This is a genomic window from Shewanella oncorhynchi, assembly GCF_030848765.1.
Classification (GTDB): domain Bacteria; phylum Pseudomonadota; class Gammaproteobacteria; order Enterobacterales; family Shewanellaceae; genus Shewanella; species Shewanella oncorhynchi.
The window spans coordinates 3,229,599-3,344,941 of sequence record NZ_CP132914.1 but is presented as its reverse complement, the minus strand read 5'-3'; the positions used below and the strand labels follow the sequence as shown (position 1 = coordinate 3,344,941).

The 115,343-nt window shown below is 45.5% G+C and carries 93 protein-coding genes and 2 pseudogenes (2 of these 95 cut by a window edge); 64 read left to right on the top strand and 31 right to left on the bottom strand.

The genetic code is table 11. The annotated features are described in order from the left end of the window. Positions 1–3,387, top strand: partial view of a DNA polymerase III subunit alpha gene (dnaE, locus tag RA178_RS15075; RefSeq protein WP_263254753.1) — the 3' portion only. 87 nt of this gene lie to the left of the window's left edge; the window shows 3,387 of its 3,474 coding nt (coding positions 88–3,474); its start codon lies beyond the left edge, outside the window; its stop codon occupies positions 3,385–3,387. Positions 3,388–3,428: 41 nt separating this feature from the next. Continuing rightward, complete coding sequence (gene tilS / locus RA178_RS15070) at positions 3,429–4,868, top strand: tRNA lysidine(34) synthetase TilS (RefSeq protein ID WP_306682573.1); 1,440 nt, start codon at positions 3,429–3,431, stop codon at positions 4,866–4,868. A gap of 140 nt (positions 4,869–5,008) precedes the next feature. Here tilS and dgcS read toward each other — a convergent pair whose 3' ends face one another. Continuing rightward, complete coding sequence (dgcS, locus tag RA178_RS15065) at positions 5,009–5,899, bottom strand: diguanylate cyclase DgcS (RefSeq protein WP_105249714.1); 891 nt, start codon at positions 5,897–5,899, stop codon at positions 5,009–5,011. Positions 5,900–6,069: 170 nt separating this feature from the next. Between dgcS and RA178_RS15060 the strand changes: the two genes are divergently transcribed. Then, positions 6,070–8,016 carry a monovalent cation:proton antiporter family protein gene (locus RA178_RS15060; protein WP_212600036.1) on the top strand — a complete coding sequence of 649 codons (1,947 nt, stop codon included), beginning with the start codon at positions 6,070–6,072 and terminating at the stop codon, positions 8,014–8,016. Between the two features lie 110 nt (positions 8,017–8,126). Here the strand turns inward: RA178_RS15060 and cspE are convergent, their stop codons facing one another. Continuing rightward, the gene (gene cspE, locus RA178_RS15055) at positions 8,127–8,336 is read right to left on the bottom strand and encodes a transcription antiterminator/RNA stability regulator CspE (protein WP_006080998.1); all 210 of its coding nucleotides are present in this window, start codon (positions 8,334–8,336) and stop codon (positions 8,127–8,129) included. A 567-nt stretch (positions 8,337–8,903) separates the two neighbouring features. Between cspE and RA178_RS15050 the strand changes: the two genes are divergently transcribed. From RA178_RS15050 to RA178_RS15015, 8 genes are all read left to right on the top strand, one after another. Beyond that, positions 8,904–10,763 (top strand): DUF885 domain-containing protein, encoded by a 1,860-nt coding sequence (locus tag RA178_RS15050; protein WP_306682564.1) that lies wholly within the window; start codon positions 8,904–8,906, stop codon positions 10,761–10,763. A 263-nt stretch (positions 10,764–11,026) separates the two neighbouring features. Next, a complete protein-coding gene (locus RA178_RS15045; RefSeq protein WP_306682562.1) occupies positions 11,027–14,248 on the top strand; it encodes a DEAD/DEAH box helicase in 3,222 nt (1,073 codons plus the stop codon). 50 nt (positions 14,249–14,298) lie between these two features. Continuing rightward, on the top strand, positions 14,299–15,063 hold the full coding sequence (locus RA178_RS15040) for a phosphatase (protein WP_028760589.1): 765 nt from the start codon (positions 14,299–14,301) through the stop codon (positions 15,061–15,063). Positions 15,064–15,069: 6 nt separating this feature from the next. Further along, positions 15,070–16,203, top strand: a complete 1,134-nt coding sequence (gene rfbD, locus RA178_RS15035; protein ID WP_306682560.1) for a dTDP-4-dehydrorhamnose reductase — start codon at positions 15,070–15,072, stop codon at positions 16,201–16,203. 357 nt (positions 16,204–16,560) lie between these two features. After that, positions 16,561–17,367, top strand: a complete 807-nt coding sequence (gene cysQ, locus RA178_RS15030; protein WP_306682559.1) for a 3'(2'),5'-bisphosphate nucleotidase CysQ — start codon at positions 16,561–16,563, stop codon at positions 17,365–17,367. Positions 17,368–17,428: 61 nt separating this feature from the next. Next, a complete protein-coding gene (gene mak / locus RA178_RS15025; RefSeq protein WP_306682557.1) occupies positions 17,429–18,346 on the top strand; it encodes a fructokinase in 918 nt (305 codons plus the stop codon). A 218-nt stretch (positions 18,347–18,564) separates the two neighbouring features. Beyond that, positions 18,565–19,266, top strand: a complete 702-nt coding sequence (locus tag RA178_RS15020; RefSeq protein WP_306685416.1) for a YdcF family protein — start codon at positions 18,565–18,567, stop codon at positions 19,264–19,266. 57 nt (positions 19,267–19,323) lie between these two features. Continuing rightward, entirely contained in the window at positions 19,324–20,007 is a 684-nt protein-coding gene (locus RA178_RS15015) for a DUF2982 domain-containing protein (RefSeq protein WP_131523788.1), read from the top strand. 108 nt (positions 20,008–20,115) lie between these two features. On the opposite strand, the gene RA178_RS15010 is transcribed toward RA178_RS15015, so the two are convergent. The 6 genes from RA178_RS15010 to galU form a co-directional block, all read right to left on the bottom strand. Continuing rightward, the gene (locus RA178_RS15010; protein WP_306682555.1) at positions 20,116–22,413 is read right to left on the bottom strand and encodes an OmcA/MtrC family decaheme c-type cytochrome; all 2,298 of its coding nucleotides are present in this window, start codon (positions 22,411–22,413) and stop codon (positions 20,116–20,118) included. 476 nt (positions 22,414–22,889) lie between these two features. Further along, complete coding sequence (locus tag RA178_RS15005; protein ID WP_306682553.1) at positions 22,890–23,864, bottom strand: LysR family transcriptional regulator; 975 nt, start codon at positions 23,862–23,864, stop codon at positions 22,890–22,892. Between the two features lie 318 nt (positions 23,865–24,182). After that, positions 24,183–24,632: a bactofilin family protein gene (locus RA178_RS15000; protein WP_306682551.1), complete on the bottom strand. Its 450-nt coding sequence runs from the start codon at positions 24,630–24,632 to the stop codon at positions 24,183–24,185. A gap of 112 nt (positions 24,633–24,744) precedes the next feature. Then, positions 24,745–25,227, bottom strand: a complete 483-nt coding sequence (gene napF, locus RA178_RS14995; RefSeq protein ID WP_306682550.1) for a ferredoxin-type protein NapF — start codon at positions 25,225–25,227, stop codon at positions 24,745–24,747. 92 nt (positions 25,228–25,319) lie between these two features. Then, a complete protein-coding gene (gene galE / locus RA178_RS14990) occupies positions 25,320–26,333 on the bottom strand; it encodes a UDP-glucose 4-epimerase GalE (protein WP_306682548.1) in 1,014 nt (337 codons plus the stop codon). Next, positions 26,333–27,241, bottom strand: coding sequence for a UTP--glucose-1-phosphate uridylyltransferase GalU (gene galU, locus RA178_RS14985; protein ID WP_306682547.1), 909 nt, complete (start codon positions 27,239–27,241; stop codon positions 26,333–26,335). The genes galE and galU overlap by 1 nt, the downstream gene beginning before the upstream one ends. Before the next feature lie 322 nt (positions 27,242–27,563). On the opposite strand from galU, the gene phhA reads away from it, so the two are divergent. The 8 genes from phhA to ompW all read left to right on the top strand — a co-directional run bounded on the left by phhA (position 27,564) and on the right by ompW (position 35,242). Next, positions 27,564–28,364, top strand: coding sequence for a phenylalanine 4-monooxygenase (gene phhA / locus RA178_RS14980; protein ID WP_306682545.1), 801 nt, complete (start codon positions 27,564–27,566; stop codon positions 28,362–28,364). Positions 28,365–28,497: 133 nt separating this feature from the next. Further along, positions 28,498–28,836, top strand: a complete 339-nt coding sequence (locus RA178_RS14975) for a 4a-hydroxytetrahydrobiopterin dehydratase (RefSeq protein WP_263196492.1) — start codon at positions 28,498–28,500, stop codon at positions 28,834–28,836. Positions 28,837–29,104: 268 nt separating this feature from the next. Next, positions 29,105–30,643: a transcriptional regulator TyrR gene (tyrR, locus tag RA178_RS14970; RefSeq protein WP_113938940.1), complete on the top strand. Its 1,539-nt coding sequence runs from the start codon at positions 29,105–29,107 to the stop codon at positions 30,641–30,643. A 384-nt stretch (positions 30,644–31,027) separates the two neighbouring features. After that, on the top strand, positions 31,028–32,014 hold the full coding sequence (locus RA178_RS14965) for a fumarylacetoacetate hydrolase family protein (RefSeq protein ID WP_306682542.1): 987 nt from the start codon (positions 31,028–31,030) through the stop codon (positions 32,012–32,014). Between the two features lie 87 nt (positions 32,015–32,101). Continuing rightward, positions 32,102–32,752: a maleylacetoacetate isomerase gene (gene maiA / locus RA178_RS14960; RefSeq protein WP_306682540.1), complete on the top strand. Its 651-nt coding sequence runs from the start codon at positions 32,102–32,104 to the stop codon at positions 32,750–32,752. Between the two features lie 86 nt (positions 32,753–32,838). Next, positions 32,839–33,129, top strand: a complete 291-nt coding sequence (locus RA178_RS14955) for a hypothetical protein (RefSeq protein ID WP_212600045.1) — start codon at positions 32,839–32,841, stop codon at positions 33,127–33,129. A 52-nt stretch (positions 33,130–33,181) separates the two neighbouring features. Beyond that, entirely contained in the window at positions 33,182–33,838 is a 657-nt protein-coding gene (locus tag RA178_RS14950) for a nucleotidyltransferase family protein (RefSeq protein ID WP_306685415.1), read from the top strand. A gap of 756 nt (positions 33,839–34,594) precedes the next feature. Next, a complete protein-coding gene (ompW, locus tag RA178_RS14945; RefSeq protein ID WP_306682539.1) occupies positions 34,595–35,242 on the top strand; it encodes an outer membrane protein OmpW in 648 nt (215 codons plus the stop codon). Positions 35,243–35,341: 99 nt separating this feature from the next. Here ompW and RA178_RS14940 read toward each other — a convergent pair whose 3' ends face one another. Then, positions 35,342–36,085 carry an SDR family NAD(P)-dependent oxidoreductase gene (locus tag RA178_RS14940; RefSeq protein ID WP_131523783.1) on the bottom strand — a complete coding sequence of 248 codons (744 nt, stop codon included), beginning with the start codon at positions 36,083–36,085 and terminating at the stop codon, positions 35,342–35,344. Positions 36,086–36,202: 117 nt separating this feature from the next. On the opposite strand from RA178_RS14940, the gene RA178_RS14935 reads away from it, so the two are divergent. The 11 genes from RA178_RS14935 to RA178_RS14885 all read left to right on the top strand — a co-directional run bounded on the left by RA178_RS14935 (position 36,203) and on the right by RA178_RS14885 (position 48,424). After that, positions 36,203–36,622, top strand: a complete 420-nt coding sequence (locus RA178_RS14935; protein ID WP_263202053.1) for a YbaY family lipoprotein — start codon at positions 36,203–36,205, stop codon at positions 36,620–36,622. A 70-nt stretch (positions 36,623–36,692) separates the two neighbouring features. After that, the gene (gene metA, locus RA178_RS14930; protein WP_198573591.1) at positions 36,693–37,634 is read left to right on the top strand and encodes a homoserine O-acetyltransferase MetA; all 942 of its coding nucleotides are present in this window, start codon (positions 36,693–36,695) and stop codon (positions 37,632–37,634) included. A gap of 291 nt (positions 37,635–37,925) precedes the next feature. Beyond that, positions 37,926–39,116, top strand: coding sequence for a thiolase family protein (locus tag RA178_RS14925; RefSeq protein ID WP_131523781.1), 1,191 nt, complete (start codon positions 37,926–37,928; stop codon positions 39,114–39,116). Between the two features lie 162 nt (positions 39,117–39,278). Next, positions 39,279–40,778 (top strand): CoA-acylating methylmalonate-semialdehyde dehydrogenase, encoded by a 1,500-nt coding sequence (locus tag RA178_RS14920; RefSeq protein ID WP_306682537.1) that lies wholly within the window; start codon positions 39,279–39,281, stop codon positions 40,776–40,778. Between the two features lie 79 nt (positions 40,779–40,857). Next, on the top strand, positions 40,858–42,015 hold the full coding sequence (locus tag RA178_RS14915; RefSeq protein ID WP_306682535.1) for an acyl-CoA dehydrogenase family protein: 1,158 nt from the start codon (positions 40,858–40,860) through the stop codon (positions 42,013–42,015). 59 nt (positions 42,016–42,074) lie between these two features. Continuing rightward, positions 42,075–42,848, top strand: a complete 774-nt coding sequence (locus RA178_RS14910) for an enoyl-CoA hydratase (protein ID WP_011789976.1) — start codon at positions 42,075–42,077, stop codon at positions 42,846–42,848. Further along, positions 42,848–44,017, top strand: coding sequence for an enoyl-CoA hydratase/isomerase family protein (locus RA178_RS14905; RefSeq protein ID WP_028760562.1), 1,170 nt, complete (start codon positions 42,848–42,850; stop codon positions 44,015–44,017). The genes RA178_RS14910 and RA178_RS14905 overlap by 1 nt, the downstream gene beginning before the upstream one ends. Positions 44,018–44,153: 136 nt before the next feature. Then, on the top strand, positions 44,154–45,056 hold the full coding sequence (gene mmsB / locus RA178_RS14900; protein WP_306682532.1) for a 3-hydroxyisobutyrate dehydrogenase: 903 nt from the start codon (positions 44,154–44,156) through the stop codon (positions 45,054–45,056). A gap of 24 nt (positions 45,057–45,080) precedes the next feature. Then, positions 45,081–45,839: an SDR family oxidoreductase gene (locus RA178_RS14895; protein ID WP_011846385.1), complete on the top strand. Its 759-nt coding sequence runs from the start codon at positions 45,081–45,083 to the stop codon at positions 45,837–45,839. Between the two features lie 215 nt (positions 45,840–46,054). Next, the gene (locus RA178_RS14890; RefSeq protein WP_263202141.1) at positions 46,055–46,297 is read left to right on the top strand and encodes a hypothetical protein; all 243 of its coding nucleotides are present in this window, start codon (positions 46,055–46,057) and stop codon (positions 46,295–46,297) included. Between the two features lie 78 nt (positions 46,298–46,375). Next, the gene (locus tag RA178_RS14885; RefSeq protein ID WP_028760559.1) at positions 46,376–48,424 is read left to right on the top strand and encodes an alpha/beta hydrolase family protein; all 2,049 of its coding nucleotides are present in this window, start codon (positions 46,376–46,378) and stop codon (positions 48,422–48,424) included. A gap of 14 nt (positions 48,425–48,438) precedes the next feature. On the opposite strand, the gene RA178_RS14880 is transcribed toward RA178_RS14885, so the two are convergent. Further along, the gene (locus tag RA178_RS14880; protein ID WP_306682530.1) at positions 48,439–48,918 is read right to left on the bottom strand and encodes a MerR family DNA-binding protein; all 480 of its coding nucleotides are present in this window, start codon (positions 48,916–48,918) and stop codon (positions 48,439–48,441) included. A gap of 155 nt (positions 48,919–49,073) precedes the next feature. Here RA178_RS14880 and RA178_RS14875 point away from each other — a divergent pair, with 155 nt between their 5' ends. Beyond that, positions 49,074–51,308, top strand: a complete 2,235-nt coding sequence (locus RA178_RS14875; RefSeq protein WP_306682529.1) for a heavy metal translocating P-type ATPase — start codon at positions 49,074–49,076, stop codon at positions 51,306–51,308. Positions 51,309–51,720: 412 nt separating this feature from the next. Continuing rightward, positions 51,721–53,313 (top strand): ABC-F family ATPase, encoded by a 1,593-nt coding sequence (locus tag RA178_RS14870; protein WP_081729050.1) that lies wholly within the window; start codon positions 51,721–51,723, stop codon positions 53,311–53,313. Between the two features lie 174 nt (positions 53,314–53,487). Here RA178_RS14870 and RA178_RS14865 read toward each other — a convergent pair whose 3' ends face one another. The 10 genes and pseudogenes from RA178_RS14865 to RA178_RS14820 form a co-directional block, all read right to left on the bottom strand. Further along, a complete protein-coding gene (locus RA178_RS14865; RefSeq protein WP_263144885.1) occupies positions 53,488–54,012 on the bottom strand; it encodes a lipocalin family protein in 525 nt (174 codons plus the stop codon). 119 nt (positions 54,013–54,131) lie between these two features. Continuing rightward, a pseudogene (locus tag RA178_RS14860) lies at positions 54,132–54,800 on the bottom strand (DMT family transporter); the annotation flags it as partial. A 222-nt stretch (positions 54,801–55,022) separates the two neighbouring features. Next, on the bottom strand, positions 55,023–55,271 hold the full coding sequence (locus RA178_RS14855) for an EamA family transporter (protein WP_259505628.1): 249 nt from the start codon (positions 55,269–55,271) through the stop codon (positions 55,023–55,025). A 99-nt stretch (positions 55,272–55,370) separates the two neighbouring features. Continuing rightward, positions 55,371–57,965 carry an FAD-binding protein gene (locus RA178_RS14850; protein ID WP_306682528.1) on the bottom strand — a complete coding sequence of 865 codons (2,595 nt, stop codon included), beginning with the start codon at positions 57,963–57,965 and terminating at the stop codon, positions 55,371–55,373. 176 nt (positions 57,966–58,141) lie between these two features. Then, the gene (locus tag RA178_RS14845; RefSeq protein ID WP_306685414.1) at positions 58,142–59,170 is read right to left on the bottom strand and encodes a sensor domain-containing diguanylate cyclase; all 1,029 of its coding nucleotides are present in this window, start codon (positions 59,168–59,170) and stop codon (positions 58,142–58,144) included. Between the two features lie 255 nt (positions 59,171–59,425). Beyond that, on the bottom strand, positions 59,426–59,608 hold the full coding sequence (locus tag RA178_RS14840) for a hypothetical protein (RefSeq protein ID WP_371135022.1): 183 nt from the start codon (positions 59,606–59,608) through the stop codon (positions 59,426–59,428). Between the two features lie 292 nt (positions 59,609–59,900). Continuing rightward, positions 59,901–60,278 (bottom strand): DP-EP family protein, encoded by a 378-nt coding sequence (locus RA178_RS14835; protein ID WP_028760551.1) that lies wholly within the window; start codon positions 60,276–60,278, stop codon positions 59,901–59,903. Positions 60,279–60,297: 19 nt separating this feature from the next. Further along, complete coding sequence (locus RA178_RS14830) at positions 60,298–63,546, bottom strand: nSTAND1 domain-containing NTPase (RefSeq protein ID WP_306682527.1); 3,249 nt, start codon at positions 63,544–63,546, stop codon at positions 60,298–60,300. 434 nt (positions 63,547–63,980) lie between these two features. Continuing rightward, the gene (locus RA178_RS14825) at positions 63,981–65,309 is read right to left on the bottom strand and encodes a DUF4785 domain-containing protein (protein ID WP_263144875.1); all 1,329 of its coding nucleotides are present in this window, start codon (positions 65,307–65,309) and stop codon (positions 63,981–63,983) included. 11 nt (positions 65,310–65,320) lie between these two features. Continuing rightward, complete coding sequence (locus RA178_RS14820; RefSeq protein WP_306682526.1) at positions 65,321–66,178, bottom strand: lipase family protein; 858 nt, start codon at positions 66,176–66,178, stop codon at positions 65,321–65,323. Between RA178_RS14820 and RA178_RS14815 the strand changes: the two genes are divergently transcribed. The 11 genes from RA178_RS14815 to RA178_RS14765 all read left to right on the top strand — a co-directional run bounded on the left by RA178_RS14815 (position 66,177) and on the right by RA178_RS14765 (position 76,978). Then, positions 66,177–66,377: a hypothetical protein gene (locus RA178_RS14815; protein ID WP_173497123.1), complete on the top strand. Its 201-nt coding sequence runs from the start codon at positions 66,177–66,179 to the stop codon at positions 66,375–66,377. The two genes, RA178_RS14820 and RA178_RS14815, sit on opposite strands and share 2 nt — an antisense overlap. 594 nt (positions 66,378–66,971) lie before the next feature. Next, on the top strand, positions 66,972–67,319 hold the full coding sequence (locus tag RA178_RS14810) for a hypothetical protein (RefSeq protein WP_113938914.1): 348 nt from the start codon (positions 66,972–66,974) through the stop codon (positions 67,317–67,319). Between the two features lie 185 nt (positions 67,320–67,504). Next, positions 67,505–68,206 carry a TetR/AcrR family transcriptional regulator gene (locus tag RA178_RS14805; protein ID WP_131525685.1) on the top strand — a complete coding sequence of 234 codons (702 nt, stop codon included), beginning with the start codon at positions 67,505–67,507 and terminating at the stop codon, positions 68,204–68,206. Continuing rightward, positions 68,206–69,216, top strand: a complete 1,011-nt coding sequence (locus tag RA178_RS14800; protein WP_306682525.1) for an HlyD family secretion protein — start codon at positions 68,206–68,208, stop codon at positions 69,214–69,216. Before RA178_RS14805 ends, RA178_RS14800 begins: the two co-directional genes overlap by 1 nt. Beyond that, complete coding sequence (locus RA178_RS14795) at positions 69,213–70,169, top strand: ABC transporter ATP-binding protein (RefSeq protein ID WP_306682524.1); 957 nt, start codon at positions 69,213–69,215, stop codon at positions 70,167–70,169. Before RA178_RS14800 ends, RA178_RS14795 begins: the two co-directional genes overlap by 4 nt. Next, entirely contained in the window at positions 70,159–71,295 is a 1,137-nt protein-coding gene (locus RA178_RS14790; protein ID WP_263175318.1) for an ABC transporter permease, read from the top strand. The genes RA178_RS14795 and RA178_RS14790 overlap by 11 nt, the downstream gene beginning before the upstream one ends. A gap of 169 nt (positions 71,296–71,464) precedes the next feature. Beyond that, the gene (locus RA178_RS14785) at positions 71,465–72,754 is read left to right on the top strand and encodes an acetyl-CoA hydrolase/transferase family protein (protein WP_113938909.1); all 1,290 of its coding nucleotides are present in this window, start codon (positions 71,465–71,467) and stop codon (positions 72,752–72,754) included. A gap of 251 nt (positions 72,755–73,005) precedes the next feature. Continuing rightward, positions 73,006–74,238, top strand: a complete 1,233-nt coding sequence (locus RA178_RS14780) for a metallophosphoesterase family protein (RefSeq protein WP_306682522.1) — start codon at positions 73,006–73,008, stop codon at positions 74,236–74,238. A gap of 1 nt (position 74,239) precedes the next feature. Continuing rightward, entirely contained in the window at positions 74,240–74,944 is a 705-nt protein-coding gene (locus RA178_RS14775) for an ORC-CDC6 family AAA ATPase (RefSeq protein WP_306682521.1), read from the top strand. Continuing rightward, a complete protein-coding gene (locus RA178_RS14770) occupies positions 74,887–76,035 on the top strand; it encodes an ORC-CDC6 family AAA ATPase (RefSeq protein ID WP_442538052.1) in 1,149 nt (382 codons plus the stop codon). The genes RA178_RS14775 and RA178_RS14770 overlap by 58 nt, the downstream gene beginning before the upstream one ends. Continuing rightward, positions 76,028–76,978: a hypothetical protein gene (locus RA178_RS14765; RefSeq protein WP_306682518.1), complete on the top strand. Its 951-nt coding sequence runs from the start codon at positions 76,028–76,030 to the stop codon at positions 76,976–76,978. Before RA178_RS14770 ends, RA178_RS14765 begins: the two co-directional genes overlap by 8 nt. Positions 76,979–77,267: 289 nt before the next feature. On the opposite strand, the gene RA178_RS14760 is transcribed toward RA178_RS14765, so the two are convergent. Both RA178_RS14760 and RA178_RS14755 read right to left on the bottom strand, forming a co-directional pair. Then, positions 77,268–77,816 carry a DUF1415 domain-containing protein gene (locus RA178_RS14760; RefSeq protein ID WP_113938905.1) on the bottom strand — a complete coding sequence of 183 codons (549 nt, stop codon included), beginning with the start codon at positions 77,814–77,816 and terminating at the stop codon, positions 77,268–77,270. Between the two features lie 26 nt (positions 77,817–77,842). Continuing rightward, on the bottom strand, positions 77,843–78,436 hold the full coding sequence (locus tag RA178_RS14755) for a LysE family translocator (RefSeq protein ID WP_113938904.1): 594 nt from the start codon (positions 78,434–78,436) through the stop codon (positions 77,843–77,845). A gap of 413 nt (positions 78,437–78,849) precedes the next feature. Here RA178_RS14755 and RA178_RS14750 point away from each other — a divergent pair, with 413 nt between their 5' ends. Further along, the gene (locus RA178_RS14750) at positions 78,850–79,533 is read left to right on the top strand and encodes a DUF4136 domain-containing protein (RefSeq protein ID WP_263175313.1); all 684 of its coding nucleotides are present in this window, start codon (positions 78,850–78,852) and stop codon (positions 79,531–79,533) included. 248 nt (positions 79,534–79,781) lie between these two features. Here the strand turns inward: RA178_RS14750 and RA178_RS14745 are convergent, their stop codons facing one another. Beyond that, a complete protein-coding gene (locus RA178_RS14745; protein ID WP_105249677.1) occupies positions 79,782–80,603 on the bottom strand; it encodes a DUF2797 domain-containing protein in 822 nt (273 codons plus the stop codon). 257 nt (positions 80,604–80,860) lie between these two features. Between RA178_RS14745 and RA178_RS14740 the strand changes: the two genes are divergently transcribed. Further along, positions 80,861–82,015 carry an alpha/beta hydrolase gene (locus RA178_RS14740; protein WP_263209259.1) on the top strand — a complete coding sequence of 385 codons (1,155 nt, stop codon included), beginning with the start codon at positions 80,861–80,863 and terminating at the stop codon, positions 82,013–82,015. Between the two features lie 44 nt (positions 82,016–82,059). On the opposite strand, the pseudogene RA178_RS14735 reads toward RA178_RS14740, so the two are convergent. From RA178_RS14735 to RA178_RS14725, 3 genes and pseudogenes are all read right to left on the bottom strand, one after another. Continuing rightward, positions 82,060–82,227, bottom strand: a pseudogene (locus tag RA178_RS14735) (DUF2797 domain-containing protein); the annotation flags it as partial. 100 nt (positions 82,228–82,327) lie between these two features. Next, a complete protein-coding gene (locus tag RA178_RS14730) occupies positions 82,328–82,981 on the bottom strand; it encodes a DedA family protein (RefSeq protein WP_168823092.1) in 654 nt (217 codons plus the stop codon). Between the two features lie 460 nt (positions 82,982–83,441). After that, positions 83,442–83,942 carry a glycine cleavage system transcriptional repressor gene (locus RA178_RS14725; protein WP_028760534.1) on the bottom strand — a complete coding sequence of 167 codons (501 nt, stop codon included), beginning with the start codon at positions 83,940–83,942 and terminating at the stop codon, positions 83,442–83,444. Positions 83,943–84,142: 200 nt separating this feature from the next. On the opposite strand from RA178_RS14725, the gene RA178_RS14720 reads away from it, so the two are divergent. The 4 genes from RA178_RS14720 to phoU all read left to right on the top strand — a co-directional run bounded on the left by RA178_RS14720 (position 84,143) and on the right by phoU (position 89,752). Further along, positions 84,143–86,401 (top strand): ABC transporter permease subunit, encoded by a 2,259-nt coding sequence (locus tag RA178_RS14720; protein WP_263179714.1) that lies wholly within the window; start codon positions 84,143–84,145, stop codon positions 86,399–86,401. 59 nt (positions 86,402–86,460) lie between these two features. After that, positions 86,461–88,119, top strand: coding sequence for a phosphate ABC transporter permease PstA (pstA, locus tag RA178_RS14715; RefSeq protein ID WP_306682514.1), 1,659 nt, complete (start codon positions 86,461–86,463; stop codon positions 88,117–88,119). A 33-nt stretch (positions 88,120–88,152) separates the two neighbouring features. Continuing rightward, on the top strand, positions 88,153–88,971 hold the full coding sequence (pstB, locus tag RA178_RS14710) for a phosphate ABC transporter ATP-binding protein PstB (protein ID WP_028760531.1): 819 nt from the start codon (positions 88,153–88,155) through the stop codon (positions 88,969–88,971). A 70-nt stretch (positions 88,972–89,041) separates the two neighbouring features. Continuing rightward, positions 89,042–89,752, top strand: a complete 711-nt coding sequence (phoU, locus tag RA178_RS14705; protein WP_263181003.1) for a phosphate signaling complex protein PhoU — start codon at positions 89,042–89,044, stop codon at positions 89,750–89,752. Positions 89,753–90,446: 694 nt separating this feature from the next. Here the strand turns inward: phoU and RA178_RS14700 are convergent. Both RA178_RS14700 and RA178_RS14695 read right to left on the bottom strand, forming a co-directional pair. After that, positions 90,447–92,615, bottom strand: coding sequence for a CHAT domain-containing protein (locus tag RA178_RS14700; RefSeq protein ID WP_306682512.1), 2,169 nt, complete (start codon positions 92,613–92,615; stop codon positions 90,447–90,449). Positions 92,616–93,278: 663 nt separating this feature from the next. Then, a complete protein-coding gene (locus RA178_RS14695; RefSeq protein ID WP_306682510.1) occupies positions 93,279–93,674 on the bottom strand; it encodes a VOC family protein in 396 nt (131 codons plus the stop codon). Between the two features lie 185 nt (positions 93,675–93,859). Here RA178_RS14695 and RA178_RS14690 point away from each other — a divergent pair, with 185 nt between their 5' ends. The 3 genes from RA178_RS14690 (at position 93,860) to RA178_RS14680 (ending at position 97,344) form a co-directional block, all read left to right on the top strand. Beyond that, complete coding sequence (locus RA178_RS14690; RefSeq protein WP_028760527.1) at positions 93,860–94,441, top strand: DUF502 domain-containing protein; 582 nt, start codon at positions 93,860–93,862, stop codon at positions 94,439–94,441. 398 nt (positions 94,442–94,839) lie between these two features. After that, positions 94,840–96,816: a BCCT family transporter gene (locus tag RA178_RS14685; protein WP_168823597.1), complete on the top strand. Its 1,977-nt coding sequence runs from the start codon at positions 94,840–94,842 to the stop codon at positions 96,814–96,816. Positions 96,817–96,981: 165 nt separating this feature from the next. Next, positions 96,982–97,344, top strand: coding sequence for a YajD family HNH nuclease (locus RA178_RS14680; protein ID WP_028760525.1), 363 nt, complete (start codon positions 96,982–96,984; stop codon positions 97,342–97,344). Positions 97,345–97,401: 57 nt separating this feature from the next. Here the strand turns inward: RA178_RS14680 and RA178_RS14675 are convergent, their stop codons facing one another. After that, positions 97,402–97,635, bottom strand: coding sequence for a DUF1289 domain-containing protein (locus tag RA178_RS14675; RefSeq protein ID WP_006085323.1), 234 nt, complete (start codon positions 97,633–97,635; stop codon positions 97,402–97,404). 159 nt (positions 97,636–97,794) lie between these two features. On the opposite strand from RA178_RS14675, the gene RA178_RS14670 reads away from it, so the two are divergent. The 5 genes from RA178_RS14670 (at position 97,795) to oleD (ending at position 104,664) form a co-directional block, all read left to right on the top strand. Then, positions 97,795–99,141, top strand: coding sequence for a methyltransferase (locus RA178_RS14670; RefSeq protein ID WP_306682503.1), 1,347 nt, complete (start codon positions 97,795–97,797; stop codon positions 99,139–99,141). A gap of 253 nt (positions 99,142–99,394) precedes the next feature. Then, positions 99,395–100,444, top strand: coding sequence for a 3-oxoacyl-ACP synthase III (locus RA178_RS14665; protein WP_028760522.1), 1,050 nt, complete (start codon positions 99,395–99,397; stop codon positions 100,442–100,444). 168 nt (positions 100,445–100,612) lie between these two features. Beyond that, positions 100,613–101,524: an alpha/beta fold hydrolase gene (locus RA178_RS14660; protein WP_263165897.1), complete on the top strand. Its 912-nt coding sequence runs from the start codon at positions 100,613–100,615 to the stop codon at positions 101,522–101,524. Continuing rightward, positions 101,524–103,368 (top strand): olefin beta-lactone synthetase, encoded by a 1,845-nt coding sequence (gene oleC, locus RA178_RS14655; RefSeq protein WP_306682500.1) that lies wholly within the window; start codon positions 101,524–101,526, stop codon positions 103,366–103,368. The genes RA178_RS14660 and oleC overlap by 1 nt, the downstream gene beginning before the upstream one ends. 150 nt (positions 103,369–103,518) lie before the next feature. After that, a complete protein-coding gene (oleD, locus tag RA178_RS14650; RefSeq protein ID WP_306682498.1) occupies positions 103,519–104,664 on the top strand; it encodes a 2-alkyl-3-oxoalkanoate reductase in 1,146 nt (381 codons plus the stop codon). 39 nt (positions 104,665–104,703) lie between these two features. On the opposite strand, the gene RA178_RS14645 is transcribed toward oleD, so the two are convergent. Further along, positions 104,704–106,455, bottom strand: a complete 1,752-nt coding sequence (locus RA178_RS14645) for a GSCFA domain-containing protein (RefSeq protein WP_306682496.1) — start codon at positions 106,453–106,455, stop codon at positions 104,704–104,706. Between the two features lie 329 nt (positions 106,456–106,784). Between RA178_RS14645 and RA178_RS14640 the strand changes: the two genes are divergently transcribed. After that, positions 106,785–107,039: a DUF3624 domain-containing protein gene (locus tag RA178_RS14640; protein WP_263149020.1), complete on the top strand. Its 255-nt coding sequence runs from the start codon at positions 106,785–106,787 to the stop codon at positions 107,037–107,039. 25 nt (positions 107,040–107,064) lie between these two features. Here RA178_RS14640 and RA178_RS14635 read toward each other — a convergent pair whose 3' ends face one another. Then, positions 107,065–108,690, bottom strand: a complete 1,626-nt coding sequence (locus tag RA178_RS14635) for a peptide MFS transporter (RefSeq protein WP_306682494.1) — start codon at positions 108,688–108,690, stop codon at positions 107,065–107,067. Between the two features lie 690 nt (positions 108,691–109,380). Between RA178_RS14635 and RA178_RS14630 the strand changes: the two genes are divergently transcribed. The 6 genes from RA178_RS14630 to RA178_RS14605 form a co-directional block, all read left to right on the top strand. Continuing rightward, entirely contained in the window at positions 109,381–110,367 is a 987-nt protein-coding gene (locus RA178_RS14630; protein WP_028760515.1) for a TerC family protein, read from the top strand. A gap of 195 nt (positions 110,368–110,562) precedes the next feature. Then, complete coding sequence (locus RA178_RS14625; RefSeq protein WP_306682493.1) at positions 110,563–112,101, top strand: hypothetical protein; 1,539 nt, start codon at positions 110,563–110,565, stop codon at positions 112,099–112,101. A gap of 166 nt (positions 112,102–112,267) precedes the next feature. After that, the gene (locus RA178_RS14620; protein ID WP_306682492.1) at positions 112,268–113,989 is read left to right on the top strand and encodes a phospho-sugar mutase; all 1,722 of its coding nucleotides are present in this window, start codon (positions 112,268–112,270) and stop codon (positions 113,987–113,989) included. 174 nt (positions 113,990–114,163) lie between these two features. Then, complete coding sequence (locus RA178_RS14615) at positions 114,164–114,547, top strand: VOC family protein (protein ID WP_028760505.1); 384 nt, start codon at positions 114,164–114,166, stop codon at positions 114,545–114,547. An 87-nt stretch (positions 114,548–114,634) separates the two neighbouring features. Continuing rightward, positions 114,635–115,084, top strand: coding sequence for a GyrI-like domain-containing protein (locus RA178_RS14610; RefSeq protein WP_173248657.1), 450 nt, complete (start codon positions 114,635–114,637; stop codon positions 115,082–115,084). Positions 115,085–115,193: 109 nt separating this feature from the next. Beyond that, positions 115,194–115,343 carry the beginning of a helix-turn-helix transcriptional regulator gene (locus tag RA178_RS14605; RefSeq protein ID WP_028760503.1) on the top strand. The gene runs 564 nt beyond the window's last position, so only the first 150 of its 714 coding nucleotides appear in the window; the start codon lies at positions 115,194–115,196; its stop codon lies off the right edge, out of view.

Here is a 115,343-nt window from a genome sequence, read left to right as displayed (position 1 = left end):
CAGGTGGAAGCGCAGGGAATGGCCGCGGTCGCCTTGACTGACCAAAATAACTTTTGTGGTTTGGTGAAGTTTTACAGTGGTTGCCATGGTGCGGGGATCAAGCCGATTATTGGTGCCGATTTTTGGATGCAAGTGCCCGGATTTGAAGGCGAATTATGCGCCTTAACCATTATTGCGATGAACAATGTCGGTTATCAAAATCTGACCCAAATCATCAGTCAAGCCTATTTGCGTGGCCAAGTGGCCGGCCGTGTAGTGATAGACCAAGAGTGGTTACTCACTTATAACGAAGGCATTTTGCTGTTATCGGGCGCCAAAGAAGGCGATCTGGGTAAGGCACTGCTCAAGGGCAATGGCACACAAGTCGAATCTTTATGCGACTTTTATCAGACCCATTTCACTGACCGTTATTTCCTCGAGCTTATCCGCACAGGTCGCCCCGATGAAGAGCGTTATCTGCATATGGCGGTGGCCTTAGCGCAGGAGAAGGGCATCCCTGTTGTGGCGACCAATCAGGTGGTGTTTCTTAAACCCGAAGATTTTGATGCCCACGAAATTCGGGTGGCAATTCACGATGGCTTTACCCTTGCAGATCCTCGTCGACCTAAAAAATACAGTGAACAGCAGTATTTGCGTAGCGAAGAGGAAATGTGTGAACTATTCGCCGACATTCCTGCGGCGTTGGCGAACAGTGTCGAAATCGCTAAACGCTGTAATGTAACGATCCGTTTGTACGAATATTTCCTGCCCAACTTCCCGACGGGTGATATGTCCATCGAAGACTTTCTGGTCGATTGTTCGAAGAAGGGCCTTGAAGAGCGGCTCGAATTCTTGTTCCCCAATCCTGAGGTGCGCGCCGAGAAACGCGGCGAATACGATGAGCGCCTCGACATTGAACTTAAAGTGATCAACCAGATGGGGTTCCCCGGTTACTTCTTGATCGTAATGGAGTTCATCCAATGGGGTAAAGATAACGGTATTCCAGTAGGGCCTGGTCGTGGCTCGGGCGCGGGTTCACTCGTGGCCTATGCGCTTAAGATTACCGACTTAGACCCATTGGAATTTGATTTACTGTTCGAGCGATTCCTCAACCCTGAGCGGGTTTCTATGCCCGACTTTGACGTCGACTTTTGCATGGATAGACGTGATGAAGTGATCGACCATGTGGCCGAATTGTACGGTCGCGAAGCAGTATCGCAAATCATCACTTTCGGGACTATGGCGGCAAAAGCGGTTATTCGCGATGTTGGCCGTGTGCTCGGTCATCCCTATGGCTTCGTTGACCGAATTTCTAAACTCATTCCACCAGAACCTGGGATGACCCTGGCAAAAGCGTTTGAGGTCGAGCCAGCCCTGCAAGAATCCTATGATGCCGATGAAGACGTAAAAGATCTGATCGACATGTGTCGCAAGCTCGAAGGTGTGACGCGTAACGCGGGTAAACACGCGGGTGGTGTGGTGATTGCACCAACTAAAATTACCGATTTTGCGCCGCTCTATTGCGACGCTGAAGGTAAAAATCCAGTAACACAATTCGATAAAAACGACGTCGAAACCGCAGGTTTAGTTAAATTCGACTTTTTGGGTTTACGTACTTTGACAATCATCGACTGGGCACTGGAGATGGTGAACAAGGTCGAGGTCAAAAACGGTCGCCCACCTGTGCGTATCGAAGCGATTCCGTTAACGGATGCGGCATCTTTCCGCTTGTTGCAAAAATATGAAACCACAGCGGTATTCCAGTTGGAATCCCGCGGTATGAAGGATTTGATTAAACGTCTGCAACCCGACTGTTTCGAAGACATGATCGCACTGGTGGCATTGTTCCGCCCTGGGCCTTTGCAATCGGGCATGGTAGATAACTTCATCGAGCGTAAGCATGGGCGCGAGGAAGTATCGTATCCCGATTCTCAGTACCAGCATGAATCCTTAAAAGAACTGTTATCACCGACCTACGGCATTATTCTGTATCAAGAGCAAGTGATGCAGATTGCACAGGTGTTATCGGGTTACACCCTTGGCGGCGCCGACATGTTGCGCCGTGCTATGGGTAAGAAAAAGCCCGAAGAGATGGCCAAGCAGCGCAGTATCTTTAAAGAGGGCGCAATCAATAACGGTGTCGACGGCGACTTGTCGATGAAGATCTTCGACTTAGTGGAAAAGTTCGCCGGCTACGGTTTTAACAAATCTCACTCAGCCGCCTATGCGCTTGTGTCTTATCAGACATTATGGCTAAAAACCCATTATCCTTCGCAGTTTATGGCGGCGGTAATGTCGGCCGATATGGACAACACAGATAAAATTGTGACTTTGGTCGATGAATGTGAGCGTATGGGGCTACCGCTCATTCCTCCGGATGTGAACAAAGGCTTGTTCAAATTTACCGTCGATGATGATTTGCGCATCGTTTATGGCATTGGCGCCATTAAAGGCGTGGGTGAAGGTCCAGTTGAATCGATTTTAGAGGCGCGTAAAGATGGCCCCTTCGTGGATCTATTCGATTTCTGTGCCCGTATTGATTTGAAAAAGCTCAATAAGCGCGTGATTGAAAAGCTGATCTGCGCGGGCGCACTCGATACTCTTGGGCCGCATCGTGCGTCTATGATGGCAACCTTGCCCGAAGCGATTCGCGCTGCCGATCAACATGCAAAAGCAGAGGCGATTGGCCAACACGATATGTTTGGTTTGCTCAACAGTGAACCCGAAGACAGTAAGCAGCAGTTTGTCGAATGTACCCCATGGCCAGATAAAATTTGGCTCGAAGGCGAGCGCGAAACCCTAGGCTTGTATTTGACCGGTCATCCGATCAATCAATATTTAAAAGAGCTTAAGCATTACACGTCCGGTCGTTTGAAAGATGTGCATCCCACCGAACGCGGTAAAACCGCTAAGGCTGCGGGTTTAGTGGTGGCAACGCGAGTGATGCTGACCAAACGCGGCTCGAAAATGGGTCTGTTGACGCTCGATGATAAGAGCGCACGTCTTGAAATCATGTTGTTTACCGAAGCCTTTGAAAAGTTTAATCATCTGCTGGAGAAAGACCGCATCCTCATTTGTGAAGGTGAGGTGAGTTACGATGATTTTGCCGGCGGCAACCGTATGACGGCGCGTAACATCATAGATATCAGTGAGGCGCGCAGCCACTTTGCCAAAGCGCTGGAAATTGATATGGATGGCAGCGAGTTAACGCCATCGGCGTTAGACACTTTCGAGCAAGCCCTAAGCCCGTGGCGTAACGGCGCCGTGCCTGTGGTGATCAATTACACTCAAGCTCAAGCCAAAGGTCAGTTTAGGTTAGCCGATGCTTGGCGAGTGAATCCGACCGATGACTTGATGCTCTCGCTCGAATCGCTCCTCGGGCCAAACAAGGTGAGAATTTTATTCTAATGTTGGCGAATGTCTTAGGTGTAAACAGATGAAGTTAACTTATGTCGGCTAAGCGTGACGAAGCGTTGACTGCAGGCGATCTCAGCGCGCATATCTGTGATTTTTTGGCTGCGCAATCCTTAGCGCCTGACAGCAAGTTAGTACTGGCTTACAGTGGTGGGGTTGATTCCGAAGTCTTGGCCTTTGGTTTAAGCCAGTTTGCACGGCAACATCCGGAGTTTAATTATCTGCTAGTGTATGTACACCATGGCCTAAGCGATAACGCTGAGGCTTGGGCACAGCATTGCCTTGAGCGGGGCCAGTATTACGACCTGCCCGTGACGGTTGAGCGAGTCGCGGTTAATCGTGGACCAAGATTGAGCCTTGAAGCCGAAGCTCGAAAAGTCCGTTATCAAGCGATTGAACGGCATTTAAGCGAAAATGATGTGTTGTTGACAGCTCACCATGAAGACGATCAGCTCGAAACTATTCTGCTGGCGCTCAAACGTGGTCAAGGCCCGAAAGGGCTGGCGGCCATGGGGCAAGTACAAGCATTAGCACAAGGCAAACAATTGCGGCCGTTATTGGATATCAGCCGTGAGCAGATTGAAGCCTACGCAAAACAGCAGGGCTTAGTGCATATTGAAGATGAAAGTAATCAAGACGATAAGTACGATCGAAATTTTTTACGCTTAGAAATCATTCCCCGCTTAAAAGCGCGTTGGCCGAGTATTGCGACAACTGCGAGTCGCAGTGCGGCATTGTGCGCCGAACAACAGGCGACGCTGGATTTACAGGTGAGTGAACGTTTACCTTTATGGTTAACCCAAGCGCCTTACCATACTCAAAGTGTATTCAAGCTCGATGGTTTTGCCGAACAGTCAGCCGACTGGCAAGCGTTACTCTTGCGTGGCTTTATTGAATCCCAAGGTTTTGCTTTGCCCTCAAAGGTGCAGCTTAAGCAAATCATCACTCAGCTTCTTAACGCGAAAGACGATGCTAAAGTGCATATTCGAGTGGGTGAGTGTGAAATCCGCCGCTTTGCTAATCAAGTCTATTTATTCAAGTATCAAACTCACAAACGTCACACTCAGCCTGTGAGTTGGACCTTGCCACAGCATGACTTTATTTCTTTATTACAGGGAGATAGTACCGAATTAGTCGTGTCGCCTGCGGACTTAGCGAATGGTGAGCAGATTAGGCTGATAGTGACAGAACAAGGTCCCAGAGTCCGTTTACCTTGGCCTAATGAAGTCGTTAGTGTGCGTTATCAACTTGCGGGACAATTTCGCTGCCACCCGCATTCTCGGGGTAAGGGGCGAGAATTAAAGAAACTGTGGCAAGAGTTTGCCATTCCGCCTTGGGTACGCGAAAAGGTGGGTTTTGTGTTTTATGGTGAGCAACTGGTGATGGCAATTGGGCTGTGGGTTGAAAAGGGCTTTATTGTTGAGTCGAATGGACTTGGTTTACAGGTGTTTGTTGAGGAAGCAAAGGAATTCTAGTCGAGAGTCAATCTTGGAATATTGGTGTGTTCTAGGAAAGCGAGAGGAGAGTGGAACGCAGCGCGTCAGTTTGATTTAGACCTTTATGGGGTACGCGCTGCGAGTGAGTTATCGCATTTCATTTGGCATCCCTGCGCGTGTTAAACTAATTGATTTTGGCTGAGTTTATAGCAGTTACGTCCGGCGGCTTTGGCTTGATAAAGCGCCTTATCGGCAAGTTCATAAAGTTGTTCGGCTTCAATGGTATCGTGTGATTCTGCCGCCCCTAAACTACAGCTCACCCCAAATTGATTGAAACTACTGTGCTGATTGATTACCGAGACAATCCGTTCACATAACAAGCCAGCCGCATGAATATTGCCTTGGACAATAATGACGAATTCATCACCACCAATCCGGAAGGCTTGATCTGTATTGCGTATGGTTGCACGAATGATGTCACCAAATTCCTTCAGAATATAGTCACCACATTTATGGCCGAATTTATCATTAAGTTGTTTAAAGTTATCAAGATCGAGCACTATGAGAGCGACGGCTCCTTGTTTTCGATGGGCTCTGGCGGTCGCATTACTGAGACTCTGACTGTAATAATGGCGATTGCCTAAGCCAGTGAGCGAGTCAAACATAGCTTGCATCGACATTTCTTGATATTGCAACGCATTTAATAAAGGTTGCAATAACAGCGGTTCAATATCCTGTAAGTTTGAGGTTTGTGATGGCGTGAATGGCGTCACTAGTTGGTACTGAATCGTTAATGGCATTCCTGCACACATGAGCTGTCGTTTGACGCTGATACCATAACGTTTGCCCCAGCTGAATTTGTGCTCGCCATAGGTTAAGCGCACGCCTTGGATCGGCAAGTGTTGTCCCAGCACTTTGCCATAGCAGGCAAAGACTGTCCTAGGATCTAAACTGGCATGCAGTTGTTGGATCACTTGTATCAAGTCCAATGGATTATCATTGGGACTATAATGTTCTGTTTGATAGCGATATTCGTCGGGATACAGCTCGGTCGCTAGGCCAAAGTCCATAATCATCACTCCAGCAAATGTTAGTGCGATACATCTCTAACCTAGTCTAAGCAAATACCGTGCCGCAATATTTGTTAATAAAATTTGTCTTTGTTAGTCATTCAGTTAAGCTTAAAACTCAGCGTTAGATTTTTTGACACGTCAGCATTTTGACAGGAGTCATAGCCCCAATGGAACATAGCTTTTTAATCCAAGTATTACTTATGCTCGTGATTGCCATTGTGGCCATTGCTGTGCTGCGTCGTTTGGGCCTACCTGCAATTCTGGCTTATTTACTCACAGGGGTTGTGAGTGGCCCGAGTGGTTTTCATTGGTTTACCCAGCATCAAATGCAATCTGTCGCCGAGCTTGGCGTTGTGCTGCTGATGTTTACCTTAGGCTTAGAGTTCTCTGTGCCGCGGCTGTGGGCCATGCGCCGGACCGTATTTGGCTTAGGCAGTGCACAGATGGTGATAACGACCTTGTTGACCATGGGCGTTGCCCTATTGTGCGGCCTGAATTGGGTTGAAGCCTTGGTTATCGGTGCAGCCATCGCGTTGTCATCTACTGCTATAGTCCTTAAATTACTCAATGAACAGGGATGGCTGAGGCGCCGCCATGGCGAACTCTCCGTCAGCGTGCTTTTGTTCCAAGATTTAGCGGTTGTGCCGTTGTTGATCCTATTGCCATTACTGGCCAATGGCGGCGAACCTTTGATGGTCGCGGATATCGCCTTTGCCTTGCTCAAAGGCATATTGGCCTTTTTCCTCTTAATGGCGTTTGGTAAGTGGGCATTGCCGCGGATATTTGATGAGGTTGCGCGTTCTCGCTCCAATGAGCTGTTTGTATTATCGACCTTAGTCGTTGCGCTTGTCACAGGGGCTTTTACTCAGTGGCTAGGATTATCTATGGCGCTGGGGGCATTTATGGCGGGTATGCTGCTGGGAGAAAGCCAGTACCGCCGCCAACTTGAGGCGGATATACGACCGTTTCGTGATCTATTGATGGGGCTGTTTTTCATCTCCATTGGCATGATGCTGGACTTTACTTTAGTGATGCGTTTCTGGTGGCAGATACTGCTGATCTTAGTGGCGGTTGTGCTAGGTAAGGCGCTGATCATTCATGGCATTTTAAGATTAGTAGGTGAGCCTTTTCGAATTGCGATGAGTACGGCTATGAGCTTAGCTCAAGTGGGGGAGTTCAGTTTTGTGGTATTGGCTTTAGCGGTCAACTATCAACTTTTAAATAATGAGATCAGTACCATATTAGTCATGGTCGCCGTGCTTTCCATGGCAATAGCTCCTTGGTTAGTTCGTCATAGTGTGGATATTGCTAAGTGGGCGCTGGGGATCCGTCAGGCAAAGCATGTGGATGAAGCTGTGCCATTGATGATGGATGATCATGAGCTGGTGATGATTTTTGGTTACGGCCGAGTAGGACAAACCATTGCCCGTTTTTTAAAAACTGAAGCTGTACCCTATCTGGTATTGGATCTCGATCCAACGCGCGTCACTGAAGCGCGTCGTGCGGGCGAACCTATTTATTTCGGTGATGTGTGTAAACGGGCAATTTTAAAACAAATGGGCGTTAAACAGGCCAAGATGATCGTTATCACTTTTTGTGAGTCACGTAGTTTAGAAGAAGTCTTACCTTTATGTAAGTTATTGGCACCAGAGGCTAAAATTTTAGTTAGAACCAAAGATGACAGCGATCTAGACTTGCTTAAAAAGGCAGGAGCTAATCAAGTGATCCCTGAGTCTTTAGAGGGGAGCTTGATGTTAGTATCGCAGGTACTACACCAATGTGGTGTGCCATTGGCACGGATCCTAAAACGACTAGAATCTGAGCGGCGCAATCATTATCAATTTTTACACGGCTTCTTTTCCGGCACAGAAACTGATTTTACTTTAGAGTCATTGCATGCGGTGGCATTACCGCGTGGGGCTGATGCGATTGGTAAAACCGTTGCCGATATCCTGTGGGAAACACTGAAAGTAGAGCTAAGGGCGATTCGTCGCAATGGCGCCGAAGTGGAACATCCTGAGCAGGACTGGGTTTTTCGTGCAGGGGATATCTTACTGATAGTGGGTAAACCACGGCGACTTGAGAAAGCTGAGGCTAAGCTCCTACATGGCTAAAGGCCTGAGGGTCACTCTTTTGAGATGGATGAAAATGCAGATATAAAAATGCCGACATAGTGTCGGCATTTTTGTCTGGAACTTGTTAACTTAAATTAGACAAAGTCTAATTACAGAATAACTACGTTCGCAGCTTGAGGACCTTTTTGGCCTTGTTCGATGTCAAAAGAAACCTTTTGACCTTCAGCAAGAGTTTTAAAGCCTTCTGAAACGATTGCGCGGAAATGAACGAATGCGTCAGCGCCACCATTGTCAGGAGAAATAAAACCAAAACCTTTATCTTCGTTAAACCATTTAACTACACCAGTAGTTTTAGACATGAATGTCTCCAAAATTTTCAAACAAATAATTCGCAATTATGCGGTATGTTAGCCAGAAATAGAATTATTTACATTGATGATAAGTTATGAGTGGAAAGCTTCATGACAGCAAAAAAAATATTACAGGCGTAGCGAAGGTTTTCAAATACATAATATTGCTTATAAATAGGTCTGAATCACAGGCCGGAGTGCAGATTAACATACTCTAGGGGTTTGTATAGTTTTATTTTTAAATACTTCTCATATTGAAACTGCTTTTTTGCTACTTATTGAGTGCGGAATTAGATATAACTCTTAATATTCAAAGCAATAGGTTTTATGTTTGATTGTTATCTAGTGTAAAAGTTTTTTTATGTTTGCCACGACTGACTTGCGATTAACCTTTTAATCCGTTCCATGAGGTTTAAATGCGGGCTTGTATGCTTAGGTAAGGATTCTGTCATGATTCGTTACGTTATTGAATTGTTGCTTATTTGTGGTTAATGGTATTCTCGTCATTCAATAAAAACGTGCTTGAGCTATGGATTCAGGGCGATAACTTTAGATTGAATATAATAAGAATGGAGAATGACGTTGAAAACAGTACTAAAACGGATTGGACTTGGCAGCTTAGTCTTAGTGCTGTTATTAGTGGCGCTGGTCGCCCATGAATGGTTTGCGAAAAAGCCGTTTTTCTTTCGCGCATTTCTAGACCGCAGTGTGGTCAAGATGGCTTTCGAAAGCCCTGAGACCTTAACCTCATTGGGTTTCTTAGAATCGGTAGGGATTACAGGCCATAACGCAGAGTTGGATGACGATAGTCCTGAGGCGATGGATAAGACTTTCGCGCAAGTGCGAGATCTGCGTGAAACCCTATTGAGCTATTCCGATGCGGATTTAGATGAAAATCAACGTATCTCCAAGGATATTGCCTTATATCTTGCCGATTTTGCGCTGGTCTCTGAGCCGTATCGTTACCATAACTATCCGCTGAATCAGTTGTTTGGCGTGCAAAACGGTTACCCCAGCTTTATGCAGGCGCAGCACCAAGTGCATTCTGTGGGCGATGCTGAAAACTATCTGTCGCGTTTACAAAAAGTGAAACTTAAGTTTGCGCAAACTCTCGAAGGTTTAAAAATTCGTGAGGCTAAGGGTATTATCCCGCCAAAGTTTGTGATTGAGCGTGTTCTGACCGAGATGAATGAGTTTGTCGCGATGCCAGTGCAAGACAATATTCTCTACAGTTCCTTCAAAACTAAATTGGCTGACACGGATATCAGTGCCGATGAGCAAGCACGGTTATTGGCAGCGGCGGAAGCGGACATTAAAGGTTACGTGCATCCAGCGTATCAATTATTTATCGACTACCTTACCCAGCTACAAGCCAAAGCTGGGACGGATGATGGTTATTGGGCGCTGCCTAATGGCTCCCTTGCCTATGAGCAACTGCTGAAGTTCTTCACGACCACCAATTACACTGCGGATGAAATCCATGCCAAAGGGCTCGCTGAGGTAGATCGTATTCAAAATGAAATCATGACTATTTTAGCTGCTGAAGGTTACGATGTGAGCCAAGGTTTCTCGGTCGCGATTGAAGCATTAGCCGCCGATCCTAAGTTTTACTACGAGGATAGCGATGCGGGTAGGGCGCAAATCCTCGTCGATTATCAAGCGATTCTTGATGAAGTGAATGCGGGACTCGGTGATGCCTTCCGTATTCGACCCGAAGCGGGCATGGAAGTGGTGCGTATTCCTGAGTTTAAAGAGAAAACGGCACCGGGTGCCTATTATCAGCAGCCCGCGATTGACGGTAGTCGTCCAGGGCGTTTCTATGCCAATTTATATGACATCAAGGCTACGCCTAAATACGGTATGCGCACTTTAGCCTACCACGAGGGGATCCCTGGGCATCATTTCCAAATTGCGGTGGCGATGGAGTTAGAAGGTATGCCACTTATTCGTAAGATGGCGCCTTTTACGGCGTACATTGAAGGTTGGGCTTTATATAGCGAACGTTTGGCGTGGGAGCTCGGTTTTCAAAAGGATCCCTTTGATAATATTGGTCGTCTGCAGGCAGAGTTGTTCCGCGCTGTGCGTCTAGTGGTAGATACAGGTATTCATCATAGCCGTTGGACTCGCGAGCAAGCGATTGACTATATGAAGAAAAATACTGGCATGTCCGATCGTGATGTCACGGCAGAGATTGAGCGTTATATCGTTATGCCAGGTCAAGCGACGGCTTATAAAGTCGGCATGATGAAAATTCTCGAACTGCGCGAAAAAGCCAAGTTGGCCTTAGGTGATAAGTTCGATCTCAGGGATTTCCACGATGTAGTTCTGAAGAATGGTGCAGTTCCTTTGGATATCTTAGAAACACTGGTCGACCGCTACATTGCTGATAAAAAAAGTGCTGGGGCTAAAGCCACTGACGCTAAAGCGAAAATTTAGCGTTTGGCGGTAACAGTTAATGCTTGGCTATTAATAGTAAAGCATTGTTTATCAATTGTTTACATCTAAGTAAGGCCAGTTCCATGTCTGCGGATAAGTTTGTTATTTTTATCCTGCGGGCATGGTGGTGCTGTCTATCGTGGCTATCATTCTGGCTTTCGGCCAAGGCTTTCAATACAATCCCACACAACTTATTGATAAATGTCGCGCGGCAATGGCTTGCTATTGCTCGGAGTTGATATTTTTAGTTTCAAGGTTTTTACATGAATCGCTTGTCCCCCCAAGATCCTATCCAATTGACTCGAACCACGATTGAGTCATTATTCACGCCGCCAACCTTAATGCGTGCCCGTGATTATGTGATGAAGGGACGGGTGTTGAGCGCCAAAGCGAACGCCGATTTTCGTCATATTGAAGGTCGTGTCATGGGGACGGAATCCCAGCCCTATCGGCAGGATATTCGCCTTGTCAGCATGAACCATAAGTTGATCATGAATGGCTTCTGTTCATGTCCCGCCACTGGGCATTGCAAACATATTGCTGCCGTACTTTACAGTTTACTGAGTGATAGAACCGTTGAGGATCAACGTATTGCTCAGTGGTTACATCTGCTAGACGAAAGTGATGATCTCACGGTTTCAAATGTCGATTTACTCTACGACGATCGCGTGCTGTACGTGTTATCTAAAGATGATAACGGTGTCTTTCTTGAGCTAAGAAAAGGCAAGTTGGCGAAGAATGGTGGCTATAACAAAGGCTCGAAAATCGCTTTATCCGACGTGCAATATTACATGCCCGCTTGGATTGGCGCTGAAGACGTGCTCATCATCAATCTCATCATGTCAACTCGTCGCCATGGTGCCTCTCGCCTGTATCTTAAAGCTCAGTTAGGTGCCATGGCACTGGAAAAAATGCTCGTCACTGGGCGGTGTTTTTGGGAGGAGAGTCGTTTACCGCTCACCCGAGGTGAAGCGAGCAAGCCTGAATTCATTTGGTTAGATAAGGATGCCGAGCATAAACAAATGCAGTTAAGGCTGCCCAATAAGGACAATTGGGAGCTGATCCCCTGTGAGCCACCGACTTATATCGATTTAGATTATTTTAAAGTGGGCGCATTGGACACTGAGATCAGTGTTGAAAAGCTGTTATTACTCAGTCAGATGCCGCCAGTGCCTAGCTCACAGATTGAACTGGTGAGCCACAAACTGATTAAGCATTTTTCGGCGAAAACGGTACCTACGCCTGCTTTGATTGATTTTGTCGAGCTGCAAGTGCCGCTTCAAGTTAGGTTGACCTTAACATCGCAGGATTTACCTGAGTTTGCTATGGCGCAGCCATTAGTGCTGCTGGAGTTTATCTATCAAGATGTGGTGCTCGGCGGTCAGTATCCCGACGAGCCCTTGTCCTTAGTCACTCATCAAGGCAAAACCTATCAAGTCGTGCGTCAACTCGATGCGGAAATGGATGCGATTAATCGTCTGATGGCATTGGAACTGGTGGAGCTGGCGCCTTCTTTTATCCCTAACAGTGGCAGCTATGTCAGTATTTGGGGGTTAGGTTCACTGCCTGAAACGATTGATGTTTGGTTGCACTTTATTCAACAGGAAATCCCGGCGCTAGAGGCTTTAGGTTACCAAGTGCATTTTGCCGACAATTTCAGCTTAAATGTCATTGAGACTCCGCTGGCGATTGAGCTGGATGATACGCAAGAGGGGTGGTTTTCTCTGTCACTGAATGCTGACATCGATGGTCAAATAGTGCCTATGCTGCCCTTAATTGCCACTTGGCTTAAGCAGTACGGTGAGCCCGCCGATGATGCAGAACTGCTGTTGCCCAGCCCAAATGGTGATTGGTTAAAAGTCAAAGCCAGCGTGATTAAGCCGCTGATCAGCATTATTTTAGAACTGTTCGATAGCCACAAAGGCAATAGCGTGTCTTTGCCTAAATACCGTGCCCACCTATTAAATGATTTTGCCGACAGTGATATTCGTTTGCTTAATGGTGAACGAGTGCGCAGTTTAGCGACTAAGCTCGAAAATTTTAACGGTGTGTTAGAGGTCACAGTCCCAGACAACTTACATGCTGAGTTACGCCAGTATCAACAGCAAGGCTTAAATTGGCTCTGTTTCTTAAAGGAATATCAGCTTGGCGGTATTTTGGCCGATGATATGGGGCTGGGGAAAACCATTCAAACCTTGGCCTTTTTACTCAAGCAGCAAGAACTAAAACCCGCAGGGGCTAACCATGCACCGAGCCTCATTATTTGCCCAACCAGCTTGGTGGGCAATTGGGCGAAAGAAGCCGCGAAATTTGCGCCATTGTTAAAGGTAGTCGTTATTCATGGCGCCTTGCGTAAGCCTTTACTCGAACGCTTAAATGAGTTTGATATTGTGGTGACGACCTATCCGCTGATCGTGCGCGACAGTGACTATTATCAACAGCATGTGTTTGAACATATCGTGCTGGATGAAGCGCAGCAGATAAAAAATGCGCAGGCGAAAGTGACTCAAGTGATTAAAGATCTTAAAGCGCCGTTTAGATTGTGCCTGTCGGGTACGCCGCTTGAAAATCACTTAGGTGAACTTAAGTCCTTGATGGATTTTAGTTTGCCAGGATTACTCGGTACTAATGCTTTTTTTAACAAATCCTTTAGGCACAAAATCGAACGTTATGGCGATATGGAGCAAGCGCAAATCTTGAGTCAACGGATTGCGCCTTTTGTGCTGCGCCGAACCAAAGATGAAGTGGTCGGTGAATTACCCCCTAAAACCGAAATATCCCAGAGCTTAGAGTTAGAAAAAGATCAGCGAAATCTCTACGAGAGTATTCGACTGGTGATGGAGAAAAAACTGCGGGATTTATTTGCCACTCAAGGCGTTGGTAGCAGTCATATCGAGTTTCTCGATGCCTTACTTAAGCTACGCCAAGCCTGCTGTGATCCGCGCTTGGTGAAGTTAGAGCAAGCGCAGAAAGTGAAGAATAATGCTAAGTTAGACTGGCTAAAACAAAACTTGCCCGAGATGGTGCAAGAGGGACGTAAGATATTGATTTTCAGCCAGTTCACTAGCATGCTCAGCTTGATTGAAGCTGAGCTGGTGGACTTGGGGCTCGATTACAGTAAGCTCACAGGACAAACTCGCCTGCGTCAAGCGCAGATAGATAAGTTCCAAGAGGGCGATACGCCTGTGTTCTTAATCAGCTTAAAAGCCGGCGGCACTGGGCTTAATCTCACCGCGGCGGATACTGTGATCCACTATGATCCCTGGTGGAATCCGGCGGCGGAAAAACAGGCTACGGATAGAGCCCATCGTATCGGTCAAGATAAGCCCGTGTTTGTCTATAAGCTGATTGCAGAAGGTACAGTAGAAGAAAAAATCCAAGAAATGCAGCAGCATAAGCAAAGTCTGGCGGACAGTATTCTCGAAGGTAAAGGCAAGGGCACATGGCAAGGAAGTGCCGATGAACTGTTATCGCTTTTTAGCTAAATAGTGGCCAGTTTTTCTAAATTGATTGAATCATTTGACTGAGGTGAACCATGCAGTACCAAGTCGACACTCATACCCATACTGTGGCTTCGAGCCATGCTTATAGCACGATTCATGACTACTTAGCGGTGGCAAAGCAGAAGGGGATTCGCCTATTTGCCACCACAGATCATGGGCCTGCGATGGCCGATGCGCCGCATTTTTGGCACTTTGTGAATTTGAGAGTTTTGCCACGTATGGTTGATGGCGTCGGGATTTTGCGGGGTATCGAAGCCAATATCAAAAATATCGACGGCGAGATTGATTTCTTTGGTGATTATTTAAAGCAGCTCGATATTGTGCTCGCAGGATTTCATGAGCCCGTCTATCCTCCGTCAGATAAAGCGACTCACACAGAGGCCATGATTAATGCGATTAAGAGCGGCAAGGTTGATATCATTACTCATCCAGGTAATCCAGCCTATCCGATTGATATTGAAGCTGTTGCCCGCGCCGCTGCCGAATACGGTGTGGCGCTCGAAATTAACAATTCCTCCTTTGAAGTGTCCCGTAAGGGCAGCGAAGCCAATTGCACTGCGATTGCCAAAGCGGCCAAGGAATTTGGCACGATTTTAGTTATGGGCTCTGATTCCCATGTGGCTTTTAGCTTAGGCGGTTTTGCGCGGGCGCAAGCGATTATCGATGAAGTGGCTTATCCGCCATCACGATTACTCAATCGAAGTCCTTCAGCACTCTTAGCCTTTTTAGCCGCCCGTGGCCATGAAACCGTTGCTGATTTGATCCCCTTATTCAGTGACGATGAGCCATGCTGTTGATTAGTGATGAAAATAGTGGCAACTAAAGTGACGCCATTTCAATGCGGGGTGGCGAGTGCCACAGACGCTAACACTCCTCAAGTGGTGTTAATCACTGGTGCGAAGAGTCAGCTCGCTAAGGCCTTGCTGAGAGTCGCTGCCGATATTGGCGAGCTAGCCCCAAATACCATCGCAAACACAAGTGCAAACACAAACATAAGTGTAAACATAGGCGCACCAATTAAGCTTTATGCGCTGAGTCGCAGTCAGTTAGACATTACCGATGCCGCCAATATTGCCGCCGTGTTTATTCAATATCGACCAAGCTGGGTGATCAATTGTGCGGCCTATAATGCGGTCGACATAGCTGAGCATGATGCAATCGAAGCCAATCGCGTGAATGCACTCGGCCCTGAGTTATTGGCGCAGCAATGTTGGCTGTCGGGCGCGCGCCTACTGCATGTGTCGAGCGATTATGTGTTTGGTGGTCATGCTGTTCGTGATGTTAGAGAAACTGGCGTTGAGCAGTATCAAAATCTAGACTCAGCTCCAAATCATTTACCAAGGCCATTTGTTGAACTTGATGCTCCCGAGCCGTTGTCTGCTTACGGTACGAGTAAGTTGCTCGGCGAGCAGAAGGTATTGGCGGTTCTGGGCGAGGATGCAACGATTGTGCGTACCTCATGGCTCTACGGTCAAGATGGGCATAATTTTGTCCAAACCATACTGAACTTGATGCGCACTCAACCAAGCTTGCAGGTGATAGTCGATCAAATCGGCTGTCCGACGTGGAGTGATGCACTCGCTAAGGTGATTTGGCAATTAGTCATGCAACAGTGCTCGGGCGTATTTCATTACAGCGCCCAAGGCCAATGCAGTTGGTATGAATTTGCCTGTGAAATCCAGCGACAAGCCCTAGCGCTCAATCTGTTAAGTCTGCCAGTAGTTATCCAGCCGATTACCAGCGCTCACTATGCTAAACAAGCATTAAATCGCGGCGTGAGTTTGGCAAAAAGACCGAGTTATAGCGTGTTGAATAGTGCCAAAGTGCAGTCCGCTTTGGCTGTCAATACCGCACTGTTTATGCCTGATAACGTCGTATGGCAAGATTGGCGTCAGCAACTGAATTGCATGTTGCGACGCTATTATGACGACAATTAACGTGACTCACATTTGGGTTTAGGCCGTTTTAATCAGGCGTTAAGCGTTTACGTCATCGCAGTGATTAACGCTTTCGAAAACAATAAGCCCGCCAATAATCAGATTTAAGCGACAAATGTAGACTATCAATATGAAAACATAGGCTGTGAATACGAATGCAGCTGGACTTAAGCCTCTTCTCAGCGCCAATGGCTTGCCTTAGTATCGTAATCACTTTGTGTATTTGTGGTTTTGTGCACCGCGGTTTAAGCCGTGAGTCTTAGTCTATTTTGCTTGATGTATGATGAATTTGTTCTAAATTCCCCTTGGATGACAATGGCATAATGCCAAGATATTTAATGCATTAAGGAAGTTTCAGTGACAGACAAGACGACAATAGCGCAGACATTGACCAAACAAGATCTACAGCAAGTGGTCGCGATTGCCAAAGCGGCGGGCGATGCCATCATGACGGTTTATGGTCAAGATGACTTTTTGGTGAGCCATAAGGGGGACGATAGCCCTGTGACGGCGGCCGATTTAGCCGCGCACCACGTGATAGTGGCGGCATTGGCAAAGCAGTTTGTCGGTATTCCTATTATGTCTGAGGAAGCGGCGGATATCGCGTGGGACGTGCGTCGTCAATGGCAAACCTATTGGTTGATTGATCCTTTAGATGGCACTAAGGAATTTATTAAGCGCAATGGCGAGTTTACCGTCAATATTGCGCTTATCCATCAAGGGGTTGCTATCGCAGGTGTAGTATATGCGCCTGTGCTCGATACGTACTATTACGGCGCTAAACATTTAGGTGCGTGGCGCCAACAAGCGGGTCAAGAGAGCCCCTTATTGGGCGCCAACACGCCACGCGAAATGCCGATGATTGTCGGCAGTCGCTCGCACTTGAGCCCAGGCTTAGCGCAATATTTACAACAGTTTGGTGAGCATGACATCTTAAGCGTGGGTAGCTCGCTTAAGTTTTGTATGTTGGCTGAAGGCAGTGCCGATCTGTATCCCAGACTTGGCCCAACCAGCGAATGGGATACCGCAGCGGCGCAAGCTGTGCTCGAAAGTGCAGGCGGCACAGTTGTCTGTTATGACTCAGGTGAACCATTAACTTATAATCAAAAACCTGACATTTTAAACCCTTACTTTATTGCCACAGCTCCTGGCTGGGTAAAATAACGATTGCCTTGCATCAATCTCACTTGATGAAAGGGCAAGCTAAACACTGGAGTAGTAATTCATGATGCGCATGGGCGTCGATTTAGGCGGAACAAAAATAGAATTAGTCGCACTGAGTGATGAGGGCAATGAGCTATTTCGCAAACGAGTGACGACGCCACGTGACTATCAGGGCACGCTTGCTGCGGTGGTTGATTTAGTTAAGGAAGCGGAAGCAACTCTTGGCGAGAAAGGCACTGTCGGCGTGGGTATTCCAGGTGTGGTATCGCCCTATTCAGGTTTAGTCAAAAATGCTAATTCGACGTGGATCAATGGTCAGCCCCTCGATGTACATTTAGGGGAATTGTTGCAGCGTGAAGTGCGGGTTGCCAATGATGCAAACTGTTTTGCAGTATCAGAGGCGGTCGATGGGGCAGCCGCTGGCGCTTCTGTGGTGTTTGGCGTGATTATTGGTACTGGTTGTGGCGCGGGTGTGGCAATTAACGGCAAAGTTCACGGTGGTGGTAATGGTATCGGCGGTGAATGGGGTCATAATCCTTTACCTTGGATGACCAAGGAAGAGTTCAATACCACCCGATGTTTCTGTGGCAATCCCGATTGTATCGAGACCTTTATCTCAGGAACTGGCTTTGTGCGTGATTATAATGCGGCTTTGACGACGGCGGGTACAGTGCGTGCTCCTGCCAAATCAGGTGCCGATATTATGTTGTTAGTCGATAAAGGTGACGCCATTGCGGTGGCTGCGTTTGATCGTTATATGGATAGGCTCGCTCGTTCACTCGCCCATGTGATCAATATGCTCGATCCCGATGCCATAGTGTTGGGCGGCGGAATGTCGAATGTCGCGGCGATTTACCCAAGATTACCGGCATTGCTGGCCCATTATGTGGTGGGGCGTGAGTGTCATACGCCTGTGGTACAGAATCTATACGGTTGTTCATCGGGAGTGCGCGGTGCCGCTTGGTTGTGGGAAAAGTGATCCATTATTGAAGATATAAACTCAACCAGTGAACTCATTACGCTATGAAATCAACGTCTAGTGATATTAGAGTCTTGTAAACAATAGCCCAGTAAAACGCTGGGCTAGCTTTATGTGCGATGTGTTCCCCCCGTATTTTGATGCTATGATTGCGCTCCTTTGGATTGCTTGGCATGGACATCATGTTTTGGGTTAAGAAAGTTGTTTCACAGGGGATGATGCCGATTCCCTTTATCCTATTGTTATTACTGATTTCTTTTCTAGTATGGCGCCGTCGCAGTATGGCGAAATACTTAGTATCCTGCGCTTTTTTTCTCTTACTGTTTTTAAGCAGTCAACTGAGTGTGAATACCTTAGTGCGGCCATTAGAATCAGCTTACCCGATTAATTCCTCACCCATCACAGGCGCTTGTTTTGTGATGGTATTAGGTTCAGGGCATGCTGATATAGCGGGAGCGACGGCGGTGCAATCCTTATCGGATGTAGCCCTTACAAGGTTAACTGAAGGAATTCGGCAACTTAAGTTGGGTCAAGAGTGTATGTTGATCGTCAGCGGCTGGGGTGGTGAACTCACTCAATTTTCCCATGCTGAAATGATGGCTAAAGCCGCGGTAGAGCTAGGTGTTGATAAAAGCCGAATTATTCAATTTCCACTGGCGCGCGATACGATAGAAGAAGCGCAATACTTAAAGTGGGAGTTAGGGGAGGAGCCCTTTCGCTTAGTCACATCGGCCACTCATATGCCAAGGGCGATGGCTATTTTCGCCACTAAAGGCTTACACCCCGATGCTGCCCCAACGGATTTTATTGGCCGAGATGATTTTTGGTGGCGGTTAACTGCCGATAATTTAGTGGCTTCTCAACGGGCGATTCACGAATACATTGGCCGTTTGTGGTTATGGATAAAGGCCGTAAGTTAAAGGTGTGGTTTGCCAAGTTCAGTCTAAAGATAGTGAGTGTTAACAGGAAGATGAACAATGACAATTGAGTCAGAAATAGTATCTGTGCGTCCTTTATCGAAACGAAATGGGTTAACCTTAACTTGGCTGGGAGGCTTAAGTCTGGTGCTGGGTTTGGGACTGTTTCTGACGTGGCCGGCCTTGTTTGCTGTCGGTTTGATGTTTTTTAGTTTGGGCGCTATTTCACTCATTCTCGGTTTAGCCAAGGTATATGAACCGGAAACGACTCTAGCATTAGATGACAAGGGGCTGACCTATTTTCATCGCCGCGGCAAAGTGTCTATCGATTGGGATAATATTCAGCGGGTCGATATTCCGCGGGTGACTAATGGTTTAGATACTATAGAGTTATCTTATTTAGGCATTAAACTGAAACATTTAAATCCCATTCTCGATAATATTTCCCTGCGTCTAGCAACAGGATTATTAACTGAACAGCGACCTTTGCTGGTGACAGCCGCCTCTCAAGATGCAGACTTAGCGACTTTAGAAACTTATCTCGGCGCTGAGTTTGGCCCTTTAGTGATAGAAGGGGATCGTTATCGTGGCGTATTGGCTATGTTTGGGCATCGCTGCGTGATGTTAGATACGCGTTTAGGGTATCACTTGTATATTCCCCATGACAGTTTAGATAGGGAACCTAAGGACTTTATTAAGTTACTTAGACAACGTATTGCACAATGTAGCCGCTCAGCTGGTTAAATCTACAATCTCAATTGAAGATCATCAGCAATAAAAAAAGGGGACCCTAGGGTCCCCAATGAGTTGCAGAGATTAAAGTTTGGGTTGTGCAGGGGCAACCCAAAGGTACTAGTGTGCTACCTCTGCGTGTACCTTATCTACACCGTAGGTTTTACCTTCAGCATGACAAGTTGCGCAAGATTCTACTGGTAAGTTAGGATCTGTCATTGCGTCAGCTTCAACCACAGCACCGTTACTTCTAAAGTGAGCGACAGCCGCTGCATCAGAGTGAGCGTGACAGCTACGGCATGATTCAGCTACTGGGCTAATGTAGTTGCTACCCACTTTGATTGAACGTTTCTCAGAAGCTAAACCACCGTCAGTCGCAAACAGTTTTGCATCATCTTTGTGACATGCAGAACATGCAGTTTCTGGTGATGGATAACCGACTAATTCACCATTAGCATCGCGGAAGATCCCTGCGATAACATCAAAGTTACCACTGTGGAAACGGTGGGCGACGGTGAATAAGTCTTTGTTATTGAAAGTGACTTCTGGATTAATGACTTTGCTACCGTCTTCACCTTTATAAACCACTGTTTTATGGCCTGATGCACCCGTTGTATCGTTGTGACAGTGCATACATTGGTCAAAGGTGTAAGTTCCGTGTCTGGTGCCCTTGATATAATCTAAGGTGCCGTGACAGTCGTTACATTTTGCTTCTTCTACGGTAATACGGGCAGGATCTGTCATTCGAGCTTTAACTACTGCAGAAGCATCTAAGCTATAGAATTTAACAGGAGCAGTGTTACCAATTGGATTTGTTGGGCCAAATTCAAGTCCTGTGGCATTACAGCTACTCACTTTACCTGCTTTGATACAGACGTTGGCTTCTGAACTGACGTAGATAGTACCTACAGCTTGGGCATCGGGAATATCTTTTACGAAAGTTAATTCACCATTAGATAAGGTTCCATCTTTCAGTGTCAGAGCGATTGCTGTTGGTTTGACATCTCTCCAAGCGTAAACAGTACCATCAGTGGTTACGTTACCCAGTAATAAGCCGTTAGCCACAAACATACCAGTAGGGTTAGTTGTCGCGTTATACACTTTTAAATCGGTTCCGTTAGGGATTGCAGCGCCATTCATGGTCACATTGGCTTTTAATGTCAATGTTTTCATACCAGGTATTGCTGAAGTCACTACAGCAGCACTGGTAAAGTCAACTTTGAATAGGCTTGCATACTCAGCGCGTTTACCGACACTATGTACAGCTTCAGGTGTTAAGCTACCGCTGCCATGGCAAGATTTACATTGAGTATCATCAGCTTGGGCTAAACCAAATTCTGAATGGTTTTCGCCAGTGGTGAAGTTCACATTGATATGGCAACCCACACAAGCTTGCGCATAAATATTGGTGTTATAACTTGGGGCACCATCATGACAAGATTTACATTCTTTCAAATCAGATGGGAAACCAACTTCACCAAAATATTCTTTTGCTTCGCCACTTAAGCTGTCACTGATGTGATGACCTGCGTGGATCCTATGGATCATGGGAGCAAAATCAAATACCCAACCTTCGGCCAGTTGTGCGTCACTTGGAACGAGATCAGGGTTATGGCAAGTTACGCAGTTTTTAACATCTTGGTAGTTATGGTGGGCTTCAATCTTCGCGATATGGCCGTCTACTTCACCGTGACAGTTTTTACATGCCGCACTAGATACTGTGTCTTTACCCGATACACCTAATTCATCTGTTGCAGGGATAAAATCAACGGGTACAGACAAAATCTTGTCAGATAGGACAACACCAGTACTATCGGCGATGTTGTAAGCACGTAAAAAGACTCTGTGTACTGCGTTTGGATTATCATTTGGATTAATGATTGGCGCTGCGCCACCATAAGTCCAAGTTGCTGTGTAAGTGCCTGGCGTCGCTGTATCTTCGGTTAAAGTACAAGCGTTTTTAGTTCCGTTCAGGCCGTTTAGAGTACAAGTTAACGAAGTGCCAGCGGCATTTGCCGTGGCATTATTTTGCCACTCAATCGGCGCGCCAGTACCTGAGGTGTTTTCATTTGCTGTTAAAGAATAAATTGCAATTTTATCCAGTCCTTTGAAAGGGACTACTTTGCCTGCATTTTTACCCGTAACAGTAAATTTAACACTGAAGCCTTCACTGCTGGTCACTTTAATGTCAGCAGGACTTAACGTGAATGCCAGATCTGTAATGGATTGAGCTGTCGTTGCGAAGGAACCCGCAGGGGCTCCGGGTGTACCTGGTGTTCCGGGAGTGCCTGGTGTTCCGGGGGTACCTGGTGTGCCAGGTGCCCCATCTTGACCATCGCTTCCGTCCCCGCAGGCGGTAAGACTTAAGGTACTGACGAGAGCCAGTGCCAGTAGAGATTTATTGTAGTTTTTCATCATCGCGTCCCTTTTTCTATCTATAAGACTGCGTGTGCAGTGCCTCTAATATAGGAGGATTCATCTACTTATAAAGTGGTATTTGCAAATTTGTATCTGATATGTGAACGATGATTTAACACCCGTGAATGGTAATTCTAAACTTTGCATTTTGATATTTTAAATAGTGAAATTAAGCCGCTAGCCTATGATGTGTATCACAATTTCAATCTTTAAACTTAGGTCGAAATGATGAATTCATTTTCGGTTAAGCAAAATGAACGATGTTAAGAGAGCCTAAATCTTAAGTCGTTATGTTAAGGTTTTGAGCATAAAAGCAATGGGATAAGAGAGCGAGGATAGGGGGACGATATGGCATTTTAAAGTGATTAAATTGTGCCTTGGATAAATAGAAGTATAGCCCAGTAAACCCACTTAACCCACTTAACATCCATGACGTAAGCTAGGTTGATGAACTTAGTGTGTAATCTATTTTTGTATTAGTGTGCTGGTTCGAGTGCGGCAAGTAAGGAGCGCACGACGAGATCACACTGGCTTTGGCTGTAACGCCGATGAATTGCAGGTTTCTCAATCAGATAATAATGAGGCGCCATCATAGTTTCGTGGAGTCTATTAAGCTCTATGTCGCTAAGGCGCTCGAGATGTAATCCGGGCATATGTTTAACTGTGTGCATATCAATGCTAGAACAAAAAGCCACACTCTTCATGGTTAATAGATGGGCATACCATTCCTCCCTGTCTATCACTTTCTCTACGGTAGGCAATAAGATACCTTGGCGTTGGCAAAATAATTCTAAGGGATCTATTTTACTGTTAAAACCCTTGAGTTCTTGAAATAGAAACGGATGGCGACAAATTTGCTCTAAGGTAATATTTGTCTCAACGTCCCAAAGCGGATGTTGCTTGGCTGCAACGATATAAATGCCATTGATTGAGCCAAGTTTGGTGTAACTTAATTCTTTATTTTCAGCACTTTCAAACGTAATCCCAAAATCAAGCGCACCTGCGTGGATCAACTCAGCGCTATTTTCCTGCCATTTATGTAAGCGTATTTGTCCTAGCTTTTGGGCAAGTTCAGGAGTGCTTAACTGAGGCGCTAAAAAGCTTAGCAGACCATTACAAGCAGCGATATGCAGCGGTAAGTCGGTATTGATGGCCGCATTTTGTATCTGGATTGCAGATTGTTCGAGGTGATAAACCGATTCAGTAAACTGGCAAATAGCAACATAGAGACTTTCTGCTAAGGGCGTCGGTTTAAGCCCCTGTTGACGACGATAAAATAGTTCATCGTTAAAGGTTAGGCGTAATGCATTGAGGCAGCGGCTTATTTTGGGGGCAGAAACATCTAGCGCTTTGGCCGCGCTATTTGCGTGCCCAGTGTCGAAAATACTTTTAAATACAAGCAAGGTAAAAACATCGAGTTCACAGATCTGTTTTAGTAATAAGTTGCTCATTTTGTATTTTGCCCTGTATGAGTCTTAAATGTTTTTGCGGCGCTATTAGGGGAGTTCTGTGTCCTTGCGATTACCCGAACCACCGCGATCAAATATCATGGATACTAACTGCCAAGATTAACATTCAGCATGCGGATTAACTGTGATCCCTCTCGGCAAAATAACAATTATTTAACCATTGTAAGGGGGAGAGTTGGGGAGAGTTAGATGAGTAGGCGCTATGTTTAACATCAGGCGGAAAGGAATGATTGAGCTAAAAGAGTGAGTCAAAGTCTGCTCACCTAAGGCGGCGAGCAAACGATAGTGATGCATTTAGGATTAGCGAGATTCTATGACGTCGTTTTGCTCGGACGGTAAGTTGAGTGGATCTGCTGTTGGTGTATGGCCTATTGTATGGGAATAAATGGTTGGTGCATCTTCTTTAATCCGCATCCCGATAAATTGGCCACCCTCAAGGATTTGCATTGAGGTACTTGCCACTTCGCCGTCGACAACACCATTACGTTGGATCACTAAACGCTCACAAATGAGTCTGCCTTTGAAGTGCCCATCGACGATAAATTCATGGCACTTTACTTCACCTTGAATTATACCGCCTTGTTCTATGGTGATATTGGCCTCAGAAAGCAGCTGACCTTGGATATCACCGCCAACAAGCACGTCGCCTGTTAATTCGATATTTCCCGTGAGTTTAGTGCCTCGAGCAATAAAGCTAAAAGAGGTACTTTTTTTAGGCGGGAAAAACAGTTTTTTTACAAACATCATCATAAATTAACTTAATTCGAGAAGGGATTCACTGAGTTCAACAGAGGCGCGATACTAGCTTAAAATCCAGGAGAAGCACAGCTCTGCATGTGTTAATACAATTACAGTGTTTCTATCAAGTTGGTCGTTTTATCTCAATGGCTTTGCTAGGGCAAGGAGCTAAGCAGGCACCGCATCCAGTACAAAGGTCAAGGTCTATTTTGGGGCTCGGAGCCTGACCAATACTGAGCACAAAGCTGATGGCTCTTGGTTCGCAGGCATCCTTACAACTTTGGCACCAGATCCCTTGAAAGGTTAAGCAGCTTTCTTGAATATGGGCTTGGTATTGCCAAGGTGCTTGAGTCAAATCGAAAATATTTTCAGGGCAAGCCTTAGCACACAGAGTACAAAATGTGCACTCATTGTCCTTAAAGGAGACTTCAGGAAATCCGCCATCACCTTTGATGATAATGTGAGTTTCACAAACCTCAAGACAGGCGGAACAACGGGTACACACATCGGTGAATTCGATATCATCACGCACCCAAGGCGGCCTTATCGCATTATCTTTACGCCGGCTAAAGAGGCTGCGACGGCTGTGATTAATACTTTGAGTCATGTTGCTCCTCGGGTGGTTAATGATGTAAAGCGATGGTATTTAGAGGGATAAAGAAAAATGGCTTGGGAGATTTCCACAAGCCATTCAAGTTATTAGCAGTTATAACCATTCGGATTGGTTGATTGCCAATGCCAGCTACTGTTGGCCATATCTTCTAGGGTATGAGTCGCTTGCCAGCCAAGATCTTCCCTTGCGTGGGTTGGATCGGCGTAGCAGGCGGCAATATCCCCTGGGCGACGTGGCGCAATTTGGTAGGCAATAGTGTTACCACAGGCTTTTTCAAAGGCCTTAACCATGTCTAATACACTATATCCTTGGCCTGTGCCTAAGTTATAGGTCACTAGACCAGGTTTAGTGGCCAATTTTGCGAGCGCTTTTAAATGGCCATTGGCTAAATCCACGACATGGATATAGTCACGCACGCCGGTACCGTCGTGAGTCGGATAATCATTACCAAACACGCTTAAGGCGGTGCGTTTACCCACGGCAACCTGCGCAATAAAGGGCATCAAGTTGTTAGGGATATCATTAGGATCTTCGCCGATTAGGCCACTGGCATGGGCGCCAACCGGATTAAAATAGCGCAAACGTGCGATATTCCAGCTCGGATCGGCATTGTGTACATCTGCCAGTATATGTTCAACCATCAACTTAGACTGACCATAAGGGTTTGTTGCCCCTGTAGGGAAGTCTTCGGTTATCGGTAAACTTGCGGGATCGCCATACACGGTTGCCGATGAGCTGAATACGAGATTTTTTACCTTAAATTCTGCCATGACTTGGCAAAGGATAAGCGTACCCGTAACGTTATTCTCATAATACTTAAGGGGTTTTACGACGGATTCTCCCACCGCTTTTAATCCTGCAAAGTGGATAACTGAATCAATAGCATGATCGTTAAACACTTTCTGCAATAACGCTTTATTGAGAATATCGCCTTGATAGAAAGTAACCGATTTACCAGTGATCCGCTCGACTCGGTTTAAGGCTTCTATGCTTGAATTAGACAAGTTGTCCAATACAATCACATCATTACCAGCATTGAGCAGTTCTACTACTGTGTGGGTGCCAATATAGCCAGCACCACCGGTCACTAAAATCGTCATTACTTAATTCCTTTTACAACGGTTTTTAAATAGTGCGCAAAATCTTCACCGATTTCGCTGTGGCGCAGGGCATATTCAACGTTAGCACGCATATAACCTTGCTTGTTACCACAGTCATGGCTCTTACCTTCCATGTAGTAAGCATTTACGGTTTCTTGCTTCATTAACATCGCAATCGCATCCGTTAATTGAATTTCATCGCCTGCGCCCGCAGGGGTTTTAGCCAGTAGCGGCCAAATGCTGGCTGGTAACACATAACGGCCTACAACGGCTAAGTTAGATGGCGCTTCATCCACGGCTGGCTTCTCAACCAGTTCGACTAATGGCTCAGATTCACCCGGTTGTAAATCATGACCATTCACATCGGCAATACCGTATTGGTTGACGACGTTATGTGGCACGCCTTCCACCATGATTTGACCGACTTGGGTTTCATCAAACAGGGCAACCATAGCGGCTAAGTTATCGCTACGAAGGTCACAGCTGGCTTCATCTATGATCACATCCGGTAGCAATACGGCAAATGGTGCATCGCCGACGACAGATTTAGCACACAAAATCGCATGACCTAAGCCTTTAGCTTGAGATTGGCGCACGCTGATGATAGTGACGTCTTTAGGACAAATAGATTGTACGGCTTCAAGTAACTGACGTTTAACGCGGCGTTCTAATTGGGCTTCTAGTTCGAAACTGGTATCGAAATGGTTTTCGATAGAGTTTTTACTGGCGTGGGTCACGAGTACAATTTCTTTGATCCCAGCTGCGATAGCTTCACTGACTACATATTGAATCAATGGCTTATCGACAACAGGTAACATTTCCTTTGGAATTGCTTTGGTCGCTGGAAGCATACGAGTGCCTAGGCCTGCGACAGGAATAACGGCTTTACGAATTTGATGTTGTTTCATTGCGAACCTTTTAGGTCAAGGAGATGCGGTTAATGGCCAATATTGTAAATGACCTGCACAGAAAAGCTATTTAGAAACGCTGAAAACTTAGGATATTTAAGTATTTTTACAGCGAAGTCGACGTAAGTTTTAGCAAAGGTAGCACAGAGCATCTAAATCCAGCATGGGTGATGTGCACTTGTATGGCGTTTTTAATACCCTTGTAATATTTGCTTTACGTTTACGTCACAGTAGTGGTGCAAGAATAAAGTGTGAGGGAGTTAACAAATTTAAAGGCTTAGATCACTATGGTTCCATGAGCGCTAGCCACTAAGTGAAGACTATGACGAAAGGAACAGAGTACATCGCTCACAGAGCTGATGACACAGGGTTTATCAACTACCCGCAAGAAGAACATGAGATTTGGAGCCAGCTTTATGCCCGTCAAACGATAAACCTGCCTGGCCGTGCCTGTAAGGAGTATTTGCAAGGGCTAGATGCCTTGGCTATGCCAAAGAATCGTATTCCGCAACTTACTGAAATTGATACTGTATTGCAAGCGACCACCGGCTGGAAAACGGCAGCCGTACCTGCGCTTATTTCCTTCGGCCGTTTCTTTGAACTACTGGCCAATAAAGAGTTTCCTGTGGCGACATTCATTCGCCGTAAGGAAGAGTTTGATTACCTGCAAGAGCCTGATATTTTTCATGAAATCTTTGGTCATTGCCCTTTGCTCACCAACCCTTCATTTGCTAATTTTTCACATATGTATGGCCAATTAGGTTTAAATGCCAGCAAAGAAGAAAGGGTGTTTTTAGCGCGTTTATACTGGTTTACGGTTGAGTTTGGCTTGCTACAGCCTAAAGATGGCCCCTTGTGTATCTATGGTGGCGGTATTTTAAGCTCACCTGGTGAAACTTTATATGCAATGGGAAGTGACGTGCCAGAACGTCAGCCTTTTGATTTATTGAATGTGCTGCGAACCCCATATCGCATCGACATTATGCAGCCGATTTATTATGTGATTGAACACATTGATATACTTGATGAAATTGCCAAAATGGACATCATGAGTTATGTCACTAAGGCACGTCAGTTAGGTTTATTTGCTCCTAAATATCCTCCCAAAGCCAAGGCGAGCTAGTCTCGATTCGATGGATGGTTTTTGATGTGTCATTTGAGTCGCCATCTAATTTAGTCATGTGATTTAAGTAATTAATAAGTAATGAGTAAAGTGCAACTAAATATCCCTATTAATGTTGCCAACAGGAGTATGTATGACTGCGTTATCGAATATGAAATGTGAAGCGTGCCAAGCCGATGCACCAAAAGTGACCGATGAAGAATTGGCAGAACTTATTCGTATGATCCCTGACTGGGGCGTGCAAGTGCGTGACGGCGTAATGCAGCTTGAGCGCGTCTACAAGTTTAAAAACTTTAAACTGGCGATGGCATTCACGAATAAGCTGGCGGATTTAGCGGAAGAAGAATTCCACCATCCAGGCATTTTCACTGAATGGGGCAAAGTGACTGTCTCTTGGTGGTCGCACTCCATTAAGGGGCTACATAAGAATGACTTCATCATGGCCGCCAAGACAGACCAGTTACTAGGTTAATTATTTAATCAATTTAATCAGCATCTTAATGTGTTTTATGATGCTGATTTTTTCTTCCTGTTACAATTCAACTGTAAACTAGGCTTGCCACTTTCAGTTTAACCTTCTAACGTATACGGGCTCTGCTATTTCCCCTCATCGCTGACGTTTTCGTCAAAGGTAACGATTTGCCTAGCAAGCGTTATTTTTGTTGTAAAGCCTAAGGCGAAAAATAGCTCTGCACGGTTTATCCCCAAAATTCAAATCAAAAAAGGGAATATCAGTCATTATGCGCTTGGAAGTCAGCTGTCAGGATCGTGTTGGTTTAGCCAAAGATATCTTAGTCGTGTTAGAGCGTTATGGTATTAATTTAATTGCCATTGATGCCAGTAACCAAGGATTCCTGTACTTACAATTTGCCGAAATCAGTTTTGAAACCTTGAGTGCCTTGATGCCGCAGATCCGCAAAGTGGAAAGCGTGCACGATGTGCGTACGGTGTCATTTATGCCCTCAGAGCAAGAACATTACGCCCTTAAAACCCTGCTCAAAACCTTACCGGACTCCGTTTTTTCTATCGATGCCAAGGCTCGTATCCGTATCGTTAATGAGTCCGCCTTGCTCAATATCGGCATGGGTGAGCACGAAGTGCTTGAAGAGTCGCTTAATCATTGGGTGCAAGGTTTTAACTTCAGCCGTTGGTTGAGTGAAGCACAAGTATTGCCACAAGCGGCGCGAGTACAAATCGGTCCAAACGAATATTTAGCGGAAATGCTGCCGATTTACCTACCCGATGAGGATGAAAAGACCATCTTGGTTGGTGCTGTGGTGTCGCTGAAATCCCCTGCGCGCGTTGGAAAACAGTTTAACGCGCTGCAGAACCAAACCACTGGCTTTGAAAATGTATTAGCCAGCAGTGACAAGATGAAGGAAGTGCTTAAGCAAGCGCGGCGTATGGCCCAGCTCGATGCACCTTTGTTGATCACGGGTGAAACGGGTACTGGCAAAGAATTAATGGCCAGAGCTAGCCATGATGCGGGGATGCGCCGTGAAAAACCTTTTATCGCCATCAACTGCGCCGCTCTACCCGACAGCGCTGCCGAAGAGGAATTATTCGGTTACGTCAGTCAGGGCAAAGTCGTCAAACGAGGCTTTTTTGAAGAAGCTAAGGGGGGCACAGTATTTCTCGATGAAGTGGCGGAAATGTCTAGGGCGGCTCAAGTTAAGCTGCTACGGCTATTGCAAGATGGCACTTTTAGACGCATAGGGGGCGATGAAGAAGTGCGTGCTGATGTACGAATTATTTGCTCGACCCAGAAAAATTTAGCTGAACTATGCCAAACCGGCGAGTTTAGGGAAGATTTGTACTATCGCATCCATGTGCTGAGTTATCACATCCCGTCCTTACGCGAGCGTAAAGTCGATATTATTCCACTGACGGAAATGTTCCTCGAACATTACAGTCAACAGTTGTCTAGCCCTGTTCGGCGGATTTCGGCCCAGTGCCGCGATCATTTGCTCACCTACGCTTGGCCAGGTAACGTACGCCAATTAAAGAACGCGGTCTTTAGAGCCGTGTCTATGTGGGATGGCTCGGCCGAGTTGACGGTAGAACAGCTGAAATTGCCGTCATACGCCGAAGGTTTTGGTTACTTTGATAATGAGTTTGAAGGCAATCTCGACGATGCAATGAAGCAGTTTGAAGCGAGTTTGTTGCGTCGATTATATCCGGCCTACCCGAGCACTCGCCAGTTGGCGAAAAAGCTAGGTGTATCACACACAGCTATTGCTAATAAACTGCGTGAATACAAGATAGCCAAGCGCCGTTAGTCAGAGTCTCGATGGGTTGACACAGTCAATGTAACAGTATCGTTCCACTTAGTTGCCGACTTTTCAGGCATATTGCTTACCGAGATATTGATAAGCGGTAACTAGGTTATAAGCGTAATGATTAGTTTACAAAATGTGAAATAATTGACCTAAATGTGATTTTGGTCACGCTATAGGAATCTTGAGCTGCATCGGGTATTTCTACGCGCAACAAATACGTTAAAGCAAGTAACAGAGCATGCCTCGTTGGCGCGGACTGCGTAACGTGTATGCCCTTAATGAGTCAAAAAGTCCGATTTAAATCGCCGAATATAAGCTGGGTGACGTCACGCGTTTTCCAGCACAATAAAATTGTACACCTAGCCGAAGAGCACTGGAGCCAATATGAAACTTGCAAGTTATAACAATGGTCGTCGTGATGGTCAGTTGATGTTAGTCAGCCGCGATCTCACTAAAACGGTTGCCGTTCCTGCCATTGCCCACACTATGCAGCAATTACTCGATGGTTGGGATTTACTGAGACCGCAATTGCAAGAATTGTACGATGCGTTAAATGAAGGCATGTTAGATAACGCGCAAGCGTTCGACGAAGCTAAGTGTTTGTCGCCATTACCGCGTGCTTACCAATGGGCCGATGGTAGCGCTTATGTGAATCACGTTGAGTTAGTCCGTAAAGCCCGTGGCGCAGAAATGCCAGAAACCTTTTGGACAGATCCGTTGTTTTATCAAGGTGGCTCAGACAGCTTTATTGCCCCTAAAGCGGATATCCCATTGGCGAGTGAAGACTGGGGTATCGATTTCGAATCTGAAATTGCGGTTATTACCGATGATGTGCCTATGGGCGTGAGCAGCGACAATGCGGCTGAGCATATTAAATTGTTGATGTTAGTGAACGATGTGTCACTGCGTAACTTAATCCCAGGTGAGTTGGCGAAAGGCTTTGGTTTTTTCCAATCTAAGCCATCGAGCAGTTTTTCACCTGTGGCAGTGACGCCGGATGAACTGGGCGCTCGTTGGGAAGATTCTAAAGTGCATTTACCGCTGATCACCCATTTAAACGGTGAATTATTCGGTCGTCCAAATGCGGGCGTCGATATGACCTTTAATTTCAGTCAGTTAGTTTCGCATGTTGCAAAAACCCGTCCATTGGGCGCAGGCGCGATTATTGGCTCTGGTACTATTTCTAACTATGACCGTAGCGCAGGTTCGAGCTGTTTAGCGGAAAAACGTATGTTAGAAGTGATTGCCGAAGGCAAAGCCACTACGCCATTTATGCGTTTTGGTGACACAGTGCGTATCGAAATGCTCGATGATAATGATGTAACCATTTTTGGTTCTATCGATCAAAAAGTGGTTGAATACAAAGCCTAAGGCTTTCCCTTAAAGGGCGACACCGACTCAAACTAACGGGGCTTAATTGCCCCGTTTTTATACTGACTTTTATAAGGACATGAAAATATGAAACTTTACGGTTATTGGCGTTCCAGTGCAGCCTATCGGGTTCGTATTGCCCTTAATCTCAAGGGGATTTCAGCCGAACAGTTTTCAGTGCATCTCGTACGTGATGGCGGCGAGCAACATAAAGCGGCCTACATTGCGCTTAATCCTTTAGAGTTAGTGCCAACCTTAGTGGTGGATGATGAGCTGGATGTGGATGCCTTGTCGCAATCTTTAGCGATTATCGAATATCTTGATGAGATACATCCACAGTCGCCATTATTGCCTGCATCGGCTCTTGAACGTGCCCACGTGCGCGCTATGGCACTTACGGTCGCCTGTGAGATCCATCCATTAAACAACTTGCGGGTATTGCAATATTTAACGCAAACCTTAGGTGCTGATGACACCGCCAAAAATACTTGGTATCACCATTGGGTCGCAAGTGGTTTTACGGCCTTAGAAACCTTGTTAACACGGCATTACGGTCGTTATTGCTTTGGGAATGCCGTGACATTAGCCGACTTATGTTTAGTACCGCAGGTGTATAACGCCCAGCGTTTTAATGTGGATTTAACGCCTTATCCCAATATCATGCGCGTGTGGGCCGAGTGTAATCAGCTTGAAGCCTTTGCCAATGCTGCGCCAGAGCGCCAAGCGGATGCGGTGTAACGAATTGCGCGGATACGGTTTTTACGAATAGAAAGAATGGATGATGAGGCTTGCTTTGAGAGTCTAATCTCAGCGATGGAGTTTAAATGCTTTTCAGTAAAAAATGTCCGTATTGCAAAGGTAAACTCGGCGCTAAGGATGTGCCGATTAAGGAAGGACGCTGCTGTCATTGTGATAAGCCGATACTGTACAAATTCAATATAATAAAATGGATGCTACTGTTCGTGCCTATCTATATTGTTAGCGTTAATCTGCTAGACAAAGATGTACATGGTTTTTGGATTTGTGTTGCGGTGATGGCACCGATTTATAGTCTTGTTTCACTACTCTGTCATGAGGTCGTAAAGTGCTCAGAAACCGATGGCGAAGTGGAGTAAGCCTAATGTCTTTCCCGTGTTTTTATCTGATATTGAAGCGGGCGATACTGTTATGAGTGGTGCTACGAATAATGTTATGAATGATGCAATGAGTGAAGCAGCGCTAGAGCATCAATTACTTGAATGGATAGCTCAAGACTGCGAGCGGGTGAGGGCGCTTGAACTCGCGCTTCAATGTGCCAAAGTACACTCAATGCCGCAGTGGTGTCTGGCGGCGGGATTTGTTCGTAATCTAGTCTGGGATCGCTTGCACGGATTTGAGTTGAGTCCACTGAATGATATCGATCTGATCTATTTTTGCCCTTTAGATATTAGCCCTGAGCGGGATCTGGCGATTGAAGCCTATCTTCATCAGCTTGCCCCTGAGTTACCTTGGTCGGTTAAGAATCAGGCGCGCATGCATAGTCGCAATCAAGACATGGCTTACACATCTTGTATTGATGCTATGGCCCATTGGCCAGAGTTAGAAACTGCGGTTGGGGTGTGTTTAAAATTTCATGTTGAGACAGATACTCAGGTAGATGCAGAGACTGATCATCATTGCACGCATTACGGTATTGAGCTGGTGGTTCCCTTTGGGCTGAACTCCCTGTTTGCCCTCAAATTGAGCGCCAATCCAAAGCGATCATTACCCGTGTTTCATCACAGAGTCGCGACTAAGGGCTGGCTAACTCGCTATCCTTTACTTACGTGTTGTTACTCAAGCTAATCTTCTCACTTTTTTATTCGTTCAGTCTAAAACTGACTTAACCGCCTCACACTATCATTCCATGCAATCTAGTTATCTAACATGATAGGTATCATCCTCAAGCCGTTTTTATTTGTCCATTTTTTGTTTTTATCCTAATACCAATCGTATTAAATATCTGTTCATTCAGCGGGAGTTCAACGCGCTTTAGACAAGGCGAAGGCTTGAAGACATAGTGGTGCTCTGTCGAAAGCCTTAAACGCAGTATAAAGCGCGTTGCCATGCCGTTAACATCAGCCGCCCTTCGGGAGCCACACAGGCATCCCACTCCGGTGTTGCATTGACTTAAAAGGGAATAACCATTTTTGCGTCAATGCGCCTTGGATTGAGATGCCTGTGAGGCTCTGAACTGATTAGATATTTAATGTGATTGGTATCATTTAACTCGTCTCAATAATTTGAACTTAATGTTCAAATAACCTCTTAGTTAAGTGCTTTTCATTGTTACTAAAATGTTTATGGTGTTATTGATCACTACCTCTTGCGGTAGTCATTAGTGATGGCTAATACAACACTTAGCTCACAGAAAACAAAGGGGTATTATCAATAAATGTTTGAATTTCGTGATTCAGCTCCCATGTGTAGTACCTATAAGTGAGTATTGCTCACTCACTTTGATTTGGATCAATAAATCAGCCGCATATCTCTGGCAGTGTAGGCGTCAATTGTTAAGGATGTAATACAAAACAAAAACCTATGTTGTACATATGGAGTATGATGATGAATAAAAACACTGTTTCTACACTGGTCGCTGCCACCCTTTTAGCCGCTGGTTTTTCTGCCTCTGTATCGGCTCACCAAGCGGGTGACATTATCGTTCGTGCGGGTGCTGTGGTTGTTGCGCCAAATGAATCAAGTGATGATGTTGCGGGTAACGGCGAGTTCCAAATCAGCAATAATACTCAAGTGGGTTTGAACTTCGGTTATATGTTGACTGATAACTTCGGGGTTGAGTTATTAGCAGCAACGCCTTTTAGCCACGATGTCTCTTTGGCTGGCGTAGGTAAGATTGCTGAAACTAAGCATTTACCACCCACTTTAGTGGCGCAGTACTACTTTGGTGATGCGCAGTCTAAATTACGTCCATACGTGGGTGTCGGTGTTAACTATACTAATTTCTTCGACAATGAGTTCACCAACGATTTAAATGGTGCGTTAACTGACTTGAGCATGAGCACTTCGTGGGGCTTAGCGGCACAAGCAGGTGTTGATTATCAAGTTAACAAAAACTGGTTAGTGAACGCTTCCGTGTGGTACGCCAAAATTGATAGTGACGTTAAATTTAAATACCAAGGTACCCCAGTTACCATCGAAACCGATATTGATCCATGGGTTTATATGGTCAGCGTGGGTTACACTTTCTAATCCACTGATTAGATAAGCGTAAAAAAGGAGCCTTAGGCTCCTTTTTCATTTCTGCACTTTTTATCGCGCCATGTTCTGTTCCACTTAGGCTAAGCCGATTTAGCGCTTTGGCTTTTTTGCTTTCCAGTGGCGAGTGTTATAGATAAATTCGGGTAATAACACAGTAAGCCAAGCGACGAGGCGCCAGCGTTTGGTCACATAGACGCGGCGTTTGCCTTGTTTCATTGCCTTGATGATTTGTGCTGCGACTTGTGGCAATGGTGCAAGCCACATCGCACTTTGCTGCATAGCGGCTTTATCGAGCAAACCAAGTTGGATATCGGTAATCGTAATCGGTAGCTTAAGGCGCTGAGCATGCATACTTAAGCCCTCAAGGTAATTCTGCCCAAAGGCTTTTGAGGCGTGATAGGCCACACTCGGCCCGCCGCGCAGGCCCGCAATCGAGTTGATTGCCGCCAGTTGTCCATAACCTTGCTCGCGAAATAGTCTAAATGCCGTATTGCAGATGGCAGCAAAACCTCGCACATTGACATCGATAATGTCTTGCTCCGGTAGCCAAGGCAACTCGGGGTCATAGCTATTGAGGCCTGTATTGACTAAGACTAAGTGTGCGCCGCCAAGACTTTGCCAGACTGATTCAAGTTGGTTGATGATGGCTTGAGGTTGTTCAATTTGAAGTGCAAAAACTTGTACTTTTGTTGGCAAGGATAAGGCAAAATCGCGCAGTGATTCTGGATCTTGGGCGAATAGGACTAATTCAACCTGTTGATCTGCCAATTGCTTTGCAAGTTCACGACTTAATTGTGAGCTAGCTCCCACAATGATTGCAGTTGCTTGGGTCATAGATTTTTCGGCAACGAAATGGTGGCTTATGATAGAAAGTTATGTTCACCAAGACAAGATTTATAGCTTGGGCGTGTGGACATCTAGAAGTCTTTATGTATGATTAGGAGAAACAAAATGAACAAATGGTTGCGTTTAAGCGCGTTGAGATTAACAGCCTTAGCATTAATGGCCGTAATGGGGGGGTTATCGGGTTGTGCCACACCGAATGCTATCGTTGAGATAAAAGGCGAGACCTTATATCGCGAACGGATAGCCTTACCTGCCGATGCTAAGGTCATAGTGCAACTGCTTGATGTCTCAAAAATGGATGTGCCAGCCATAGTGATGGCGGAGCGCGTGCAACAAGGTGCTGCGACGCCCGCGCCATTCAGTTTTGCGATTGGTAGCGATCAGTTCCAACCCGGTCACACTTATGCCATAGGTGCCCGGATTATGTTGGGTGATAAGTTATTGTTTATTAATACTCAAGCCTATCACATTGATCTCAATTCCACTGAGCCAATGACGATACTGCTAGAGAAAGTCGGTGGCTAGTTAGCCCGCTCAGAAGTGAGCTGACATACGCGCCGAATCCGTTAGTATTTACGAACAGAAGAGGCGCGGTATGCCGGTTAGAATTCCAGATCATCTGCCTGCAGCAGGGGTGTTAGAGTCAGAAAATATTTTCGTTATGTCCGAGACTCGGGCGGCGAATCAAGATATCAGGCCGATGAAGGTGCTGATTTTGAACTTGATGCCGAACAAAATCGAGACTGAAACCCAGTTATTGCGCTTACTGGGTAACACGCCTTTACAAGTCGATGTGGATTTACTGCGCATTCACGACAAAGAATCCAAGCATACTTCCATCGACCACATGAATACTTTTTACCGTGACTTTGAAGCCGTGCGCCATAAAAATTACGACGGTCTTATCATCACAGGCGCGCCGCTTGGGCAAATCGATTTCGAAGATGTGGTTTATTGGGATCATATCCGTGAAATCATCGACTGGTCCCAAGAGCATGTCACCTCAGTGTTGTTTTTATGCTGGGCAGCCCATGCGGGCTTGTATCATCTCTATGGTTTAAATCGAAAAATATTGCAACAGAAGCGTTCTGGCGTATTTTTACATAGGCGCACTTGTCAGCATTTCCCACTGTTACGTGGTTTTGATGATGAGTTCTTTGCACCCCATTCGCGTTTTGCCGAGATGGATGTGGAAGAAATTAGACAACACCCGCAGTTGCAAGTGTTAGCGCAGTCCGATGAGGCCGGGGCCTATTTAGTATTAAGTCGCAATAACCGTAACTTGTTTGTAATGGGGCACCCTGAATATCAAAAATCGACCTTAAACGATGAATACCATAGGGATTTAGCCCAAGGCTTAACGCCAAATGTGCCACAAAACTATTATCGAAATAATAATCCAGAAGCCGAAGCCATTGCCCGCTGGCACAGCCACGGTAGTTTGTTGGTCAGTAATTGGCTCAATTATTACGTTTACCAGTTAACGCCTTATGACTTAAGTGATATGACGGCGATGACGCCGTGGGAATCGCGCTAAGGTTTTTTTTAGCCTTTTATGGTGATGTGGTCACATGGATGTGACCTAAGCTGATACCCAAAAGCCCTTAATTTATCTCTCCCTTAGATTCTGTTGTCCACACTTGACTGTGCTTAATCCCTGCCTCGCTGTAAATCCTTACTGACAATTTTCACCCGATAAAATCGACACATTAGACCAAGGAATACTTGCTTTACGTTCGCGTAAACGTCAGAGTGGTTTTATTGTCGATTTTATTAAACGTCCCAAGGCTAGCACTAGGCCTTGTGGTCAATTTGGGTTGGAGCCTGCATGAGTACTGAACCGTTAAATCAAGATATCGTTATTGTTGCCGCTAAACGCACCCCTATGGGTGGTTTTCAAGGCAGTTTGTCATCTGTTGCATCACCGACTTTAGCCGCGACAGCCATTAAGGGCTTGTTGGCGGAGACTCAATTAGCGGGTGAGCATGTCGATGAAGTCTTGATGGGCTGCGTATTACCCGCTGGTTTAGGTCAAGCGCCTGCACGTCAAGCCACTTTGGGTGCGGGATTACCCTTATCCGTTGGTGCGACCACAGTGAACAAAGTCTGTGGCTCAGGCATGAAGACGGTAATGTTAGCCCACGATTTGATTAAAGCGGGCAGTGCAAAAGTCGTGATCGCTGGCGGTATGGAAAGTATGAGCCAAGCGCCGTATCTTTTGGATAAAGCTCGCGGCGGCATGCGCATGGGCCACGGCAAAGTGTTAGATCACATGTTTTTAGATGGTCTTGAGGATGCTTATACTGGCGGCGCCATGGGAACGTTTGCCCAGAAAACCGCCGATGAATTTGGGATCACTCGTGAGCAGATGGACGCCTTTGCGCTAAGTTCGCTCGAAAAAGCCAATGCCGCGATTAACTCGGGTGCCTTTAAAGCCGAAATTACCCCAGTTACTGTCAGCGATCGTCGTGGTGATGTGACTATCGATACCGACGAGCAACCCGGTAATGCCCGCCCTGAAAAAATTCCTACGCTGCGCCCAGCCTTTACCAAAGATGGCACTATCACAGCAGCTAACTCTAGCTCTATTTCCGATGGCGCAGCGGCATTGATGCTGACCTCTCGCGGCGAAGCTGAGCGTTTAGGTTTAACTGTGTTAGCAACCATTAAAGGTCACACGACCCACGCCCAAGAGCCTTCACTCTTTACCACTGCACCGGTTGGCGCTATGGCGAAATTGCTGGCTAATGTGGGTTGGTCAACGGATGAAGTCGATTTATTTGAAATCAACGAAGCCTTCGCCATGGTGACTATGCTTGCCGTGTCTGAACTGGGTTTAGATGTGGCTAAAGTTAACGTCAATGGCGGCGCCTGCGCCTTAGGCCATCCGATTGGTTGCTCAGGTTCACGTTTGCTGGTGACCTTAATTCATGCTTTAAAAGCCCGCGGCCTTAAACGCGGTGTCGCCTCGCTGTGTATCGGGGGTGGTGAAGCAACAGCGATGGCCATTGAGGTCTAATCGCTTAACATTTTAGTTAAATCAACAAGACTGAGATTAACAAGACTTAGATCATTTAGATTTGAATCAACAAGACGGGGCTGGCAAGGGCAATCACTTCCCTTGAGGATAATCATAATATCGCACCGCCAGTCCATCACTCTACAAGGAAAGGATTGCAACATGACCACACAAGTAAAGCATTACATTGACGGCGAGTTTATCCAAGGTACGGGCACATCACAGATTATTGTCACCAATCCCGCGAATAACTCGCCGATTGCTGTGATTAATGCTGCCACTAGCGAAGAAGTTCACGCTGCGATTGCTAGCGCCAAAGCGGCCTTTAAAACCTGGAAAGAAGTGCCAGTGTCTGAACGCGCGCGCGTCATGTTGCGTTATCAACATCTGCTAAAAGAACATCACGACGAATTGGCGACCATTCTTGCAAAGGAAACTGGTAAAACCTTTGAAGATGCCAAGGGCGATGTATGGCGTGGTATCGAAGTTGCTGAACATGCTTGTAACGTGGCGTCATTATTGATGGGCGAAACCGTCGAGAACGTCGCGCGTTCAATTGATACTTACAGTTACACTCAACCACTCGGTGTGTGTGCGGGTATTACGCCATTTAACTTTCCTGCGATGATCCCGTTATGGATGTTTCCATTGTCGATTGCCTGCGGTAACACTTTCATTTTAAAGCCTTCTGAACAAGACCCTATGACGCCGCAGCGTCTGGTTGAGCTGTTTGTTGAGGCGGGCGCACCTAAGGGCGTATTGCAATTAGTGCATGGCGATAAAACCGCCGTAGATATCCTGCTGGCAGACCCTGCGATTAAAGCCATTTCTTTCGTCGGTTCTGTGGCTGTGGGTCAATATATTTATAAAACGGGTACCGATAACTTAAAACGCGTGCAAGCCTTTGCGGGCGCGAAAAACCACTGCGTTATCATGCCAGATGCAAACAAACAGCAAGTGATCAACAACTTAGTTGGCGCTTCTGTGGGCGCGGCGGGTCAGCGTTGTATGGCGATTTCGGTTGCCGTGTTTGTTGGTGCCGCTAAAGAGTGGATCCCAGAATTAAAAGAAGCCTTAGCCAAAGTTCGCCCAGGTTTATGGGACGATAAAGAAGCGGGTTATGGTCCAGTTATCAGCCCTGCAGCTAAGGTGCGGGTGCTTAAACTTATCGCCCAAGGTAAAGCCGAAGGCGCCGAGTGTTTACTCGATGGCAGCGATTTTACCGTGGAAGGTTATGAATCCGGTAATTGGATTGGCCCAACCATGTTCGATAAAGTCACCACTGAGATGAGCATTTACAAGGAAGAAATCTTTGGCCCTGTACTGTGTTGTATGGAATCAGACTCCTTAGAAGCCGCCATCGAATTAGTTAACGCCAGCCCTTATGGCAACGGCACGTCTATCTTTACCGCTAGTGGTGCTGCTGCCCGTAAATATCAACATGAAATCGAAGTCGGCCAAGTGGGGATTAACGTGCCGATTCCTGTGCCATTACCTTTCTTCTCATTTACCGGTTGGAAGGGCAGTTTCTATGGCGATCAACATGCCTACGGCAAGCAAGCGGTGCGTTTTTATACCGAGACCAAGACCATCACTTCCCGCTGGTTCGAGTCTGATATTGCCGTAGCTTCAACGCCAAATATGAGCATTAACCTACGCTAAGCTCGGTTATAAACCACGGCGTCTTTATGGCGCCCAATTTATTAAATAAAAAGTGACCATAGAGTCATAGGAGAGCCCAATGGATTTTAATTTCAACGATGACCAACGCCAGTTTGCGGATCTTGCGCGCCAGTTTGCCGCGGAAGAATTAACCCCGTTCGCCGCCAAGTGGGATGAAGAACATCATTTCCCTAAAGACGTGATCCAAAAAGCTGGTGAGCTGGGTTTTTGCTCTCTGTATTCGCCAGAATCCGAAGGTGGCATGGGCTTATCGCGCCTCGATGCCTCGATTATTTTTGAAGAACTTGCCAAGGGCTGCACTGCGACCACGGCCATGCTGACCATTCACAATATGGCGACTTGGATGGTGACGACTTGGGGCACTGAAACCCTGCGTCAGACTTGGTCCGAGCCGTTAACCACAGGGCAGATGTTAGCGTCATATTGTTTAACTGAGCCGGGTGCAGGTTCGGACGCCGCATCTTTGCAAACCAAAGCGGTGCGCGACGGCGATGAGTATGTGATTTCAGGCTCGAAAATGTTTATCTCAGGTGCGGGTGCCACTGAATTATTAATCGTGATGTGCCGTACTGGCCAAGCTGGGCCTAAGGGGATCTCGGCCATTGCCATTCCGGCGGATGCTGCAGGCGTTATCTACGGTAAAGCTGAAGATAAAATGGGCTGGAATGCCCAGCCTACTCGTCAAATCACCTTTGAAAACGTGCGCGTGCCAGTAGCGAATTTGCTCGGTGAAGAAGGCCAAGGTTTTGCTTTCGCGATGAAAGGCTTAGACGGCGGTCGCATTAATATCGCTACCTGTTCTGTGGGTACGGCGCAGTCGGCTTTAGAGCGTGCAACTCAGTATATGAATGAGCGCCAGCAATTTGGTAAACCTTTAGCGGCTTTCCAAGCGCTGCAATTTAAGCTCGCCGATATGGCAACAGAATTAGTCGCAGCCCGTCAAATGGTGCGCCTTGCGGCCTTTAAACTCGATAGTGGCGATCCTGAAGCCACGGCTTATTGCGCTATGGCGAAACGCTTTGCCACCGATGTGGGTTTTCAAGTCTGCGATGCGGCGCTGCAAATTCATGGTGGATATGGTTATATAAGGGAGTACCCGCTGGAACGTCATTTCCGTGATGTGCGTGTGCATCAGATTTTAGAAGGGACTAACGAAATTATGCGCTTAATTATCGCCCGTCGTTTACTCGATGAAAATGCAGGACAAATCCTGTAAGTCAACGCGCAATATGCGTGACTTACAGGTCGGCGATAACAGAAAAGGAGTCTATAAAGATGGAATATTTAGTTGAACGTATCGAAGGCCACACGGCGATTCTGACCATGAATAATCCGCCAGCCAACACTTGGACCGCCGAGAGTTTGCAGGCGCTTAAAGCCAAAGTGCTTGAGCTGAATGCCAATAAAGAGATTTACGCCTTAGTGTTAACGGGCCAAGGGCAAAAGTTCTTCTCCGCCGGCGCCGATTTAAAACTGTTTAGCGATGGTGACAAAGGTAATGCGGCAACGATGGCAAAGCATTTTGGTGAAGCCTTTGAAACTTTAAGCCAATTCCGCGGTGTGTCGATTGCCGCGATTAATGGCTATGCCATGGGCGGCGGCTTAGAAGTTGCGCTGGCCTGCGATATTCGCATCGCCGAAATTCAAGCTGTAATGGCATTACCCGAAGCGACCGTGGGTTTATTACCTTGTGCGGGTGGCACTCAAAATCTGACCGCACTCGTCGGTGAAGGTTGGGCTAAGCGGATGATTTTATGCGGCGAGCGCATCGATGCGACTCAGGCATTGAATCTACGTTTAGTGGAAGAAGTGGTCGATACGGGTGAGGCCCTTAATGCGGCAATTGCGTTAGCCGTTAAAGTGGCCAATCAAAGCCCAAGCAGCGTGACAGCGTGTAAGACGCTTATTCAAGCGGGGCGCACTATGGCGCGTAGCCAAGCGTTACCGATTGAGCGTGAGTTATTTGTCGGATTATTTGATACTGAAGATCAGGCCGAAGGCGTGAATGCGTTTTTAGGGAAACGTAAAGCTGAGTGGAGAAACCGCTAATGACGAATGTAGTAGATAATGACGTGGTCGAGCATGTCGCAAATCAGGTCACGACCACACAAAATGTGGTGTTTCAAACCTTAGCCACTGCTTCTGGCAAATTGGTTGGTGTGGTCACACTCAATGTGGAAAAAGCCCTCAATGCCTTAGATTTAGGCATGGTGCGCGCTATGACGGCGCAGCTTAATCTGTGGAAAAAAGATCCCCTTATCGCTTGCATCGTATTAGATGGCAGCGGTGAGAAGGCATTTTGTGCCGGGGGTGATGTGCGCGCTTTATACCATGCTTCCATTGCCGCTAATGGGCAAGTGACTGAGGAAGCAAAGGTTTTCTTCGAAGAGGAATATCGCCTCGATTATCTACTGCATACCTTTGGCAAACCTGTGTTGGTGTGGGGCGATGGCATTGTCATGGGCGGCGGCCTCGGTTTGATGGCGGGCGCGAGCCACAGAGTCGTTACCGAAACTTCTCGCATCGCTATGCCTGAGGTGACTATCGGCCTGTATCCCGATGTGGGCGGCAGTTATTTCCTTAATCGTATGCAGGGCAAGATGGGATTGTTTTTGGGATTGACCGCCTATCAACTCAATGCCGCCGATGCCTGTTATGTGGGCCTTGCGGATCATTACCTGAACCGCGACGACAAAGAGCTGATGTTTGATGCCATGGCAACCTTAGATTGGAGTGATACGCCAGCTCTTAATCATCAACGTTTAGATAGCATGATCAACGAGCTGTCTAATCAAGTGGATATTCCTAAGGGCGACAGTGTATTAGCCGAAAGCCAAGACATAATTGACAGGCTTATGGCGGGCAGTCTGCAGGATATTGCAGCACGCATGTCAACTCTGGTATCGGAAGAAAAGTGGTTAATGAAAGCGCGGGACACCTTCCTTGCGGGTAGCCCTATCAGCTGGCACTTGGTCTATATCCAAGGGCAGTTAGGGACTAAGCTTAGCTTAGCTCAATGTTTCAAATGGGAGTTAACCGCAAGTGTTAACGTGTGTGCCCACGGTGATTTCTGCGAAGGCGTTCGTGCACTCTTGATTGATAAAGACAAGAAACCTCAATGGCGTTTTAAGGATGTTAACTCAGTACCCACAGCGGTACTTGAGCAAATATTGGCTTCCCCATGGGGCGAGGCGCATCCCTTTAACCAACTGAGTTAAGCGTTTAAGGGCCGAGTGGGCTAAGAGCTGTATTTATCGGCTTAGCTAAGCTCGCTTTACTCTGTGATAATGACAGCATAATCCATGGGCTAGCATTATCACAACACTAAAAAGAACAATATACAGGAGTGATGGCATGAGTACAGTAGCCTTTATCGGTTTAGGTAATATGGGCGGCCCAATGGCGGCCAATTTATTAAAAGCAGGCATGACGGTTCGCGTCTTTGATTTAGTCCCCGAGGCTATGCAGCAATTGGCAGAAAAAGGCGCCTTAGTATCAAGTACCGCCTGCGGCGCTGCAGCGGGCGCAAGTGTGGTGATTACTATGCTGCCTGCGGGCAAGCATGTGAAAAGTTTATATTTAGGCAATGGAACAGACAAAGGTCTGCTTGAAGTGGTTGCGGGTGATACCTTGCTCATCGATTGTTCAACCATCGATGCACAAAGCGCACAACTCGTGGCAGCTGAAGCGGCTAAAAGCGGCATCGAATTTATGGATGCACCGGTTTCTGGCGGCACGGCAGGCGCGGCGGCGGGCACCTTAACTTTTATTTGTGGTGGCTCGGATACCGCTTTTGAACGTGCGCAGCCCGTACTTAAGGCTATGGGTGTGAATATCTTCCACGCAGGCGGTCCAGGTGCGGGGCAAGTCGCGAAAATCTGCAATAACATGCTGTTATCTGTGTTGATGGTCGGTACTTCCGAAGCCCTGCAAATGGGCGTCGATCATGGTCTAGATCCCAAAGTGCTATCCGACATTATGAAGGTCAGCAGTGGCGGAAACTGGACGCTAGAGAAGTACAATCCTTGCCCAGGCGTGATGGAAACAGTGCCTTCTTCTAAGGGCTATCAGGGGGGCTTTATGGTAGATTTGATGGTCAAAGATCTCGGTCTGTCACAAGAAGCTGCATTATTGAGCAACTCTAGCACGCCAATGGGCGCTTTAGCCCGCAGCTTGTATGTCAATCATGCAAGACAAGGCAATGGTCGCCGAGATTTTTCCAGTATATTTGAACAATTTGCACCACTTAAAAAATAGACACAGATAACAAGGGATCACCAGATGGATTTAAAAGATAAGGTTGTCGTCATTACTGGCGGCGCGGGTGGCTTAGGCTTAGCAATGGCGCAAAATTTTGCGCAGGCGGGTGCTAAGATAGCGCTTATCGATGTGGACCAAGAAAAACTCGAGCGAGCCTGCGCTGAGCTTGGATCGGACACTGAAGTTCAAGGTTATGCCTTAGACATTACCGACGAAGAAGACGTCGTCGCGGGTTTTGCCTATATTCTCGAAGATTTTGGTCAAGTGAACGTGTTAGTGAACAACGCCGGTATTTTGCGTGATGGCATGTTAGTCAAAGCCAAAGACGGCAAGGTCACTGATCGTATGTCTTACGAGCAATTCCAATCGGTGATCAATGTGAACCTGACCGGCAGTTTCCTCTGTGGCCGTGAGGCCGCAGCGGCCATGATTGAATCGGGTCAAGCGGGGGTGATTGTTAACATCTCTAGCCTTGCTAAGGCGGGTAATATGGGCCAATCAAATTACGCGGCCTCAAAAGCGGGTGTTGCGGCTATGTCTGTCGGTTGGGCGAAGGAGTTAGCGCGCTACAATATCCGTAGTGCAGCCGTAGCACCAGGCGTGATCGCGACCGAGATGACGGCAGCAATGAAGCCAGAAGCGTTGGAGCGTTTAGAGAAACTCGTGCCTGTTGGCCGCTTAGGTCATGCCGACGAGATAGCTTCTACCGTACGTTTTATTATTGAAAACGATTATGTTAACGGTCGTGTGTTTGAAATCGATGGTGGTATCCGTCTTTAGAGCGATATCTTATTGATTTGCATAAAAACCGAGCTTAGGCTCGGTTTTTTTATAGGGTAAATAAAGATAATGGTTCTTATGCCCTAGCTTTCGGATTTATTTAGATTTCACTGTTGGAGTTGACATTTAGTTGTTAACCTTCAACAATCGCTCTCCCGTTTTTTTACATAACTTTACAAACATGTTGATCACATGTAATGGAGCTTGAAATCCGGATGTCTTGGCAGGAAAAAGCCCACTGGCTTGAGAAAATCACTAAGCGCATGATGTTGATCGTGGGTATCTTAGGGGTGGTTGTGATTTATTGCGGTTTCTTTTTTCTGCTCTTTAGTGGCCGCTCTGTGGCCGTGATCCCATGGTTTTTTCTTATCTCACCTTGGGTGTGTATTTATTTTGGTTTAACGCAAGTACAACAAGTGCAAGTGGTAAATTGGTTCTTAAAAAAATTTAAAAAATAACTAATTTACACATAACTCATTTCTGCAAGTTCATATTTTGTTTCGGTTTGTGCAGTTGGCAAACATTGGGGAGAAACAATGAAGCTACATGGATATTTATGGATGCTGGGGGGCTTATTTTGTTTAGGTGCTTGCGAGCGCTCGAACAAAGAGACGCCGCATCTTAGTGATAATGGCGCGCGCATAGTTGCGCCCTATGGTAGTTGGCAGTCTCCGCTATCGGCGACTGAAGTTTTTGAGCAGGCCGATAATGTGGCTGAGTTGCAAAGCGTTGATGGTGCTATTTATTTCTCTGAATCTGATGGTGAAAAACAAGGCCAAGTCGGCATTAAACGCCTCGATCAACGGGGAAAAATTACCGACATAGTGCCGCCTGCGTTTAATGTTAAATCCGCCGTTCATGAATACGGTGGTGCCGCCTTTTTGGGGATTGGTCAGAGTCTGTTTGCCACTAAGGCACAGGACCAACTGTTTTATCGTTTTGCCCCTAATCAACCCCCTTTGCCTTTAACGCCAAATGGTACTCGTCATGCAGATTGTATTGCTTACCCCAAAGGGTCGAGGATTATCTGTGTGCGCGAAGATCATCGTCAAGCGGGTGAGCCTAAGGCGAGTCTTGTTACCATTAATCTTAATTTTGCCGGTGAAGGCGATACCTTTGTTTCGGGCCATGACTTTATTTCTTCGCCAGCCATCTCGCCCGATAACAGCCAACTGGCGTGGATCACGTGGGAACATCCCTATATGCCATGGGATAATAGCGTGCTCTGGCTTGGGGATCTGGACCGTAAAGGGCAATTACACAATATTCGTAAGGTAAACACGCCCGCAGACTCTTCGGTGTCGCAGCCGTTATTTAGCCCCGATGGACAATTGTATGTCGTATCGGATATTAGTAACTGGTGGAATATCTATCGAGTTACAGCACAAAATACCTTAGACCCAGTGCTAAAGAAAAAGGCCGAGTTTGCGGTGGCTGATTGGTATTTAGGCAATCATAACTATGCCTTTGAATCCGAAAAAACGATTATTGCCAGTTATATGCTTGGTAGTCAGGCCGTTTTAATTAGACTGCATCTAGATTCAGGCCTGACCGAATCTTTGGCCGTCGACTTTGGTGAAATCACCCAAGTGATCCGTGGGGAAGATGCTGTTTATTTTGTCGGCGCTAAGGCGACGCCAGAGAAGGGCATTTATAAAGTGATCGGTCGTGGTACTGAGTTGGTGTATACCCCTAACTTACCAAAACTTAATCCCAACTATATCTCCCGTGCTAAAAATATTACTTTTAAAACAGGTGCTAACCAGCAAGCTTACGGTTATTTTTATGGTCCGGTTAACCCCAACTATACTGCGCCTAATGATACCCGTCCGCCCTTGATTGTAATGTTACACGGCGGTCCTACGGCGCGGGCGAGTCTGGCTTATCGCAGCGATATTCAATTTTGGACCAGCCGAGGTTTTGCGGTTCTCGATGTTAATTTCCGTGGCAGCAGTGGTTTTGGCCGTGCTTATCGTCAAAGTATCTACGGAAAATGGGGTCAAGTTGATGTGGAAGATGCGGTCAATGCGGCCCGATATTTAGTTGATAAAGGTTGGGTTGATGGACAAAAACTGGCGATTCGAGGTGTGAGCGCTGGTGGGTTAACTGTGATGTCGTCCTTGGCATTTTATGATGTATTTCAAGCGGGGGTGAGCTATGCGGGGATCAGTGACTTTGAACAGCTCGCCAAGAGTACCCATAAATTCGAGACTGGCTACTTAGATCTGCTCATCGGCCCCTATGGTGAAAATCAAGCCCGCTATAGGGAACTGTCGCCCCTGCATCACCTTGAAGGATTGAATGAGCCTTTATTAATTTTTCAAGGATTACGTGACCAAATCGTACCACCACAGCAGTCGCGGCAGATTTATGAGGCATTGAAAGTGAGAGGCGTACCCACGGCTTATATCGCTTATCAGGATGAACCCCACGGCGGTTGGAAACCTGAGCACAAGGCCGCAGGATTAGAAACTGAGCTAGCATTTTATGGGCAAGTGTTTAACTTTACCCCTGCGGGTAAGCTTGCAACACTGGTACTGGATAACGCCGCGGCGCTAAAGCCAACTATAGTGAGAAGTCAATAACGTGGTATTTACCGTTATTGATCTTGGCCATCGCTATTGCGATTGGCTTTACCGCAACACTCAGAGCCAGCATTTTGCTGGCTCTTGTGATTTTCGAGGCTGCCATGAGTCTCGTGACTTAGGCTGTCGATAATGGCGCAGTGGGGCTGATCGCCGCCTTGGCATTGGGTCACCATGTGCTGCAATTGCGCCCTAAGCTGCTGTAACTTATTGATTTGTTGCTCGACATAGGCAAGATGAGTTTGGGTAAGCTGCTTAACGTCCTCGGCATTACGGCTTTCATTGCCCTTAAGACCAAGCAAGGATTTGCAATCCTCTAGTCTAAAACCTAAGTCGCGACATTGATGCACAAACTTAAGTGCTTCAATATCTTGATGGCGATAAACTCGATAACCCGCCTCATTGCGCTCGCCGCACACTAAACCAATATCATGGTAATAACGGATACTCTTAACACTTAAGCCCGTTTGTTTCGCCACTTCACCTATCTTCATTTTGACCTCTATTTTTCCAACTGAATGGTATCACCCATTTCGCCTAACAATTAATTGTCGATGTGATCACATTGAGCAAATTCATCCTTGACTCTCCAGTGATGGGAGACTTTATCTTAGACCTATAGTGTGAAACATCAAGTGAGGGATCTCCCATGTCTATGACCAGACTCTATGTCGCCAATATGAATTGCGCTGGCTGCGTCGCAAAAATTGAAAAGGCGTTTGCTGCCCAAGATGGCGTTGAAGCGCGTGTGAATCTCGCCGATAAGCAAGTGACGGTAGAAGGCAAGATGAGCGCTGATACCGCCTTGGCTGTGATGGCAAATGCGGGTTATCCGGCGCAGGTCGTTATTGATGCTAAAGTCGCCGCCGAAGAAAAACGCCTTGAAGATGCCGCCGAGTATCGACTGCGGATGCGCCAAGCTATAGCCGCGCTCGTTGTGGGTGTGCCCATGATGCTGTGGGGATTACTGGGCGGTGAAATGATGATCAACAGCCCAAATCTGCAGCTAGGCTGGGGCATCATGGGACTGGTCACTTTGGCTTTACTCATCACCACAGGCAGACATTTTTATCAAGGTATGTGGCGGGCGCTCAAAGCCAAAACCACCAACATGGATACGCTGATTGTGCTGGGCACCAGTACCGCATGGGCCTATTCCATGTTGGTGGTCATTATGCCCAGCGCATTCCCTATGGATACCCGCCATGTGTACTTTGAGGCGAGTGTGATGATTCTAGGTTTGATTAACTTAGGTCACGGACTCGAGCTTAAAGCGCGGGGCAAAACCAGTGAAGCGGTGCAGCGATTACTTGGATTGCAATCCACCACTGCGATTCGGATCACAGATAAGGGCGATGAAAAGGTTGAGATAAGTCAGCTGAAATTGGGCGATAAGCTGCGTTTGCGCCCCGGTGACCGAGTTGCCCTCGATGGTGAGGTCGAAACGGGGCAATCCCTATTAGATGAAGCCATGCTCACAGGTGAACCCATTCCCGTGCTTAAAAATCGGGGAGACAGTCTGAGCGCGGGCACAGTCAACGGCAATGGCAGCTTAGTTTTCCGAGTGACGGCGGGGCAAGAAGATACCAAACTCGCCAAAATCATCGCACTGGTGCAGCAAGCGCAAACGTCAAAATTACCCATAGGTCGATTGGCCGATAAGATCTCAGCGGTATTTGTCCCGACTGTGGTGGCGATAGCGCTGCTGGCGGCGGCTATTTGGTATTTTGCAGGTCCAGCGCCCGCCTTAAGCCATGCGTTAGTGGTGCTGACGAGTGTGCTTATCATAGCTTGTCCCTGTGCGCTGGGGCTGGCTACGCCTATGTCTATCATGGTGGCCGTTGGCCGCGCAGCCCAAATGGGCGTGTTAGTCAAAAATGGCGAAGCATTGCAAACCGCCAGTAAAGTTGATTGTGTGGTGCTGGATAAAACCGGTACGGTCACCTTAGGTAAGCCGCAAGTCACTGATTTTAATTTAGTGCAAACGCTGAGTGATGCCGACAAAGAGACTTTGCTGGGCGAAATTGCAAGCCTTGAGCAGCACTCTGAGCATCCGTTAGCGGGGGCGATTGTCAGTTATGCCAAGGAATCACTCCCACAATTACCCGACACACAGGCATTTACGAACCATCAAGGTAAGGGGATTGAGGGCAAGGTCGATGGCGTATCGCTGGCGATTGGTAATCTCGCCTTGATGACTGCATTGGAGATTGTCAATTCTGATGGCAGTGCCTTAGATCCTAACGCGACATTAAGTTTTGCAAATCAAGGTAAAACCCCAATTTATGTCGCTAAAGCGGGCAAGTTAGTGGCCACTATCGCGCTGGCTGATCCGATTAAACCCGATGCCAAAGAAGCCATCGCGGCCATGCTGCAAAGGGGCATTCGCGTGGTGCTGTTAACGGGGGATAACCCACAAACGGCGCAGGCGGTGGCCGACCAAGTGGGTATTACCGAAGTGATTGCCGGTGTACTGCCCGAGCAAAAACAACAGCATGTGCTGGATTTGCAAAAGCAAGGGCATGTGGTGGCTATGGTTGGGGATGGCATTAATGATGCGCCAGCTCTGATGAGCGCCGATGTGGGGATCGCGATGGGATCGGGTACTGAGGTGGCGATTGAAAGTGCGGATATCACCTTGTTGTCGCAGCAATTGATAGTGATTGCTAACTTATTGGCATTGTCGCGGGCGACGATTACCAATATTAAGCAGAATCTGTTCGGCGCCTTTGTGTATAACAGTTTGGGTATTCCTGTTGCGGCGGGCGTGCTTTATCCACTTACGGGCATGTTATTAAGCCCTGTGATTGCGGGTGCAGCCATGGCTTTGTCTTCACTGACTGTCGTCACGAACGCCAACCGCTTAAGACGACAGAAGTTATAAGTTGTCGATACCTAAGCTAACTTAAAATGTTGAAACGGGTATCTTGAGCTAACTCTGGGCTATGTCCACATTAACACTTACCACATAAGTCCTTAGCAGATAGTCCCTAAACAGATAGTCCCTTAGCATCGCCAAGCTTTACGACGCTAAGGGTCATCAGATTGTCATTCTGCTCGAATACATTGAAAGCTAAGCCAATAGGGTAAAATTAATTACGCTTCTCACGCAGGCATAGTGCGGTGATTTCGGCATTCCCTCTGGCTTTCTAGCCGCCTTTTTAGTTGATAATTTAGCCCAAACTGCTATAGTGCCACGTTTATTTTTACCCCTTCGGCATAGCGTTATTTGGTTTATGCTTATTTAAAGCGGCGCCAGCGGGCTCGGCCAACATTACTCGATTTGGAAGTTCATTTTGATCACAACAGCAAATATCACCATGCAGTTCGGCGCTAAGCCACTGTTTGAAAACATCTCAGTTAAATTTGGCGGTGGTAACCGTTACGGTCTTATCGGCGCGAATGGCTGTGGTAAATCGACCTTCATGAAGATCCTGTGTGGTGATCTAGACCCTAGCAGCGGTAACGTCTCGTTAGATGTGAATGAGCGTCTGGGTAAATTAAGCCAGAACCAGTTCGGTTATGAAGAATTCAACCTGATCGACACCGTGATCATGGGCCACCGCGAACTGTGGAAGGTAAAGCAAGAACGTGACCGTATTTATTCTTTACCCGAAATGAGTGAAGAAGATGGCATTACCGTCGCCAACCTAGAGATGGATTTTGCTGAGATGGACGGTTATACCGCCGAATCTCGTGCTGGCGAATTACTGTTAGGTGTAGGTATCGGTATTGAAAGCCATTTTGGTTTGATGTCTGAAATCGCACCGGGTTTAAAACTGCGTGTATTGTTAGCACAAGCCCTGTTCTCTGATCCAGACGTGCTGCTGCTTGACGAACCTACCAACAACTTGGACATCGACACTATCCGTTGGTTACAAGACATGTTGAACCAACGTAGCAGTACTATGGTTATCATTTCGCACGATAGATATTTTTTAAACTCAGTCTGTACTCATATGGCTGACTTAGACTACGGCGAACTGCGCGTTTACCCTGGTAACTACGACGAATACATGCAAGCAGCGACTCAAGCTCGCGAGCGTTTATTGTCTGATAATGCGAAGAAAAAAGCCCAGATCTCTGAACTGCAAACCTTCGTAGCACGCTTCTCGGCTAACGCTTCTAAGGCGAAACAAGCCACCTCTCGTGCCCGTCAAATCGACAAGATTAAGTTAGATGAAGTAAAAGCCTCTAGCCGTGTGAACCCCTTCATTCGTTTCGAGCAAGAGAAGAAATTATTCCGTAATGCCTTAGTGATTGAAAACCTAACTAAAGGCTACGACACTCCGTTATTCAAAGACTTAAACTTAATTGTTGAAGTGGGCGAGCGCATTGCGGTATTGGGTGAAAACGGCGTCGGTAAAACAACCCTGTTACGTACCCTGATCCATGACATCCCGCAGGATGCAGGTACTATCCAATGGTCTGAAAACGCTAACATTGGTTATTATGCACAGGATCATGAGTCTGATTTCGCTAACGAAATGACCTTGTTCGAGTGGATGAGCCAATGGCGCAAGCCAGAAGATGACGACCAATCGGTACGTGGCATCTTAGGCCGTATGTTATTTGGCTCTGACGACATAAAAAAGTCAGTCAAAGTGCTGTCTGGTGGTGAGAAAGGTCGTATGTTATTCGGCAAGCTCATCATGCAAAAAGCCAACATTTTAGTGCTCGACGAACCGACCAACCACATGGATATGGAATCGATTGAATCACTGAACAACGCGCTGGAAATGTACGAAGGGACCTTGATTTTCGTGAGTCATGACCGTGCATTTGTATCATCGCTGGCAAACCGTATCCTTGAAGTCACTCACTCAGGCGTGAATGATTTCAGAGGCACTTATGATGAGTTCCTTGCCAGCAAAGGCATTGAAGTCTAACGCTATTTGTTATTTCGCTGCATGTGTAAATACATGCATTTAAAAACAGTGCAGCTAAATGCAGCATCAATAAAAACGCCGCGATTCATTGCGGCGTTTTTATATCCATTTGCTGTCGTTTTCTCTAGCGATTAGCTTTTCGCGCACTCGATTTTAGTGCATTGGTGGCACTCGTTAGGGCGCTGACTCTTGCTGCACATAAATCAAATTGTCGGTATCAAAGCCGCGGGCTTTAGACATTTCAACAAACTTTTGCAACACCTCGGGTGGCACAGTAGGGGTTTTAGCCAGTAGCCACAAATAACCCGTGTCGGGCCCCGATATAAAAGCGTATTGATAGTTTTCATGATCTAATTCGAAGACCACATACGATCCATAGAATGGCCCAAAGAAGGAGACTTTCAAATAGCCTTCTGAGTCCCCATTCACAAAATAGGCCTTTCCTTCGGCTTCTTTCCATTCGTTTTTAGCCGCTGAGAATCCACGGTTAATGACCATCACACCGCCATCGTCTTTCAGGCTGTATTCTGCGCTAACTTGGCTTAAGCCTCTTTCGAATGAATGATCTAAGCGCGCAATCTCGTACCATTTACCTAAGTATTTATTCAGCTCAAAATCATTAACGGGTTGAACCAATTTAGGCATGCCTAAACAACCGCTGAGCAAAAATATACTGATGACTAACAGTAGCTTTCTCAATTTGACCTCCAGATCCTAAGTCTTACTTGCACATCTTAAGTTAAATGTTCAATCAATCCTCTGTCGAGCTTACACTATTTTCTTCATATTATTTCAGCTACTTGGCAAAGTGTTGTTGGTTAGCCGCTCGTAATCAATACGTTGCGCTGACTGATAAAGCCTTGGCTAATGCCGGCCAGAAGAATTAAGCCGACACCGATTAATTGCATGGGACTCAAGGTTTCACCAAATATCCACCATGCTAACGTCACTACGATAACCGGTTCCACATAGGCGAGGGTTCCAAAAGTGACAGCAGGTAATTGGCGTAGGGCTTTTACCGCCAGCAAAATGGCTAAAAATCCGGGGAAGAATCCAATCGCAATTAACCAACCCATTTGCGGCAAACTTGGCGTCAGCGGTGCATTTATCACTAAGGGCAGTAGGCATAAAGCGCCTACACTAAGCTGCACTAAAGTGCTCTGGTAGGGCGAACTCAGGCTCGGTTTTCGGTTGATTAACATAAAACCGCAGTAGGTTAATAGGGCGAGTAGGGCATAAAAATAGCCTAATAATTCAGTATGATCGCTCGCTTGCTGCGGCCCTGTTGGGATCATTAACATAAAGCCCATCAGCGCGACCACTACGCTTGCCATGCTTAAGCGGGTGAGTTTCTCGGCAAAGAAATAATGGGCAAAAATAGCCGACACCACAGGGGCTAAGTAAATAATCATGATCACATTGGCCATTTGGGTGTACTGAATGGCTTCAATATAAAACGCCATAAAACCCGCGAGCATAGCGCCATTATATACCCAAGCTACCTCAAGATACGAGTTTCAGAGCGCCTAGGGTGCTTCAATTCAAGGCGCATCAATGACAGAATGTCGGCTACCTTTTGAATTGATGCAACACGGAAGTGGAGTGCCCTAGGCGCTCCGTCCCGGCGGTTTTTAACGCACTTTATGCTGTGTTGGTTATTTTTAACTTAGTCCACTAGGTCCGCAAATAACCGCCTTGCCTAAAGTGCGTTAAATTTCCGCTGAATCCTGCATCTTGAGGTTGTTTGGGTATAAGTTGCGTTTACTCGGTCTATGGCGAATTTGCTGTCCTTTGCCTGTGAGCAGCATATAAGCCAATAGAAATAGGGCACCGAGCAGTAAGCGGTAGAAGGTAATGTGTTCGGCGGGCAGGGCGGCAAAGCGCGCTAATACACCGATTGTGCCCATAAGAATGGCTGCCAATAGGGCAAAAATGATAGCTAAAGCTGAGCTTGGCATAGGCAACCTGTAACTGAAGAATTTAAGGGGCGACACCGTCCTGTGGACGGCGTCGATTTTGCCTTAAAAACTCACCCTAGGCTATGCCGATGTATTAACTTAGATAATGCTTTTACGTGAGCGGAAATGGTTAAAGCTATCTTGGCTGTAGGCCGCCTTAATCCGTTTTAACGCAGCGTAATTGTGGTCAAAGTACACATCTGTTGGAATGGCCTTATCTTTGAAACTGATAAAAGCACCCGAGGTGTTGGGGATGTCATAGCTTCGGCTGGCATCAATCCAATCGAGCGCACGATTAATGCGGGTAAACACTTGGCTATCCTGCAATTGTTGTTTCTCTTGCAGCGCGTTATTCCACCAAGTTTGATATTGAATCGTGTATTGTCTGTCCTTGTAGGGGAAGGCGCTGCGACTCTTTTGCTCTTCGCCCATAGTGCGATAATAATCACCAGTTATAGCGCCAAGGGTAACATAGGTAAATAGCCCAAGTTGGCGATTACCTTCAAGCACATAGCGAGAAGTTAAGCTTTCAAGCAGTGGCTTATAACCGTCCCTCAGGCCCGTTTGATTCACTAAGCGCGAGGTGACTTTATGGGGCGCGGGTTCATCCACATCGGTTGGATTAGGTGAGCGGCTTATGCCTTGTAAGTCAGCTTGCAGATGATGAAAAGATTCCCTTTCCCAACTGGGCATTAAGTTTTCACCGTAGGCTTTGGTGAGTCCGCCCATACCCTCGATGCGAATATCATTGGGGACTAGGCCAAATTCATTAAATTGTGTCTGGATAAAGTGGTTTAGGCTGGCGGAATTGCCCTCCCAAAAACCATACATCAAGCAGTTATGCGTAATTGAGTCAGTGTCTATGTCGAGTGTTTTGTGTTGTTCTACGGGTAAATGTTTGGCATTAATCTTGAGATTAGTGCCAATCAAACAGCCAGTGCTGTCGGCATTTATGATGGCTTCCCAGCGCTGTAAAATGTCTTTGGTTGGGGTGTGCTCAATGAGTTCATGGGTTTGTTTATCGTAGCAATTCCATTCTAATTCAAACTTGATAAGGCAAGGCGGTAGTGGAAAGGTTTGCACAAAAAAGCGGGTCACTATGCCATAACTTAACCCACCACCACCCTTAAGCGCCCAGAGTAACTCTGGTTTATTGGCAACAGAGACGACTTGGGTTTCACCAATGCCGAGGACGATTTCTGCCTGTAATAGGGATTCGCAGCACATGCCGTGTTTGCGGGTCCAAGGTCCTGAGCCACCGCCCATAATAAATCCCGCTAAGGCAATACTGCCACAGGAGCTATGGGGGATCATCACGCCTTGTTTGGCAAGCGCAGTGGTGAGATTGATAAAGCGATTGCCAGGGCCAATGGCCGCAATACCTGTGATGGGATCTAAAGTGAGGCTATCCATCTTCAGCAGATCTAACACTACGGTATTCGTTTCAGTGCTTTCACCTTCGTGATCATTCCCACCTGAGCGCACGCTGATTGGCAAGTTATAATCGATGGCCGCCTTATAGGCGATTTTGACTTCTTCAGTTGACGTGCATTTGATGATCGCCAGTGGTTTTTTTTGTAATCTGCGGTTGAACAGTTGGCAAGCCTGTTGATAGGCAATCATTTGCTTACCTGTGCTGACCGAGAGTTGCTGCTCACTATAATAATGGCCACCGGTAATAATATTGTCGGCCGGAATGTGTGCGCGAACTTCATTGATGAAATTAACAAAGTTTTTGGCTTGAGTGATCACTAAGTTTTCACTAATACGCACTTCAGCACTTAATTCTTCTTCGGTCGATTGAATAATCAAACAATCCCGTTCCAGTTCATTTGCGACGGTGACTTTAATATTAGAGCGATAGGCCGTCAGCGATTTAAACACTTCAATATTGAGTGTAATATCCGCTTGATTACTCGCTGTGTAATTCACTAAATAACTAAAATTAGGCCAAGTGTTATAGTTACATTCAATAATATAGGCTCGGCGTTCGTGGGGCGGAATAATCTTAGGCAGTTGTTGATTATAGGTGTTGCTATCCGCAGTGGTTTTTATGAATTGATGTTCAGTATCATTAAATATGACCAGCAGCACTTTTTGCCTTTTAAGTGGGATAAAGTTTTCACCGCGAATATTATGTGCATCTTGGTGCTGATAAATGTAAAGGTTATTTTCGCTAATCGATCTTTGTTGCGCTGGATTACGGTAATAGTCAACGATTTCAGTTCGCGTTAATAATCGATTGAGTAAGGTGATGCCAAATATTTCACCATCGAAATGTGTATCGCGATGATTCGGTAAAGACACGTTTTCAATTAAAAATTCATTGTCGGCAACCAGTGACAGATTATTGAGTTGTGTATGGGTAATTTCACCATCCACATAACAACTTATTTCATGGTATTCATGGCAGATAGACAATAAGTGCCACTGACCGTCGTTAAGTCCACCTAAGGTTGATATTGCTTCAACCCGCAGCAAGGTGGTATTAATCACGCATTCAATATGCCCCAGTGAATTAATATCCACCGCGAAATAGGTATCTTCTCGATCGGTTTTATAATGGAACACACGCCCACCTGCGCTGGTTTTCAACCAACACTGGTAAGTGAATATGGCAAGGGGTGACGTGCTCACGGGTAAGCTTTTTTCAATCACTGCCCGTATATTTCTTGATGCCTCAAGCTTGTCCATATTCATGAGTCCTTTCGTGTGCTTTATGTGTTTTCCTCAATGCGCTAAAGCGCTACTGAGGTCATTCATCCCGTTGTTAATCAATTGCGGATAACTAAGCCGCGGGTAACTATGTTTTGGGTCAATCAGTTTTGGGTAAATCAGGTGCGGGCAAACAAGTCGCCAATTAATAGGTATTAAAGCGACGTATTGATCCTGTCACGGCCATCGGCTTTGGCGCGATACAATGCGGTATCGGCGGCGCACAGCATGGCGAGTGAGGTACGGAACTGGCCATTGATTTCGCTCGCAATCCCTTGGCTCGCACTCACAGAGACATAATCGCGCAGCCCTTGCTCGGTAAAGCGCAGGTCATTAATCCCTTGCTGCACTTTTTGGGCAATCGTTAGTGCCATTTTGGCATTGTGGCTTGGTAGAATTAGCGCGAATTCTTCGCCGCCGTAACGCGCTGCCAGGCCAACTTCTATCGGCACTATGTCAGCAATCACTTTGGCAATCTTTCGTAGACATTCGTCCCCTTGGATATGGCCGAATTGGTCGTTGAACACTTTGAAGTAATCCACATCGATAATCACCACGCTGATCGGGCGCAACTTACCTGTGCATTCTTCCCAATAGTGATGCAGCATTTCATCAAAATATCGGCGGTTCGCCAGTCCTGTCAGTGAATCTGTGGCGGCCAATTTACGTAGCTTTTGATTTTCCGCTTTGTGCTGCGTTAAATCGTGCATCATCATCACAAACAGAGGTTCATGGCTGCGGATGTAGGAAATGGAAAGCTCAACATCTTTGGCTTTGCCTGAGGCTGTAATGAGGGTGATTTCTTCGGCGGAGTGCTGCACTGGGATACCGCAATTTTTGCCTAATTTAATATCATTGCTCAGCAGATTGTCGTAGCGAGCTTGGTGGTGTTCAGTCAAAAAGTTGCGCCAATCTTGTCCCTTCAAACTGGCCTGCGGGCACGTCAGTAAGTCAGCACCTTTGCTATTGCTAAAGTAAATGTAACCTTGGGCATTGACGATAATCACCGGCTCAGTCAGATGCTGAATAAACTGTTGAATCGTTTCAATCGAGGCATGTTCGAAGAAGGTTAACGGCAATGCGGGCTCGACCAAGCCTTGCTGCGCAGTGCACTGTGAACCATTGCCTTCACCCACAAGTGATAATGGATGTTGTGAACGTGTCAGTTTAGGTGAGCTTGTCATTGTTATCATTCTCCGAGAACCTAATGTCATCTGCGCTAAGCGCTTTTCTGATGATGACTTTATTCTTCGCAAAGAAAAGATACCTTCTGCTTACCTTCCGATTTAATCTATTGTTTATAAAGGTTTTAAATTTAATCTTCTCACGGTAAATTCTCAGGTTTAGCTGAAACGTGCGAGGTTTTGGGGCATGGCTAAGTTAAAAAAGTGGCACCCATGAGTGGATTTTTGGGTATTAAGCGGCAAGCGCAAAGGATTTTAGTGTCTAAAGATGGTGGATAATGCTTTGATTTTATCGACAATCCAGCCACGTCTATGCTCATAACTGCGGCCTGTGAGTTTATCCTCACCGCACAGAAAAGCCCTTCTGACACAGCGATTTATCACATGATAGAAGGGCGTTGTATTAGCATCGATAAGCATTCTTCTGGCCGAGGTCATCATCCGCTCCAAACAGACGCAATCAAGATAATGTAAAGGCTAGTATAAGAGGGGATAAAGCACAAAAAGACATGGCTGTCCCCGCTTTTTCCGCTTTTTTCTCCCTTTTACGGGATTCAGCGTCACTAGCAACCAAAGACAGTGCTGTTATGGGAAAACGGATAAGCGGATGTCTTGTGAGAAATGCTCTGCCGTAGCAGCAGAGCATTTTGAGCTCATTTCAGGAGGCGTTTATTTCGAAAAGATATGGCTGTCCTGAGAGAAATCATGAGAAAAATCCAATCCACAGACCCTAGTTTTTAGGATGATTGATAACTTGTGGATCTGGACTTAACACCAGTAAGGTATTTGTGGTGTTACTTAATACAAACTGGAACTTAGTAGTACCAGGAGTTCTATCGAGGTCAACAAATTGCACTAACTTACCATCGCTGCTGATGGTAACAGCATCGACAATGTTATCGAATGGGGTTACAAAGCCTACCCCGACAAATTTTAACCCTTTAGTGGTTTGATCATTTAGTAAAAAAGTAATTGTACCTGCCTGAGTGATGGTGACATCACCTTGGCAAACTTGACCATTGGCATCCGTATAAATAAATACAGGTTCACCATTTTCAAGGGTAACATTAACTTTAATAAATTGTGCTGAGCCTTGTGGTGCTGTCATCTTTATGTTCCTTCTGTGGTTAGAATCGAATATTTCTAATTTCGGTTTTTTCTAAAAAAAGAATAAGCTCTTTATGTGTATCAAGTACCCCTAAACAATCGAGCGATTTTGCATAGGAAATCGTAAATATTGGGTCTTTGTTTTTTTCAGTAAAAGGCATTACTTGTTTTTTAACATTGTTACATAACTCAATGTAAGATAACTCGCCCAGTTTTTTATAGATATTAGCTTGTAATAATTCGCTTATTGCAAGGTTTGCTATGTAGGTTATTTCTTGATTGAAGTCATTTCCAAGTTCTCGATATGATTCAGTTGCTAATTTTGCGTATTGCAAACTCTCTTTTAATTTTCCAATGTTTAGCATGAGTTTTGCCTTGGATAAAAGGAGTTTTGCAGAGATATCTTTGTATGTTGAGAGTTTTATTGGTGAAGATTTATCATCAAAGTTTATGTTTGTTGATTTCTCAAATGCTAAATATTGGCTTTCACTCGTGGTGAACTCAAGTATTTGTGAATAAGAATAATATTTTAATCTTTTCCAGCGTTCGTTTTCAGGGTCTTGTTTAAATGCAGACTCAATAGTCGCAAGTCCCAAAGAGGCTTTATTCAAAGCTTCTGTTAGGCGACCTTGATAACTTAACAGTGTGGCGATGTTTTGATAACTTCCAGTGAGTCTATCGAGTAAATAAGGCTGTTTTTCAAGATTTTTAGTTAGCAAGGCTTCTTGAATTTCTTCATGGATTTGAATAGCGGTATTTATATCCCCTTGTGATACCGCTGCGCTCGCTAACCAAGATCTTGTATCCGCCACATCCGCAATCAACTGACTATCCTCAGGCGCTTTTGCCAAAGCCAGCAATTTAAGCCTTAATGACTCCTCAAAATCTTGCTTTGCTTTAGCAAATTCCTGCTGTTTCATCGAAACTGAACCCAGCGAGTTATGGGCATAGGAAAGCTCCATCAGCGCATCTTTATCCTCTGGCGCAATGGCATACATGGCTTGACTGTATTGTAAATATTGCTCCCAAAAAGGACGTGCAGATACCCATTCACTCACATCATACTTAAGCTGTCCTAACCAAAAGGCATTGGCACCTAGGGTTTTCAGTAGGGCTAAGTTTTCCGGCTGCAATTCGAGTAGTGGCAGCATTTTTTCTTGCGCTGCGAGTAATGCGCTGCGAGCTTCATCGATTTTATTGCGCGAATAGGCGACTTCCCCCATGGCCTCTAAGGTTTGGCCGTGTTGGAAACGGGCATCAAAACTTAAGTGCGTATCATCTTCTTTATTGGAAAAATCACTGAAATATTCCAGTGCTTTATTGCTGATCCCGTCGAGTAAGTCCATACGGCCGATGCCGCGCATCTTGTCGGCGAAGTCACCCACCATAAAGCCGAGCAAATCTTCGGCGGCGAGGCGTTTTTGCAGAGCAAGTTTTTCGGCCTCTATGCTGCGCACGCTCATAATGACGGAGGTTAAGGTGAGGACGCACAGTAGGGCGACGGTTAGGCGCCTCGTCCAGCGCAGCATATTGGCGCGTTTGCTGGAGGCTGCGATAAAGGCGGTTTCGGGATCGTCTAAATCGAATAACGGATTTTGGCTGAGGCTTTGGGCCTCTTTTAACGGCTTGCCTTCGGCGAGCAGATAAGCGCTGTGTTTGGCTTCGCTGAGCCAACGCTTAGATAAATGCTGTAGGCGACTCTTAATGCTTAAGCTGTCGTTATGCTCGCTAATCCAAGCGGTTGCCCTTGGCCAACGGCGCAAAAGTGCTTCGTGGGCGATGCTAAAACAGGGTTCACCATTTTGCAGATGCGACACGAATAAGCGGCTATCGACCATGGCTTGCACTAGGGCGGTTTCGGCCGTGCTTTGCAGTTGTGACCAGCGAGCGGTGCGGCTGGTGATGGACTTTTCATCTTCGCGTAGGGTCACTAGCAGGGATAAAATCCGTGGTAGGCTGGCTTTTTCGGCATCGCTTAAATGGGAAATCGCTTGCTCGGCATTTTTGCCAATCGCCCCTTCAATACCGCCAAGTGCATGATAAACCGAGACTAATAACTTATCGTCGGCGCTGCGCTGCAAATACAAGGCCTGCAGCGTGTATTGCAACATGGGCAGTGCATCTGGGTTACTGGCGGCATCGCTGCAGAGCATTTCGTCGAGCGGCATCGCGGTGTCGCTGTCAACTTCCCAGCTTAAGTTGGCAGCCACTGCGGGCAGGCGGATCATTTGTAATAGCTCAGTGCGTGTTGGCGGCGCTAAGTCAAAGTGGGCGCCGCGGGCTTTACCCGCCATTAAGCTTGGGTAATTGACCAATAAAGGATAAAAATCGTTGCGACAGGCACTGATGATAATCACGGCTTTTGAGGTGGCGAGTTGTTCCAATAATTCTATGAACTGGGTTCGTTCGGGATCGCTAAATAGCGGTGATGAGAGCAACACTTCTAATCGGTCGATAAACAAGGCAAAAAACGGATTGGAAAAGGGTTTAGCCTTGAGCGCTTGGGTACACTGATTGATCACGCTTTGGATATCTTCGATAAGTTGAATCGCCAGAGTCTCAGCGCTCATGCCTTCGAATACTGGGATGTCGTTGATTTCCCAGTCGAGCATAGCACTGGCAAGATCGGTGAGTAGTTGTCCTTTACTCACATCGGCAAAATCTAAGCTGCTGAATGACGCGACACCAATGCCGTTATAGCCGTCGCCCTTCATTAAATTGGGCACAACACCCGCATTAATCAGGGAAGATTTACCGCTGCCACTTGGACCTAAGATCAGGCAGAAGGCACGGCCAAACAGGATTTGTTGACTTATCCGGTTAAGCAAAGTGCTGATTTGTTCACTGCGACCAAAAAACACCTCGGCATAATTAGCGCTATAGGCTTGGAGCCCCGGAAAGGGCGAGCCGCCTTGCCAACTCTGTGGGCTGGCGGTGGCTTGGTGGCCGATAGGAAAACGCACTTCGGCTAAGGTGCGATAGCCGCGTTTGCGTATGGTTTCTATATAGGTGGGATCGGTGGCGCTATCGCCTAATGCTCGACGTAACTGATTGATAATCTTGTGTAGTGGATTGTCGCCGGTATCTACACCTGGCCAGCAGTGGCTGACTATTTCATCACTGCTGACGACTTCGCCCGCCCGTTGACAGAGAAATAGCAGCACATCCATCGCCTTGGGTTCAAGTTGTTTGACTTGTTTGCCAAGGAGCAGACTATTGGCGCTGGGATTGATTTGCCATTCACCAAAGAAAAATGTGCTGTCACTCATAACGATGTCCATTTATTGAGTATTGACCATGGCACGGTAAAAACTTGCGCTGTGAGTCACTCTTATTGTTATACGTATTGTTATAAAGAACCGTATGCTTGTCATTCAAAGGTCTGACGTCAAGACCTTGACATTATGCCGTTGATGATTGTTATTTAAAAGGAATAACCCTTGATAATCAATGTAAATTTTATCAGGGTGAGGTGTGGTAAATAGTCTTTAGCTTGTCATTTTTCTGTCAACAATTTGTGCTTTGCGCTAGATGTTAAATAAGGTGATGGCTTTTAGGTGTAGATTGCAAAAGATCAACAATAAAAAAGTGCCCGTGATTAGGCACTTGGTATTAGAGAGGAACTTAAGGATAACAAGCCTGACTTATCAGTACCTTAAGTTAAGTATCTTAACGTTAGCCCCTTAACATTGGTCCCTTTGAATTAGCGCGTTAAGGTTAGTGCTTTGGCTTGATAGCTTAATCTGGCCATTTGACCTTGATCTTGCAGTTCTAATTCATTGAGTTCGAAGGGCGGCTGTAAACCCGAGGCTTGGATAAGCTTAGGATCTAACATCAGCTTTAACTTCGGCGACTCTGGGGTCAGCCAATTGGCAGCTTGCGTGCGTAGAATCGCCACCTTTTGACCTTCGGCATTGGTGCCTGTTAACGTGCCACTTAAGCCAAAACGTCCCGCCTCGGCGACAGTTAACTCAAAGTTGATTTGGTTAGGCAGGCCTTTATCCCAAACCGTGAGCACTTCGGGCTTGATGCTCGCCGAATTGACATAGGACTTAAAGACAGATTTAACCGTGCGCTGCACAGGTCGGCCATCGACTTGGGTTTGCACTGTGATTTCAATTTCACTGAAACCAGCATTACTGCTTGAAAGTGCGACGCCCGCGGGGATCACCGCTTGCCATGTCTCCCCTTGTTTTACCATCGCCAGCGGTTGCATATTGCCATCGGCTTGTTTGAGTTTTGCCTGTGGTACAAAGGTGTTATCACTTTGGCTGAGAGCGAGTTCAAGCCCAAGGTTTTGCGCATCCGCCGCGATGGCGGTGGGGGCTTTGACGCTCAGTTGATAGGGCGAGCCTTTTTCCTTCACATTGACTAAGTAGCTGGCGCTCGGTGTTAACGGCTGGCTGATCTGCAGGCGATATTGGCCCGGTGTGGCTTTCGCCGACATTTGCAATGCACTCGAATCATCGGTTAACCCTGCGCTAGCCAAAGCATCGGCGTTGACCATTGATTTAACCAGTGACTCATTGGTGTTTATCCCGCTGCTATTGGCTGCTTTGCCTTGGGGTGACTGATTAGGGGTAACGCGCTGAATTTGTACGCGCTCAGGGGCAATAGCCTCTGCATGCATTAAGGCACCAGAGCGGGTATCGCCCCGAGGTGCAATGCGCACTAAGCTCGACGCTTGGCTCATGGTGAGGCCCACGCCCGCATTAAGCTGTGCGCCTGTTACATTGACCCAATACTCGTCACTTTGGCTGGCTTGCTCAAGCTGCGGCGCACTTGCCTGATACTCGCCGTACAGCGGGGTGATAAAGCTAATGTAATCCGAACTGGTGTTGATGGGCGTGAGTGTTGGGCTGGCAATATTGCTATCGACTAAATCGGTATCGCTCGGCGCGGCTAGGGTTAACCCTTTGGCATACATAGGGCTGGCATTGGTTTTGGGATCTATGGGTGTGGCTTCATCTTGGCAGGCTGCAAGCAGTCCGCTTAGCGCCAAGACACTGGCAAGTTTGCTGAGTGTGTGCATCTTAGTGCTCCTTAAATGTGGTTGCGGATCAGCGTGTCTAAGTTGAAACACGTACGACGGCTCTGCTGATGGCTTAAGGGCTCTTGGCCACGGGTCTTTTGTTTATCAGTAAACCAGACAGTGCCAGCCGCCTTTTGTGAGCTGCAATTTAAGAAGCCGTCGGAGCAGCTATCGAGCCAGTTTTGGGTGGTTTCGAGCGCGACTTGGTATTGATAACCCGCGCAGTAACTGTCGCTGTCCCAAATAGCGGAATCAACATCTGAGCCCACCACGACTTCGAAGGGTTTACCCAGCGATGGGCGACCCGCTGTGCCATTAAGCCAAGCGTTGTTATAGTTTGCCATCCAACCGACTTGCTGTTGTTTCACCGCATTGCTGCCATAGCCTAAGAGCCAGCCTAAGCTGGTTTCGAACACATTACCTTGGTTCACCGCATCGGCCAGCGGCGTACCAGCACTGGAAGGCGCGATGGCGATAACCTTTGAGGTGGCGTTGATCACTGCAGGATAACGGCTGTCCCACGTTGGATTAGATAAAATCCACCGCACTACGTTGCCACCATTGGAGTGGGTCAGTAGAATTAAGTCGTCGATATTTTTGGCTTGGATAAAGCCATTAAGCTGTGTGGCCAGACAACCTGCGGCGCTTTCTTCCCACATATATTGGTCAAAGTCGCAGTTGGTCACTGTGTAATTGTTTGGCACTGGGATGCCTTGGCGCACTGAGTTAACAAATTCGGGCGTCCAGTAATCGGCTAAGGCATTGGTCTGGTGACCCGTACCATGGATAAAGGCGACTCCGGTTGCGGCTAACGTTACTGGGCTGACAGCGAACAGACCCAAGAGCATGAGGGCTTTTTTGATCTTCATGGCTATATCTCGTGTTGTTGGTCTTGTTGATTGTGGCCGCCAGTCCGTTGCGACAGTTCAGGGCAAGTCAGTTAATGCAGGATTTGCCGTAAATAAGCTTGAAATCGGCTGGCATGGCTCGGTTTATAGGCGCTTAAGCGCGGGTTACTCACTTTGGGTAAAACATGACTTAAGGCCTGAATACGACGGGATAGTGTGAATGCGCTAGTTTAGGTTGGCATCAAATGTGATTGCCGTAACTTAGCCATTATCAACAGGACTTAACTCAAGCTTATTAACCTAGACGCAACATTTTAAGCTGGCAAGTAAAACCATCATTATAAAATGCAATCGCAGGGTCGCATTTTGAACGGTTCGTTTTAATGTCAAACTAAAGGTTGGTAACCTGATGATAAGCAATGCCTAATAAACTAAATTGTGCTTTATCGTGTTTGAAATATCGATTTGCTCACACAAAAGAATTTTCTGTGACACCCGCTTAGTGTTTGAGTTAATCAGTTTATCATTCTGTATATAAAGGTTTTTTGTGATAAATAATTCAAACTCGCCCATTTACTCTGGGATATGGGTATCACTTTAGTGCATTTAAAGACTAAACCGATTAGGCTGAGCTGAGGTAAAGTGGGATAAACGGGATAAGAACCAACATTGCCGAGATGATATTCTTCTTATCTTAATCAGTCATCTGAGCCATGGATTGACTGGGAGTAGAAAAAGTAGCGCGATATGGGCAGGTTTAATCTAAATAGACAACAAACACGGGAGAATAAGTTTGGCGATAGAACATAATAAGATGGTGAGTTGCTTAAGTGGACTGCAATGTCGCACTAATTTCACCATAAAAAACATTACTGAATACATGCTCCCAGAAACCAAAGAGGCTTTCTATTTACACCTCGACGGTAAATCACCAAACTTGATTATTCGTCCCGCATTCGAAGTCTTTTCCGGCGAACTTGCCACTATTGCAGGCGTGCATGCCAAATACGACTATTTCCACAATGCCGAGATGACACGTTTCCCCAAACGTTTACATAAGAGTTTGACCGAAACCCACTATGGCCTTGCCTTTAGTTTTGACACGGTTGAAGCCGTACAGCAATTCATTACCCGTTTGAGTGCGATAGTGAAAGGCGCATAAGCTTTTACTGCATAAATCTTTAATAGAATGCCGCTTAATTTTTCGATTGAACGGTATCTAAATTTTAACCATGCAGTCCTAGGGTTAAATTCCTCAATATCAATGAAAATGAGGAATTTAACTGCTGCCTTTTTACGCGGCTTTTCAGTATATTCATCAATAGATGAATTTTGCTGGAGCTTGCTATGTCGCTTATTCCCGGTCGCCCAAAGGGGGTTGTGCCATTTACCGCCCAAACTGAATCACAGCCGCAGACTCCTGGTCGTCCGAAAGGGGATTCCGATGCCCGCCAACGCTTAATTATCGCAGCCCTAAGTCTCTTCAGTCATCGCAGTTATCCCAGCGTTTCTACCCGTGAAATTGCCCGCGAAGCCGAGGTTGATGCCGCGCTTATTCGTTATTATTTTGGTTCAAAAGCGGGCTTGTTCGAACAAATGGTGCGGGAAACCCTTGAGCCCGTATTAGCGCGTTTTCGCGAAATATCCGCTGCGGATGCCCCTAATAACTTGGGTGAACTTATGCAGACATATTATCGCGTTATGGCACCTAACCTGGGATTGCCACGGTTGATTATACGGGTGTTACAGGAAGGCGATGGCTCAGAACCCTATCGCATTATGTTGTCTGTTTTTGAGCAAATTTTATCCCTCTCGCGGCAATGGCTCGAATCCACATTAGTCAATGCGGGGCTATTGAAGGAGGGATTAGATCCCGATTTAGTACGCCTCAGTTTTGTGAGTCTGATGGTTTTTCCGCTTATTGCGCCACCGGTGTTAATGCGTCAGTTCGGTTTTTTTAGTGCCGATGCTGATGGTTTACAGCGTTTAGCGCTGCACAATATGCAGGTTTTTACCCAAGGTGTACTGCGTGAACCGAGGAAGTCGTAATGGGTGTGAATTTTAAAATTCTTACGCACGTGAGTGTGGGTTGTGTGATCTTGCTATTAGTCGGCTGCACCGAAGCGCCGCCCAGAGTGCTTGGCACAGTCGAGCGTGACAGGCTGACACTGACCGCGCCCGTGGGTGAGTTGATTACTCAGGTAAATGTGGTTGAAGGTCAGCAGGTTAAGGCGGGCGAAGTGCTACTCACGCTCGATTCGACTTCGGCCAATGCGCGCCTTGCCCTGCGTCAAGCCGAGCTTGAACAGGCTAAAGCTAAACTTTCTGAGGCGGTGACTGGCGCGCGTTTAGAAGATATCGAACGCGCCAAGGCCGTGCTCGACGGGGCAAATGCCAGCGTGAAGGAAGCGCAGCGTGCCTTTGAGCGTACTAACCGTTTGTATGCCACCAAAGTGCTGAGCCAAGCGGATTTAGATACCGCCCGTGCAGCGCGGGATACCAGTTTAGCCAAGCAAGCCGAGGCGCAGCAAAGCCTGCGACTACTAGAAAATGGCACCCGTAGTGAGCAGCTAGAACAAGCCAAAGCAGCGGTGGCCGCCGCCAGCGCCAGTGTAGCCATCGAACAAAAAGCCTTAGCAGACTTGAGCTTAGTGGCGGCGCGTGATGCCGTTGTCGATACGTTGCCTTGGCGAGTCGGTGATCGCATTGCCGCAGGCACTCAGTTGATTGGTTTGCTGGCGAGCGATAATCCCTATGTGCGGGTTTACCTGCCCGCGACTTGGTTAGACAGAGTGAAGGCGGGCGATGGCGTCAATATTCTTGTGGATGGCCGCGAGATACCGATTGCTGGCACTGTGCGCAATATCCGCAGTCAACCTGCTTACACGCCATTTTATGCGCTGAATGAACGTGATCGAGCGCGCTTAATGTATTTGACCGATATCACCATTTCCGCCGCAGATCAGGACTTACCTACTGGCATGGCATTAGAAGTTGAACTCGATGTGCTGCAACTCGATGTGCTGCAAGGAGTGCAGCAAAAAGTGGAGCAGCCATGAAAAGCGCTGATTTTGCTATCGAGACCCAAGGGATGACCCGCGCCTTTGGTGGTGTTAATGCGGTGGAAAACCTCGACCTCGCCATTCCCAAGGGCACAATTTATGGGTTTCTCGGCCCCAATGGCTGCGGAAAATCGACTTCAATTCGCATGTTAACTGGGTTACTGAGTCCCACATCGGGGAATATCCGCGTATTGGGTGAAACCTTACCCGGCGCCGAGGAAAAACTGCGTCGCCGCATTGGCTATATGACGCAAAAATTCTCCCTGTACGACAATCTTTCGGTGCGGGAAAACTTAGAGTTTGTCGCGCAAATTTATGGCCTTAACCGCCGAGCCTCAAAGCTGCGAATAGCCGAGTTAGTCACGCTATACGATTTAGTCGGCCGCGAGAAACAAATGGCGGGCTCCATGAGTGGCGGCCAGAAACAGCGTTTGGCCTTAGCGGCAGCGACCTTACATCACCCTGAATTGCTGTTTCTCGATGAGCCGACATCGGCGGTCGATCCTGAAAATCGGCGCGAGTTTTGGGAGCGCTTATTCGATCTCTGCGCCCAAGGCACCACGATTCTTGTGTCGACTCACTATATGGATGAAGCCGAGCGTTGCCATGGTCTTGCGATTTTAGAGCGCGGGATAAAACGCGCCGACGGTTCACCCCAGCAGCTGATGGCGGCGATGGGGGCTCGGGTGGTTGAGATCTCAGGGGACGACTTACGCACTTTAAAACAATCATTGATCAGCGAGTCCGCGATATTGTCGGCGGCGCAAATCGGCAGTCGTTTGCGGGTGTTAGTGCGCAGCGATATTGAAAATCCGCTCGCTTGGCTTAAGCCAAGAGTTGCCAGCCGGACGATGGAAGAAGTGCGCGCTAGCTTAGAAGATGTGTTTGTCACTTGCACCGGCGAGCGCTTGGCTGGGGTTTCCAAGGGAGAGACTGACCATGTGGCGTAGGATTTTTGCGATTGTGGTCAAAGAGCTGCGGCAGTTGTCGCGGGATCGCATGACCTTTGGCATGATAGTCATGATCCCGTTAGTGCAACTGATGTTGTTTGGTTATGCCATCAATACCGATGCTCGCCATCTGCCTGCTGGGTTAGTTAATTTGAGTGATTCTGCCTACAGTCGCGCACTGGTTAAGGCGGTGGAAGCAACGCAGGTCGTAGATTTTAAACAGCGTTATTTAAGTGCCGCCGAGGCTGAGGTGGCGATCACTCGCGGCGAAGTCAAAGCTGTGCTGTATTTGCCCGCCGATCTTGATGAGCGCTTAGTGCGTCACCCAAGCTTTGTGGGTCAGCAATATTTAGCGCAGTCCTATATTGCACAACCCGCTGGCCAATGGCTAGTGGATGGTTCAGATACGGTTGTCGCTTCAACTATTCGTAGCCTAAGGCAAATGCCACTGGATGAAGTCGCAGGAAGAGCACTAAAAACGGCGATGCCGAGTTTTGAAGTGGTGCAATATTTCAACCCAGAACAACGTTCTGTGGTCAACATAGTACCCGGCCTGTTGGGAGTGATTTTGACTATGACCATGGTGATGTTTACTTCCGCCGCCATAGTGCGTGAGCGCGAGCAGGGCAATATGGAGTTTTTGATCACTACGCCTGTGCGGCCACTGGAGTTGATGCTGGGTAAAATCGTGCCCTATGTGATGGTTGGCTTTGTGCAAGTGACCATTATCCTGAGCGCAGGGCATCTGTTGTTCGATGTGCCCATTCGCGGCGGGCTTGATTCTATCGCCCTTGCTGCTATGTTGTTCATTTGCGCCAGTTTAACCTTAGGATTAGTGATTTCGACCATAGCTAAAACTCAGTTGCAATCGATGCAGATGACGGTATTTATCCTGCTGCCATCGATTCTCTTGTCGGGATTTATGTTCCCCTACGAAGCCATGCCCATCGCGGCGCAATGGATTGCCGAAGCCTTACCCGCAACCCATTTTATGCGCATGTCACGTGCCATAGTGCTGCGCGATGCCCAAGTGATGGATCTACAATTTGATGCCCTGTGGATGATAGGTTTTACTTGTATTGGGTTATTGATCGCCAGTATGAGATTTTCGAAGCGCTTGGATTAGCCCTGTACTGAGTTTCATCATCAAGGGCAAAGTGTCGAGTTTTGATATAGCGCAAATTATCAGTAAACAGTCGCGCTAAGCCATTGAAATCGATGTTGCTTAATTAGGATATCCCTTACACTGCCGCTAGGGCGATTTCCGCCATCATGCTTAGCGAAGGGAATTCATTATGCCTCCAATCATTTGTCATAGCGCGCTCGATGCGGTTGCTTTAATTCAAAGCGGCGAGACGCTGTGGACTCATTCCATGGGCGCCACTCCGCGCATTTTATTAGATGCGTTGGCGCAGCATGCACTCACCAAAGAAAATCTCACCCTGTTACAGTTACATACTGAAGGCGCCGAATCCTTAAGCCATCCCAGTTTACAGGGGCATTTACGCCATCGATGTTTTTTCGGTGGGCTGCCAACGCGGGCATTACTGCAAAGTGGTGACGCGGATTATGTGCCGATTTTCCTGTCTGAAGTGCCTAAGTTATTTCGTTCCGGCGAACAAAAAATAGATACCGCAATTATCCAAGTGTCGCCACCCGATAAGCATGGCATGTGTTCCTTAGGCATTTCGGTTGAAGCAACGCTCGCAGCTTGCCAAGTGGCGGGTAAAATTATCGCTCATATTAATCCACAAATGCCGCGAACCCATGGCGACAGCTTTATCCATATCGACCGTTTTGCCGCTGTGTATGAGCAGAGCGCAGCGTTGCCCATTCATTCCTTCGCGACGGGGGATGCGGTGAGTTTGGCGATCGGTAAAAATGTTGCCCAATTAGTGCGTAATGGCGATTGTTTGCAAATGGGCATAGGTGCGATCCCCGATGCAGTGCTGTCTTGTTTAACCGAACATAAAGACTTAGGCGTCCACACTGAGCTATTTTCTGACGGTATATTACAACTGGTTGAAAAAGGTGTGATTAACAACAGCAAGAAGCGATTTTATCCGGGGAAACTCGTCACAGGATTTGCTTTGGGTAGTCAAAAGTTATACGACTATGTTGATGATAATCCTGCGGTCATCTTTATGGACATAGAGCAAGTTAACGACACGGCCATTATCCGTAAAAATCCCAATGTGATGGCGATTAACTCGGCGCTGCAGGTCGACCTTTCAGGCCAAGTGTGTGCCGATTCCATTGGCACTAAAATCTATTCCGGTGTTGGCGGCCAGATGGATTTCATCCGCGGAGCAGGGTTATCTGAAGGTGGTCGTTCTGTTATTGCGCTGCCCAGCACTGCCGCGGGGGGAACGCTTTCTCGCATTGCAAGCGTGTTATCACCTGGCGCTGGGGTTGTCACCACTCGGGCCCATGTGCATTACATTGTGACCGAATACGGCGCCGCCAATCTACGCGGCCGTTCACTGCGCGAACGGGCACAAGCGCTGATCGCCATCGCTCACCCAGATTTTAGGGAACAATTAAGTCGTGATGCCTTTGATGTATGGGGATTAAGACTTCTTTGAGTGATTGCTTGAATCTGAATCGTTGCCTGTTGTAAATCGAGTGCAGTTGCTTCCGTGACACGCCGTGAAGCCATCCATGGCGGCTCTACGATGACATCCATGTCATCGAAGGTCACGTCAACTACTACATTCGATTTTAGCTATTAGCCATCTGAAATTTCATATTATCTTTCAATAATCTTTTATAAGTGTTACGAACTTATGATAATCATGCTACATGAATTATTCTATGAATCAGTAGCTTGGTGTACATGAAAATAATTGTCATTAGCGATTTACATGTAGGTGATGGAGCCGTTTCCAATGAGTTTTCAGTTGGAACTTCTACCAATGCTGTAAAAAATCGATTTTTAATCGAGTTAAAGGAATTGGCTACGCGAGAAAAAATAAGTGCAGATTATCTTGTTGTTGCTGGAGATATAACAAATCGTGCTACAAAAGAAGAATTTCAATTAGCATCAAAGCGAGTTCAAGAAATATCTACAATAGTTGGTGTGCCGAGCTCAAATATCTTTTTTGTACCAGGTAATCACGATGGTGATTGGACTGAAGAAGAAGAGTCGATGATGTCCAATGAAGACGTCAATATAACTATTGAACGTAAATATAGAAATCTACGAATTAATGACTTTTTCAATGAGCGTTTATCTTGTGCAACTGAGGGGTGTTATTATACCGAACCTTATTTTGCTATATGGAGTGATGATCAATTAAATGTTATTGGTATTAATAGTTCTGTATATGATCATTATAATAAAAAGCCTCATCATGGCGTCATTAGAAAGCAAGATCTGAACGAGTTAGATAAAAAACTCAAACAGTTGAGTGTTGAAAAGTCAGGTAAAATAAATTTATTAATAATTCATCATCATCCAGTACAGCAACCAGATTTACCTTTTGATAATGCTGACCATAGTATTTTGCAAAATGCCGCAATATTAATGGATTTAGCATCAAAACATCGCATCAATTTCATTGTTCATGGCCATAAACATATACCCCGACTTGCTCAGTATTCTGATGATTATCAACATCCAATAAATATTTTGTGTGCTGGTAGTTTTTCTGCTCGGTTAGATGATCGATGGTTTCAAGGTGTGCCAAATACAATTCATCAAATTGAGGTCGACAAAGTTTGTTTGATAAATAAAACTCCATTTGGGAAAGTTACCAGTTGGTCACATAATACTGGGCATGGTTGGACTAAGGATGAGTCAATCAATGGTATTCCTCATAAAGAATTTTTTGGAAACAGAATGTCACCAGCTCAGTTGGAACAAAAATTACGAGAATCAATAAATTTATTTTTTGAAAGGCAGACTCATGTAAAATGGAGTGAACTGTCAAGTGAATGTTCGGATATTGTATATACATCTAGAAAGCTACTAGAAAAAACAATTCTTGATTTATCTGATGAATTGAGTTTTACAGTATTTAAAACCCCAGGTCAAGATGAGTTATTTATTTTGCTAAAAGGAAACTGAAATGCATAATTTATTTGGTTTCAATAATATTTTCGAACATTCAAATGCAAGGTATTTGAGTTCCGAACAGCTTGCTGATGAATTTGTCTGGACTCCATCATTTGAATCGTTAATTTCAAATAAAAATCATATTATTTTAGGTTCAAGAGGCTCTGGGAAAACTGCGTTGATAAAAATGCTATCACATGAGTGCCTTACAAAACTGAATGATGAAAAAGCAAAGCAAATAATACGAGAGAAATCATTTATTGCAACTTATATACCATTGAAGGTCGAGTGGGTAAGTTCGATAGGTGATATCGACCATAACAATACTTTATTTAAATGGAGTTTAAACTTATCATCTTGTGCCCGTTTCTTAGATACTATTAGAAGTTGTTTAGATACTTATATTGAAGATGATATCGCTAGGGTTATTAAGGAGAAAAGAATTGCGAATAGAGTGTCTGACTTTTGGTTATCAACGCATCTGAATACTTTAGATGATATTTATAATGAGCTTGAAGTTGTAGAATATAAAAAGAATGTTATATTTAACAAAATAAAGCTGGGTATTAAAATCACACCAGAAGATGAGCAAGTTGGTCTAAATTTTAATACTGATCTTTTTAAGCCACTTATTATGGCCTTGTCAATTGTAAAAAAAGAATTAGAATTACCTCTAACTCTACATTTAGCGTTTGTATTGATGAGGCTGAATTTTTAACAAAAGATCATCATAGAATTTTAAACACTCACATGCGGTCTTATAATGAGATTGTCTTTAAGATCACAACAATGCCGTATCGTCATTATACATTAGAAACTGATACCGGTACTCCTCTTAATATGGGGCATGATTTTGACTATTTAAATATTGATAAGCAAGGTCTGCATGGAAATGCAAAAAATAATTCACAGTTATTTTTTGAATCTTTTGCAGATAACTTATTCAAGAAGCGTATCGATAACTCAACAATATTTAACAAAGATGTGACTCTGAGGTCCCTGTTAGGTGGTTCAATTTTGATCGACTCTCCAAAAGATGCACTGCCGGATGATAAGTTGATGGAAAAGGTTGAGTTATATTGTGATGATATAACTATAAATAGAGCTAAAAAGTTATTCGTCGAGAATTATGAGCTTTTCGAAAGTTCAATTTCAAGGAAAATAAGAGGAACATTGATCCTGAAAGACTCCTTCCAGAAATATAAAGGAAATGCATCCCATTCAGTTTTTTCTGGGTACTCATTAGTTGTTAGATGTTCTGATGGCAATCCACGTCGACTTTTAAGGATTTTCAATTATCTATTTTCTAATAACATAGATTCAAAGAAAGAGTTTAACTTTTTAACGGATAAGGAACAGGGTTCTAAAATGAAAGAGTTCTCTTATTCTGAGTTGGACGGCTTAAATTTAGAGGTTGGTGGTAAAAAAGCATTTGATTTATTTTCAACTATCGGGCGTTTTTTGAAGGATAAACTTCACAGCGATAGAGTAAATACAGATTTTTATAATTCATTTACTTTTGATGTAGATAATGATGATGTATGGAAGAATATTGAAACTGCAGTTGATTTAGGGTTGATTTACCCAGATTTTAGAGGCTTTGATAATGATAATAAAATGCCAAATAGAAAAGGTAGGTTTACATTAGCCTTTTGTTTGTCACCTCATTTCTATCTTATGCCAAGAAAAGGAAGTGCAATTAGTTTGTCAGTAATTATGAATAATAACTCATACAGTAGATATCGGTCTAAAAATAAAACTAATGATATTAGCCAATATGACTTAGATTTTGAAGGTACATATGAATAAATTACATGTTGATGATTTATCTATTGGTGAACTTAGTCATGCAAAATATGATTTGGCAATTTTTTCATGTGGGTATGAAGAACGTTGTATTGAAGTAGCTACAAGGTTAAATAATGAGAATGTTGATAAAGTTATTATCCTTGCTTTTGATCAACATAAAAATGACTCGACAAGACAAGACTGCCTTAATTATTTTGATGAAAACTGGACTGGGCATTATTTTCTGGAGATATCTCAGAGAGAAATATTCTCTATTTATGAAAAAGTAAGTGAAATTGTTGAGGGTTTAAATAAAGAGGAAATTTCAATTCTAATTGATTATACGTCAATGTCACGAGCATGGTATGCGTCTATTTTAAATTATTTAATTAATTTCACTCTTAAAAATATCATTGTAGATTTAACATATGCAACTGCTATTTATAAAAATTTAGACCTTAATGTCGAATTGGGTGAGCTGAGAATTATACCTGGTTGTGAGGGGATCTCATTAACAAAGAGACATAATGCTGCAATTTTTATGCTTGGATTTGATAAATATGGTCCGCGAAGACTTTATAACTTGCTTAATCCAAATAAATGTTTTGGTATAATGGCTGCGCCAGCAGCAACTTATGATTATGAAAATACATGCTTAGAAAAAAATAAAGATTTTATTTCACATTATTTGGGAGGAGTTGAAAATTTAGTAAAACTTCCTATTAATAGCATCTCTACTTGTTACGACAATATGTCTCAAATGTTATCTCTGTTGAAAACGGACTACAATGTTTCAATTATTCCTTTTGGCCCTAAACCTCATATTTTAACTGCAATTTTATGCAGTTTTAATTTTCCAAATGTAACATGTTTGTATTCTGAATATATAAGGAATACTACCGTGAAAGTTGAATCATCAGGTGATTTCGTTATTTCAAGATTACATATTAAAAGAAATATTTAATTGATTTTCCTATTGAAATTAATAGTATGGGAAATCTATTCAAACAGAAAATATGAAAGAAATAAACATATTGTCATAAATTACAACTGTTTGGAATTTCACACTGAATTAAGCACTGGCATGTAAGTGACCGTTGGCGGCATGGATGCCGTCGTCGAGCCCTCATGGATGAGTTCACGGCGAGTCACTGGAATGATAGTGCTTAATGTCTAACTTGGAATAACGTCAACAGCCCAATAAACCCTGTCTTGCTTTGTATAACTGCTTTCTGTTGTTTAAAGAAACGAAGCTATTTCCCCATGCATTCTGCTAACAGTTTGACGAAAAAGTCGCTGCCTTTACGTTCGCAAAAGGCGATGTTACGTTCTGGGATGGTTTCGGGATCGTTGTAGTTAGCAAGGGCTAACTCCATGCTGGCTTCGCGGATGATGTGCAGGGTTGGGTAGGGCGCGCGGTTGGTGAAGTTGGCTGCCCCGTCCTGTGGTTCACCATCGAAACAATAGTCTGGGTGAAAGGTGGCGAGTTGGTAAGTGCCTTCGTACTCGTGTTCGATAAGCGTATCGGTTGCCATGTCGATGAGGTCGAGATAAGCATAAAACCCCTCAAAACCACGGGGTAGAATAAACAGTGTGGTTTCGGCTTCGGGGTGGGCGTCGAGGTATTGGCATTCTTCAATCAATGCCTTGAGTACGAGTTTGACTTTAGTTTGTTCCACCACCAGATACCGAATACTGCCGCGCTCGACTTCTTGTCTGGCGAAGGGGCAAATATTGTATTTCATGATCACTTTTTTCACCCAGTCGTCGGTTTGTTGAGTGATCATGTCAATTTCGTTCATGGCGGTCGTTTGCTCGTGCTTAAAAATTAGGGGGCGATCATAGGGATGATAGACGCCACAAGCAAGAGCGCCATGCTGATATTAAAAATCTTCTGTTGGCGCTCATTTTTTAAAATGCGTTTAAGGGCCACACCAAAGCCGAGCCAGACGATAGCGCAGGGAAAGGCGACGCACAAAAATACCGTTGCGATAGTGATGACCTGCGGGGTCAAATCCTGCTGTACTGACGTGAACGTCGCAATCGCGCCCACGGCCATGATCCAGCCCTTAGGGTTGACCCATTGAAAGGCCGCGGCTTGGATAAAACTGAAGGGTTTAGCAATGGCTTTGCCTTCCATCTTGCTACTGCTGTTGGCAATCAACCAAGACAGATACAAAAGGTAACCTATGCCGACGACTTTAATCACTTGATGGATGATAGGATAGCTTTGGAATAGGGCGCTTAAGCCCAAACCTATCGCGAGGATCATGGTCGGGAAGCCAAGGCTTATTCCCATAAGATGCGGAATACTGCGTTTTACGCCAAAGTTTACCCCTGAGGTCATCAGCATAATATTGTTAGGCCCTGGGGTGATCCCCGATGAAAAGGCAAACAACGCGATAGCGAGTATTAACTCCATAGATAGATCCACACCTTTATTTTAGTTTTATGGCATTGTGATTATTTGCCGCATTGAGCCTGCGATTTACTCATCAGACGGTACGCAATACTGTGTTGCTATTATTTATAATTGCGACATTTGATTGCAACGCAGGCGAGGCATTCTAGCGATTAAATGTTGCCGCGCCTATACGACATAGCGAGTTTATAAACTAAAAAGAATAACAAAATATGTACATGCCTCGATGGGATTAATGGCGTGAGAATAGGGCTAGCGCAGTTTGATGGTTTTCTGTGTTAGTACGAATATCAAGATATATTGGAATATGCTGATTTAACACTATGATGGATATCAGCTTTCAGCTTTCAGCTTTCAGTTTTAGTAATAGTAACTATCCTTAGACAGCATTTTATAGATTGAGGTAACAGGGCATGATGAATCCATCATTACATAGTGAGCTAAGTGGAGTGCTAAATCGACAGTTCAGTCGAGTTCCTTGCTGGGTTCCCGACCGAGCGTTAAGTCGGTATTTGAGAGTGTTAATACTGCTTTTTAGCAGCGTTTTAGGTCTTACTGGGTGCGTGACTGTGACGGATAACGCGGCGCAGCCGTTGCGAACCACAATCGTGATGTCTGGCGATCTCAGTGAATTACCGTCAACGGCAATGACATTCACTTGGCATCCTAAATTTCAAAAAATCATCACAGATAAACGCTTAGATCCGCAGCCAGTGTTGCAACACATGCAAGCCGTATTGAAGCAAACTTTGCAGAGTAAGGGATATCGCTGGGTTGAAGATCCACTACTGGCGGATTTTCAGGTTGGCTTTGGCGTCGCTATGGGAACTGAAATGAGCGATGAACAAATTTTGGCAGTGACAGGGTTAGTCGCTGGGCTGTCAACCGACGGTGTGAATACCCAAAAGTATGACAAAGGTACCGTGGTGATAGCGCTCTTTAAACCTACTAAAATACAGGGCGTTGATGAGCCAATTTGGCGAGTGCTTGCCCAAGGTTTTGGCAACATTAAAAAGATGGATGAGCTAACCGAAAATTTCGACAGTCTCATTGCCAGTATGTTGGCCAATATGCCGTCGGTTAATGTGGCTCCTTAGTCAGCGTTTGAGCTTTAGTTCAGTTCTAAGTGAATTGAGTCAGCATTTTGGTTGGAGCATTCGCCAGATAAACGGGATTAGTGCTTAATTGAGGTGTCTTGGTCCCATGTTTGTGGTGCTAGCTCCCATTTTTGAACTGTGGGACATGGTACTTTAGTGACAGCCATCTCAATAAAGGGCGCGACAGTGAAAACTGCCGCGCTTTTTCATTTTAATGGAGGGAAGTTCCATTTTGATTTCAGACTGTTTCAGTCGTGCTCGACTGTGATCTCGTAGGATGAAAACTTACGAATGTTAATCACGCCCGTATCAAACATTAAATACTGCCCCTTGATCCCCTGCAAAATTCCGCTGACGACCACATCTTTATCGAAATTGTGCGAAGTGATCTTCTTCGGAAAGGTGTCAATTGGATAATGAATTGGCTGAATCGTTTCGTGCAAACGCTCGATACTGTAATCGCCTTTTTGCATGCCGATTTCGTGCAACTTAGCCTCAATTTGCGGGATCAGTTCCGCAGCCTTAGCATTTAAATCAATATCGTCGGCATGGCCTTTTAACATGGCTTGCCAATGGGTTTTATCATTAACCAGTTTTGCCAATTCTACTTCGACTAAGCCTGAGAGCTGTCTTGTTGAGACTTTAAAAATCGGTAAACCTTGGGTAGCACCTTGGTCAATCCAACGGGTGGGCAGTTGAGTGTGGCGGGTAATGCCGACTTTAACGCCCGAAGTATTCGACAGATATACATAATGCGGCACAAAACAGTGGCTCTGGGCCCACTCTGGTTCGCGGCAAGTGCCTTGGTCGTAATGACAAGTTTCCGGCTTCATAATGCACATATCGCAACTCGCCAACTTTTGCATACAGACAAAACAATGGCCCTGCGAGTAACTCTTCTTGCTCTTTTTACCGCAGTTGCAGCAGAAGATATTACCCGTGTGGGTCAAAGTTAATTGCTTGCCTATCAATGGATTAAGCGGGAGTAACTCATCACCAACAACGAGTTGATATTGCACTTGTTGCGCGTCATCTAACTGCACGCGCATCTTTTTTAGCGTTCCTAACATGGTCATCCTAATGTGTTGCGTTCTGGTGCAGCTTAGTCGCTCATCATGCGTTCTAGTGCACGCTTTCGTTATATCGTCATTGCGTGGCCGTCAGTATACAAGATTATCCAAGTCAGTTTAGATAGGATTTTTTGCTAAGTGAGTTTTTGTAAACTGCGCTTAACCCCATAGGCTTAGACGGACTTTTTGAGGGTAATGATTTGAGTCTTATGATGAAAACCAGTAAGTTACCCTGCATTACAAATGGAGGTGTACTTATGCGGTTGGTTTTAGTGCTGATATTTTTCTTTTCGACGGGTGTCTTCGCACAGATGGATAAGACGGTAATTCATTCAGAAATCTTGAATGATGACATCAACTTACAAATCCATTTGCCAGATACCTATGCGCATTCCAACAATTTTAACTATCCGGTATTAATCGTATTAGATGGCTCTAGCCAATTTGAGCATGTGGCTGCGAATGTCGGTTTTTTAAGTACTTATGCCATTATTCCGGAAATGATTACCGTTGGCGTGAGTTCGGATCAACGGATGAAGTATTTCACGCCGACTCAAATCGATAAATTTAAAGACAGCTCCGGTGGTGCTGAAAGGTTCAGGCAGTTTTTAGAGCAAGAGCTGCTCAGTGAATTAGGCAAAAAATACCGCACCTCAGATTACCAAATACTCACGGGTCACTCCTTCGCGGGGCTGTTTAGCAGTTATGTCGCCTTGACGCCAAATAGCCAATTTGATGCGGTGATTTCAATCAGTCCCAGTTTATGGTGGGACAGTGATTGGCTAGTGCTTAAGTCGGCCGAGTTATTACAAGCTAAGCGTGCGAAACCACTGCGCTGGTTTTTGAGTATGGCAAGTGAGCCCAATGAGATGGCGAGCGCGTTTGCGGCACAAATTAAGCAGTTGCAAGACGGCTTAGGTACAAGCCCCACGGATAACACATCAAAGCAATTACATTGGTTTTACAAGCATTTCCCCGATGAAACTCACGACAGTACGCCGCTTGTAGGCAATATTGAGGCGTTAAAGACACTTTTTGCCGATTGGAATGCCGTGCCTGAAATTGCCATTATGCCACTTAAGGATATAAAACAGTTCTATCGGCAAAAGAGCGCTGAGTTTGGCTATGAATTTCCACTCTTTGCTCAGCAATATAATGTTTATGGGCTCAAGGCCACTTATGAACAAAAAACGGCTTGGGGCGTTGAAATTCTCGCAGAGGGGACGCGTGCGTTTCCTCATTCAGAGGTGTTATGGGACAGTTTAGCGACCGCCTATGATCTGGATGGACAACTTGAACAGGCGATAAGAGCCTCCGACAAAGCCGTGCTATTAGCAAAACAAACAGATTCAGTGTTTTTGAATGAGATCCTCAGTCAAGCTAAGCGCTTGCAGTTGCAAGGGAAAAAGTAATCGTTCTCAGAGAGGGTTTAACTACATAGTTGCAACATGTTTGGGCAAGTCTCACGCGGCTGGGTAATATTGCTCTTTTTACCGCAGTTGCAGCAGAAGATATTGCCCGTGTGGGTCAAGGTTAATTGCTTGCCTATCAATGGATTGAGCGGGAGTAACTCATCACCAACAACGAGTTGATATTGCACTTGTTGCGCGTCATCTAACTGCACGCTTTCGTTATATCGTCATTGCGTGGCCGTCAGTATACAAGATTATCCAAGTCAGTTTAGATAGGAATTTTTGCTAAGTGAGTCGATTGACTGAGTGCACCTAAACCTCTTTTGTTTTACTTAACCATTTGTACACTAAGGCAATAATACCGAAAGTTAGCAAGGCTACTGGCAAGTAAATGATTATGCTCATAAATTGTGTTTGGTATTTTGTTGCTAATTGGGTATGGCTAATGAGATACCCAAAACCAACAACGGAAAAAATCCACACCATTGAGCTGATGAAGTTAATGAGTAAAAAACGACGGGAAGAAATACCCGTTGCACCTAAAATATAGGGGTAAACGGTACGAACAAAAGGAATATAACGTGCGAGTAGCAGGGTTATCACTCCATAGTTATCAATTAGGTGGGTCGCTTTTTCCTGATGTTTGATATCAATATTCGACAGCAGTTTTTGGTAAATTTGGGTATGCCCTAAAAATCGACCCTGTAAATAACCTATAGCTGTACCTGTAAAGGTTGCTAGAACCAATAACGGCATAATACCGATATGAAGAATATCTTGATAAATCAGCACTCCAGTGAGAAAGAGTAGGCTATCTCCGGGTAAAAATGCGGTGGGAATAAAGCCATTTTCTAACACTAAAAAGCCACAAATTAATGCGCTGACCATGAGGGCGATTTTAGGATTGGCTAAAACCGCCAGATCATTGTGTATCATGGCTTGGGCCAGTTCGTATAACTGCTCCATACGTACTACTCCCTAAAATAATTGATAAAACATAAAGATGGAAAAGCTCGAAAGCGGCAATTTTGAACCTGAGCTATGGTGTTTCGTGGGTTATTCTACCAAGGGAGCATGAATCGAAAGGCAGTTACAACATTAAATTTTGTTGGTGTTAGTGTGTTTATGATTCAGTAATCGGGTTTTGTGGGCTTTTTATAGTAAAAATATTAAGCATTATTATAGGGTTAATAAATTTCGAATGATGGCATCAACTTACAAACCCACTTGCCAGATTCCTATGCGCATTCCAACTATCCAGTATTGATTGCACTGGCTTAACTTAATTTGAACACCTTGCCGCGAATATCGGTTTTTAAACATTCTTTTAAGCGCTCTTAAAGTGCTGTTTGAAAGTGCCATTGCGAGTGCACTCTCTAAATGTATTGGTGTGCTAAGTGTTAGCTTGCCGTAAAAGTTAATGGCATTAACGGCTTAATCTATCGAGCACGAGATCATCCCCAAGAGCATAGAGGGATTCAACTAATTGATCTTCTTGGGCTAGATCTGTGAGTCCAAGGCCAATGGTTGCCCGAAACAAAGCTATACCTGTGTGGCCTGCGGTTTCATATTGACTACTAAACTGCTCGATATTGATGCCAATTGCATTGATTTTATTGGATATATCGAGCACAAGTCCGGGTCTGTCATAGGCCACTAGGTTGTAACTTAAGCGTTTGATGGGCTTAAGAGCGACCGAGGTTTTGGAGTAGGTGAGGGACAGGCTATCGATGCATTCTAGGGCCTCAATGAGCTCATCCATGCGCAGTGACGGCACTTCGAGTAACAATATCGCGGCAAAGACACCGTCAATATGGCGTAATTCTGAGTCGAGCCAGTTGCCGCCATGACGACTCACAGCATGGGCGATTTGTTCTACTAATCCTTTTCTATCAGGTGCTTGTAGTGTGATTAAGTATCGTAGCATAGTGACTGACTCCTATTTTTTGTAAAAGGCACCTGTTTTAAAATGGGGTGTAACACAACTGTCATCTTTGCGTCATATAATCCAACGCACTTAGAATAAAGGATGTTGTTATTGCTCAGTTTACGTTCAAACAGTGTAAGCATAGCACTCGGCAAATCCTAGCGAAAAAACTCGCTAGCTATTAATAATAGAGGTTCTTAATGGAAAGTCAGGTCACTCAACCTGGTTCTGCATCGCACAGTATGCTTAAAGGCGGACGCTCGAATCGCAGGGCATTTAAGGATAAAGCGGCGCAAATCAGCGTCACTATCGGCGGCACTATGGTATTTGTCGCCTTATTGTTGATCTTCTTTTATCTGTTGTATGTGATTAAACCCATTTTCGACAGTGCTGATGTCATACCCGTTAAGAGTGTGAGTTATCAACACGCGGATGTGCCGACCTTAATGGTGGGTGCTGAAGAGCAAAATGAGGTGATGTACCGTGTGAGCGTTCATGGTCAAGTGGACTTCTATACTGTTGCCGACGGTAGCTTACTTTCTAGCTTTACCCCGACGTTACCAGCGGGTGTTACAGTCACCAGCGCCGCCGTTGCTGTACCGAGCGAACAACGTTTTGCGCTGGGATTAAGTAATGGTCAGGTCTTAGTGGCGGGCCTAGAGTTTGGTTTAACGTACCCCAATAACAAACGTTTAATCACACCTAAACTGCGTTATCCCGCAGGTGAAACCCCCATAACAGTCGATGAGACGGGCAGCGCGATTCATAAGCTGACCTTTACTTATAGCTCAGACAAAATGAGTTTTGCTTATCAAGATGAGAGTGGTGTTTGGCGCCTCACTCGTCTCGAAGGGCAAGAGAACATGATGACTGAAGAAGTGGAGTGGGTTTCTACGACGTCACAAATTCAAGATGCGCCGAAGAAAGTCTCCCACGAGCTGATGACGCCCGATCAACGTCAATTGATGTTGCAAACTGGCAATAAAATTTTCGTGTACGACATCCGTGATACTGACAGCTTAGATCTGCTGCAGGTGATTGATGTTGAACGTGCTAAGGCACAAGTCAATAACGTGGCTTTGCTGGCGGGTGCGAGTTCATTACTGGTCAGTTATGACACAGGTATTGTGGCGCAGTACTTCCAAGTTAATGGTGAAAAAGGGCGTTTATATCAAGAGATTCGTCAGTTTGATGACTTACCGCCCATCAGCTCGATTGCCTCTGAGTTTTATCGTAAGAGTTTTGCGACAGTGAGCCCTGAGGGTGAGCTAACACTACTTTATACCACGAGTCATCGTGAACTGTTTGATGCAAAGTTTGACCTTAAAAATCCCGGTAAAATGGGCTTTACCCCACGCTCAAACGGCATAGTCGTTGAGGCGGACAAAAAGCTGCATATCTTCAGTGTGGAAAACTCCCACCCAGAAGTGTCATGGAGCGCTATGTGGGACAAGGTGTGGTATGAAGGTTATCCAGAGCCTAAATATGTATGGCAATCGACCTCAGGTTCTGACGATTTCGAAGCTAAGTTGAGCTTAATGCCATTGGCCTACGGCACAATGAAAGCGGCATTTTATGCCATGTTATTTGCCGTGCCTTTATCCGTTGCTGGTGCGATTTACACGGCTTACTTTATGTCGCCTAAGGTACGCGGTTTCGTGAAACCGACCATTGAAATCATGGAAGCATTACCAACGGTGATTTTAGGCTTCTTGGCGGGTCTGTGGTTAGCGCCACTGATTGAAGAGCATCTCCCCGGCATTTTAATTCTACTGATCTTATTGCCGACCTCGATACTCACGTCTGCCTATGGCTGGAGCAGGTTGCCGGGTAAGTGGAAACAACGTTTACCCGAAGTGTACCAAGAGCTGATGTTGATCCCTGTGGTCTGTTTCGTGGGTTGGTTCTCTTTTGCGGTCAGCCCAATAATCGAAGTGGCGCTGTTTGATGGTAATACCCGTCAATTCATCACTAACGAACTGGGGATCACCTTCGACCAACGTAACGCGCTGGTGGTCGGTATTGCCATGGGCTTTGCGGTGATCCCAACGATTTTCTCCATCGCTGAAGATGCCATTTTCTCTGTACCGCGTCATTTATCTAACGGTAGCTTAGCCTTAGGTGCGACGCCTTGGCAGACATTGACACGCGTGGTGTTGTTAACCGCCAGTCCGGGGATTTTCTCGGCCATTATGATGGGCCTTGGCCGTGCGGTTGGCGAGACCATGATAGTACTGATGGCCACTGGTAACACTGCCATCATGGAATGGAGTGTGTTCGAAGGGATGCGAACCTTGGCGGCAAACATTGCGGTTGAAATGCCTGAATCGGCTATCGGTAGTTCGCATTACCGTGTGCTCTTCCTTGCTGCGTTCGTACTATTCATCTTTACATTCTTCTTTAACACCATTGCAGAAGTGGTGAGACAGCGTCTACGTGAACGCTATAGCTCGCTGTAACGGGGATAAGACAATGACATTAAATACTATTTCGCCAGTGACCTTGAGAGGTTTGTGCAATGGGTAAGTGGGTAAAATCAGGCTCGCCATGGATATGGATGACGGGCGGTGCTGTGAGCATCAGTTTGATTGCCGTCTTAGGCTTATTATTGTTAATCGCATGGCGTGGCTTAAGTTACTTTTGGCCTGCAACCGTTTACCAGTGGGAGCTTGAAGATAACACGGGTGTACGTTCGACCTTAATTGGTGAGGTTTACGATAGGGAAGAAGTACCGACTGAGCGTTTGATTGCTGCTGGCCATGTGTTTAAGCAACATCCGGGCGAGTTTGTGACCCGTTACTTAGTGAAAACCGGTAACCGTGAATTTGTGGGTTTGGATTTCCGCTGGATATTAGGTACGGACATTGTTAGCCGTTCTGTGCCAAGCGAGGTCGCACTGATCGAGCGGGCTAAAAACGGTAACTTCTACGGTTATCCGATAGCTGTGATTGAAAATGGCAAGCGTCTCGATTTAGTGAATGATGCGATTGAATCCTCCTTAATGGAGCACATCGAACGCGCAGTTGCCTTATCGGACAAAGCGGTCGATTTGCAGAAGCAAGATATTGGCTCGATTAACTACGCCATTGAAAAATTGCGTTTGCAGGAGCGTCGTTTCGAGCTGGATGGGGAACTGACCGACAGTATTAAAGCTGAGTTGGTCGCCAAGAGGGCTCAACTGCAAGAAGATTACTTAGTGCTTGAAAAGGCGTTATTTGCCCTGCGTGATGATGCGGCGCGTGACTCGGTTATTGTCCGAGATATGCGCGGCGAAGAAGTTGAACTGAAGCTCGATACCGTTCTCGATGTGACCTATGTGAATCACTTAGGACTCGTAGGAAAAATTGGTAAGTGGTTTGTCGGTATTGGACGCTTTATGAGTGACGATCCGCGTGAAGCCAACACTGAGGGCGGCGTGTTCCCCGCGATTTTCGGCACTGTGTTTATGGTGATGTTGATGGCGGTGATCGTGACGCCATTTGGCGTGGTCGCGGCGGTTTATCTACATGAATATGCTAAGAAAGGCCCGATTACTAAGATGATCCGTATTGCGGTAATCAACTTAGCGGGTGTGCCCTCGATTGTGTATGGTGTATTCGGTTTAGGTTTCTTCGTGTACATGATGGGCGGTTCCATCGACCAATTGTTTTACGCTGAAGCTTTGCCTGCTCCTACCTTTGGTTCGCCGGGGGTGATTTGGTCTGCATTAACCCTCGCGATTTTGACGCTGCCAGTGGTTATTGTGTCGACTGAAGAAGGGTTAAGTCGTATTCCAAGCGCGGTACGTCAAGGTAGTTTGGCACTGGGCGCGACTAAGGCTGAAACCCTGTGGCGGATTGTGATCCCGATGGCGAGTCCAGCGATCATGACGGGTTTGATTTTAGCGGTCGCTCGTGCTGCCGGTGAAGTGGCACCGCTGATGTTGGTGGGTGTCGTGAAATTAGCGCCAACATTACCACTGGACTTTAACTTCCCGTTTGTGCATTTAGAACGTAAGTTCATGCACTTAGGGTTCCATATATATGATGTGGGCTTCCAGAGTCCTAACGTTGAAGCGGCACGTCCTCTGGTGTATGCGACCTCTTTCTTGCTGGTGTCTGTGATTGTGGCACTCAACTTGACGGCCATTAGCGTGCGTAACCACTTACGTGAAAAATATCGTTCGCTTGAGCACTAATCAGCGATTATCCTGAAAGTATTAGGACTAAATATGATTTCTATAGATTCGACAGCAATGAAAACCAATAACTTTGATTTAGCTAACTTAAGCCAGAACGACACCGCGCTGGAGATCCGTAACTTAGATTTGCGCTATGGTGATAAGCAAGCGCTGTTTAATGTATCGATGAAGATCCCCAAGAAGCAAGTCACTGCCTTTATCGGCCCCAGTGGTTGTGGTAAATCGACACTATTGCGCTGTATTAACCGCATGAATGACTTAGTTGATAATTGTCATATTGGCGGCGAGATATTGCTGCACGGCCAGAATATCTACGACAAAAAGATTGATGTCGCGGCTTTGCGCCGTAATGTCGGTATGGTGTTCCAACGCCCAAATCCTTTCCCTAAGTCGATTTACGAAAACGTTGTTTATGGCTTGAGATTGCAAGGGTTGAATAACCGTCGTGAACTCGACGAAGCGGCTGAGCGTTCATTGCGCGGCGCGGCGATTTGGGACGAAGTGAAAGACAGATTGCACGATAACGCCTTTGGTTTGTCTGGCGGTCAACAGCAACGACTGGTGATTGCCCGTGCGATAGCCATTGAGCCAGAAGTGCTATTACTCGACGAACCAACATCGGCACTCGATCCGATTTCGACGCTGACGATTGAAGAGTTAATCACTGAGCTTAAGACGAAATACACTGTGGTTATCGTGACTCACAACATGCAACAGGCGGCGCGGGTATCGGATCAAACGGCCTTTATGTATATGGGTGAATTAGTTGAATATGCTGATACTAATACGATTTTCACCACGCCGAAAAAACGTAAGACTGAAGATTACATCACAGGACGTTACGGTTAATCGCTTGAGTATCGGATAAGGCCACCACGGCTTGGTATGGGTCAACAGTTAAGTAACAGGTTGGAACGCAATGGAAAACATGAATTTAAGTAAGCACATTTCGGGTCAGTTCACCGCTGAGCTGGATGATATCCGTAATCGAGTGCTCGCCATGGGTGGCTTGGTTGAACGTCAGCTAGAGCAAGCGATTGATGCCTTAAGTGCCCTCGATGCCGAGTTAGCTCAGCGGGTGATTGCAGGCGATCATAAAGTCAATGCGATGGAAGTTTCCATTGACGAAGAATGCACGCGTATTATTGCTAAGCGTCAACCTGCGGCCAGTGATTTACGCTTGATTATCGCTATTTCAAAAACCATCGCCGATCTTGAGCGTATTGGTGATGCCTGTGTGCGGATTGCAAAAGCGGCATTAGATAAACGTTTGAATAATCAGCAGCCTTTGTTAGTTAGCATTGAAAATATGGGGCGTCATGCGACTCGGATGTTGCATGCGACTTTAGATGCCTTGGCCCGTATGGATGCCGATACCGCGTTAGAGCTGCATAAAGAAGATGCTAAGCTTGACCGTGAATATGAAGGCATCATTCGCCAGTTAATGACCTATATGATGGAAGATCCGCGTTCAATCCCAGACATACTCGACGTATTATGGGCTGCACGCGCAGTTGAGCGTGTCGGCGACCGCTGCAAAAATATTTGTGAATACATCATCTACTACGTGAAAGGCAAAGACGTTCGCCATACTTCCTACGAAGATATGGAAAAGGACATGAAAAGCTAACACACGCATTAATCTGCAGTTTTAATGCCTGAATAAAACGCTCCGCAGTCTCTGTGGAGCGTTTTGCTTTTAGGGCTTTTAAATGCGGCTTAATAAATGCCGACTGCTTTTATAGACTGATTTGACAGTACTAATAGCAATGATGAGTCAATTCGATTTGGTAAAAACGCATTGGAAAATTCTGCAGGCTAGTATAGCTGAGTGAACTGTCATTTTAGTTGCTAGGCGTTGGCTGGTATCCACACATACAGGCTTGCCATAGTACTTACTCACCGACACGGTGAATAGAAACCTAGGGTTTCTGAGCTTATGAACGAGAGCCATGGACGGCGAACTGGCCGTTAAACAGGGATGTTGTTCAAGTCCGTCCTTGGATGCTCGACCGCCCCGTCCATGGGGCGGACGGTCGTCTCGCTAATCACCATGGCTCACCTTTCGTGCATTCACGTAACCTGTACATTTAAAAACCTTACGCTGCACGCTTTTGGACATGAATGCGTTAGTGCAAAGGGTCTAAAAATGGGTAGTGGGATTAGTAAATGTATGCGTATCAATTAAAGTTTACACTGACCCCACATATCGCTGAATTCTAAATGGAACATTACTATATTGCATTTACCGACCTATATACCTAATAGTTTTTGAAATTTTTTACCCTGACCCTTCCCGATGTTACAAGGGGAGGGAATCTGATCTATTCCTTACCTAATTCTATGATTATATTTTCAGGTCTACCAATTTGAGAGTAGTTCATTGTTTCTAAAAAACCGATATCAGAGATCACCTCAAGTACTTCTTCGTTTGTTATATTTGTCACTTTAGAAATATCATTTGTTATCTTTTCATACCAGTCGGTGGAACCCAAGTTGATATGCATGTTTGCATTAATATGAATTTCCTTATACTGAGCTTCATTTATAATTTTGTAGTTATTTTTAAGTTCGGTTAAAATGTCTGTGCAAAATGACATTCTAAAGAAGTTACTAATGAACTGCCTCCATGTTATATAGTCAACACCAATCTGATCTAGTGCTTTTAAGTAGCCCGTTAAACGGAGCATTATTCTCCCGACGAACACAGCAGATTTCTCTGCATCAACAGGCAATAGTGTACCTAATACAGCTATTGCACCTAAATCTAAAAGGCCACTGGCAACAGATGCATGTGAACCACCTATAGCAGATGTCAGGCAAGCGCTTAAGATAATAATGGGAGGAGCGAACCCTCTGGTCGGCAACTCCCAGGTGTCTACTTTATCTCCTCCAATTTGAAGCCATCCATGCTCTTCTGCACCACCATGATTACCATGGCAGTCGAATATTAAAATTGGAGTATTCACTGTTTTTAAACATTCAATTAATTGAGCCTTACTTGTCACATCGATAATGTTTAAATTAATTTCCTTGTCGATGTTTATATAGTAATTCAAACTTTTTTCAAGCATGTATTTTATAGGGTCGTTTTCATTAAAAGAGCGAATAACTGTTACTTTTAAAAGTTCTGATTTGTTAAAGTGGATACGTGAAAAATTAGTAGAGATCTTTAGTAACTGATTTCCAGGGGTAGTGTGTACTTTAGATATTTCATGAGTGAACATTAAGGGTATCTTATCGAAGCTCACCCACTCTACTAGGCTATCGGTACACAGAGTTATAGAATTGCTATTTTCAGATATATAGCTTAGTAAATCATTACCAATTTCGCTTGTCATTTCGGTTGTTAGGTCTTTAAATTTTCTATTGAACTTATCTTTGGAACGTTCAACTGAAGACATTGATAATGACTCTAGGTCACGTAGTTTAGCACTATGGAAATTAAGTGAGTTTGGCAGTCTAATTACTGGACAATTGTTAGCAATCGCTAAGCTATTCATTGCTAACGTTGTGTAGGCAAGTTCGAACTGCCTTGTTCCCATCAAAGCTTGAACAGCTTTATTACTCATTATTTTTTCGAATTCATCTTTATTATCTAATGTGATATTCATTCCTGAATAATTAGGGTTTTTGAAAACCCCACCCATAATGAATTCTCTGCTCTTTTTATTATTCAAATTCCGTGACAGTTGGTTCCAAAAATGACTTTTAAAATTATATAGGTGTGTATAGATACTTGGCGAGTAGACAATCAAATCAGATTTGGAACTTTCCTTTATACCACTGTTTTCATTTTTAATTATACTAAGAAGGTTATTAGAGCTTTCAAGTATAGCATTGATGTACTCCCCCTTATCTTTAGAAAATTTTATAGGCTCGTCATGCTCAAAATAGTAACCGACGCTCCTTAGCACACTTTCATTTGGGGATGTTACTGCATGATTTCGAGAGGGGAACTCTATTTTTGTTAATGATTTCTCTCTTTGAGTTCTAGAGTTAATCACATCTATTACTTGACTAGGAAATGCATTATTTTCCATAGCTTCTTGAAGTCGGCTTATAATAAATTCGTCTAGTTTAAAAATGTTAAACTCTTTAATATCTAAGTCAACCCCCTCTTCTATGCCAACAACCAACGGTTTATATTTAAACTTAAAATCTAAATTCTTTATATATTCTAACTCTTTATCTAAGCATGTTATAACGACAAAAGGATGGCTTTTAAAAAAAGGAAGTAATTGGGTTAGACTACGAGGATTTATGAGAAAATTGCTTGGAGACGCAATTTCATTGCGAGATCGAATTAGCTCATCTTGAGGCATATAAACCTCTAATGCATTCATTGGATACGATAAAGTTTTGTGTAATGTACTATGAAAGGCATCTGAAAAAAGGCTAGTTAGATAACCTTGAAAAGGCGAATTATGGTCTTCATCTTCAGGTATAAGAAATATGTTTATTATTGAGGTATTTCCTAGACTTAATCTCATATCAATCCAATTTTTTATAAACGTAGGGTGAATTTCTTTATTTCTCTCTGAAAACAATATCACATTTAGTGATACTTGCAATGAAATCAATTACTTTATGGCGTATTAGCACTAGGCTTATACGCATTGAAAGCATATTGATTTGAGATAGTATCTATTAGGGCATTATCTATTTAACGAGGAGCCCCCTGTGTCAGGATCGTTGTCAACCTATAAAATCATCCATTAGGAAAAGTCTGTCAAAATAAGTGATGAAGAAGTGAGAAATGAAACTGGCTAAAAGCTTTGGGGCAAATACTTTTTAGGGCAGACATAGGTATTGATAACTTACCTAAGATTGTCATTGCGCACCAGTGACCTTCTAAAACAGGGATGATTTAGTAGAGCCCTCAAGGATGAGTTTACGGCGAGTCACTGGGGAAGTAATGATAATTAACACTGCAAAACCCAGTCGTCTTGTTTTGATCACTCGCTTTTTAGTGGAGCCTATAGGGATACCTCTTATTAGCTCAAAGGATCATGAGTCAATCGGGAAACAATGACAATGAATGCCATATAACTGTCGAGAGTCTTATCGCAAACAACAGTGAACCAGTATAACGTCAGCTGCAGTTCTGCTCGCCGCGTGCTAGCAGAACTGCAGCTGATATTACCAAAATTCGCTTACCCAGTGCAGGCGGGTAGATATTCTGATAACTCAAGCAGGTTATAATCTGGGTCGCGGATATAGACAGAGTTTATCCGGCCTGTGGCGCCGGTTCGTAGCACTGGTCCTTCAATGATTTCAATCTGAAGTGCGTTTAAATGCGCGATCACTTCTTCTATATTGTGGCTGACCACAAAACACAGATCGGCACTGCCGGGCATGGCTGCTGCGGCTTTAGGTTCAAATTCTGCGCCCGCTTGATGCAGGTTAATCTTTTGGTCGCCAAAACTTAACGCAATACGCTGATTGCCAAATACCACTTTCTTCATCCCGAGCACGGTTTGATAAAATTCGACGCTGACGGCGATGTCTTTTACGGTTAAGACCAAATGATCTAAGCGGGTTACGCGCATTTTACTTTCCTTAGAATGGCTCAGAGTGGGCTCTGAATTTGAACGCTGTCTCTATGCTTGAGACTATTACTGCCAGATACCTTACATCATGTGCTGGTGCAAAAGTGACTCTGTGGTAGCATTTGTGGCGTTTTTTGCGTAAATATTTTATGCCTTCTATATCCCTATGACTGAATGAGAGTGTGATGAAAAAAACCTTAGCCCGCGGCTTAATGAATCTATTACCTATGGCCTTGAGTTTGTGGCTGTTTTGGTCGTTGTTTGTATCGTTAGATGGTTTAGGAATTGTAATTTTAGAGCTGGTAGGGATTAACCAACACTTTGTCGGCGCGGGATTTATGCTGGTGGTGGCATTAGTTTTTGCCGTGGGCCTGCTGTTTTCGGTCAGCCCGATTGTGTGGCTTTATGGTTGGCTTGAGCGCCAGTTGATGCGTTTCCCATTGTTTAAATCGGTTTATGGCAGTATCCGTGATATCGCCTCTTTGATGAATCGTGACGGTAAGCCAACAAGCCAAAAGACAGTGTTAGTGAAGCAGGCGAATGGCAGTTTTGTGGTGGGCTTTATTATGACGGATACGCCGCCACAGCCATTGTTAGATGCGCTACCAGAGGGCGATTGGGTGCCTGTGTTGTTCCAATTGAGTTATCAAATGGCGGGCGTGACGAGCTTAGTTAAGCGGGATGATTTAATTATGGTTGATTGGTCGTTTGAGGAGGCGATGCGCTTCAACTTAACTGCTGGTATCTCGCAGTCACCGACTAAGTAATCCTATGAAGGTTTGTGCGTTTTAGCGTTTAAAATTAAATTTGATGATTTTTGTGGTATAATTTTTTGGCGACCAATATGGTCGCCATTTTTTATGCTGAATATTCTAGTAATATATTTGTTTTATGCTAAAGGTGGGTGTTGGCTGCCTTAGTGGTGTTAATTCTGTTTATCCATCAATCATTGGCTTAAAAAAGTCGAGTGTTGTTAATCCCGTTGTTCAGATCCTGTCGCGTTTAGCCATAGCGAGTCGTTGCCATGATCTTTGGGATTTTCCCCATACTGGTCATAGATGAGCCACGCAGTATTAACCAAATTTTAAGTATAAGTTTTGTCCTATCTCGCCGTTGGTATGTTGAGATATTTGGAGTGTGAACCCGCTAGAAATAGGGAGAGTCAATGTCAATCAAGTCTAGTATTAATCCGCCGGTATTTTATTCGTCGGTCTTTTTCATCATCTTGATGGTGATGATTTGCGCAGTATGGCCCACAGAGGCAAACACCTTTTTTAGATCAATGCAGTCATGGATAGAAATGAAAGCCGGTTGGCTTTACATTCTAAGTGTGGCGTTTTTCCTGATTTTTATCATATTTGTCATGGTCAGTCGCTTTGGCGATATCAAACTAGGACCAGACCATTCAGTGCCTGACTACAGCTATAAAAGCTGGATCGCCATGTTGTTTTCGGCGGGTATGGGCATAGGTTTGATGTTTTTTGGGGTCGCTGAACCTGTGATGCACTATCTGGCGCCGCCGGATGCAACCCCTGAGAGCCTTATTGCCGCAAAAGAGGCAATGAAGATCACTTTCTTCCATTGGGGACTGCATGCTTGGGCGATTTACGCTGTGGTGGCATTGAGTCTGGCCTATTTCTCTTATCGACATAAGTTACCGTTATTGCCGCGAAGTGCGCTTTATCCCTTAATTGGTGAACGCATCTATGGTCCGATTGGCCATACAGTGGATACCTTTGCTGTGCTTGGCACTATGTTTGGGGTGGCGACATCACTGGGCTTTGGGGTGTTGCAGGTTAACTCGGGTCTGAGTTATCTATTTGAAGATTTACCCAATAATGCTGTGGTGCAGGTGTGTTTGATTATCGGCATTACTTTATTGGCGACATTATCGGTATTTTCTGGTCTCGATAAAGGCGTGAAACGCTTAAGCGAACTCAATCTGGGTCTCGCGATTATTTTATTGCTTATCGTCTTGATCCTTGGCCCTACGGTTATGTTGTTGCAGGCTTTTGTGCAGAATACCGGTAGTTACTTAAGTGATTTAGTGGGCAAAACCTTTAACTTGTACGCTTATGAACATAAGGAAGATTGGCTCGGAGGCTGGACCTTGCTCTATTGGGGCTGGTGGATTTCATGGTCTCCTTTTGTCGGTACCTTTATTGCGCGTGTGAGTCGCGGCCGTACCATCCGTGAGTTTTTGATAGGTGTGTTATTTGTGCCATCGGCGCTGACCTTTCTGTGGATGACGGTATTTGGTAATACGGCGATTGATTCGATTATGAATCACGGCGCGACCTATCTTGCCGAGGCGGTGAATACCGATGTATCAGTGGCCTTGTTTGTGTTTTTCGAGCACATGCCGTTCCCGACTTTACTCTCTGGGATTGCGATTTGTTTAGTCGTCACTTTCTTTGTGACCTCGTCGGATTCGGGATCGCTAGTGATTGATAATCTAACCTCGGGTGGTGATAACAATGCCCCCGTATGGCAGAGGATCTTTTGGGCACTGTTGCAAGGGGTCGTTGCTTCGGTATTGTTGTTAGCGGGTGGGTTACAGGCGCTGCAAACGGCGGCTATCGCCAGTGCTATGCCGTTCTTAGTGGTGATGCTATTCATGTGTCTGGGCTTATTTAAAGCCCTGAAAAATGATTGGCTGAAGATTAATAGCGTGCAGTTACACAATACTAGTGTGCAATACGCCAAAACTAATATGAGCTGGGAAGAGCGTATTGGGGTTTTAGTCTCGCATCCTACCCATGAAGAAGCGCAAGTGTTCTTGAATAATGTGGCTACGCCCGCTTTATCTAAGGTGTGTCAACACTTTATGGCTAAAGGCATAGTGGCCGATCTTGAATACTTAGATGGCCGCGTGCGATTAGTGATCAGCAATGAGGTGAATTTGCCCTTTGTTTACGGTGTACGAACGCGTTGTTTTGACATCACTAACCCAATAGGGACTGAAATCGAGCAGGGCAATACCTTGTATTACCGCGCCGAAGTGTACCTTGAACAAGGTGGTCAGCATTACGATGTGATGGGTTATACCGAAGAGCAAATTCTCGCGGATGTGGTGACTCAGTATGAAAAATACTTACACTATTTGCATCTGTCGAATGCCGATCATGCCCACGTAAGCTAAGTAACGTAAGCTAAGTTAGCTAAGCCAGTAACCTAGGTCGGCTTAACCATTTACGTCTACAAATCGCGCACCATTAACCCGCAAAGTGCGGGAGATATTGCCCCAAGTGATAACTCGGATTATCCTTGGGGCAATTTTTTTAGGGTTTGTTTTAGGGATTACACTATGTCATCAGTGCCAGGCCAGAGTAAGTTAGATAAAGTATTAGCCGATGCGCGGGAGTACAAAGCTAAGCGTGAGAGCGGTTACCGTGAACAAGCGTTAAAACTCTATCCTTGGGTGTGTGGCCGCTGTACCCGCGAATTTACCCCAAAAAACTTAAGTGAACTGACTGTGCATCATAGGGATCATAACCACGATAACAACCCGTCAGACGGTTCAAACTGGGAATTATTATGTCTTTATTGCCATGACAACGAACATTCTCGCTTTGAAGAATTGATCCGCTACGGTAGCACCACAGAAACCAAGCAAGCGGCGGCGACCTACAATCCCTTTGCTGACTTGAAATCAATGCTGAAAAAATAGTCTTGTAGGCTGTTAGCAGGATGAGCTTGCGCAGAGGGTGGCGTTAGCGGATGGGGTCTAGTCCTTGTCGGTTAAACGCGCCTCGGCAGCTAACCATTTATCACGACTTAAAATATGCTGGTTTTCACTGCCTTCAAATAAAGCTTTACGGGCGGGAAGTTGCTGACAAATGGCTGCTTGTTGTGCTTCGCTGCTCGTACGCCAACTGACGATTTCATCGATATGTCGAAAGCAGCCCATGCAGTAGTCTTCGTCATTTAAACCGCAGCGTGCGACGCAAGGTGAAAGCATGTGTGTCCTCTTTAGGTATTGCTGACCGCGGTTTGCAGTTAACAGTCAGGTTGAGTGCTTTTAATGGGCGCGATACTAACATTTTTTCGCATAAAGTCATCCGTAGGGCAGATTTGCTCAGCCTAATACGAGACAAGTATTTTTTACACTGGGCATGACGTGAACCAAGATAATCTGCAGCAACAATTCACTTACTCACAGCAATTTAGCAAGCTTAATCAGTTGCTTGAAAAGAGTGCTGCCCTGTGGCTAGTGCGTGCATTTGAAGTGAACGCTTTGCCTTGGGCACAGGATTTTCCGCAGTTGGCCGAAGCTGTGTGGGCGCTGGCTGACGATGAGCTTGATGGATTCGATGCCGAGCAATCTTTGCTGGTCAAGGCACTGTCACCGGCATTAAGCCAAGATCTTAGGGCATTAGGCCAAGATTGGGACTTGTCATTACTTACCGCAGCCATTGCTGATATTGCGATTACCGATACCACAAAGGTAGATACAGCGCAGGACCGCGGTTTGTCCTTTGATGATGAAGCGCACTTTAGCGCTCACATTAAAGGCCGAAAATGGCAGCAAATTACCGCCTTTGTGCAGCATTTACCCCAGCTTAATTTACCTGTGCTGGAATGGTGTGCGGGTAAAGGGCATTTGGGCCGCTTGATTGCTAAAGCCCGCGGCGCCGATGTGCTGAGTTTAGAGTGGCAGGCGCCGCTGTGTGAAGCAGGGCAGGCCTTTGCTGATAAGTGGCAGTTATCGCAGACCTTTATTTGCGCCGATGCCTTTGCTATTGGTGCAGAACATGCTGTAACAAACACATCTACAACTACAGTTGAAGCACAAGCTGAACATGCCTCAAATGCCAATCCGTTAACTGCACGGCAGCAAGCGGTTGCATTGCATGCCTGCGGTGATTTACATGTTCGGCTGTTAACGCTGGCGGCCGAGGCGGGCACGCAGGCATTGGCTATTTCTCCCTGTTGCTATCATTTAATTCAAGCGAGCCATTATCAGCCGTTATCGACTCTTGCTCAGCAGAGCAGCCTAAAGCTCAGTCGCCATGATTTACAGTTACCGCTGCAGCAGAGTGTGATCGCTAATCCCAAGCAGCAAGCGCTACGCCATCAAGAAATTGCGTGGCGCTTAGGCTTTGATGCACTGCAACGTGAATGTCGACAAATCGACGAATATTTGCCTTTACCCTCGTTAAAACAGAGTCAATTGAGCGGCAGTTTTACGGATTTTTGCCTGTGGGCGGCCGAGACTAAGGCCGTTAATTTAGCGAAAAACAGGGATTTTGAAGCTTGGCTTGACGTTGGGCGACAAAGACAACAATTAACTCGCCGTATTGATTTAGTCGCGCATTTATTCCGCAGCGCACTGGAGCAGTGGTTAATCTTAGATCGCGCTTGTTTTTTGCAGGAACAAGGATATGGTGTTTGCGTGGGTGAATTTTGTGCAAACAGCATCACACCAAGAAATACGCTGATTTTAGCGCAAAAAATGGCGGTATAATTTTTCGCGTCTAAAAATATGCTGTACTGTGATGTTTTTTATGAATTATTTCTATATTAGCGCATTTAAGTTTAGTGATAGTGAATTCAGGGCCGTCGTGTTTGGAACCTGCGCTGTGAGACAAGTCTTACACTCAAGATGGTTTTTTATTGAATCATCGAGCTTTTCTTGTTCAAATGTCGCATTAATGACGAATAACAACTGAAAGCTGACCTGCTGGTCAGTCATTCTAGTGAGCGAATAAAACAGTTTCATGAAATATTCCCGCGTATTTATTAATAGCCTGGCCTATGAACTGGCGCCTGTTGTGGTTTCCAGTAGTGAGCTAGAGTCTCGTCTTGCTCCTTTGTATCAAAAGTTCCGTATTCCTATGGGACAGCTTGCCGCATTGACTGGGATTACCGAACGCCGCTGGTGGCCAAAAGGACATCAATTGTCCGACGGTGCGATTAAAGCTGCCCGTAAAGCCATGGTTGAAACTGGGATTGATGTCGCCGATTTAGGTGCTGTTGTCTATACCGGCGTTTGCCGCGATCAACATGAGCCCGCGACCGCGTGTCGTATTGCTGCCGAATTGGGGGTGTCAAAAGACACCGCGATTTACGATATCAGCAACGCTTGCCTTGGGGTGTTATCGGGTATTTTAGATATCGCGAACCGTATTGAGTTGGGTCAAATCAAGGCGGGTATGGTGGTGTCCTGTGAGTCGGCGCGGGATATTGTCGATGTCACTATCGATAACATGTTGGCCGATCCGACCATGCAGAATTTTGCCCAGTCACTGGCGACCTTAACCGGTGGCTCTGGTGCAGTGGCGGTGATCCTTACTGATGGCAGCTTGCCGCTGACAAATGTGCGCCAGCATCAATTGCTGGGTGCATCGCACTTATCGGCGCCTGAGCATCACCAGTTGTGTCAATGGGGTCTGCAGGAAGTGGGGCACAATCTGTACCGTGAGTTTATGCGTACCGATGCCGTTACCTTGCTTAAAGAAGGTGTTGAATTGGCGAAGCACACTTGGGAGCATTTCCTTGAGCAGCGTAATTGGCTGGTTGAGCAAGTGGACAAAGTGATTTGCCATCAAGTGGGCGCCTCAAACCGTAAGCAAGTGCTTAGCGCGTTAAATATTCCCCCTGAGAAAGAATTTCCAACGTATCAGCTGCTGGGCAATATGGGCACAGTGTCGTTACCTGTGACCGCTGCGATGGCGCACGATCAAGGCTTTTTGCAAGCGGGCGATCAAGTGAGCTTTTTAGGCATAGGCAGTGGATTGAATTGCATGATGTTAGGCATTAAGTGGTAGGGTGCAGTGCACCTTTTCACGCCTTTGCTTGATGGCTAGAATACATTCGAGTCAACCCAGTAAGTCCATGATTCAGTTGATAGCTTAGTCTTTAGTTCTGTCGATAAGCTAAGCCAGCTGTACATAACCCGTTATTCGCTCTCATAAAGAATTAAGATAGGAAGCGTCATGTTAGACACTCTGTTGCCTTTTAAACGTCATTTTCTGAGCCGTAATGGCAACAAGCTACATTATATCAACGAGGGTCAAGGCGAGCCTGTGGTGATGGTTCACGGTAATCCTAGCTGGTCGTTTTACTACCGCAACCTTGTTAGCGCCTTAAAAGACACTCACCAATGCATAGTGCCGGATCATATCGGCTGTGGCCTGTCGGATAAGCCAGACGACAGTGGTTATGACTATACCCTTAAGAACCGTATCGACGATCTCGAAGCCCTGCTCGATAGCCTGAATGTGAAAGAAAACATTACCTTAGTCGTACACGATTGGGGCGGCATGATAGGTATGGGTTATGCGGCGCGTTATCCTGAGCGCATTAAACGCCTAGTGATATTGAACACGGGTGCTTTCCATTTGCCCGAGACTAAACCATTCCCTTGGCCGCTGTGGATTTGTCGTAATACCCTGTTAGGCACAGTGTTGGTACGCGGTTTCAATGCCTTTTCGTCTATTGCTTCCTATGTGGGTGTTAAGCGCCAGCCGATGTCCAAATACATTCGCGAGGCGTATGTCGCGCCGTTTAACTCTTGGGCCAATCGCATTTCGACGCTGCGTTTTGTGCAGGATATTCCGCTGCGTGAAGGCGATAGAAATTATCAATTAGTCTCTGATATTGCTGCGAGTTTACCGCAGTTTGCCAAAGTGCCGACCCTGATTTGCTGGGGTCTCAAGGACTTTGTGTTCGATAAGCACTTTTTAGCAAAATGGCGTCAGCACATGCCCCATGCGACCGTGCATGAGTTTGCCGATTGTGGTCACTACATTTTGGAAGATGCCAGCGATGAAGTGATTGCCCATATTAAAGATTTTATGGCTGACGACCACGTAGAAGCGGCGCCGTCCGAACAGGCCGCAGGTTAATGTCGACCTTGCTTGAGACTGAAGTGGCTCCTTTGGTTGCTCCTTTAGTGACGCCGTTGGAAAAGTCACTTTTAAGTGGCACTTCTGCGTCAGCAACGGTCAATGATGCCAATATTTGTCGTCATCTCAAGCAAGCCGCCCATGCCATTCCCCATCATCTTGCGGTAGCAGTACAAAGCGCTCAGGGCGCTTCTGTGGCGAATTTGCATTACAGCGAGTTGGACTTCCTTAATCTGGATAGACAAAGCGATGCAATCGCCTTTGCGCTGAACGCCCATGGTATTGAGCGCGGCATGAAGGCTGTGCTTATGGTCACGCCGAGTTTGGATTTTTTTGCACTTACTTTTGCGCTGTTTAAAGCGGGGATTATTCCTATCCTAGTTGATCCCGGCATGGGGATCCGCAATCTTAAACAGTGTTTTGCTGAAGCCGCGCCCGATGCTTTTATCGGTATTCCCAAGGCTCATATCGCCAGACGTTTATTTGGTTGGGGTAAGGGCAGTATTAAGTCATTACTCAATGTTGATGACGGCAAAACAGGCTTAGCGGCAAAGTTAATCCGTATCGGTACTGGTGCGATAAGTTTATCGACTCTGCTGCAAAGCACCTTAGTGCAATCTTCTGCTCCAAAGTCTGAATATCCCATGGTGATGCTTAAATCTGATGAGATGGCGGCGATTTTATTCACCAGTGGCAGTACCGGCACGCCTAAAGGCGTAGTGTATAGCCATGGGATGTTTGAGGCACAAATTAAAGCGTTAAAAAACGATTATGGCATTTGCCATGGCGAGCGCGATCTCGCCACTTTTCCGCTGTTTTCACTCTTTGGTCCCGCACTTGGCATGGCGTCTATCGTTCCAGAAATGGATGCCAGCAAACCTATTACTGCTAATCCTGAATTTCTGTTTGCTGCGATTGAGAAATATCAATGCAGTAATATTTTTGTTAATCCCGCTTTGCTCGAACGTTTAGGCCGCGCGGGGGAACAAAAACAGCATAAATTGCCTAGCGTACAGCGGGTGATTTCCGCGGGTGCGCCAGCCACCATTGCCTCCATTGCCCGTTTTAGTAAGATGCTGAGCCAAGGTGTGCCGATTTTAAATTCCTACGGCGCAACCGAATCTTTGCCTATTAGTATGATTGCCAGCGATGCGTTATTTGCCACGACTGACATCACAGATAACGGCGGTGGTATCTGTGTCGGTCGCGCTATCGATGGCGTGACGATTCGCATTATTGCTATCAGCGAAGAGGTTATTCCCGAGTGGGATGATGCCTTACAGCTGAATAACGGTGAAATCGGCGAGATAGTCGTGCAGGGGCCTATGGTGAGTCAGTCCTATTATCTAAACAATAGTCAGCATGATAGCCAAGGCAAACGCGCGACTGCGGCGGCCAAGATTTGGGACTCGGCAACCAATACCGTTAGACACCGCATGGGCGATTTGGGGTATCTTGATGATCAAGGTCTTCTGTGGATGTGTGGTCGTAAGGCCCACAGAGTCGACGCTACTCTTAACGGATTGTTTGCTAAACGTTATTATTCCATTCCCTGCGAGCGCATTTTTAATACGCATCCCAATGTGAAGCGCTCCGCTTTAGTGGGAGTGAAAGTGGCGAACGAGATAGAGCCGTTAATTTGTATCGAACTCGACCAGTCATTGGTGTGCAATAAGAGTCAGCAGTTGTACCAAGATTTGATCGCCATCGCCGAGCAATTTACCCAGACTCAGGGCATAAGGCGGTTTCTTATCCATCCTGATTTCCCTGTGGATGTGCGGCATAATGCCAAGATTTTTAGAGAAAAATTAGCCGTTTGGGCGCAATCGCAAACGAAAGGTTGATTTGAAACTCCACGGCTTTTTCCTGCATTTTTTACGTTATATTCTGTGTTCATTTGAACAAACTCGCTTATTTTTAAGCCCTTGTGCTTATTTTAAACTTATTACACCGACTTTAAGTTCATGTAAATGTGCTGAAATGGATACCCCTTAATGACGAAAGACCCAATCAAGAGCACGACGCTTGCCCAATTTGATGCGGCTGAACAAACTGCACTCGCGCAGCTCGCCCTTAAGGTGCAACACGCCTTTGTCACGGGGGCGGGGGGATTTTTAGGTAAAGCGATTTGCCTGAGATTGTTAGCCGCGGGCATTAAGGTCACAGGTTTTGCGCGTGGGCATTATCCCGAACTTGAAGCGCTGGGCGTAGTCATGCTGCAAGGGGATTTAGTCAATAAAGATCTGCTGCAACAGGCGATGCAAGGCTGCGATATCGTATTCCATGTGGCGTCTAAAGCGGGTGTTTGGGGGGACAGAGACAGCTATTTTTGTCCGAATGTGAAGGGCGCTGCCAATGTGATTGCCGCTTGTAAGGCATTAAAAATAGATAAGTTAGTTTACACCAGTACCCCGAGTGTGACCTTTGCAGGGCAGGATGAATCGGGTATTGATGAGTCAACTCCTTATGCCACCAGATTCTTGAATCATTATGCCCACTCTAAAGCCATCGCTGAAAAGATGATGCTCGACGCCAATCAAGTAGGTGACATGCCACTTGAAAATCCTGATGTGACTCAAGTATTTAGCCAAGTGACGACTCAAGCCAGTGCACCCTATGCGTTAAAAACCGTCGCACTCAGGCCGCATTTGATATGGGGGCCTGGCGATCCCCATCTAGTGCCTCGGGTATTGTCGCGCGGGCGTTTAGGTAAGCTTAAACTGGTTGGCCGCGAAGATAAGCTAGTCGATACCATCTACATAGACAATGCTGCCTATGCCCATGTGCTGGCGGCACTGGAACTTTGCCAAGCAAAGCCTAAGTGTCAAGGGAAAGCTTATTTTCTGAGTAATGATGAACCCATCACTATGGCCGAGATGATCAATTTGATTTTGGCCTGCGATGCTTTACCGCCAGTGACTAAGCGTGTGCCTCAATCTGTGGCCTATGTAATAGGCGCAGTATTGGAGAGTGTACATTACCTCCTAAAGAAGCAAGAAGAGCCCATGATGACGCGTTTTGTCGCACGGCAGTTATCCTGCAGCCATTATTTTGATATCAGCGCAGCTAAACGAGATTTAGGTTATCGTGCGCTCGTCTCTATTAATCAAGGGATGGCAAGGCTTAAAACTTCTCTTTGAGGGAATGAGGACTCAATGAGGCCTCATTCCAAGCAATTTTTAGGTATTTTCAGATACGATGGGCAATAATTTATTTGCTAGCCATGTGTAATACATCGAGTTGCCATGGATCCAATCATGTTGGCCGTCTGGATAACAAATATCTGAGGCGTATGCCATAGGAGTGTCAATTTCTTCATCGAAGGCTTTTGCCGCATTAAAAAACAAAATATTCAGCTGTGAGCAAATGTATTCAAGCGCGTCAAAATAAGAATAGACAAGCCACGTCATTGACTGTGATTCTTTGAAGTAACGACAGAAAGGTGGATCAGAAACAACGATGACTGTATGTCCTCTTTCTTTCATCGTTAATAATATAGACAGTTGTTTTGATTGGTCCTCATGGAAGAAATCAACATAATTCTTCAAGGTAATATCTTTAATGTCAGCATCTTTTTGTTTTTGTAGCCATGTAAAAAAACGAGCAACAGTCTGATGTGTTTGTAGGCCAATATTGGAAATAATCACAGATTTTTTTTCAAACTTAGATTGCTCGTGAGCCTGTAAATTTTTCAATATTGGCGCGAAAAGTTGACGTGATGCGGCGTTTTCAAGTGGTACGAAATATTCTGTTTCGCATATTGAAAATTTGCCTTGGGCAAATCCTGAGCCGTTCATTACCATGCCACCCATAAACGGGATTTCCATTTCCTTTAGTGCTTTTGCTAACTTACCCATATGGCTATCACCGAGTAATGTTAATTGGTTCACTGTGGTGTCATTTGAATGATGTAATAATTTGTTCAACGCGTCTAAACGTTCTTCATCACAAACCGTTTCTTGGTGATTTTTCTCACCGTTATTTTGTGCTTTGGTGATTTTTTTATCAGAAAATGCCGATTTGAAGTGGCTCATTACATACTCAATAGCTTTATTTGAGACCGTTCTTCTATTCTCATTGAATCTAAAATCATTGACATTATTGACTGTGATAATTTCAAATGATGGGAAATAGTCAAATACTTCATCATTATCCGCTAAATAACCCGCGACAGCGCGTAGAACAGACTTCGAATATTGGCTGGCAACAAGGATATGTTTATCTGATGCGGTTGCTGTAAGAGGGACTGGGGATACGGTTAAGATCACTTTTATCTGTGGGTTGATACCTTGAATGATGTCTTTTATAAGCAATAAATCAGATTTAATTTCATTGTAATTAAACTGATGGAAAGTAAATATTGCATCATTGAACTCACCGGCAATAACCCCAGGACAATTTGGGTAGAAAACATCATCAATATCTTTCCAGGCCTCTGTTAAACCTAGGGTAAAAATAAGTACATTTGTTGCTCTTAGCGTAGCTAATAGCTCGTTTTTTGCAGATATCCGAGCCTCGCGTAACGCTTCTTCTGAGCTAAACCCATCAGGGTGTACATTGGGTCTCAATAGATCGATATAGCGTTCTGCATTCTTGTCATAAAAAATATCAAATCTGTGGGAATGAGCAGGATCTAAGGTTAACCATTGAAGAAAGCATCTAGGGGTATACACATTGCCAAAGGCAAAGCTGGATATTTGTCGACTGTCGAGTTTGCTGCGATTAAATGGATAATTATTATCGATCATCCATTTTCCCACATGTTGAGCAAAGCATGAACCAACAGATGAAATGCTGCTATTGTCTTTTGATATGAGCAAATTATGAATTGATTGAAAAGGCACTTTGCCTAAATCAATTTCCGCAACGCCAGTTTTCCAAAAATATTGTTCTGCTTGTTCACTGTAAGGAGTAAGAAACTGTGTGTTCATGATTAAATTCCATTTTAATGAGTTTTATATAAATAACTGGAAATGATAAAAGCAAACAAAAGCATGAATAAGATGCTAAAAAGTGATCGGTGCGTTACGAAATGGTTAGTATGCCAATGGCTGTCAACCTGAATACTGATTTACTCAATGAATGATTCTAAATTAGTTATTAACTCATTACATGTATACTTGACCACAATAGATTTAAATTTATTTAACACCCTATAGATTCATACTTTAGGTTTACGCTAGTGTATATAAAATGAACTTGTTCAAGTCTATTTTATTAGCTGTATTTAATAATAAATCTAATTTTAAAAAGGTATCGTATGGGCTGTAGGGATTGTAATTATACAGATTTAAACTGGGCAATTTTCAGGCAAAAGATTGGTCGCTGCAAACGCTGTATGTGGCAGCTTACGGCTTTATCGGCAATCGGCTGGCCGCTGTGGTGGTGGCTTTATCGTGATGCGCCTAGGGATGTAGACTCGATTGCATTACTGTTTTTCTGCGCGGCTTTTACGGGGTTACTTGCTTTGCACCTTATCGTCTTGGCTTACCGTCGCCTCAGAGGGCGAAAGTAAGCCAACCGACTTTCTGTTTGTGTGCTTAAACTGAGTGAGTCGCCATTTTCTCGTGCATCATTTTTTTCATTAATGGCGCAAGGGCAAAGAAGACTAATGCCATCACCACGCCAATTTGCGCCGAGAAGATAAACAGTTGTTCGTATAGCGCCATCGCACTCGGTACGTCACTTATCACGCCGCCTTGGGTATCAATCGCGGCGAGTTTGTTTAATTCGGCGGCTAAGATTTCAGAGTATGAAGTGCCGAGGAACCAAGCACCCATCATCAGGCTGACTACGCGTTTTACCGAAAGCTGAGTCACGGCAGATAAGCCTATGGGCGACAACAATAACTCCCCGATTTCTAATACAAAATAAGCCGCGACTAAGAACCAAATACTCACTAAGCCACTGCTTAGCGGCATCTGGATCCCGAGCACAAGCACCATAAAGGATAAACCCGCGAACAAAATACCGAGTGCGGTTTTAACCGGTTTGCTTAGGTCGCAATTTTTACGGGCGAGGGCTGGCCACAGCCAAGCGAAGATAGGCGACAAACTGATCACAAAGAAGGCACCGAGGAAGGTCAATTGTCCCGCGCTCCATTCGAGACCGAGCATGTTACGGTCCATCACACGGTCCGAAAATGCTACCCAAGAGCCATAGGTCTGCTCATATAAACCAAAGAAGACCAAACCCGCAACGATGAAAAGCAGCAAAGCCGACATCTGTTGACGTTCAATCGGATTACAATGTTTCACCATGAACCAGCCAATCCCGAGGGCGAGCACTAGTGATACTGAGTGCAAGAACCAAATCACTGGGCTCACAGCGGGTAATAAACTGCTAATCGAAAGTACGAGGGAGTGGGTTTGAATCAACCCCCAGACTATGATTACGCTGCCAATTGCGCTTAAGTAAATCCATTGTTCTGTCGTTATGCCAGCGGTTTTCTTTAAAATCCGCGCAGGATCTCTGGGTTCGGCGAAGCCTTGCAGATGTTTTTTGCCACGAATAAACACCAACAAACCTGCTAACATCCCTAAACCTGCCAAACCAAAACCGTACTTCCAGCCATAGGTTTCACCTAAATAAGCGCAAATTAGCGGGGCTAAGGTGGCGCCTAAGTTGATGCCCGCGTAGAAAATGGTAAAACCAGAATCTCGCTTAGCGGATGATTTAGGATAAAGCTGACCGACTATGGTGGAAATATTGGGTTTTAAAAAACCCACACCGACAATGATTAAGGCGAGGGATAAATAGAATACTTGCAGCGCTTGTTCATCCCGTTGAATTTCACCTGCAACGATAACCGCTTGATGGCCTTCAAAGGCCATACCTAAGTGGCCGAGCACCAATAAAACACCACCAAAGATCACCGCTTTACGCATGCCGATATAGCGGTCGGCCAATAAGCCACCCACTACGGGCATGGCATACACTAAGGCACCGTAAGCACCAATCACGTTGTAACCAAATTCATCGGTAAATAGATGATATTTAATCAGGTAAAGAAACAGTAATGCTTTCATACCGTAGAAAGAGAAACGTTCCCACATTTCGGTAAAAAAGCAGACAAATAAGCCCTTAGGATGCCCAAATAGCATTTCAGCAGGGGGCGAGCCTTGTGGGCCCTGCATTGCGTGCGGCGGGTTTTGTTCTATTGACACTTAAGACTCCCATTGCTGGCACTTTATGCGCCGAGCAGCTAATGATTCATTTTATCGTAATGAATTTTATTAATTATTTTTCATTATTTGTGATTATCGCGGCGCTTTTGATCGCTAAAAGACGGCGCTGTTGCAGCAGTTAATCACACTCGGATGATATGGAACAGCCAAGGGTCTTGAAAGTGATGAATATTTTGTATAACTAACATTTTTAGCCGTTCTTTAAGGCTCGCTATAGCAATACTAAGCGGTTAAATTAATTCATTTTCAGTTAAGAAATGAGTGCTAAATAGTGGCCATAATTCAACTGTGGCAGTTTTATCCTAGCGGCTTTAGCCTTGATTTAGCTGTAGTTCGTCGTTTAATGGATAGTGTAAGTTTTATGATTGATAGCAATTTTGCATTATTGGTAGAGCATCTACGCGCTTGTTCGAGGCTGCTATCTAAAGGAATGTCACGAATGGGTGGGTTAGATGATTTTCTCAGGGAAGCGCTGTGATTGAGAAGTGAACTTATTCGAGGCATAAGTATAAATAAGCACCATAATTATATTGATTGTAAAAGAATTTTAATCTTGATAGTTGCATTTTTCATATAAGATTTCACAGTTTATATTTCTACAATGAGTCAATGTCTATCTGCTCAACTTTACTGATTTAGATCAGTCGTTATGTGTTACTAAGGAGACTTATGGAGTTTTTTACCACCCTATTTGTGGGTTACCCGCTTTGGGTTTGGTTAATGTTTTTCGGTTTTGTGCTGGCGTTATTAGCTTTTGACCTTGGCGTATTGCACAAGGATCAGCATGAAATTACCGTGGCTGAAAGTTTAAAGCTTTCAGCCTTTTATATCTGTATGGGCTTATTGTTTGGGGCCTGGCTCTGGTGGTACAAGGGTTCAACCGCCGGTATGGAATACCTAACGGGCTATCTGATTGAAAAATCACTGTCTATGGATAACGTATTTGTTATCGCGTTAATCTTCAGTAGCTTAGGTATCCCACGTTTATACCAACATAGAGTGCTCTTCTGGGGCATTATGGGCGTAATAGTGTTGCGCGCCATTATGATCGGTCTTGGTGCTGTGCTTGTTGCCCAGTATCAAGGTGTACTTGTGTTATTTGGACTCTTCTTGATTTTCACTGGCGTGAAAATGCTCTTCTCAAACGATGAGCACGGTGATATCCAAGACAATAAGTTTTATAAATGGTTACGCACTAAGATGCGTTTTACGCCAACGCTGCATAAAGAAAAATTCTGGGTACGTGGCGAAGATCATCAGTTAACAAAAGGATGGTGGGCGACGCCGTTATTCTTGGCGTTGATCTTAGTGGAAACCGCGGATTTGGTGTTTGCAGTCGACAGTATTCCAGCTATTTTTGCAATTACCCAAGATCCTTTCATCGTTTATACCTCGAATATCTTCGCGATTCTGGGGCTACGTGCTTTGTATTTTGCGTTGGCTGCTATGGTGCACCGTTTCGAATACCTTAAATATGCACTTTCAGTGGTATTAGTGTTTATCGGGGTGAAAGTGGGTTTAGTGTATTTCAATCACGAGGGAATAGTGGACTTTACTATCCCTACTGCCGTGTCCCTTGGTGTGACTTTTGGTCTGTTGGTCTTAGGTGTCTTGTATTCGCTGTGGAAGACGCGCGGGCAAGAAGTTGAGAAATAGCTTGGACGGCTAGTCCAATAAGTAATATGTTTCGGCCGTTTAGTCATGCTAAACGGCCTTTTTTATATCCTTAATATGTGAATCGTTAAGCTTTACAGAAGATGTTAAAAATTAGTCTATGCTTAATTTGAGCCGTTGTTAGTTTTAGGCTCACAAAGGGAGTTTTTAGGACTAATACTCTTCAAGGACGATATTATGAAACTCAACATTACCGCCATACTTCTGCTCACCGTTTGTTCATTGACAGCAGTCAACGTAAAAGCTGCAGATAAACAATCGCCTAACACTAGATCTAACGCAAACTCAACCTGTACTGGAGCCTATCCAAGTTACTTCCAAGATCCTGCTTTTGCAAAAACAGGCATGTGGGACAATCAAGTCATTATCAACCAAGCTTATTCTGGCTGGAAGGGGCCTATTTTTAGCCTCAGTGATGCTTATTCGAGTGCTAAACCAGATAGCGCTGCACCTTGGCTTAAATTCAATCCCTTCGATAAAAATCTGAGTGAAAGTGATAAAAATACCCAAGCTGAGCAATACCTCTGGGCTGTGATGAAGTACATCCAAGAGGGAAACATCGACAAAGGCGATGTCAGTAAAGACTGGGATCTGTGTAACAACAAGGTGCGCTCTTGGTACCATATTCCCTATCAGACCTATGATCCCATGAGTGGGCGGGAATTTATCCATGGCTTGACCCGAGAAGCCCCCGTTACTATGGAGATAAAAGGCCAAGGCTCCCTTAAAACCACTATGTGGGCGGTGGGCTTTTATAATCCTCAGGCGGCAAACAGCATTGGCAAGGTATGGACCGGGGCACCATCACCTGTGATGCCCCAGCAAAATTTTGCATTTAATGAAGGCAGTGTGATTGGCAAGTTACTGTTCACTACCGCAACGCCTAATAATTATCCTTTCCTTGAAAATGTACCTGTTTGGCAAGCCAATATCAGTGCCAGTGATTTCTGTGTATGTAAAAACGCCGATGGCAGTGCCTGTAGTTTCCAACAGGAAACAGAGCAATGCCCGCGCTCTGTCGCCGATGTGTACTTATTGCAGTTTGATATTGCAGTGCGCGACAGCCGTTCACCCGTGGGCTGGGCCTATGGCACTTTTGTCGCCGATGGTCAGTTTAAAGCGAAAGAGAAAAATCCTTGGGATCGTATCTCACCTCTGGGATTAATGTGGGGGAATGACACGCCGCCAGCAACAGTGGGAGCGGCAGCATTCCCTCAAAACCCAATCACAGGGCTTAAGGATAGCGCCGTATTTCAAGAGGTCGTTGGCCGTTTGAATGAGCACACCAATGCGGGACACTTAGGGTGTAATGGGCGTTTAAATGGCCCTGCGGATAATGCATTAAGTAGCTGTTTATCTTGCCATCAAACCGCATCCGTTCCTGATAGCACTAATAATACTCCGGCAATCATGTACCAATTTGCTTCGTATCAAGAGCCGGGCAGTGGTCAATGTTTAACATCGCCCAGCGCCCTCGATTTATCGATTGACCAAGTGTACTTCAAAACCTTTATGTGTTCTGCGTCCTTCGTTGGACCCAGTAACATAGTCCCTGCACCTAAATATACTCAAGGGCAAAAACAGTGGATTTCTACTGATTTTTCATTGCAGCTCAGTATCAGTCTCACCCAGTGGCAAGAATGGCAACAAGACCAAGATAATCTGAAAAAGAATATCAAAGTACGTGTATTTGATGGCACTTTACCCTCGCGCTAATGTTGGCGTTTAAGTTTAAAACCAACGCACTATCTGGCATGACCTGTTAGATAGTGCGTTTTTTATGGCAATACCCTTGGCTCATTTTGAAATTAATGCAAATTAGCTTGTTCTTCTACGTGCTTTTTCCTAAGGTGATTGCAAATGATTTTCAATGAGGCGTGATATGAATACCCATCTGCAGTTACAGGTAAACCATTGGCTTGAAAATGATCCAGACCCTCGCACTCAAGCCCAGTTACAAACCCTAATTGATAGCGGCAATGAAGCCGAACTCGCGGCGCGATTTGCGGGGCGCTTGGAATTTGGCACCGCAGGATTACGTGGTGTCGTTGGCGCTGGGCCTATGGGGATGAACCGTTTGGTGATCCGCCAAACCTCTGCTGGTCTTGGTGCGTATCTACTTGATCAGATTAAAGATGCAGCCGAGCGTGGCGTGGTGATTGGTTATGATGGCCGCCACGATTCATTTAATTTTGCCCATGATGCGGCGAGTGTGCTCACCGCTATGGGGATTAAGGTGCGCTTAACGTCCAAAGTAGCGCCAACACCGCTGGTGGCCTTTGGGGTAAAACATTTTAATGCGGCAGCGGGCATTGTGGTGACTGCGAGTCATAACCCGCCGCAATACAATGGCTATAAAGTCTATTGGGAGAATGGCGCGCAGATTATTCCACCCCACGATTCTGGTATTGCCGCGCAAATTGAGCGCGCCGCGAATCAAGCGATTCCGTTTTTAGAGCATGATGACGCGGTAAAACAAGGTAAGTTAATTATCCTGCAGGACGATTTTTACCAAAGCTATCGCCATGGCGTGCAGCAAGCTGAGGTGCTGCAAAACCATACCGCTCCTGAAAAGGTCAGTTTAGCCTATACCGCCATGCACGGTGTGGGTGCCGAAATGGCTGAAACGGTATTGAAAGATGCCGGTTTCACCCAAGTGTATTCGGTTGCCTCCCAGCGTGAACCCGATGGCGATTTCCCGACGGTGAACTTCCCAAACCCTGAAGAAAAGGGTGCGATGGATTTAGTGATTGCCGAGGCGAAAAAACACGGCGCTATGCTCGCCTGTGCTAACGATCCCGATGCCGACCGTTTTGCGGTTGCAGTGCGTAAAGAGGATGGCGAGTATCAGATGTTGACTGGCGATCAAGTCGGTGTGCTCTTTGGGCATTACTTGCTATCTCACACCAAAAATAATCAAAGACTTACGGGCACAACGATAGTGTCATCGAGCCTGTTATCTAAAATTGCTCAAGGGTTTGGCACGCAAAGCTTTACCACGCTCACCGGCTTTAAGTGGCTGATGAATGTGGGGATTTCAAAAACTTCGCCTGAGGATCAATTCCTGTTTGCCTATGAAGAAGCTCTTGGCTACACAGTTGGCAGTATGGTGTGGGATAAAGATGGCTTGTCGGCGCTGGTGGCATTTGCCCAATTGACTGCCGAGCAGGTGGCGAAGGGGCAAACGATTTGGGACAGACTCGAGCAAATTTACCGTGAGCATGGCTTCCATCTCAATGCGCAGGTGAGCATTGCCTTAAAACCTGACACGCCCAATATTGGCGCCTATTTGCGCGAGCATCCACCTGTGAAGATTGGTGAGTTAGATGTGCTCTCAACCGATGACTTAAAGGCGCTTGAGCGTCGTTTTGCCGATGGAAATATTGAGAAAATCGACTTACCACCGAGCGATGTATTGACTTACTGCTTAGCGGGTGGGGCTCGGGTGATTGTCAGACCATCTGGCACTGAACCTAAAATTAAGTGCTACTACGAAGTGGTAGAAACTATGGTTGATACAGATACCTTAGCCAGCGCCCAAGCGAGGGCGAGCAAAGCCATGGATGATTTTATTCAGGCACATCAAGCCAGTTTGCCAAAGTAATCTTGGTTGCTGGTTAAGTTAAAACGCCAAAATTCACTTTTATTAAAAGGCTACTGACATCATGCTGTCAGTAGCCTTGTTTTATTCTTGTTGTCGCCCGTTAATGATTCTGTCCTGAATTGTACGAATAAGGTTTTGAATCATTGATATTTTTTCAACAAGGAGAAAGTGAAAATGTTATCTATTGCACCGTTAGTTTGGGGTGAAATTCCTGTCAGTGACATGAACCGTGCCATTGCTTTTTATCAACAGCATTTTGGGGTTGAGTTTAAACGTGACGATATGGAAGACATGGAATATGCGAGCATAGTCACTGAGGATGCGAGTGCGGCGAGCATAGGGCTAGTCAAATGCAGTATGAGTCAGCCGTCAATGCAGGGCAGCACAGTGTATTTGCATTTCAGCACCCACTTACAACCGCTAGTGGATAAACTCGCTGCCGCCAATGTGAATATTTTGCTGCCAGTGACGCCGATTAATGGTGGAGAGTGTGGTTACATCGCGTTATTTGCCGATAGTGAAGGCAATAAAGTCGGTCTGTGGTCTAAGGATAAGTAGTTTCGAGTGTTAAATTGTTAGCGTCGTGCCCTTAGGCACGACGCTAACATTAACCTATTGGTTTAGATTTCTATGGAAGAAACAAAGATGGATGTGGTTTATATTGATGCTCGACCGTTACTTGGACTAAGCACCCGCACGAATAATCGGGCAGAAATGTCTGTCGATAGCGCGAGAATAGGTAGTCTGTGGCAAGCCTTTTTTGAATCATCCCAGCTCACCGCTATGCTCAATTCGCCCATGTATGGCGTGTATTATGACTATGAGTCAGACATGAATGGCGAGTTTTCTGTGCTGGTGGGTAAGGCAATTGATGCCCCTGTTGATGCAAGTCATTTTACGCCATTGGAGCTTAACGCGGGCAAGTACCTAAAATTCACCGCTCAGGGTGATATGCCCCAGTGTGTTATCGATCTTTGGGGGCAAGTGTGGGGTTATTTTAGCGCGGCTGATTGCTCTCATCAGCGACGCTATCAAACGGATTTTGAAGTCTATCTTAGTGCTACTGAGGTTGAGATCTATATCGGGATTTTATGATTCAAATCGTAAAAACACTCAAGTGTGTATTCAAAGACATACCAGCGATTGATCTAGGATAATAATACTTAATCAACTGATTGATAGATAAAGGGTTAAACCAGAGCTAATGCGCCGCGCTGACCGCCTATTTCAAATAGTGCAAATTCTCAAACATAAACGCTTAACCACAGCCCAAGAGTTGGCTGAGCGGTTAGAGGTTTCTACACGCACGATTTACCGTGATGTGCAGGATTTGTGTTTAAGTGGCATTCCCATT

Excerpts from the sequence above, each read along its gene's own strand:
- RA178_RS14720 (WP_263179714.1), top strand. The coding sequence starts at position 84,143 with ATGGAAAGTCAGGTCACTCAACCTGGTTCTGCATCGCACAGTATGCTT.
- RA178_RS14810 (WP_113938914.1), top strand. The coding sequence starts at position 66,972 with ATGGTGAGTTGCTTAAGTGGACTGCAATGTCGCACTAATTTCACCATA.
- RA178_RS14910 (WP_011789976.1), top strand. The coding sequence starts at position 42,075 with ATGGAATATTTAGTTGAACGTATCGAAGGCCACACGGCGATTCTGACC.
- RA178_RS14775 (WP_306682521.1), top strand. The coding sequence starts at position 74,240 with ATGCATAATTTATTTGGTTTCAATAATATTTTCGAACATTCAAATGCA.
- tilS (WP_306682573.1), top strand. The coding sequence starts at position 3,429 with ATGTCGGCTAAGCGTGACGAAGCGTTGACTGCAGGCGATCTCAGCGCG.
- galU (WP_306682547.1), bottom strand. The coding sequence starts at position 27,241 with ATGAAACAACATCAAATTCGTAAAGCCGTTATTCCTGTCGCAGGCCTA.
- RA178_RS15050 (WP_306682564.1), top strand. The coding sequence starts at position 8,904 with ATGACGTTGAAAACAGTACTAAAACGGATTGGACTTGGCAGCTTAGTC.
- RA178_RS14875 (WP_306682529.1), top strand. The coding sequence starts at position 49,074 with ATGTCTATGACCAGACTCTATGTCGCCAATATGAATTGCGCTGGCTGC.
- tyrR (WP_113938940.1), top strand. The coding sequence starts at position 29,105 with ATGCGCTTGGAAGTCAGCTGTCAGGATCGTGTTGGTTTAGCCAAAGAT.
- RA178_RS14795 (WP_306682524.1), top strand. The coding sequence starts at position 69,213 with ATGAAAAGCGCTGATTTTGCTATCGAGACCCAAGGGATGACCCGCGCC.
- RA178_RS14905 (WP_028760562.1), top strand. The coding sequence starts at position 42,848 with ATGACGAATGTAGTAGATAATGACGTGGTCGAGCATGTCGCAAATCAG.
- rfbD (WP_306682560.1), top strand. The coding sequence starts at position 15,070 with ATGAAAATAGTGGCAACTAAAGTGACGCCATTTCAATGCGGGGTGGCG.
- RA178_RS14880 (WP_306682530.1), bottom strand. The coding sequence starts at position 48,918 with ATGAAGATAGGTGAAGTGGCGAAACAAACGGGCTTAAGTGTTAAGAGT.
- RA178_RS14835 (WP_028760551.1), bottom strand. The coding sequence starts at position 60,278 with ATGACAGCACCACAAGGCTCAGCACAATTTATTAAAGTTAATGTTACC.
- RA178_RS14820 (WP_306682526.1), bottom strand. The coding sequence starts at position 66,178 with ATGAAGATCAAAAAAGCCCTCATGCTCTTGGGTCTGTTCGCTGTCAGC.
- RA178_RS14690 (WP_028760527.1), top strand. The coding sequence starts at position 93,860 with ATGAAAAAAACCTTAGCCCGCGGCTTAATGAATCTATTACCTATGGCC.
- RA178_RS15020 (WP_306685416.1), top strand. The coding sequence starts at position 18,565 with ATGCCGATTCCCTTTATCCTATTGTTATTACTGATTTCTTTTCTAGTA.
- RA178_RS14830 (WP_306682527.1), bottom strand. The coding sequence starts at position 63,546 with ATGAGTGACAGCACATTTTTCTTTGGTGAATGGCAAATCAATCCCAGC.
- dgcS (WP_105249714.1), bottom strand. The coding sequence starts at position 5,899 with ATGGACTTTGGCCTAGCGACCGAGCTGTATCCCGACGAATATCGCTAT.
- RA178_RS14935 (WP_263202053.1), top strand. The coding sequence starts at position 36,203 with ATGAACAAATGGTTGCGTTTAAGCGCGTTGAGATTAACAGCCTTAGCA.
- RA178_RS14950 (WP_306685415.1), top strand. The coding sequence starts at position 33,182 with ATGAGTGGTGCTACGAATAATGTTATGAATGATGCAATGAGTGAAGCA.
- RA178_RS15015 (WP_131523788.1), top strand. The coding sequence starts at position 19,324 with ATGACAATTGAGTCAGAAATAGTATCTGTGCGTCCTTTATCGAAACGA.
- RA178_RS14920 (WP_306682537.1), top strand. The coding sequence starts at position 39,279 with ATGACCACACAAGTAAAGCATTACATTGACGGCGAGTTTATCCAAGGT.
- RA178_RS14660 (WP_263165897.1), top strand. The coding sequence starts at position 100,613 with ATGTTAGACACTCTGTTGCCTTTTAAACGTCATTTTCTGAGCCGTAAT.
- RA178_RS14630 (WP_028760515.1), top strand. The coding sequence starts at position 109,381 with ATGGAGTTTTTTACCACCCTATTTGTGGGTTACCCGCTTTGGGTTTGG.
- RA178_RS14915 (WP_306682535.1), top strand. The coding sequence starts at position 40,858 with ATGGATTTTAATTTCAACGATGACCAACGCCAGTTTGCGGATCTTGCG.
- RA178_RS14765 (WP_306682518.1), top strand. The coding sequence starts at position 76,028 with ATGAATAAATTACATGTTGATGATTTATCTATTGGTGAACTTAGTCAT.
- RA178_RS15060 (WP_212600036.1), top strand. The coding sequence starts at position 6,070 with ATGGAACATAGCTTTTTAATCCAAGTATTACTTATGCTCGTGATTGCC.
- RA178_RS14755 (WP_113938904.1), bottom strand. The coding sequence starts at position 78,436 with ATGGAGTTAATACTCGCTATCGCGTTGTTTGCCTTTTCATCGGGGATC.
- RA178_RS14700 (WP_306682512.1), bottom strand. The coding sequence starts at position 92,615 with ATGAGATTAAGTCTAGGAAATACCTCAATAATAAACATATTTCTTATA.
- RA178_RS15010 (WP_306682555.1), bottom strand. The coding sequence starts at position 22,413 with ATGATGAAAAACTACAATAAATCTCTACTGGCACTGGCTCTCGTCAGT.
- RA178_RS14725 (WP_028760534.1), bottom strand. The coding sequence starts at position 83,942 with ATGCTACGATACTTAATCACACTACAAGCACCTGATAGAAAAGGATTA.
- RA178_RS14885 (WP_028760559.1), top strand. The coding sequence starts at position 46,376 with ATGAAGCTACATGGATATTTATGGATGCTGGGGGGCTTATTTTGTTTA.
- RA178_RS14610 (WP_173248657.1), top strand. The coding sequence starts at position 114,635 with ATGGATGTGGTTTATATTGATGCTCGACCGTTACTTGGACTAAGCACC.
- RA178_RS14730 (WP_168823092.1), bottom strand. The coding sequence starts at position 82,981 with ATGGAGCAGTTATACGAACTGGCCCAAGCCATGATACACAATGATCTG.
- RA178_RS14640 (WP_263149020.1), top strand. The coding sequence starts at position 106,785 with ATGGGCTGTAGGGATTGTAATTATACAGATTTAAACTGGGCAATTTTC.
- galE (WP_306682548.1), bottom strand. The coding sequence starts at position 26,333 with ATGACGATTTTAGTGACCGGTGGTGCTGGCTATATTGGCACCCACACA.
- RA178_RS14745 (WP_105249677.1), bottom strand. The coding sequence starts at position 80,603 with ATGTTAGGAACGCTAAAAAAGATGCGCGTGCAGTTAGATGACGCGCAA.
- RA178_RS14855 (WP_259505628.1), bottom strand. The coding sequence starts at position 55,271 with ATGCCAAGCTCAGCTTTAGCTATCATTTTTGCCCTATTGGCAGCCATT.
- RA178_RS14965 (WP_306682542.1), top strand. The coding sequence starts at position 31,028 with ATGAAACTTGCAAGTTATAACAATGGTCGTCGTGATGGTCAGTTGATG.
- RA178_RS14825 (WP_263144875.1), bottom strand. The coding sequence starts at position 65,309 with ATGCACACACTCAGCAAACTTGCCAGTGTCTTGGCGCTAAGCGGACTG.
- RA178_RS15040 (WP_028760589.1), top strand. The coding sequence starts at position 14,299 with ATGCAGTACCAAGTCGACACTCATACCCATACTGTGGCTTCGAGCCAT.
- RA178_RS14785 (WP_113938909.1), top strand. The coding sequence starts at position 71,465 with ATGCCTCCAATCATTTGTCATAGCGCGCTCGATGCGGTTGCTTTAATT.
- RA178_RS14750 (WP_263175313.1), top strand. The coding sequence starts at position 78,850 with ATGATGAATCCATCATTACATAGTGAGCTAAGTGGAGTGCTAAATCGA.
- RA178_RS14625 (WP_306682493.1), top strand. The coding sequence starts at position 110,563 with ATGAAACTCAACATTACCGCCATACTTCTGCTCACCGTTTGTTCATTG.
- RA178_RS14845 (WP_306685414.1), bottom strand. The coding sequence starts at position 59,170 with ATGACAAGCTCACCTAAACTGACACGTTCACAACATCCATTATCACTT.
- RA178_RS14695 (WP_306682510.1), bottom strand. The coding sequence starts at position 93,674 with ATGCGCGTAACCCGCTTAGATCATTTGGTCTTAACCGTAAAAGACATC.
- phhA (WP_306682545.1), top strand. The coding sequence starts at position 27,564 with ATGACGAAAGGAACAGAGTACATCGCTCACAGAGCTGATGACACAGGG.
- oleD (WP_306682498.1), top strand. The coding sequence starts at position 103,519 with ATGACGAAAGACCCAATCAAGAGCACGACGCTTGCCCAATTTGATGCG.
- RA178_RS14815 (WP_173497123.1), top strand. The coding sequence starts at position 66,177 with ATGGCTATATCTCGTGTTGTTGGTCTTGTTGATTGTGGCCGCCAGTCC.
- phoU (WP_263181003.1), top strand. The coding sequence starts at position 89,042 with ATGGAAAACATGAATTTAAGTAAGCACATTTCGGGTCAGTTCACCGCT.
- mak (WP_306682557.1), top strand. The coding sequence starts at position 17,429 with ATGATGCGCATGGGCGTCGATTTAGGCGGAACAAAAATAGAATTAGTC.
- RA178_RS14800 (WP_306682525.1), top strand. The coding sequence starts at position 68,206 with ATGGGTGTGAATTTTAAAATTCTTACGCACGTGAGTGTGGGTTGTGTG.
- oleC (WP_306682500.1), top strand. The coding sequence starts at position 101,524 with ATGTCGACCTTGCTTGAGACTGAAGTGGCTCCTTTGGTTGCTCCTTTA.
- RA178_RS14675 (WP_006085323.1), bottom strand. The coding sequence starts at position 97,635 with ATGCTTTCACCTTGCGTCGCACGCTGCGGTTTAAATGACGAAGACTAC.
- pstA (WP_306682514.1), top strand. The coding sequence starts at position 86,461 with ATGGGTAAGTGGGTAAAATCAGGCTCGCCATGGATATGGATGACGGGC.
- RA178_RS15000 (WP_306682551.1), bottom strand. The coding sequence starts at position 24,632 with ATGATGATGTTTGTAAAAAAACTGTTTTTCCCGCCTAAAAAAAGTACC.
- ompW (WP_306682539.1), top strand. The coding sequence starts at position 34,595 with ATGATGAATAAAAACACTGTTTCTACACTGGTCGCTGCCACCCTTTTA.
- RA178_RS14760 (WP_113938905.1), bottom strand. The coding sequence starts at position 77,816 with ATGAACGAAATTGACATGATCACTCAACAAACCGACGACTGGGTGAAA.
- maiA (WP_306682540.1), top strand. The coding sequence starts at position 32,102 with ATGAAACTTTACGGTTATTGGCGTTCCAGTGCAGCCTATCGGGTTCGT.
- RA178_RS14620 (WP_306682492.1), top strand. The coding sequence starts at position 112,268 with ATGAATACCCATCTGCAGTTACAGGTAAACCATTGGCTTGAAAATGAT.
- RA178_RS14940 (WP_131523783.1), bottom strand. The coding sequence starts at position 36,085 with ATGACCCAAGCAACTGCAATCATTGTGGGAGCTAGCTCACAATTAAGT.
- cspE (WP_006080998.1), bottom strand. The coding sequence starts at position 8,336 with ATGTCTAAAACTACTGGTGTAGTTAAATGGTTTAACGAAGATAAAGGT.
- RA178_RS14895 (WP_011846385.1), top strand. The coding sequence starts at position 45,081 with ATGGATTTAAAAGATAAGGTTGTCGTCATTACTGGCGGCGCGGGTGGC.
- RA178_RS14740 (WP_263209259.1), top strand. The coding sequence starts at position 80,861 with ATGCGGTTGGTTTTAGTGCTGATATTTTTCTTTTCGACGGGTGTCTTC.
- RA178_RS14840 (WP_371135022.1), bottom strand. The coding sequence starts at position 59,608 with ATGACCTCGGCCAGAAGAATGCTTATCGATGCTAATACAACGCCCTTC.
- RA178_RS14780 (WP_306682522.1), top strand. The coding sequence starts at position 73,006 with ATGAAAATAATTGTCATTAGCGATTTACATGTAGGTGATGGAGCCGTT.
- RA178_RS14955 (WP_212600045.1), top strand. The coding sequence starts at position 32,839 with ATGCTTTTCAGTAAAAAATGTCCGTATTGCAAAGGTAAACTCGGCGCT.
- RA178_RS15005 (WP_306682553.1), bottom strand. The coding sequence starts at position 23,864 with ATGAGCAACTTATTACTAAAACAGATCTGTGAACTCGATGTTTTTACC.
- RA178_RS14925 (WP_131523781.1), top strand. The coding sequence starts at position 37,926 with ATGAGTACTGAACCGTTAAATCAAGATATCGTTATTGTTGCCGCTAAA.
- RA178_RS14790 (WP_263175318.1), top strand. The coding sequence starts at position 70,159 with ATGTGGCGTAGGATTTTTGCGATTGTGGTCAAAGAGCTGCGGCAGTTG.
- RA178_RS14665 (WP_028760522.1), top strand. The coding sequence starts at position 99,395 with ATGAAATATTCCCGCGTATTTATTAATAGCCTGGCCTATGAACTGGCG.
- RA178_RS15045 (WP_306682562.1), top strand. The coding sequence starts at position 11,027 with ATGAATCGCTTGTCCCCCCAAGATCCTATCCAATTGACTCGAACCACG.
- metA (WP_198573591.1), top strand. The coding sequence starts at position 36,693 with ATGCCGGTTAGAATTCCAGATCATCTGCCTGCAGCAGGGGTGTTAGAG.
- RA178_RS14615 (WP_028760505.1), top strand. The coding sequence starts at position 114,164 with ATGTTATCTATTGCACCGTTAGTTTGGGGTGAAATTCCTGTCAGTGAC.
- mmsB (WP_306682532.1), top strand. The coding sequence starts at position 44,154 with ATGAGTACAGTAGCCTTTATCGGTTTAGGTAATATGGGCGGCCCAATG.
- RA178_RS14645 (WP_306682496.1), bottom strand. The coding sequence starts at position 106,455 with ATGAACACACAGTTTCTTACTCCTTACAGTGAACAAGCAGAACAATAT.
- RA178_RS14680 (WP_028760525.1), top strand. The coding sequence starts at position 96,982 with ATGTCATCAGTGCCAGGCCAGAGTAAGTTAGATAAAGTATTAGCCGAT.
- RA178_RS14890 (WP_263202141.1), top strand. The coding sequence starts at position 46,055 with ATGTCTTGGCAGGAAAAAGCCCACTGGCTTGAGAAAATCACTAAGCGC.
- napF (WP_306682550.1), bottom strand. The coding sequence starts at position 25,227 with ATGACTCAAAGTATTAATCACAGCCGTCGCAGCCTCTTTAGCCGGCGT.
- RA178_RS14975 (WP_263196492.1), top strand. The coding sequence starts at position 28,498 with ATGACTGCGTTATCGAATATGAAATGTGAAGCGTGCCAAGCCGATGCA.
- RA178_RS14805 (WP_131525685.1), top strand. The coding sequence starts at position 67,505 with ATGTCGCTTATTCCCGGTCGCCCAAAGGGGGTTGTGCCATTTACCGCC.
- RA178_RS14685 (WP_168823597.1), top strand. The coding sequence starts at position 94,840 with ATGTCAATCAAGTCTAGTATTAATCCGCCGGTATTTTATTCGTCGGTC.
- pstB (WP_028760531.1), top strand. The coding sequence starts at position 88,153 with ATGATTTCTATAGATTCGACAGCAATGAAAACCAATAACTTTGATTTA.
- RA178_RS14850 (WP_306682528.1), bottom strand. The coding sequence starts at position 57,965 with ATGGACAAGCTTGAGGCATCAAGAAATATACGGGCAGTGATTGAAAAA.